This window comes from Streptomyces sp. NBC_00029 (assembly GCF_045160505.1).
Lineage (GTDB): Bacteria > Actinomycetota > Actinomycetes > Streptomycetales > Streptomycetaceae > Streptomyces.
Map to the genome: position 1 here is coordinate 5,404,704 of NZ_CP108292.1, position 112,326 is coordinate 5,517,029.

Annotated in this window: 112 protein-coding genes (2 of these 112 running past the window's edge); 84 read left to right on the forward strand and 28 right to left on the reverse strand. The window is 71.3% G+C overall.

Annotated elements, in window-relative coordinates:
* From rpsS to glmM, 31 genes are all read left to right on the forward strand, one after another.
* On the forward strand, positions 1 to 43 hold the final stretch of the coding sequence (gene rpsS / locus OG753_RS25335; RefSeq protein ID WP_008739713.1) for a 30S ribosomal protein S19. 239 nt of this gene lie to the left of the window's left edge; the window shows 43 of its 282 coding nt (coding positions 240-282); its start codon lies off the left edge, out of view; its stop codon occupies positions 41 to 43.
* Between the two features lie 43 nt (positions 44 to 86).
* Positions 87 to 434: a 50S ribosomal protein L22 gene (gene rplV / locus OG753_RS25340; RefSeq protein ID WP_037792011.1), complete on the forward strand. Its 348-nt coding sequence runs from the start codon at positions 87 to 89 to the stop codon at positions 432 to 434.
* Positions 434 to 1,276, forward strand: coding sequence for a 30S ribosomal protein S3 (gene rpsC / locus OG753_RS25345; RefSeq protein WP_008739710.1), 843 nt, complete (start codon positions 434 to 436; stop codon positions 1,274 to 1,276). Before rplV ends, rpsC begins: the two co-directional genes overlap by 1 nt.
* Positions 1,277 to 1,281: 5 nt before the next feature.
* Positions 1,282 to 1,701 carry a 50S ribosomal protein L16 gene (gene rplP, locus OG753_RS25350; protein ID WP_112447745.1) on the forward strand — a complete coding sequence of 140 codons (420 nt, stop codon included), beginning with the start codon at positions 1,282 to 1,284 and terminating at the stop codon, positions 1,699 to 1,701.
* Positions 1,701 to 1,925, forward strand: a complete 225-nt coding sequence (rpmC, locus tag OG753_RS25355) for a 50S ribosomal protein L29 (RefSeq protein WP_008739703.1) — start codon at positions 1,701 to 1,703, stop codon at positions 1,923 to 1,925. Before rplP ends, rpmC begins: the two co-directional genes overlap by 1 nt.
* On the forward strand, positions 1,925 to 2,206 hold the full coding sequence (rpsQ, locus tag OG753_RS25360; RefSeq protein WP_030008467.1) for a 30S ribosomal protein S17: 282 nt from the start codon (positions 1,925 to 1,927) through the stop codon (positions 2,204 to 2,206). The genes rpmC and rpsQ overlap by 1 nt, the downstream gene beginning before the upstream one ends.
* A 105-nt stretch (positions 2,207 to 2,311) precedes the next feature.
* Complete coding sequence (rplN, locus tag OG753_RS25365) at positions 2,312 to 2,680, forward strand: 50S ribosomal protein L14 (protein ID WP_008739701.1); 369 nt, start codon at positions 2,312 to 2,314, stop codon at positions 2,678 to 2,680.
* Positions 2,681 to 2,682: 2 nt separating this feature from the next.
* Positions 2,683 to 2,994 carry a 50S ribosomal protein L24 gene (gene rplX, locus OG753_RS25370; protein WP_030008468.1) on the forward strand — a complete coding sequence of 104 codons (312 nt, stop codon included), beginning with the start codon at positions 2,683 to 2,685 and terminating at the stop codon, positions 2,992 to 2,994.
* Positions 2,994 to 3,545, forward strand: a complete 552-nt coding sequence (gene rplE, locus OG753_RS25375; protein WP_030388859.1) for a 50S ribosomal protein L5 — start codon at positions 2,994 to 2,996, stop codon at positions 3,543 to 3,545. The genes rplX and rplE overlap by 1 nt, the downstream gene beginning before the upstream one ends.
* 5 nt (positions 3,546 to 3,550) lie before the next feature.
* Positions 3,551 to 3,736, forward strand: coding sequence for a type Z 30S ribosomal protein S14 (locus OG753_RS25380; RefSeq protein ID WP_003956452.1), 186 nt, complete (start codon positions 3,551 to 3,553; stop codon positions 3,734 to 3,736).
* Between the two features lie 223 nt (positions 3,737 to 3,959).
* Positions 3,960 to 4,358: a 30S ribosomal protein S8 gene (rpsH, locus tag OG753_RS25385; protein WP_007265911.1), complete on the forward strand. Its 399-nt coding sequence runs from the start codon at positions 3,960 to 3,962 to the stop codon at positions 4,356 to 4,358.
* Between the two features lie 20 nt (positions 4,359 to 4,378).
* A complete protein-coding gene (rplF, locus tag OG753_RS25390) occupies positions 4,379 to 4,918 on the forward strand; it encodes a 50S ribosomal protein L6 (RefSeq protein ID WP_327263990.1) in 540 nt (179 codons plus the stop codon).
* 2 nt (positions 4,919 to 4,920) lie between these two features.
* Positions 4,921 to 5,304, forward strand: a complete 384-nt coding sequence (gene rplR / locus OG753_RS25395) for a 50S ribosomal protein L18 (protein WP_008739696.1) — start codon at positions 4,921 to 4,923, stop codon at positions 5,302 to 5,304.
* A gap of 45 nt (positions 5,305 to 5,349) precedes the next feature.
* Entirely contained in the window at positions 5,350 to 5,952 is a 603-nt protein-coding gene (gene rpsE, locus OG753_RS25400; RefSeq protein ID WP_030388857.1) for a 30S ribosomal protein S5, read from the forward strand.
* Positions 5,952 to 6,134, forward strand: a complete 183-nt coding sequence (gene rpmD, locus OG753_RS25405; protein WP_053682614.1) for a 50S ribosomal protein L30 — start codon at positions 5,952 to 5,954, stop codon at positions 6,132 to 6,134. Before rpsE ends, rpmD begins: the two co-directional genes overlap by 1 nt.
* Before the next feature lie 2 nt (positions 6,135 to 6,136).
* The gene (gene rplO / locus OG753_RS25410) at positions 6,137 to 6,592 is read left to right on the forward strand and encodes a 50S ribosomal protein L15 (RefSeq protein ID WP_030008473.1); all 456 of its coding nucleotides are present in this window, start codon (positions 6,137 to 6,139) and stop codon (positions 6,590 to 6,592) included.
* Positions 6,593 to 6,779: 187 nt separating this feature from the next.
* Positions 6,780 to 8,093 (forward strand): preprotein translocase subunit SecY, encoded by a 1,314-nt coding sequence (secY, locus tag OG753_RS25415; protein WP_326588506.1) that lies wholly within the window; start codon positions 6,780 to 6,782, stop codon positions 8,091 to 8,093.
* Positions 8,093 to 8,740, forward strand: a complete 648-nt coding sequence (locus tag OG753_RS25420; RefSeq protein ID WP_327263991.1) for an adenylate kinase — start codon at positions 8,093 to 8,095, stop codon at positions 8,738 to 8,740. Before secY ends, OG753_RS25420 begins: the two co-directional genes overlap by 1 nt.
* 103 nt (positions 8,741 to 8,843) lie before the next feature.
* Positions 8,844 to 9,695, forward strand: a complete 852-nt coding sequence (gene map, locus OG753_RS25425) for a type I methionyl aminopeptidase (RefSeq protein WP_327263992.1) — start codon at positions 8,844 to 8,846, stop codon at positions 9,693 to 9,695.
* A 138-nt stretch (positions 9,696 to 9,833) separates the two neighbouring features.
* Positions 9,834 to 10,055 carry a translation initiation factor IF-1 gene (infA, locus tag OG753_RS25430; RefSeq protein ID WP_003956442.1) on the forward strand — a complete coding sequence of 74 codons (222 nt, stop codon included), beginning with the start codon at positions 9,834 to 9,836 and terminating at the stop codon, positions 10,053 to 10,055.
* Between the two features lie 73 nt (positions 10,056 to 10,128).
* A complete protein-coding gene (rpmJ, locus tag OG753_RS25435; protein ID WP_003956441.1) occupies positions 10,129 to 10,242 on the forward strand; it encodes a 50S ribosomal protein L36 in 114 nt (37 codons plus the stop codon).
* A 200-nt stretch (positions 10,243 to 10,442) separates the two neighbouring features.
* A complete protein-coding gene (rpsM, locus tag OG753_RS25440; RefSeq protein WP_069921529.1) occupies positions 10,443 to 10,823 on the forward strand; it encodes a 30S ribosomal protein S13 in 381 nt (126 codons plus the stop codon).
* 54 nt (positions 10,824 to 10,877) lie between these two features.
* On the forward strand, positions 10,878 to 11,282 hold the full coding sequence (gene rpsK / locus OG753_RS25445; protein ID WP_003956432.1) for a 30S ribosomal protein S11: 405 nt from the start codon (positions 10,878 to 10,880) through the stop codon (positions 11,280 to 11,282).
* 151 nt (positions 11,283 to 11,433) lie between these two features.
* Entirely contained in the window at positions 11,434 to 12,456 is a 1,023-nt protein-coding gene (locus OG753_RS25450) for a DNA-directed RNA polymerase subunit alpha (protein WP_008739666.1), read from the forward strand.
* 144 nt (positions 12,457 to 12,600) lie between these two features.
* A complete protein-coding gene (gene rplQ, locus OG753_RS25455; RefSeq protein ID WP_030008477.1) occupies positions 12,601 to 13,062 on the forward strand; it encodes a 50S ribosomal protein L17 in 462 nt (153 codons plus the stop codon).
* 109 nt (positions 13,063 to 13,171) lie between these two features.
* Positions 13,172 to 14,023: a tRNA pseudouridine(38-40) synthase TruA gene (truA, locus tag OG753_RS25460; RefSeq protein WP_327263993.1), complete on the forward strand. Its 852-nt coding sequence runs from the start codon at positions 13,172 to 13,174 to the stop codon at positions 14,021 to 14,023.
* Between the two features lie 33 nt (positions 14,024 to 14,056).
* Entirely contained in the window at positions 14,057 to 15,685 is a 1,629-nt protein-coding gene (locus OG753_RS25465) for an ATP-binding cassette domain-containing protein (protein ID WP_327263994.1), read from the forward strand.
* 69 nt (positions 15,686 to 15,754) lie between these two features.
* A complete protein-coding gene (locus OG753_RS25470) occupies positions 15,755 to 17,050 on the forward strand; it encodes a glycosyltransferase family 87 protein (protein ID WP_327263995.1) in 1,296 nt (431 codons plus the stop codon).
* A 231-nt stretch (positions 17,051 to 17,281) separates the two neighbouring features.
* Positions 17,282 to 17,725 (forward strand): 50S ribosomal protein L13, encoded by a 444-nt coding sequence (gene rplM / locus OG753_RS25475; protein ID WP_073912858.1) that lies wholly within the window; start codon positions 17,282 to 17,284, stop codon positions 17,723 to 17,725.
* Positions 17,726 to 17,767: 42 nt separating this feature from the next.
* Positions 17,768 to 18,289 carry a 30S ribosomal protein S9 gene (rpsI, locus tag OG753_RS25480; RefSeq protein ID WP_327263996.1) on the forward strand — a complete coding sequence of 174 codons (522 nt, stop codon included), beginning with the start codon at positions 17,768 to 17,770 and terminating at the stop codon, positions 18,287 to 18,289.
* 135 nt (positions 18,290 to 18,424) lie between these two features.
* Entirely contained in the window at positions 18,425 to 19,783 is a 1,359-nt protein-coding gene (gene glmM, locus OG753_RS25485; RefSeq protein ID WP_405790250.1) for a phosphoglucosamine mutase, read from the forward strand.
* Between the two features lie 11 nt (positions 19,784 to 19,794).
* On the opposite strand, the gene OG753_RS25490 is transcribed toward glmM, so the two are convergent.
* Together OG753_RS25490 and coaA are read right to left on the reverse strand one after the other, a co-directional pair.
* The gene (locus OG753_RS25490; RefSeq protein ID WP_327263998.1) at positions 19,795 to 20,763 is read right to left on the reverse strand and encodes a DUF389 domain-containing protein; all 969 of its coding nucleotides are present in this window, start codon (positions 20,761 to 20,763) and stop codon (positions 19,795 to 19,797) included.
* 23 nt (positions 20,764 to 20,786) lie between these two features.
* Positions 20,787 to 21,836 (reverse strand): type I pantothenate kinase, encoded by a 1,050-nt coding sequence (gene coaA, locus OG753_RS25495; protein ID WP_327263999.1) that lies wholly within the window; start codon positions 21,834 to 21,836, stop codon positions 20,787 to 20,789.
* A gap of 327 nt (positions 21,837 to 22,163) precedes the next feature.
* On the opposite strand from coaA, the gene OG753_RS25500 reads away from it, so the two are divergent.
* From OG753_RS25500 to OG753_RS25535, 8 genes are all read left to right on the forward strand, one after another.
* On the forward strand, positions 22,164 to 22,934 hold the full coding sequence (locus OG753_RS25500; protein WP_405790252.1) for a hypothetical protein: 771 nt from the start codon (positions 22,164 to 22,166) through the stop codon (positions 22,932 to 22,934).
* Positions 22,935 to 23,045: 111 nt separating this feature from the next.
* Complete coding sequence (glmS, locus tag OG753_RS25505; protein WP_405790254.1) at positions 23,046 to 24,893, forward strand: glutamine--fructose-6-phosphate transaminase (isomerizing); 1,848 nt, start codon at positions 23,046 to 23,048, stop codon at positions 24,891 to 24,893.
* A gap of 24 nt (positions 24,894 to 24,917) precedes the next feature.
* Positions 24,918 to 25,286, forward strand: coding sequence for a holo-ACP synthase (locus OG753_RS25510; RefSeq protein WP_327264002.1), 369 nt, complete (start codon positions 24,918 to 24,920; stop codon positions 25,284 to 25,286).
* Between the two features lie 10 nt (positions 25,287 to 25,296).
* Positions 25,297 to 26,700 (forward strand): NAD(P)H-hydrate epimerase, encoded by a 1,404-nt coding sequence (locus OG753_RS25515; protein ID WP_405790256.1) that lies wholly within the window; start codon positions 25,297 to 25,299, stop codon positions 26,698 to 26,700.
* Positions 26,701 to 26,831: 131 nt separating this feature from the next.
* Complete coding sequence (gene alr, locus OG753_RS25520; protein ID WP_405790258.1) at positions 26,832 to 27,968, forward strand: alanine racemase; 1,137 nt, start codon at positions 26,832 to 26,834, stop codon at positions 27,966 to 27,968.
* A complete protein-coding gene (locus OG753_RS25525) occupies positions 27,913 to 29,172 on the forward strand; it encodes an alpha/beta fold hydrolase (protein ID WP_405790260.1) in 1,260 nt (419 codons plus the stop codon). The genes alr and OG753_RS25525 overlap by 56 nt, the downstream gene beginning before the upstream one ends.
* Positions 29,123 to 29,689 (forward strand): tRNA (adenosine(37)-N6)-threonylcarbamoyltransferase complex ATPase subunit type 1 TsaE, encoded by a 567-nt coding sequence (gene tsaE, locus OG753_RS25530; RefSeq protein WP_405790262.1) that lies wholly within the window; start codon positions 29,123 to 29,125, stop codon positions 29,687 to 29,689. The genes OG753_RS25525 and tsaE overlap by 50 nt, the downstream gene beginning before the upstream one ends.
* 115 nt (positions 29,690 to 29,804) lie before the next feature.
* On the forward strand, positions 29,805 to 29,990 hold the full coding sequence (locus OG753_RS25535; RefSeq protein WP_327264007.1) for a hypothetical protein: 186 nt from the start codon (positions 29,805 to 29,807) through the stop codon (positions 29,988 to 29,990).
* A gap of 65 nt (positions 29,991 to 30,055) precedes the next feature.
* Here the strand turns inward: OG753_RS25535 and OG753_RS25540 are convergent, their stop codons facing one another.
* Positions 30,056 to 30,610 carry a hypothetical protein gene (locus OG753_RS25540; RefSeq protein ID WP_327264008.1) on the reverse strand — a complete coding sequence of 185 codons (555 nt, stop codon included), beginning with the start codon at positions 30,608 to 30,610 and terminating at the stop codon, positions 30,056 to 30,058.
* Positions 30,611 to 30,730: 120 nt separating this feature from the next.
* Between OG753_RS25540 and tsaB the strand changes: the two genes are divergently transcribed.
* Genes tsaB through OG753_RS25560 form a run of 4 tightly spaced genes read left to right on the forward strand, consistent with a single transcriptional unit; the run spans position 30,731 to position 33,297 of the window.
* A complete protein-coding gene (tsaB, locus tag OG753_RS25545; RefSeq protein ID WP_327264009.1) occupies positions 30,731 to 31,393 on the forward strand; it encodes a tRNA (adenosine(37)-N6)-threonylcarbamoyltransferase complex dimerization subunit type 1 TsaB in 663 nt (220 codons plus the stop codon).
* Positions 31,393 to 31,902 carry a ribosomal protein S18-alanine N-acetyltransferase gene (gene rimI / locus OG753_RS25550; protein WP_327264010.1) on the forward strand — a complete coding sequence of 170 codons (510 nt, stop codon included), beginning with the start codon at positions 31,393 to 31,395 and terminating at the stop codon, positions 31,900 to 31,902. Before tsaB ends, rimI begins: the two co-directional genes overlap by 1 nt.
* Positions 31,895 to 33,028 carry a tRNA (adenosine(37)-N6)-threonylcarbamoyltransferase complex transferase subunit TsaD gene (gene tsaD, locus OG753_RS25555; protein WP_405790265.1) on the forward strand — a complete coding sequence of 378 codons (1,134 nt, stop codon included), beginning with the start codon at positions 31,895 to 31,897 and terminating at the stop codon, positions 33,026 to 33,028. Before rimI ends, tsaD begins: the two co-directional genes overlap by 8 nt.
* On the forward strand, positions 33,025 to 33,297 hold the full coding sequence (locus tag OG753_RS25560) for a hypothetical protein (RefSeq protein ID WP_030725866.1): 273 nt from the start codon (positions 33,025 to 33,027) through the stop codon (positions 33,295 to 33,297). The genes tsaD and OG753_RS25560 overlap by 4 nt, the downstream gene beginning before the upstream one ends.
* A 139-nt stretch (positions 33,298 to 33,436) precedes the next feature.
* Here OG753_RS25560 and OG753_RS25565 read toward each other — a convergent pair whose 3' ends face one another.
* Positions 33,437 to 34,645, reverse strand: coding sequence for a THUMP-like domain-containing protein (locus OG753_RS25565; RefSeq protein WP_405790267.1), 1,209 nt, complete (start codon positions 34,643 to 34,645; stop codon positions 33,437 to 33,439).
* A gap of 195 nt (positions 34,646 to 34,840) precedes the next feature.
* On the opposite strand from OG753_RS25565, the gene OG753_RS25570 reads away from it, so the two are divergent.
* Together OG753_RS25570 and OG753_RS25575 are read left to right on the forward strand one after the other, a co-directional pair.
* The gene (locus OG753_RS25570; RefSeq protein ID WP_327264013.1) at positions 34,841 to 35,710 is read left to right on the forward strand and encodes a polysaccharide deacetylase family protein; all 870 of its coding nucleotides are present in this window, start codon (positions 34,841 to 34,843) and stop codon (positions 35,708 to 35,710) included.
* Positions 35,707 to 36,600 (forward strand): polysaccharide deacetylase family protein, encoded by an 894-nt coding sequence (locus OG753_RS25575; protein ID WP_405790268.1) that lies wholly within the window; start codon positions 35,707 to 35,709, stop codon positions 36,598 to 36,600. The genes OG753_RS25570 and OG753_RS25575 overlap by 4 nt, the downstream gene beginning before the upstream one ends.
* 75 nt (positions 36,601 to 36,675) lie before the next feature.
* Here the strand turns inward: OG753_RS25575 and OG753_RS25580 are convergent, their stop codons facing one another.
* Positions 36,676 to 36,960, reverse strand: coding sequence for a hypothetical protein (locus OG753_RS25580; protein WP_327264015.1), 285 nt, complete (start codon positions 36,958 to 36,960; stop codon positions 36,676 to 36,678).
* A gap of 166 nt (positions 36,961 to 37,126) precedes the next feature.
* On the opposite strand from OG753_RS25580, the gene OG753_RS25585 reads away from it, so the two are divergent.
* Positions 37,127 to 38,479, forward strand: a complete 1,353-nt coding sequence (locus OG753_RS25585; RefSeq protein ID WP_405790271.1) for a hypothetical protein — start codon at positions 37,127 to 37,129, stop codon at positions 38,477 to 38,479.
* Positions 38,480 to 38,488: 9 nt separating this feature from the next.
* On the opposite strand, the gene OG753_RS25590 is transcribed toward OG753_RS25585, so the two are convergent.
* The 3 genes from OG753_RS25590 to OG753_RS25600 form a co-directional block, all read right to left on the reverse strand.
* Entirely contained in the window at positions 38,489 to 39,913 is a 1,425-nt protein-coding gene (locus OG753_RS25590; protein WP_405790272.1) for an FtsW/RodA/SpoVE family cell cycle protein, read from the reverse strand.
* Positions 39,901 to 40,434: an LCP family protein gene (locus tag OG753_RS25595; protein ID WP_405790274.1), complete on the reverse strand. Its 534-nt coding sequence runs from the start codon at positions 40,432 to 40,434 to the stop codon at positions 39,901 to 39,903. The genes OG753_RS25590 and OG753_RS25595 overlap by 13 nt, the downstream gene beginning before the upstream one ends.
* Before the next feature lie 843 nt (positions 40,435 to 41,277).
* The gene (locus OG753_RS25600) at positions 41,278 to 41,778 is read right to left on the reverse strand and encodes a hypothetical protein (RefSeq protein ID WP_405790276.1); all 501 of its coding nucleotides are present in this window, start codon (positions 41,776 to 41,778) and stop codon (positions 41,278 to 41,280) included.
* 259 nt (positions 41,779 to 42,037) lie between these two features.
* Between OG753_RS25600 and groES the strand changes: the two genes are divergently transcribed.
* Positions 42,038 to 42,346, forward strand: a complete 309-nt coding sequence (gene groES / locus OG753_RS25605) for a co-chaperone GroES (protein ID WP_030389102.1) — start codon at positions 42,038 to 42,040, stop codon at positions 42,344 to 42,346.
* Positions 42,347 to 42,458: 112 nt separating this feature from the next.
* Positions 42,459 to 44,087 carry a chaperonin GroEL gene (gene groL, locus OG753_RS25610; protein ID WP_327264020.1) on the forward strand — a complete coding sequence of 543 codons (1,629 nt, stop codon included), beginning with the start codon at positions 42,459 to 42,461 and terminating at the stop codon, positions 44,085 to 44,087.
* A 68-nt stretch (positions 44,088 to 44,155) separates the two neighbouring features.
* Here the strand turns inward: groL and OG753_RS25615 are convergent, their stop codons facing one another.
* The 3 genes from OG753_RS25615 to OG753_RS25625 all read right to left on the reverse strand — a co-directional run bounded on the left by OG753_RS25615 (position 44,156) and on the right by OG753_RS25625 (position 46,454).
* Entirely contained in the window at positions 44,156 to 44,851 is a 696-nt protein-coding gene (locus tag OG753_RS25615) for an ester cyclase (protein WP_327264021.1), read from the reverse strand.
* 111 nt (positions 44,852 to 44,962) lie between these two features.
* The gene (locus tag OG753_RS25620; RefSeq protein WP_327264022.1) at positions 44,963 to 45,736 is read right to left on the reverse strand and encodes an SDR family oxidoreductase; all 774 of its coding nucleotides are present in this window, start codon (positions 45,734 to 45,736) and stop codon (positions 44,963 to 44,965) included.
* A gap of 31 nt (positions 45,737 to 45,767) precedes the next feature.
* On the reverse strand, positions 45,768 to 46,454 hold the full coding sequence (locus tag OG753_RS25625; protein WP_405792802.1) for an MOSC domain-containing protein: 687 nt from the start codon (positions 46,452 to 46,454) through the stop codon (positions 45,768 to 45,770).
* Between the two features lie 87 nt (positions 46,455 to 46,541).
* On the opposite strand from OG753_RS25625, the gene OG753_RS25630 reads away from it, so the two are divergent.
* Positions 46,542 to 47,441: a LysR family transcriptional regulator gene (locus tag OG753_RS25630; RefSeq protein WP_405790279.1), complete on the forward strand. Its 900-nt coding sequence runs from the start codon at positions 46,542 to 46,544 to the stop codon at positions 47,439 to 47,441.
* Positions 47,442 to 47,596: 155 nt separating this feature from the next.
* Here OG753_RS25630 and OG753_RS25635 read toward each other — a convergent pair whose 3' ends face one another.
* Positions 47,597 to 47,923 (reverse strand): WhiB family transcriptional regulator, encoded by a 327-nt coding sequence (locus tag OG753_RS25635; RefSeq protein WP_327264024.1) that lies wholly within the window; start codon positions 47,921 to 47,923, stop codon positions 47,597 to 47,599.
* A gap of 380 nt (positions 47,924 to 48,303) precedes the next feature.
* On the opposite strand from OG753_RS25635, the gene OG753_RS25640 reads away from it, so the two are divergent.
* From OG753_RS25640 to OG753_RS25655, 4 genes are all read left to right on the forward strand, one after another.
* A complete protein-coding gene (locus OG753_RS25640) occupies positions 48,304 to 48,915 on the forward strand; it encodes a response regulator transcription factor (RefSeq protein ID WP_003948568.1) in 612 nt (203 codons plus the stop codon).
* 359 nt (positions 48,916 to 49,274) lie between these two features.
* Positions 49,275 to 49,904 (forward strand): sigma-70 family RNA polymerase sigma factor, encoded by a 630-nt coding sequence (locus OG753_RS25645; protein ID WP_327264025.1) that lies wholly within the window; start codon positions 49,275 to 49,277, stop codon positions 49,902 to 49,904.
* Positions 49,905 to 50,097: 193 nt separating this feature from the next.
* Complete coding sequence (guaB, locus tag OG753_RS25650) at positions 50,098 to 51,597, forward strand: IMP dehydrogenase (protein ID WP_327264026.1); 1,500 nt, start codon at positions 50,098 to 50,100, stop codon at positions 51,595 to 51,597.
* A gap of 194 nt (positions 51,598 to 51,791) precedes the next feature.
* The gene (locus OG753_RS25655; protein ID WP_327264027.1) at positions 51,792 to 52,916 is read left to right on the forward strand and encodes a GuaB3 family IMP dehydrogenase-related protein; all 1,125 of its coding nucleotides are present in this window, start codon (positions 51,792 to 51,794) and stop codon (positions 52,914 to 52,916) included.
* Between the two features lie 80 nt (positions 52,917 to 52,996).
* Here the strand turns inward: OG753_RS25655 and OG753_RS25660 are convergent, their stop codons facing one another.
* Positions 52,997 to 53,476 (reverse strand): hypothetical protein, encoded by a 480-nt coding sequence (locus tag OG753_RS25660; RefSeq protein WP_327264028.1) that lies wholly within the window; start codon positions 53,474 to 53,476, stop codon positions 52,997 to 52,999.
* A 118-nt stretch (positions 53,477 to 53,594) separates the two neighbouring features.
* Complete coding sequence (locus OG753_RS25665; protein WP_327264029.1) at positions 53,595 to 54,824, reverse strand: nucleotide sugar dehydrogenase; 1,230 nt, start codon at positions 54,822 to 54,824, stop codon at positions 53,595 to 53,597.
* A 229-nt stretch (positions 54,825 to 55,053) separates the two neighbouring features.
* On the opposite strand from OG753_RS25665, the gene OG753_RS25670 reads away from it, so the two are divergent.
* The 7 genes from OG753_RS25670 (at position 55,054) to OG753_RS25700 (ending at position 69,355) form a co-directional block, all read left to right on the forward strand.
* Positions 55,054 to 56,760, forward strand: a complete 1,707-nt coding sequence (locus OG753_RS25670; protein WP_327264030.1) for a glycerol-3-phosphate dehydrogenase/oxidase — start codon at positions 55,054 to 55,056, stop codon at positions 56,758 to 56,760.
* A 161-nt stretch (positions 56,761 to 56,921) separates the two neighbouring features.
* Entirely contained in the window at positions 56,922 to 59,609 is a 2,688-nt protein-coding gene (locus tag OG753_RS25675; protein ID WP_405790282.1) for a serine/threonine-protein kinase, read from the forward strand.
* 78 nt (positions 59,610 to 59,687) lie between these two features.
* A complete protein-coding gene (locus OG753_RS25680; protein WP_405790284.1) occupies positions 59,688 to 62,195 on the forward strand; it encodes a protein kinase in 2,508 nt (835 codons plus the stop codon).
* Positions 62,196 to 62,320: 125 nt separating this feature from the next.
* The gene (locus tag OG753_RS25685; RefSeq protein ID WP_327264033.1) at positions 62,321 to 63,970 is read left to right on the forward strand and encodes a protein kinase domain-containing protein; all 1,650 of its coding nucleotides are present in this window, start codon (positions 62,321 to 62,323) and stop codon (positions 63,968 to 63,970) included.
* A 93-nt stretch (positions 63,971 to 64,063) separates the two neighbouring features.
* A complete protein-coding gene (locus OG753_RS25690; protein WP_405790287.1) occupies positions 64,064 to 65,695 on the forward strand; it encodes a succinic semialdehyde dehydrogenase in 1,632 nt (543 codons plus the stop codon).
* Positions 65,696 to 65,722: 27 nt separating this feature from the next.
* A complete protein-coding gene (locus OG753_RS25695) occupies positions 65,723 to 67,504 on the forward strand; it encodes a GMC family oxidoreductase (protein WP_327264035.1) in 1,782 nt (593 codons plus the stop codon).
* 189 nt (positions 67,505 to 67,693) lie between these two features.
* Positions 67,694 to 69,355, forward strand: coding sequence for an LPXTG cell wall anchor domain-containing protein (locus OG753_RS25700; protein ID WP_401681865.1), 1,662 nt, complete (start codon positions 67,694 to 67,696; stop codon positions 69,353 to 69,355).
* Positions 69,356 to 69,683: 328 nt separating this feature from the next.
* On the opposite strand, the gene OG753_RS25705 is transcribed toward OG753_RS25700, so the two are convergent.
* On the reverse strand, positions 69,684 to 69,953 hold the full coding sequence (locus OG753_RS25705) for a chorismate mutase (protein WP_327264037.1): 270 nt from the start codon (positions 69,951 to 69,953) through the stop codon (positions 69,684 to 69,686).
* Between the two features lie 304 nt (positions 69,954 to 70,257).
* Between OG753_RS25705 and guaA the strand changes: the two genes are divergently transcribed.
* The 4 genes from guaA (at position 70,258) to OG753_RS25725 (ending at position 74,624) form a co-directional block, all read left to right on the forward strand.
* The gene (gene guaA, locus OG753_RS25710) at positions 70,258 to 71,844 is read left to right on the forward strand and encodes a glutamine-hydrolyzing GMP synthase (RefSeq protein ID WP_327264038.1); all 1,587 of its coding nucleotides are present in this window, start codon (positions 70,258 to 70,260) and stop codon (positions 71,842 to 71,844) included.
* A 125-nt stretch (positions 71,845 to 71,969) separates the two neighbouring features.
* Complete coding sequence (locus OG753_RS25715; protein WP_327264039.1) at positions 71,970 to 72,731, forward strand: class II aldolase/adducin family protein; 762 nt, start codon at positions 71,970 to 71,972, stop codon at positions 72,729 to 72,731.
* Positions 72,732 to 72,833: 102 nt separating this feature from the next.
* Positions 72,834 to 74,090, forward strand: coding sequence for a hypothetical protein (locus OG753_RS25720; RefSeq protein ID WP_327264040.1), 1,257 nt, complete (start codon positions 72,834 to 72,836; stop codon positions 74,088 to 74,090).
* 18 nt (positions 74,091 to 74,108) lie between these two features.
* A complete protein-coding gene (locus OG753_RS25725; protein ID WP_405790288.1) occupies positions 74,109 to 74,624 on the forward strand; it encodes a TQO small subunit DoxD in 516 nt (171 codons plus the stop codon).
* Here OG753_RS25725 and OG753_RS25730 read toward each other — a convergent pair.
* Positions 74,570 to 74,794: a hypothetical protein gene (locus OG753_RS25730; RefSeq protein WP_327264042.1), complete on the reverse strand. Its 225-nt coding sequence runs from the start codon at positions 74,792 to 74,794 to the stop codon at positions 74,570 to 74,572. The genes OG753_RS25725 and OG753_RS25730 overlap by 55 nt on opposite strands.
* Entirely contained in the window at positions 74,781 to 76,103 is a 1,323-nt protein-coding gene (locus OG753_RS25735; protein WP_405790289.1) for a PspC domain-containing protein, read from the reverse strand. Before OG753_RS25735 ends, OG753_RS25730 begins: the two co-directional genes overlap by 14 nt.
* A gap of 131 nt (positions 76,104 to 76,234) precedes the next feature.
* Between OG753_RS25735 and OG753_RS25740 the strand changes: the two genes are divergently transcribed.
* The 3 genes from OG753_RS25740 to OG753_RS25750 all read left to right on the forward strand — a co-directional run bounded on the left by OG753_RS25740 (position 76,235) and on the right by OG753_RS25750 (position 79,421).
* Positions 76,235 to 77,530: a PspC domain-containing protein gene (locus tag OG753_RS25740; RefSeq protein ID WP_327264044.1), complete on the forward strand. Its 1,296-nt coding sequence runs from the start codon at positions 76,235 to 76,237 to the stop codon at positions 77,528 to 77,530.
* Complete coding sequence (locus OG753_RS25745) at positions 77,527 to 78,225, forward strand: response regulator transcription factor (RefSeq protein ID WP_327264045.1); 699 nt, start codon at positions 77,527 to 77,529, stop codon at positions 78,223 to 78,225. Before OG753_RS25740 ends, OG753_RS25745 begins: the two co-directional genes overlap by 4 nt.
* A 92-nt stretch (positions 78,226 to 78,317) precedes the next feature.
* Positions 78,318 to 79,421, forward strand: a complete 1,104-nt coding sequence (locus tag OG753_RS25750; RefSeq protein WP_327264046.1) for an alpha/beta hydrolase-fold protein — start codon at positions 78,318 to 78,320, stop codon at positions 79,419 to 79,421.
* A gap of 36 nt (positions 79,422 to 79,457) precedes the next feature.
* Here the strand turns inward: OG753_RS25750 and OG753_RS25755 are convergent, their stop codons facing one another.
* From OG753_RS25755 to OG753_RS25765, 3 genes are all read right to left on the reverse strand, one after another.
* Positions 79,458 to 80,516 carry an NlpC/P60 family protein gene (locus OG753_RS25755; RefSeq protein WP_405790291.1) on the reverse strand — a complete coding sequence of 353 codons (1,059 nt, stop codon included), beginning with the start codon at positions 80,514 to 80,516 and terminating at the stop codon, positions 79,458 to 79,460.
* A 143-nt stretch (positions 80,517 to 80,659) separates the two neighbouring features.
* Positions 80,660 to 81,013 (reverse strand): hypothetical protein, encoded by a 354-nt coding sequence (locus OG753_RS25760; RefSeq protein WP_405790292.1) that lies wholly within the window; start codon positions 81,011 to 81,013, stop codon positions 80,660 to 80,662.
* A gap of 26 nt (positions 81,014 to 81,039) precedes the next feature.
* Positions 81,040 to 81,960, reverse strand: coding sequence for an alpha/beta fold hydrolase (locus OG753_RS25765; RefSeq protein WP_405790293.1), 921 nt, complete (start codon positions 81,958 to 81,960; stop codon positions 81,040 to 81,042).
* 123 nt (positions 81,961 to 82,083) lie between these two features.
* Between OG753_RS25765 and OG753_RS25770 the strand changes: the two genes are divergently transcribed.
* Complete coding sequence (locus tag OG753_RS25770) at positions 82,084 to 82,434, forward strand: ArsR/SmtB family transcription factor (protein ID WP_405790294.1); 351 nt, start codon at positions 82,084 to 82,086, stop codon at positions 82,432 to 82,434.
* Entirely contained in the window at positions 82,418 to 84,940 is a 2,523-nt protein-coding gene (gene pcrA / locus OG753_RS25775; protein ID WP_327264050.1) for a DNA helicase PcrA, read from the forward strand. Before OG753_RS25770 ends, pcrA begins: the two co-directional genes overlap by 17 nt.
* A 128-nt stretch (positions 84,941 to 85,068) precedes the next feature.
* Here pcrA and OG753_RS25780 read toward each other — a convergent pair whose 3' ends face one another.
* Both OG753_RS25780 and OG753_RS25785 read right to left on the reverse strand, forming a co-directional pair.
* Positions 85,069 to 86,628: a M23 family metallopeptidase gene (locus OG753_RS25780; RefSeq protein ID WP_405790296.1), complete on the reverse strand. Its 1,560-nt coding sequence runs from the start codon at positions 86,626 to 86,628 to the stop codon at positions 85,069 to 85,071.
* Between the two features lie 220 nt (positions 86,629 to 86,848).
* On the reverse strand, positions 86,849 to 87,610 hold the full coding sequence (locus OG753_RS25785) for an alpha/beta fold hydrolase (protein ID WP_327264052.1): 762 nt from the start codon (positions 87,608 to 87,610) through the stop codon (positions 86,849 to 86,851).
* Between the two features lie 192 nt (positions 87,611 to 87,802).
* On the opposite strand from OG753_RS25785, the gene OG753_RS25790 reads away from it, so the two are divergent.
* Entirely contained in the window at positions 87,803 to 88,204 is a 402-nt protein-coding gene (locus OG753_RS25790) for a cobalamin B12-binding domain-containing protein (RefSeq protein ID WP_327264053.1), read from the forward strand.
* A 322-nt stretch (positions 88,205 to 88,526) separates the two neighbouring features.
* Here the strand turns inward: OG753_RS25790 and OG753_RS25795 are convergent, their stop codons facing one another.
* Both OG753_RS25795 and OG753_RS25800 read right to left on the reverse strand, forming a co-directional pair.
* Entirely contained in the window at positions 88,527 to 90,110 is a 1,584-nt protein-coding gene (locus OG753_RS25795) for a DUF5691 domain-containing protein (RefSeq protein WP_405790297.1), read from the reverse strand.
* 265 nt (positions 90,111 to 90,375) lie between these two features.
* On the reverse strand, positions 90,376 to 91,719 hold the full coding sequence (locus OG753_RS25800) for an SWIM zinc finger family protein (RefSeq protein ID WP_405790298.1): 1,344 nt from the start codon (positions 91,717 to 91,719) through the stop codon (positions 90,376 to 90,378).
* 134 nt (positions 91,720 to 91,853) lie between these two features.
* On the opposite strand from OG753_RS25800, the gene OG753_RS25805 reads away from it, so the two are divergent.
* The 5 genes from OG753_RS25805 (at position 91,854) to sucD (ending at position 98,907) form a co-directional block, all read left to right on the forward strand.
* A complete protein-coding gene (locus OG753_RS25805) occupies positions 91,854 to 92,960 on the forward strand; it encodes an AAA family ATPase (protein WP_327264056.1) in 1,107 nt (368 codons plus the stop codon).
* On the forward strand, positions 92,957 to 95,230 hold the full coding sequence (locus tag OG753_RS25810; RefSeq protein ID WP_405790299.1) for a DUF5682 family protein: 2,274 nt from the start codon (positions 92,957 to 92,959) through the stop codon (positions 95,228 to 95,230). The genes OG753_RS25805 and OG753_RS25810 overlap by 4 nt, the downstream gene beginning before the upstream one ends.
* 118 nt (positions 95,231 to 95,348) lie before the next feature.
* The gene (locus tag OG753_RS25815; RefSeq protein ID WP_327264058.1) at positions 95,349 to 96,539 is read left to right on the forward strand and encodes a VWA domain-containing protein; all 1,191 of its coding nucleotides are present in this window, start codon (positions 95,349 to 95,351) and stop codon (positions 96,537 to 96,539) included.
* Between the two features lie 280 nt (positions 96,540 to 96,819).
* Positions 96,820 to 97,998 (forward strand): ADP-forming succinate--CoA ligase subunit beta, encoded by a 1,179-nt coding sequence (gene sucC / locus OG753_RS25820; RefSeq protein ID WP_030389142.1) that lies wholly within the window; start codon positions 96,820 to 96,822, stop codon positions 97,996 to 97,998.
* Between the two features lie 21 nt (positions 97,999 to 98,019).
* Positions 98,020 to 98,907: a succinate--CoA ligase subunit alpha gene (gene sucD / locus OG753_RS25825; protein ID WP_189733229.1), complete on the forward strand. Its 888-nt coding sequence runs from the start codon at positions 98,020 to 98,022 to the stop codon at positions 98,905 to 98,907.
* A gap of 85 nt (positions 98,908 to 98,992) precedes the next feature.
* On the opposite strand, the gene OG753_RS25830 is transcribed toward sucD, so the two are convergent.
* On the reverse strand, positions 98,993 to 100,264 hold the full coding sequence (locus OG753_RS25830) for a helix-turn-helix domain-containing protein (protein ID WP_405790300.1): 1,272 nt from the start codon (positions 100,262 to 100,264) through the stop codon (positions 98,993 to 98,995).
* A 119-nt stretch (positions 100,265 to 100,383) separates the two neighbouring features.
* Between OG753_RS25830 and OG753_RS25835 the strand changes: the two genes are divergently transcribed.
* Positions 100,384 to 102,033 (forward strand): DUF6350 family protein, encoded by a 1,650-nt coding sequence (locus OG753_RS25835; RefSeq protein ID WP_405790301.1) that lies wholly within the window; start codon positions 100,384 to 100,386, stop codon positions 102,031 to 102,033.
* 242 nt (positions 102,034 to 102,275) lie between these two features.
* Positions 102,276 to 103,013, forward strand: coding sequence for a VOC family protein (locus tag OG753_RS25840; protein WP_327264061.1), 738 nt, complete (start codon positions 102,276 to 102,278; stop codon positions 103,011 to 103,013).
* A 137-nt stretch (positions 103,014 to 103,150) separates the two neighbouring features.
* Here OG753_RS25840 and OG753_RS25845 read toward each other — a convergent pair whose 3' ends face one another.
* Positions 103,151 to 103,735: a hypothetical protein gene (locus OG753_RS25845; RefSeq protein WP_405790303.1), complete on the reverse strand. Its 585-nt coding sequence runs from the start codon at positions 103,733 to 103,735 to the stop codon at positions 103,151 to 103,153.
* Between the two features lie 244 nt (positions 103,736 to 103,979).
* On the opposite strand from OG753_RS25845, the gene purN reads away from it, so the two are divergent.
* Both purN and purH read left to right on the forward strand, forming a co-directional pair.
* Positions 103,980 to 104,603 (forward strand): phosphoribosylglycinamide formyltransferase, encoded by a 624-nt coding sequence (gene purN, locus OG753_RS25850; RefSeq protein WP_327264063.1) that lies wholly within the window; start codon positions 103,980 to 103,982, stop codon positions 104,601 to 104,603.
* Positions 104,600 to 106,204: a bifunctional phosphoribosylaminoimidazolecarboxamide formyltransferase/IMP cyclohydrolase gene (gene purH / locus OG753_RS25855; RefSeq protein ID WP_405790305.1), complete on the forward strand. Its 1,605-nt coding sequence runs from the start codon at positions 104,600 to 104,602 to the stop codon at positions 106,202 to 106,204. Before purN ends, purH begins: the two co-directional genes overlap by 4 nt.
* A gap of 82 nt (positions 106,205 to 106,286) precedes the next feature.
* On the opposite strand, the gene OG753_RS25860 is transcribed toward purH, so the two are convergent.
* Positions 106,287 to 106,949: a hypothetical protein gene (locus tag OG753_RS25860; RefSeq protein WP_327264065.1), complete on the reverse strand. Its 663-nt coding sequence runs from the start codon at positions 106,947 to 106,949 to the stop codon at positions 106,287 to 106,289.
* 245 nt (positions 106,950 to 107,194) lie between these two features.
* On the opposite strand from OG753_RS25860, the gene OG753_RS25865 reads away from it, so the two are divergent.
* A complete protein-coding gene (locus tag OG753_RS25865) occupies positions 107,195 to 108,055 on the forward strand; it encodes a bifunctional methylenetetrahydrofolate dehydrogenase/methenyltetrahydrofolate cyclohydrolase (RefSeq protein ID WP_327264066.1) in 861 nt (286 codons plus the stop codon).
* Positions 108,045 to 108,623 carry a DUF3017 domain-containing protein gene (locus tag OG753_RS25870; RefSeq protein ID WP_405790307.1) on the forward strand — a complete coding sequence of 193 codons (579 nt, stop codon included), beginning with the start codon at positions 108,045 to 108,047 and terminating at the stop codon, positions 108,621 to 108,623. Before OG753_RS25865 ends, OG753_RS25870 begins: the two co-directional genes overlap by 11 nt.
* On the opposite strand, the gene OG753_RS25875 is transcribed toward OG753_RS25870, so the two are convergent.
* Entirely contained in the window at positions 108,610 to 109,500 is an 891-nt protein-coding gene (locus OG753_RS25875) for a LysR family transcriptional regulator (protein ID WP_405790308.1), read from the reverse strand. The genes OG753_RS25870 and OG753_RS25875 overlap by 14 nt on opposite strands.
* 71 nt (positions 109,501 to 109,571) lie before the next feature.
* Here OG753_RS25875 and OG753_RS25880 point away from each other — a divergent pair, with 71 nt between their 5' ends.
* The 3 genes from OG753_RS25880 to OG753_RS25890 all read left to right on the forward strand — a co-directional run.
* Positions 109,572 to 110,231 carry a short chain dehydrogenase gene (locus OG753_RS25880; protein ID WP_405790309.1) on the forward strand — a complete coding sequence of 220 codons (660 nt, stop codon included), beginning with the start codon at positions 109,572 to 109,574 and terminating at the stop codon, positions 110,229 to 110,231.
* A 195-nt stretch (positions 110,232 to 110,426) separates the two neighbouring features.
* The gene (locus OG753_RS25885; protein ID WP_327264070.1) at positions 110,427 to 111,416 is read left to right on the forward strand and encodes a malate dehydrogenase; all 990 of its coding nucleotides are present in this window, start codon (positions 110,427 to 110,429) and stop codon (positions 111,414 to 111,416) included.
* Between the two features lie 609 nt (positions 111,417 to 112,025).
* A protein-coding gene (locus tag OG753_RS25890; RefSeq protein WP_405790310.1) for a hypothetical protein crosses the window boundary here: on the forward strand, positions 112,026 to 112,326 show its start. It continues 932 nt past the right edge of the window; the window shows 301 of its 1,233 coding nt (coding positions 1-301); its start codon is at positions 112,026 to 112,028; its stop codon lies off the right edge, out of view.

Below are 112,326 nucleotides of genomic sequence, written 5' to 3' on the forward strand. Positions count from 1 at the left end.
CCGCGGCCACGTCAAGGACGACCGGAAGTCGAAGCGCCGCTAAAGGCGGGGTGGTTACGACTATGACTTACACCGAAGGGACAACCATGGAAGCCAGGGCCCAGGCGCGGTACATCCGCGTCACGCCCATGAAGGCCCGCCGAGTGGTGGACCTTATCCGTGGCATGGATGCCACGGAGGCTCAGGCGGTCCTGCGTTTCGCCCCGCAGGCCGCGAGCGTGCCGGTTGGCAAGGTGCTTGACAGCGCCATTGCCAATGCCGCACACAACTACAACCACCCGGACGCCTCCACGCTGGTCATCAGCGAGGCGTTCGTGGACGAGGGCCCGACCCTGAAGCGGTTCCGTCCGCGTGCGCAGGGCCGTGCCTACCGGATCCGCAAGCGGACCAGCCACATCACCGTGGTCGTCAGCAGCAAGGAAGGTTCCCGGTAATGGGCCAGAAGGTAAACCCGCACGGGTTCCGGCTCGGCATCACCACCGACTTCAAGTCGCGTTGGTACGCCGACAAGCTGTACAAGGACTACGTCAAGGAAGACGTCGCCATCCGTCGGATGATGACGTCCGGCATGGAGCGCGCCGGCATCTCGAAGGTTGAGATCGAGCGCACCCGTGACCGCGTGCGTGTGGACATCCACACCGCTCGTCCGGGCATCGTCATCGGCCGCCGTGGCGCCGAGGCCGACCGCATCCGCGGTGACCTCGAGAAGCTCACGGGCAAGCAGGTCCAGCTGAACATCCTCGAGGTCAAGAACCCCGAGCTCGATGCCCAGCTGGTTGCCCAGGCCGTTGCCGAGCAGCTCTCCTCCCGCGTCTCCTTCCGTCGCGCCATGCGTAAGAGCATGCAGGGCACGATGAAGGCCGGCGCCAAGGGCATCAAGATCCAGTGTGGCGGCCGTCTCGGCGGCGCCGAGATGTCCCGCTCCGAGTTCTACCGCGAAGGCCGTGTGCCGCTGCACACCCTGCGCGCGAACGTGGACTACGGCTTCTTCGAGGCCAAGACCACCTTCGGCCGTATCGGTGTGAAGGTCTGGATCTACAAGGGCGATGTCAAGAACATCGCCGAGGTTCGCGCCGAGAACGCTGCGGCCCGTGCGGGTAACCGCCCGGCCCGTGGCGCGCAGGGCGCTGGCGACCGTCCCGCCGGCCGTGGTGGCCGTGGTGGCGAGCGCGGCGGCCGTGGTGGCCGCAAGCCGCAGCAGGCTGCTGGTGCCGAGGCCCCCAAGGCCGACGCTCCCGCCGCCGCTCCGGCCGAGAGCACCGGAACGGAGGCCTGACCGACATGCTGATCCCTCGTAGGGTCAAGCACCGCAAGCAGCACCACCCGAAGCGCAGCGGTATGGCCAAGGGCGGTACTGAGGTCTCGTTCGGCGAGTACGGCATCCAGGCGCTGACCCCGGCGTACGTGACGAACCGCCAGATCGAGGCGGCTCGTATTGCGATGACCCGCCACATCAAGCGTGGCGGCAAGGTCTGGATCAACATCTACCCGGACCGCCCGCTGACGAAGAAGCCGGCCGAAACCCGCATGGGTTCCGGTAAGGGTTCTCCCGAGTGGTGGATCGCCAACGTGCACCCGGGCCGGGTCATGTTCGAGCTGTCCTACCCGAACGAGAAGATTGCTCGTGAGGCGCTCACCCGCGCTGCTCACAAGCTTCCGATGAAGTGCCGGATTGTTCGGCGCGAGGCAGGTGAGTCGTGATGGCGACGGGAACCAAGGCGTCCGAGCTGCGTGAGCTCGGCAACGAGGAGCTCGTTGGCAAGCTGCGCGAGGCCAAGGAGGAGCTGTTCAAGCTCCGCTTCCAGGCGGCCACGGGTCAGCTGGAGAACAACGGCCGGCTCAAGTCCGTCCGTAAGGACATCGCTCGCATCTACACCCTGATGCACGAGCGTGAGCTCGGTATCGAGACGGTGGAGAGCGCCTGATGAGCGAGAACAACGTGACTGAGAAGACCGAGCGCGGTTTCCGCAAGACCCGTGAGGGTCTGGTCGTCAGCGACAAGATGGACAAGACCGTCGTCGTCGCCGTCGAGGACCGCGTGAAGCACGCCCTGTACGGCAAGGTCATCCGCCGTACGAACAAGCTCAAGGCTCACGACGAGCAGAACGCTGCCGGCGTCGGCGACCGCGTCCTCATCATGGAGACGCGTCCGCTGTCGGCGAGCAAGCGCTGGCGCATCGTCGAGATCCTCGAGAAGGCCAAGTAAGCACCTGAGGGGTTTCCCTTAGGTTCGTTCCGCCAGGCTCGGTGGGGGCGACGCTCTCCGGAGTGAAGCCCCCGCCGGGAACCGGCAGACAAACAGGAGATACACGTGATCCAGCAGGAGTCGCGACTGCGTATCGCCGACAACACTGGTGCCAAGGAAATCCTTTGCATCCGTGTTCTCGGTGGTTCCGGTCGCCGCTACGCGGGCATCGGTGACGTCATCGTCGCCACCGTCAAGGACGCGATCCCCGGTGGCAACGTGAAGAAGGGTGACGTCGTCAAGGCGGTCATCGTTCGCACCGTCAAGGAGCGTCGCCGCCAGGACGGCTCGTACATCCGCTTTGACGAGAACGCCGCCGTCATTCTGAAGAACGACGGCGACCCTCGCGGCACCCGTATCTTCGGCCCGGTGGGCCGTGAGCTGCGCGAGAAGAAGTTCATGAAGATCATCTCGCTCGCGCCGGAGGTGCTGTAAGCATGAAGATCAAGAAGGGCGACCTGGTCCAGGTCATCACCGGTAAGGACAAGGGCAAGCAGGGCAAGGTCATCGTTGCCTTCCCCGCCGACAACCGTGTCCTCGTCGAGGGTGTCAACCGGGTCAAGAAGCACACCAAGGCTGCGCAGAACCAGGCCGGTGGCATTGTGATCACCGAGGCCCCGGTCCACGTCAGCAACGTTCAGCTGGTTGTGGAGAAGGACGGCAAGAAGGTCGTCACCCGCGTCGGCTACCGCTTCGACGACGAGGGCAACAAGATCCGCGTTGCCAAGCGGACGGGTGAGGACATCTGATGGCTACCACTCCGCGTCTCAAGACGAAGTACCGCGAGGACATCGCGGGCAAGCTGCGTGAGGAGTTCTCCTACGAGAACGTCATGCAGATTCCCGGCCTCGTGAAGATCGTGGTCAACATGGGTGTGGGCGACGCCGCCCGCGACTCCAAGCTGATCGACGGCGCCATCAAGGACCTGACGACGATCACCGGTCAGAAGCCGGCCGTCACGAAGGCCCGCAAGTCCATCGCGCAGTTCAAGCTGCGCGAGGGTCAGCCGATCGGCTGCCACGTCACCCTCCGTGGTGACCGCATGTGGGAGTTCCTGGACCGTACGCTGTCGCTCGCGCTTCCGCGTATCCGTGACTTCCGTGGTCTGTCGCCGAAGCAGTTCGACGGCCGTGGCAACTACACCTTCGGTCTCACGGAGCAGGTCATGTTCCACGAGATCGACCAGGACAAGATCGACCGTACCCGGGGTATGGACATCACCGTGGTCACCACGGCGACCAACGACGACGAGGGCCGTGCCCTCCTTCGTCACCTCGGCTTCCCCTTCAAGGAGGCGTAAGCGAGATGGCGAAGAAGGCTCTCATCGCGAAGGCTGCCCGTAAGCCCAAGTTCGGTGTGCGTGCGTACACCCGCTGCCAGCGCTGCGGTCGCCCCCACTCCGTGTACCGCAAGTTCGGCCTGTGCCGCGTGTGCCTTCGTGAGATGGCTCACCGTGGCGAGCTGCCGGGCGTGACCAAGAGCTCCTGGTAAATCACCCTCGTCCGTAAGGACTTGGGGAGTACCAGGCACTCTCGGTAAGCATCTGGACGGTGGGTGCCCGGCCGCGCATGCCTTAGGCTTGTGTGGTTGGGCGTCCGCCGCCCATAACGACTTACTACGCCGTAGGTCCCCGCACCGCACCCGTCCCGCCACTGAGTGGGGAGAGGGATGGCGCATACAGGAAACCCCGGCGAGAGAGGCCGAAGGCCACTTCATGACCATGACTGACCCGATCGCAGACATGCTCACGCGTCTGCGTAACGCTAACTCGGCGTACCACGACACCGTCGTGATGCCGCACAGCAAGATCAAGTCGCACATCGCAGAGATCCTCAAGCAGGAGGGTTTCATCACCGGCTGGAAGGTCGAGGACGCCGAGGTCGGCAAGAACCTCGTCCTCGAGCTGAAGTTCGGGCCGAACCGCGAGCGCTCCATTGCGGGCATCAAGCGGATCTCGAAGCCCGGTCTGCGCGTGTACGCGAAGTCCACCAACCTGCCGAAGGTGCTCGGCGGCCTGGGCGTGGCGATCATCTCCACGTCGCACGGTCTGCTCACCGGCCAGCAGGCAGGCAAGAAGGGCGTAGGTGGGGAAGTCCTCGCCTACGTCTGGTAGTCGGGAACGGAGGAAAAGCAATGTCGCGAATCGGCAAGCTCCCCATCCAGGTTCCCGCCGGTGTGGACGTCACCATCGATGGCAGCACGGTTGCGGTTAAGGGCCCCAAGGGTTCCCTCACCCACACCGTCAAGGCTCCCATCGCCGTCGTGAAGGGCGAGGACGGCGTTCTGAACGTCACCCGTCCGAACGACGAGCGTCAGAACAAGGCCCTGCACGGCCTGTCCCGCACGCTGGTGGCGAACATGATCACCGGTGTGACCACGGGATACGTCAAGGCTCTCGAGATCAGCGGTGTCGGTTACCGTGTCCTGGCGAAGGGCTCCAACCTGGAGTTCCAGCTGGGTTACAGCCACCCGATCCTGGTGGAGGCGCCCGAGGGCATCTCCTTCAAGGTCGAGTCGCCGACCAAGTTCTCGGTCGAGGGCATCGACAAGCAGAAGGTCGGCGAGGTCGCCGCCAACATCCGCAAGCTGCGGAAGCCCGACCCGTACAAGGCCAAGGGTGTCAAGTACGCCGGCGAAGTCATCCGCCGCAAGGTCGGAAAGGCTGGTAAGTAGCCATGGCATACGGTGTGAAGATCGCCAAGGGCGACGCGTACAAGCGCGCTGCCAAGGCTCGCCGCCACATCCGCATTCGCAAGAACGTGTCGGGTACGGCGGAGCGTCCGCGCCTCGTCGTGACGCGTTCGAACCGCAACATCGTTGCTCAGGTCATCGACGACCTCCAGGGTCACACCCTGGCGTCCGCGTCGACCCTGGACACCTCGATCCGCGGTGGCGAAGGCGACAAGAGCGCCCAGGCCCAGGCCGTCGGCGCGCTCGTCGCCGAGCGTGCGAAGGCTGCGGGAGTCGAGACCGTCGTGTTCGACCGCGGTGGCAACCGATACGCCGGGCGCATTGCCGCTCTGGCTGACGCCGCCCGCGAAGCCGGGCTGAAGTTCTAAGCCCCGGTTCCGGGACTCACGGACGTAACAGAGAGAGGTAATCCAATGGCTGGACCCCAGCGCCGCGGAAGCGGTGCCGGTGGCGGCGAGCGGCGGGACCGGAAGGGTCGCGACGGTGGCCCTGCCGCCGAGAAGACCGCTTACGTTGAGCGCGTTGTCGCGATCAACCGCGTCGCCAAGGTTGTCAAGGGTGGTCGCCGCTTCAGCTTCACCGCGCTGGTCGTGGTGGGCGACGGTGACGGCACTGTAGGTGTCGGTTACGGCAAGGCCAAGGAAGTTCCCGCGGCCATCGCCAAGGGTGTCGAGGAAGCGAAGAAGAACTTCTTCAAGGTTCCGCGCATCCAGGGCACCATTCCTCACCCGATCCAGGGCGAGAAGGCTGCGGGCGTCGTCCTGCTGAAGCCTGCTTCCCCCGGTACCGGTGTTATCGCCGGTGGCCCGGTGCGCGCCGTTCTGGAGTGCGCCGGCGTTCACGACATCCTGTCGAAGTCCCTGGGCTCCGACAACGCGATCAACATCGTGCACGCGACCGTGGCGGCCCTCCAGGGCCTGCAGCGTCCCGAGGAGATCGCGGCTCGCCGTGGTCTGCCCCTCGAGGACGTCGCCCCCGCGGCTCTGCTTCGTGCACGTGCTGGGGCGGGTGCGTAATGGCTCGCCTCAAGATCACGCAGACGAAGTCGTACATCGGCAGCAAGCAGAACCACCGCGACACGCTGCGTTCGCTCGGGCTCAAGCGCCTGAACGACGTCGTCGTCAAGGAGGACCGCCCCGAGTTCCGCGGAATGGTGCAGACCGTCCGCCACCTCGTGACGGTTGAGGAGGTTGACTAATCATGGCTGAGAACAGCCCGCTGAAGGCCCACAACCTCCGTCCCGCCCCCGGCGCCAAGACCGCGAAGACCCGTGTCGGTCGTGGTGAGGCGTCGAAGGGTAAGACGGCCGGTCGTGGTACGAAGGGCCAGAAGGCCCGTTACCAGATCCCGCAGCGCTTCGAGGGTGGGCAGATGCCCCTCCACATGCGCCTGCCGAAGCTCAAGGGCTTCAAGAACCCGTTCCGCACCGAGTTCCAGGTTGTCAACCTGGACAAGCTCGGCGCTCTCTACCCCGAGGGTGGAGAAGTCACGGTGGCCGACCTGGTCGCCAAGGGCGCGGTTCGCAAGAACAGCCTCGTCAAGGTCCTGGGCCAGGGCGAGATCTCCGTGGCGCTGCAGGTTTCGGTTGACGCCGTTTCCGCCTCCGCCAAGGAGAAGATTGCCGCTGCCGGCGGCACCGTCACCGAGCTCGTCTAAGACGATTTCAGTGGCTGAATAGCTCGAAACCCGACCGGGGATGCCTCACATATGGGGCATCCCCGGTCGGTCGTTCCACGGAAGGCACACTCGCCGGTAAGGTGGCGTGCACCTTTGCTTTGTCGTATACGTCGATCCCTCAGACCGTCACCTCTGACGCAGTAGCGCGGGGGTCGCAGGAGGCACCGTGCTCACCGCGTTCGCCCGGGCGTTCAAGACGCCCGACCTGCGCAAGAAGCTGCTCTTCACGCTCGGCATCATCGTGCTGTTCCGGCTCGGGTCCCATATCCCGGTACCCGGCGTGAGCTACAAGAACGTTCAGATCTGTGTCGAACAGGCAGGCAGCAGCAATGGGCTGTTCGGTCTGGTCAACATGTTCAGCGGCGGTGCGCTGCTGCAGATCACGATCTTTGCGCTCGGCATCATGCCCTACATCACGGCGAGCATCATTCTGCAGCTGCTGACCGTGGTCATCCCGAAGCTGGAGACCCTCAAAAAAGAGGGACAGTCCGGCACGGCGAAGATCACTCAGTACACGCGCTATCTGACGGTCGCGCTCGCGATCCTGCAGGGCACGGGCCTCGTCGCCACGGCCCGCACCGGTGCCCTGTTCCAGGGCTGCCAGGTCGCCAGCCAGATCGTCCCCGACCGGTCGATCTTCACCACGGTCGTCATGGTGGTCACCATGACCGCCGGTACCTGCGTCGTCATGTGGCTCGGTGAGCTCATCACCGACCGCGGCATCGGCAACGGCATGTCGATCCTCATGTTCATCTCGATCGCCGCCGGCTTCATCGGCGCCCTGTGGGCCATCAAGGAGCAGGGCAAGATCGCCGACGGCTGGGTCGAGTTCGGCGTGGTCATGCTCGTCGGTCTCGCGATGGTCGGCCTCGTCGTCTTCGTCGAGCAGGCGCAGCGCCGGATCCCGGTCCAGTACGCGAAGCGCATGATCGGCCGCCGTGCCTACGGTGGTACCTCGACCTACATCCCGCTCAAGGTGAACCAGGCGGGCATCATCCCCGTTATCTTCGCCTCGTCGCTGCTCTACATCCCGGCACTGGTCGTGCAGTTCAGCGGGTCCACCGCGGGCTGGGCCACCTGGATCCAGAAGCACTTCGTCAAGGGCGACCACCCGTACTACATCGCGGTGTACTTCCTCCTGATCGTTTTCTTCGCGTTCTTCTACGTGGCGATCTCGTTCAACCCCGAGGAAGTTGCAGACAACATGAAGAAGTATGGTGGGTTCATCCCGGGCATCCGCGCCGGTCGGCCCACCGCCGAGTACCTGAGCTACGTACTCAACCGGATCACCTGGCCGGGGTCGCTGTACCTGGGTCTCATCGCTCTTGTGCCGACGATGGCGTTGGCCGGCTTCGGAGCGAACCAGAACTTCCCGTTCGGCGGGACGAGCATCCTCATCATCGTGGGTGTGGGTCTGGAAACCGTGAAGCAGATCGAGAGCCAGCTCCAGCAGCGTAATTACGAAGGGTTCCTCCGCTGATGCGAATCGTCCTCGTTGGACCGCCCGGTGCGGGCAAGGGAACGCAGGCCGCGTTCCTTGCCAAGAACCTGTCGATTCCGCACATCTCCACGGGCGACCTGTTCCGGGCCAACATCAGCCAGGGCACTGAGCTGGGCAAGCAGGCGAAGGCGTACATGGACGCCGGCGACCTGGTCCCCGACGAGGTGACCATCGGCATGGCGAAGGACCGTATGGAGCAGCCGGACGCCGTGAACGGCTTCCTGCTCGACGGATTCCCGCGCAACGTCTCGCAGGCCGAGGCGCTCGACGTGATGCTCCAGGCGGCGGGCATGAAGCTCGACGCCGTCCTCGACCTGGAGGTCGAGGAGGACGAGGTCGTCAAGCGGATCGCCGGCCGGCGCATCTGCCGCAACGACTCCTCGCACGTCTTCCACGTGACGTACGCCCAGCCCAAGGCCGAGGGTGTCTGCGACACCTGCGGCGGCGAGCTGTACCAGCGCGGCGACGACTCCGAGGCGACGGTGCGCAACCGGCTCGAGGTCTACCACACGCAGACCGAGCCGATCATCGACTACTACAAGGCCCAGGGCCTGCTGGTGACCATCCCGGCCCTCGGTGAGGTCGCGGACGTCACGAAGCGCGCGATGGACGCCCTCAAGAAGTAGTAACTCTTTGTGTGCAGGTACGGCCGCGGTGTCCCCAGGACATCGCGGCCGTACTGTTGAGAAGACCTGTACAGCGCAGATCCGAAGGTGGAAGGCATTTCCCATGGTCCAGATCAAGACCCCCGAGCAGATCGCGAAGATGCGCGAGGCAGGGCTGGTCGTCGCCGCGATCCACGCTGCGACCCGTGAGGCGGCCGTGCCGGGCGCCACGACGCGGGATCTGGACATGGTGGCCCGCAAGGTCATCGCGGACGCCGGTGCCAAGTCGAACTTCCTCGGCTACGGCGGCTTCCCCGCGACCATCTGCACCTCGGTGAACGAGGTCGTCGTCCACGGCATCCCGGACGACAAGACCGTCCTCAAGGACGGCGACATCATCTCGATCGACGCCGGCGCGATCGTGGACGGCTGGCACGGCGACGCCGCGTACACCGCCTTCGTGGGCACGGGGCACGCCCCTGAGCTCGTGGAGCTCTCCCGGGTGACCGAGGAGTCCATGTGGGCCGGTATCGCCGCCATGAAGCTGGGCAACCGCCTCGTGGACATCTCGAAGGCGATCGAGACGTACATCAGGCGCCAGCCCCGCCCGTCCACCGGTGACCACAGCCTCGGCAAGTTCGGGATCATCGAGGACTACGGCGGCCACGGCATCGGGTCCGAGATGCACATGGACCCGCACCTGCTGAACTACGTCTCGCGCAAGCGGGGCAAGGGGATCAAGCTCGTCCCGGGCCTGTGCCTTGCGATCGAGCCGATGGTCTCCCTGGGCACCGCCCAGACGGAGGTCCTTTCGGACGACTGGACGGTCATCACGACGGACGGCACCTGGTCCTCGCACTGGGAGCACTCCATCGCGCTGACGGAGGCGGGACCCATCGTCCTGACCAGCCCGGACTGCGGCAAGGCGAAGCTGGCGGAGTACGGAGTCACCACGGCTCCGGACCCCCTCGGTTAATGATCTAGACTCTGGGGCAAACTTTCCGGATTCGTCTTTCTGGGTGCCCTGACGTAGACTGACTCGTCGGCTCTCGTGCACTTCCATGCCTGCATGGCGCACCGAGCCGATCAAGGTAGCCGATTCGAAAGGCGAAGCGTGGCCAAGAAGCAAGGTGCCATCGAAATCGAGGGCACCGTGATCGAGTCCCTCCCGAACGCGATGTTCAAGGTGGAACTCCAGAACGGTCACAAGGTCCTCGCGCACATCAGCGGCAAGATGCGTATGCACTACATCCGCATCCTCCCGGATGACCGGGTCGTTGTGGAGCTCTCTCCGTACGACCTGACGCGTGGCCGGATCGTCTACCGATACAAGTAGATCTTGCTCTCACTCCTGCCTGGGCATCCGTCCCGGTGCGGGTGGTGGCACTGACCCGGAGAACCTCACCAACATGAAGGTCAAGCCGAGCGTCAAGAAGATCTGCGACAAGTGCAAGGTGATCCGCCGTCACGGCCGGGTCATGGTCATCTGCGACAACCTGCGCCACAAGCAGCGCCAGGGCTGACGCACGCCGACCGACCTGCCTTCCGCAGTTCTTCGCGCGACGTAAGAAAACGTAATTACGCAGAACCCGCCCAGCCCTTCACGGGGCCGGCGGTACCTCCGGCGGGGGCCGGGGACCCGGACGTACCATCACCCACTTCAGGGTGGTCGGCGGTCGGGGTCGGTTCTGCTGAAGACCCCCGAACACACAGGAGCCATTGAATGGCACGCGTTTCCGGTGTTGACATCCCGCGCGAAAAGCGCGTGGAGATCGCACTCACCTACGTCTTCGGTGTCGGTCGCACCCGGTCCAAGGAGATCCTTGCGGCCACCGGTGTGAACCCGAACACCCGCGTTCGTGACCTGGCCGAAGAGGACCTGGTCAAGATCCGCGAGTACGTGGACGCCAACCTCCGCACCGAGGGTGACCTCCGCCGCGAGATCCAGGGCGACATCCGCCGCAAGATCGAGATCCAGTGCTACCAGGGCATCCGCCACCGTCGTGGCCTGCCGGTGCACGGTCAGCGCACCAGCACCAACGCGCGTACCCGCAAGGGCCCGCGTCGCGCGATCGCCGGTAAGAAGAAGCCGGGCAAGAAGTAGTCCTGTTCAGCGGTCTTGCGCTGTAGGACCGACCACCTCCCGTAGGAGATTTAGATGCCCCCCAAGGGTCGTCAGGGCGCTGCCAAGAAGGTGCGCCGCAAGGAAAAGAAGAACGTCGCTCACGGGCACGCCCACATCAAGAGCACGTTCAACAACACCATCGTTTCGATCACCGACCCCTCGGGCAACGTGATCTCCTGGGCCTCCGCCGGCCACGTCGGCTTCAAGGGCTCGCGCAAGTCCACCCCCTTCGCCGCGCAGATGGCTGCCGAGTCGGCCGCCCGTCGCGCGCAGGAGCACGGCATGCGCAAGGTTGACGTCTTCGTGAAGGGTCCGGGCTCCGGCCGCGAGACCGCGATCCGCTCCCTCCAGGCCACCGGCCTCGAGGTCGGCTCGATCCAGGACGTCACCCCCACCCCGCACAACGGCTGCCGCCCGCCGAAGCGCCGCCGCGTCTGACGCAGCGGACGCACCCGTGCGTTCTTGAGTGTCCGGGCGGTACGACCCCTTCTGGGGACGTACCGCCCGTACCCTTGCAGTAGCCGTACTTCTGGTACGGCATCCCGTCGGGCGTCAAATAGTGGGCGTCCACGAATGAAGGAACACAGACATGCTTATCGCTCAGCGTCCTTCGCTGACCGAAGAGGTCGTCGACGAGTACCGCTCGCGGTTCGTGATCGAGCCGCTGGAGCCGGGCTTCGGTTACACCCTCGGCAACTCCCTGCGCCGTACCCTCCTGTCCTCCATCCCGGGTGCCGCTGTCACCAGCATCCGCGTGGACGGCGTCCTGCACGAGTTCACCACCGTGCCGGGCGTCAAGGAAGACGTCACCGACATCATCCTCAACATCAAGCAGCTGGTCGTCTCCTCGGAGCACGACGAGCCGGTCGTGATGTACCTGCGCAAGCAGGGTCCCGGCCTGGTCACCGCTGCCGACATCGCGCCCCCGGCCGGTGTCGAGGTGCACAACCCGGACCTCGTCCTCGCCACGCTCAACGGCAAGGGCAAGCTGGAGATGGAGCTGACCGTCGAGCGCGGTCGCGGCTACGTCTCCGCCGTCCAGAACAAGCAGCTGGGCCAGGAGATCGGTCGCATCCCGATCGACTCCATCTACAGCCCGGTCCTCAAGGTCACCTACAAGGTCGAGGCGACCCGAGTCGAGCAGCGCACCGACTTCGACAAGCTGATCGTCGACGTCGAGACCAAGCAGGCCATGCGCCCGCGCGACGCCATGGCGTCCGCCGGTAAGACCCTGGTCGAGCTGTTCGGTCTGGCGCGCGAGCTCAACATCGACGCCGAGGGCATCGACATGGGCCCCTCGCCGACGGACGCGGCCCTGGCCGCCGACCTGGCGCTGCCGATCGAGGAGCTCGAGCTCACGGTCCGCTCGTACAACTGCCTCAAGCGCGAGGGCATCCACTCCGTGGGTGAGCTCGTCGCCCGCTCCGAGGCCGACCTGCTCGACATCCGCAACTTCGGTGCGAAGTCGATCGACGAGGTCAAGGCGAAGCTGGCCGGCATGGGCCTGGCCCTCAAGGACAGCCCGCCCGGATTCGACCCGACCGCCGCCGCCGACGCCTTCGGCGCCGACGACGACGCGGACGCCGGTTTCGTCGAGACCGAGCAGTACTGATCCACCCCGCCGCCGGCGGCCGGGGCCCACGGGCCCGGGCCGCCGGCCGGGTCTGGAACCCAAGAGACTTTCCCGCGGCATCCGCCTCGGGGGAACTGACACCGGTACCTGACACGGCCGGTGCAGATATGAAGGAGTAACACCATGCCGCGTCCCGCAAAGGGTGCCCGTCTGGGCGGCAGCGCCGCGCACGAGAAGCACCTCCTCGCGAACCTCGCGAAGTCGCTCTTCGAGCACGGCCGCATCACCACCACCGAGGCCAAGGCCCGTCGCCTGCGTCCCTACGCCGAGCGTCTGGTCACCAAGGCCAAGAAGGGCGACATCCACAACCGTCGCCTGGTGCTGCAGACGATCACGGACAAGAGCATCGTGCACACGCTCTTCACCGAGATCGCCCCGCGCTACGAGAACCGCCCCGGTGGTTACACGCGCATCACCAAGATCGGCAACCGTCGTGGCGACAACGCCCCGATGGCCGTGATCGAGCTGGTCGAGGCCCTTACGGTCGCCCAGCAGGCCACCGGTGAGGCCGAGGCCGCCACCAAGCGCGCGGTCAAGGAGGCGGAGGCCGTCGAGACCCCCGCCGAGGAGACCAAGGAGGCCTGATCCTCCGGGATCACGCTTGCTTGAACGGCTCTGAACGGGCCCGCCCCCTTCCGGGGCGGGCCCGTTCTGCTGTGCCTGGCGGAATCGGCTTTCTGAGAGGATCGGTCACGTGAGTGACGAGGTGGAGCCCGGGCACGTCCGGGTGCGGCTGGACCTGAGCTACGACGGCAAGGACTTCTCCGGCTGGGCGAAGCAGCGCGTGCTGCGGACCGTCCAGGGCGAGCTGGAGTCGGCCCTGCAGACCGTGATGCGGCTGTCCGGGCCGGTCGAGCTGACGGTGGCCGGACGGACCGACGCGGGGGTGCACGCCCGCGGACAGGTCGCCCAGTTCGACCTCGCCGAGGAGGTGTGGGCCGAGCACCACGACAAGCTGCTGCGCCGCCTCGCGGGCCGGCTGCCGCACGACGTACGGGTGTGGAAGGTCGCCGAGGCCCCGGAGGGCTTCAACGCGCGCTTCTCGGCCATCTGGCGGCGCTACGCGTACCGGGTGGGCGACCACCAGGGCGGCGTCGACCCGCTGCGCCGGGGGCACGTGCTGTGGCACCAGTGGCCGCTCGACGTGGACGCCATGAACGAGGCCGCCGCCGCGCTGCTCGGCGAGCACGACTTCGCCGCGTACTGCAAGAAGCGCGAGGGCGCCACGACCATCCGTACGCTCCAGCAGCTCAGCTGGGAGCGCGCCGAGGACGGGATCGTCACCGCGACCGTCCGCGCCGACGCCTTCTGCCACAACATGGTCCGCTCGCTGGTGGGCGCCATGCTGCACGTCGGGGACGGGCACCGGCCCACCGACTGGCCCGGCAAGGTGCTGGCGGCCGGCGTACGGGACTCCTCGGTGCACGTGGTCAAGCCGCACGGGCTGACCCTGGAGGAGGTCGGCTACCCGGCGGACGAGCTGCTGGCCGCCCGCAGCAAGGAAGCGCGCAACATGCGGACCCTGCCGGGCGCGGGCTGCTGCTAATCCGTTTGGGCGGATCGGCGCCGGACCTGGACAATGCCCGGCATGGGACATCTCGAAGCCAGCCACCTGGAGTACTACCTTCCCGACGGGCGGGTACTGCTCCCTGACGTCTCCTTCCGCGTGGGGGAGGGGTCGGTCGTCGCCCTCGTCGGGGCGAACGGGGCGGGCAAGACCACCCTGCTGAAGATGATCTCCGGCGAGCTCCAGCCGCACGGCGGCGGGATCACCGTCTCCGGCGGCCTCGGCGTGATGTCGCAGTTCGTGGGCTCCGTGCGGGACGAGACGACCGTACGGGACCTGCTGGTCTCGGTGGCCCAGCCGCGCATCCGGGAGGCCGCGAAGGCGGTGGACCGGGCCGAGGAGCTGATCCTCACCGTCGACGACGAGGCCGCGCAGATGGCCTACGCGCAGGCGCTGAGCGACTGGGCGGACGTCCAGGGGTACGAGGCGGAGACCCTCTGGGACGTCTGCACCATGGCCGCGCTGGCCATCCCGTACGACAGCGCGCAGTTCCGCGAGGTGCGCACGCTCTCGGGCGGTGAGCAGAAGCGGCTCGTGCTGGAGGCGCTGCTGCGCGGCCCCGACGAGGTGCTGCTGCTCGACGAGCCGGACAACTACCTCGACGTCCCGGGCAAGCGCTGGCTGGAGGACCAGCTGAAGGCCACCCGCAAGACGGTGCTCTTCGTCTCGCACGACCGGGAGCTCCTGACCCAGGCGGCCGAGAAGATCATCAGCCTGGAGGCGAGCCCGACGGGCTCCGACGTCTGGGTGCACGGCTCGGGCTTCGACACCTACCACGAGGCCCGCAAGGAGCGCTTCGCGCGCTTCGAGGAGCTCAAGCGGCGCTGGGACGAGGAGCACGCACGGCTGAAGGCCCTGGTGCTGCGGCTGCGCAATCAGGCCGCGAGCAGCCCCGACATGGCCTCGCGCTACCGGGCGATGCAGACCCGCTTCCAGAAGTTCGAGGAGGCCGGCCCGCCGCCGGAGCCGCCGCGGGAGCAGGACATCAAGATGCGGCTCAAGGGCGGGCGCACCGGCGTGCGCGCGCTGACCGTGGAGAACCTGGAGCTGACGGGCCTGATGAAGCCCTTCTCCCTGGAGGTCTTCTACGGGGAGCGGGTCGCGGTCCTCGGCTCCAACGGCTCGGGCAAGTCGCACTTCCTGCGGCTGCTGGCCGGCGAGGACGTCAAGCACACCGGCACCTGGAAGCTGGGCGCGAGGGTGGTTCCCGGCCATTTCGCGCAGACCCACGCGCACCCGGAGCTGTTCGGCCGGACCCTCGTCGACATCCTGTGGACCGAGGCGGCCAAGCCCCTGGGCCAGGCGATGGGCGCCCTGCGCCGCTACGAGCTGGAGCGGCAGGGCGACCAGCCCTTCGAGAAGCTCTCCGGCGGTCAGCAGGCACGTTTCCAGATCCTGCTGCTGGAGCTGGCGGGCACCACGGCGCTGCTGCTGGACGAGCCGACGGACAACCTGGACCTGGAGTCCGCGGAGGCCCTCCAGGAGGGTCTGGAGGCGTACGAGGGCACTGTGCTGTGCGTCACGCACGACCGGTGGTTCGCGCGCACATTTGACCGTTACCTGGTCTTCGGTTCGGACGGTGTTGTGCGGGAGACTCAGGAACCCGTCTGGGACGAACGTAGAGTCGAACGCAAGCGCTAGGGGGAGACCATCACCCCCTCGGTGGAGTGAGGGGCAGGCGTCGTGGGGCTGCGGCCTAGCATCTGGCTGATGAAGTGGGAGAACCAGAGCGCCAGGAACCAGGGCGCGGGGGACCGGGGGGCCGGGGACCGGACCCCGGGGAGCCGGCTGGTCGACCGGCTGCTGCAGCCCGCCTCCCGGACCTGGCAGCTGGTCTCCCTCGCCGTGGTCCTCGGCATCGCCGTCTCCACGAGCCTGCGGGCGAACTGGGGCTCCGACAACGCCTTCGTGGTCAAGGCCGCGGAGACGCTGCTGGCGGGCGGGTCCCCGTACGAGGACAAGCGCTTCCTCTACCTTCCCAGTGCCGTGATCATGGCGGTGCCGGAGGCGCTGCTGCCGCGCGAGGTGCTGCGGTGGCTGCTGCCGGTCGGGATGTCCGGGTTGCTGGGCGTGGGCTGGCTGGCCGCGCTGCGGCTGTTCTCGGTGCCGCTGCGCTCGCGCTTCGCGGTCGGCGGGTTCGCGCTGTTCGCCCTCGCCTACAAGCCGTACGCGAACCTCGTGCTCATCGGGAACTGGACCGCCATCTCGGCGGCCGCACTGCCGGTGGCGCTGCTGCTCGCGCACCGGCGCTCGTGGGGTTCGGCGGGGCTGGTGGTGGGGCTCGCGATCGCGTGCAAGCCGATGCTGGTGCCGCTCGGACTGCTGTTCCTGGTGGCCCGGCGGTGGCGGGGGCTGGCCGCGGCGGTGCTGGTGCCGCTGCTGTTCTCGCTGGCCGGTGCGCTGATGATGCCGAGCCCGTCGCTGTTCTTCACCAAGACCCTGCCGTTCCTGCTCAAGGGGCAGGACGCGTACGCGCTGCCCTGGGACGCCTCGCCGATCGCGGTGCTGCCGCGGCTGGGGGTGCCGGAGCCGCTGGCGGTGCTGGTCGCGTTCGCGGGTGCCGGTGCGGCCCTGTGGGCGGCCTGGGTGCGGTGGCGGCGGGACGACGCCGACCGGGGCGAGCTGCGCCTGGCGGAGACGGCCTGCATGGTGATGCTCGCCGCATTCCTGGTGTCGCGGCCGTCCTTCGACCACTACCTGCTGGTGGTCCTGCCGCTGCTGATCGCCTCGGCGGTCCGGCCGGGCTCGGTGGCGCGTTCCCCCTGGTTCTGGGTGGCTCTGGGGCCCCAGGTGGCGGGCATCCCGTGGCCGTCCGAGCTGGAGGCCAAGCGGCGGGCTTTCAAGGACTGCGCCACGCTGTGCGGGCTCACGATCCTGCTGGCGCGTCGTGCGCTGCGCTCCGGGCGGGTTACTCTTGCACCTGTAACAACTGCGGGGTCCCTACCCAGGACCGAACCGGAGTGCGCCGCGACGCCAGCAGAATCGGCATCGCGGACCGCGTTTTGACCCGAATGGGTCCTCTTGGGTACTCTGCTGGTTTGTTATGCGTATTGGCTTTCTCATTCTCACGTGAAAGGGCCTTGCGCCGGTCCACCGGACCGATGACCAGCAGTTCACGCGGGTTGCGTCCCCGTTGTGAACGAGGGCTGTCGTGATCGTCCGTGGTGACCCTGTCAGGACCTTCCCGTGGGGCTTGCGCCCTTGGGATACCACCACTGAAGAAGCGAAGGCATACGCGTGCGTACGTTCAGCCCCAAGCCCGGCGACATCTCGCGCCAGTGGCTCGTCATCGACGCCCAGGACGTTGTCCTCGGCCGTCTGGCGACCCAGGCCGCTGCCCTCCTGCGGGGTAAGCACAAGCCGACCTACGCCCCCCACATGGACATGGGCGACTTCGTCATCATCGTCAACGCCGACAAGGTTCACCTGTCCGGCAACAAGGCGACCCAGAAGATGGCGTACCGCCACTCGGGTTACCCGGGTGGTCTCCGCTCGGTCCGTTACGACGACCTCCTGGCGAACAACCCGGAGAAGGCCGTCGAGAAGGCCATCAAGGGCATGCTCCCCAAGAACACCCTGGGCCGTCAGATGCTCTCGAAGCTGAAGGTCTACTCGGGCGACCAGCACCCCCACGCTGCCCAGCAGCCGGTGCCGTTCGAGATCACCCAGGTCGCGCAGTAGTTCCGGCCACCCCCTAAGACGTAGAAAATTCTGAGGAGCATCGTGGCCGAGACCACCGCCGAGACGACCCCCGTCGACGAGTTCGAGGGCAACGTCGAGGAGTACACCACCGAGACCGCGGACGTCGTCGAGGGCGACTACACGTCCGAGTCCCTTGCCGGTCGCTTCGGCGACCCCCAGCCGGCTGCCGGCCTGGGCCGTCGCAAGAACGCCATTGCCCGCGTTCGGATCGTTCCGGGCACCGGCAAGTGGAAGATCAACGGTCGCACCCTTGAGGACTACTTCCCCAACAAGGTGCACCAGCAGGAAGTCAACGAGCCCTTCAAGCTCCTCGAGCTTGACGGCCGCTACGACGTCATCGCCCGCATCTCGGGTGGCGGCGTCTCCGGTCAGGCCGGCGCCCTGCGCCTCGGCGTGGCCCGTGCGCTGAACGAGGCGGATGTCGACAACAACCGTCCGGCGCTGAAGAAGGCCGGCTTCCTCTCCCGCGACGACCGTGCGGTCGAGCGCAAGAAGGCCGGTCTCAAGAAGGCCCGTAAGGCTCCGCAGTACAGCAAGCGTTAATCTGCGCCTGCTGTTCTGCAACGTAACCGCCCCGGCAGCACTCTCTGTGCTGTCGGGGCGGTTCGTTTACCGCCACAAGCGGCAAATACCTGTCACAAGCGGTCATACGCGAAGCGGAAACTCGGGAGGACAACAGTGGGACGACTCTTCGGGACGGACGGTGTACGCGGCGTTGCCAACGCGGATCTGACGGCGGAGCTCGCGCTCGGCCTCTCCGTGGCGGCTGCCCACGTACTGGCCGAGGCGGGCACCTTCGAAGGCCACCGGGCGACCGCCGTGGTCGGCCGGGATCCCCGCGCCTCCGGCGAATTCCTTGAGGCGGCGGTCGTGGCCGGCCTCGCGAGCGCGGGCGTGGACGTCCTGCGCGTCGGTGTGCTGCCCACCCCGGCGGTGGCGTATCTCACCGGTGCGCTGGGCGCCGACCTCGGCGTGATGCTCTCCGCCAGCCACAACGCCATGCCCGACAACGGCATCAAGTTCTTCGCGCGCGGCGGCCACAAGCTCGCCGACGAGCTGGAGGACCGCATCGAGTCGACCTACGAGCAGCACCGCACCGGCGCGCCCTGGGACCGGCCCACCGGCTCCGGCGTCGGCCGCGTCTCGGACTACAGCGAGGGCTTCGACAAGTACGTCGCCCACCTCATCGGGGTCCTCCCGAACCGCCTCGAAGGCCTGAAGGTCGTCCTGGACGAAGCGCACGGCGCGGCCGCGTACGTCTCGCCCGAGGCCTTCGCGCGGGCCGGCGCGGAGATCATCACGATCGGTGCCGAGCCCAACGGCCTCAACATCAACGAGGGCTGCGGCTCCACCCACCTCGGCCTGCTCAAGGCTGCCGTGGTCGAGCACGGCGCCGACTTCGGCATCGCGCACGACGGCGACGCGGACCGCTGCCTGGCCGTGGACGGCTCCGGCGCGGAGGTCGACGGGGACCAGATCCTCGCGGTGCTGGCGCTGGCCATGCGCGAGGCCGGCCAGCTGCGCGAGAACACCGTGGTCGGCACCGTCATGTCCAACCTGGGCTTCAAGCTGGCCATGGAGGGCGAGGGCATCCAGGTCGTGCAGACCGGTGTCGGCGACCGGTACGTGCTGGAGTCGATGAAGGAGCACGGCTACGCGCTCGGCGGCGAGCAGTCCGGCCACGTGATCATCCTCGACCACGCGACCACCGGGGACGGCACGCTGACCGGCCTGCTGCTGGCGGCGCGCGTCGCGGCCACCGGCAAGTCCCTCGCCGAGCTGGCGGGCGTCATGCAGCGGCTGCCGCAGGTGCTGATCAACGTTCCCGACGTGGACAAGTCCCGCGTCACCACCTCCGCCGAGCTGGCCGCGGCCGTCGGCGATGCCGAGCGCGAGCTGGGCACCACCGGGCGGGTGCTGCTGCGTCCGTCCGGCACGGAGCCGCTCGTACGGGTGATGGTCGAGGCCGCCGACATCGAGCAGGCCCGCTCGGTCGCCGGCCGGCTCGCGGACGTCGTGAAGTCCGCGCTCGGCTAGAACGCCCTCGTTCAGACGCTGCCCGGCCCGTGTGGCGCACCCGGTTTCCGGATCATCCGGCCCTCCTGGGTGCGCCACAGCAGTTTCCAGCAGATCAGCGTGAGCGTCCCGGCCAGGATGATGCCGCCGAGGTTCAGCGCCAGCTGCACGGCCGAGCCCCACATCTGGGAGAAGTCGCCGTAGCTGAGGGCCACCGCGGCGTTCGCGCCCGCCGGCACGGTGGTGACGGAGATCGCCACGCCCACCAGCGCACCGGCCTTCGCCGAGGTCAGCGACAGCATGCCGGCCACACCGGCGAGCAGCGCGACGACGAAGGAGAACGGGTCCGGCTGCCAGATGAAGCTGGTGTTCGGCCGGGGGTTCTCCAGCATCCCCTCGTGGAACAGCCCGAGCGCGTTCATCCCCAGACTGAAGACCGTCGTCGCCACGATCGCCGCGGTGAAGCCGACGAACAGAGCGAAGAGCGAGCGGCCGGCCAGCTTGTGACGGCGCTGCACCAGGCCGGTGCAGATACCGGCGAGCGGGCCGAATTCCGGGCCGACCGCCATGGCGCCCACGATCAGGATCGCGTTGTCCAGGACCACGCCGCAGGCCGCGATCATCGTCGCCACGATCATGAAGGCGGCGTAGGTGATCGTGAGGGTGGACTCCTCGTGCGTCGACTCGGCGAGCTGCTCCCAGACCACCGCGTCGGCGGCCTCGCCCGGCGCTTCCTCCTCGGCGTCGTCGGCGCGCCTGGAGATCGACAGGTCGATGTTCTCCACGGCGATCGAACCGGTCTCGTCGATGCCGAGGTGGCGCATCGCCTGCAGGAGCTCGTCCGCCGCCTCGCGGGCGACGTCGCACAGCACGAGATCGCCCTCGGGGTCGCGGGCGGCGCCGGTCAGGACGACCAGGTGCGTGGTTCCGACCGTCCGGTCGATCAGCGCCACGACCTGCTCGGTGAGGTGGTGCGGGGTGATCATCCGCAGATGCAGCATTTCCGCACCCTAGCGACTGAGGGCTAGAGCTTGCGGAGGCTCAGCTTCTGGACCTTGTGGTCGGGTCCCTTGCGGACGACGAGGGTGGCCCGGCCGCGGGTGGGCGCCACGTTCTCCAGCAGGTTGGGCCGGTTGATGGTCCGCCACATCGTCTGCGCGTACTCCATGGCCTCCTCCTCGGAGACCTGGGTGTACTTGCGGAAGTACGAGAAGGGGTTCTGGAAGGCGGTCGCCCGCAGCTTCCGGAAGCGGCCCAGGTACCAGCGCTCGATGTCCTCGGGGCGCGCGTCCACGTACACGCTGAAGTCGAAGTAGTCGGCGAGGGCCACGCGGGTGCGGCCGTCCGTGCCGGGAAGGGCCGGCTGGAGCACGTTGAGGCCCTCGACGATGAGGATGTCCGGGCGGCGGACGACGAGCTCCTCGCCGGGCACGATGTCGTAGATCAGGTGCGAGTAGACCGGGGCCCGCACCTCGTCCTTGCCTGCCTTGATGTCGGCGACGAAACGGGTGAGCGCGCGGCGGTCGTAGGACTCCGGGAAACCCTTGCGCGAGGTGAGGCCGCGCCGCTGGAGCTCCTTCATCGGGTACAGGAACCCGTCGGTGGTGACCAGCTCCACGCGCGGGTGCTCGGGCCAGCGGGCGAGCAGGGCCTGGAGCAGGCGGGCCACGGTGGACTTGCCGACGGCGACCGAACCGGCGACCCCTATGACGAAGGGGGTGCCCTGCTGGGCGCCGTGCCCGTTGCCCGCGTCACCGAGGAAGGTGTTGAGGGTGCCGCGGAGGTTGCTGGTGGCGCCCACGTAGAGGTTGAGGAGCCGGGAGAGCGGCAGGTAGACGTCGCGGACCTCGTCGAGGTCGATGACGTCACCGAGGCCGCGCAGCCGCTCCACCTCGTCGGCGGTCAGCGGCAGCGGGGTCCGCTCGCGCAGGGCGCTCCACTCGGCGCGCGTGAGGTCGAGGTACGGCGAGGCCTCGGGGCCCCGGCGGTGCGCGGGGCGCGTCGGGTGCCCGTCGCGGCCGGTGCGCGCCGTTGCGTCGTCCGGCGTGTTGCTTCGTGGCGGCGAAGTGATCACACCGCCATTGTCGGGGCTCCGGGGCCGTTGTGGGTGGTGTGGTCGGTCACGTGTGCAACGGGGGTGCGGGGGCGGGTACCGGAGCCCGGTGAGGGCGAGTACCGGACAGGGCGGGCCGGATGGGGCGTGGTTGTACGCCGGGTGGTTTCGGTTGGAAATGCTTGGGGTCTCGTCCGGGTCACGATTGTCCGCGATCGTCGCCCCGGGGCACGGGGTGATCGACGGCCCCGTACATTGTTGATCACCGCAGTCATGCCCACGCCCCGCTTCGGGGGCGTCGTTTCGGGCTGCCCTGTCGCTGTCGTAACTCCATGGGGGAGATCTTTCGTGCGTAACGCTCTTGTCCGTCGTACCGTCGTTGCCGCTTCCGCGGTGTCCCTGGCCCTGCTGGCCACCGCCTGCGGCGGCGAGAAGGCCGACACCAAGGCCGACTCCAAGCCGTCCGGGGCGGCGGCGACGTCGGCCGCCCCGGCCGCCAAGGCGAAGACGACCGCCGAGCTGACCGCTGCGCTCGTGGTCCAGGCCGACCTGCCGAACCACGTGGTCAAGCCGGCCACCCCGGCCGAGATCGCCGCCGCGGGCGCTGCCAAGAGCGACAAGGCGGAGTGCCAGCCGCTGGTCTCCGCGCAGTCGATGAACGCGGTCGGCACCGCCGCGGGCACGGCCGGCACCAAGGCCGTCGCCAAGGGCAAGGAGCCCGCCGCCGACGCCAGCCCGGAGGAGAAGCTCAAGGCCGGTCTGGACGCCCTGAGCGGCACCGCCACCTCTGTCTCCCTCCACTCGTACGAGGGCAAGGGCGCCGCGGAGGCCTTCGCCTCCCTCAAGACGGCGGGCACGGCCTGCGCCGGCGGCTACACGGGTACCCAGGCGGGCGACTCGCTCAAGATCACGAAGGTGGCCCCGGGTGCCGCCGTGACCGCGGGCGACGAGGCCCTCGCCTACACCGTGACGGGTGACGCCGACGGCTCGCCGGTGAGCATGGAGCTCGTGGTCGTGCGCAAGGGCAGCACCCTGGCGACCTTCTCGGCCCTGAGCCTGGCCGGCGTCGCCGAGCAGCCGAAGGACGTCGTCGACGCCCAGGTCAAGAAGCTCGGCTGACCCCTTCCCCACCACTGAGCGTCAACCCCGTTCCGGCACGTTCGCCGGAGCGGGGTTTTCGTCTTGTTCGGCTACGGGGCAGCGGGCCAACTACGGCGTACGCTGCGGCCTATGTGCGGAATTGTGGGTTACGTGGGAGCGCAGTCGGCGCTCGATGTGGTCATCGCCGGACTCAAGCGGCTGGAGTACCGCGGCTACGACTCGGCCGGGGTTGCCGTGCTCGCGGACGGCAGCCTGGCGGCCGTCAAGAAGGCGGGCAAACTCGTCAATCTGGAGAAGGAGCTGGTCGGGCACCCGCTGCCGTCCGGCTCCACGGGGCTCGGGCACACCCGGTGGGCGACCCACGGCGGGCCCACCGACGCCAACGCCCACCCGCACCTCGACAATTCGGGGCGCGTGGCCGTCGTGCACAACGGCATCATCGAGAACTTCGCCGCGCTGCGGGCCGAGCTGGCCGAGCGCGGACACCGGCTGGAGTCCGAGACCGACACCGAGGTCGTCGCGCACCTGCTGGCGGAGCAGTTCTCGGCCACCGGCGATCTCGCGGAGGCGATGCGGCAGGTGTGCCGGCGGCTGGAGGGCGCGTTCACCCTGGTCGCCGTGCACGCGGACGAGCCCGACGTGGTGGTCGGCGCGCGCCGGAACTCCCCCCTGGTGGTGGGCGTTGGAGAGGGTGAGAACTTCCTCGCCTCGGACGTGGCCGCGTTCATCGCCCACACGCGGTCCGCGATCGAGCTGGGGCAGGACCAGGTCGTCGAGCTCCGCCGCGAGGGCGTCTCGGTGACCGACTTCGACGGCTCGCCGGCGACCGTGCGGGCCTACCACGTGGACTGGGACGCCTCGGCGGCCGAGAAGGGGGGTTATGACTACTTCATGCTCAAGGAGATCGCCGAGCAGCCGAAGGCCGTCGCCGACACCCTCCTGGGCAGGATCGACGCGAGCGGCTCGCTGACCCTGGACGAGGTGCGCATCCCCGTCTCGGTGCTCAGGGAGGTCGACAAGGTCGTGATCGTGGCGTGCGGTACGGCGTACCACGCGGGCATGATCGCGAAGCTGGCCATCGAGCACTGGACCCGCATCCCGTGCGAGACGGAGCTGGCGAGCGAGTTCCGCTACCGCGACCCGATCCTGGACCAGCGCACGCTCGTGGTCGCGATCTCGCAGTCCGGCGAGACCATGGACACCCTGATGGCGCTGCGCCACGCGCGCGAGCAGGGCGCCAAGGTGCTGGCCATCTGCAACACGAACGGGTCGACGATCCCGCGCGAATCGGATGCGGTGCTCTACACGCACGCGGGTCCCGAGGTGGCCGTCGCCTCGACCAAGGCCTTCCTGACGCAGCTGGTCGCCTGCTACCTCGTCGCGCTGTACCTCGGGCAGGTCCGGGGCACGAAGTGGGGCGACGAGATCGAGGCCGTCGTCCGGGAGCTGTCGGACATCGCCGCGGCGGTGGACACCGTACTGGAGACCATGGAGCCGGTACGGGAGCTCGCGCGCTCCCTCGCCGACAAGAACACCGTGCTGTTCCTCGGGCGGCACGTCGGCTACCCGGTGGCCCTGGAGGGCGCGCTCAAGCTCAAGGAGCTGGCCTACATGCACGCCGAGGGATTCGCGGCGGGCGAGCTCAAACACGGGCCGATCGCCCTGATCGAGAAGGACCTGCCGGTGGTGGTGGTCGTCCCGTCGCCGCGCGGCCGGTCGGTGCTCCACGACAAGATCGTGTCGAACATCCAGGAGATCCGGGCACGCGGGGCGCGGACCATCGTGATCGCCGAGGAGGGCGACGAGGCGGTCGTCCCGTACGCCGACCACCTGATCCGGATCCCGGCGACGCCGACCCTGCTCCAGCCGCTGGTGGCGACGGTGCCGCTGCAGGTCTTCGCGTGCGAGCTGGCCACAGCGCGCGGCAACGAGGTGGACCAGCCGCGTAATCTCGCCAAGTCGGTGACCGTGGAGTAGTAGTCGGCCAGTGGAGTTGTCGTTGTGATTATCGGCGTCGGGATCGACGTAGCGGAGATCGAGCGGTTCGGAGCGGCGCTGGAGCGCACCCCGAACCTGGCCGGGCGGCTCTTCGTCGACGCCGAGTTGACGCTGCCGAGCGGCGAGCGGCGCGGGACCGCCTCGCTCGCCGCACGGTTCGCCGCCAAGGAGGCCCTGGCCAAGGCGCTGGGCGCGCCCGGCGGCCTGCTGTGGACCGACGCCGAGGTGTACGTCGAGGACAGCGGGCAGCCACGGCTGCGCGTGTCCGGGACGGTCGAGGCGCGGGCCTTGGCCATGGGTGTGAAGTCCTGGCACATCTCGCTCAGCCACGACGCGGGAGTCGCCTCCGCCGTGGTGATCGCAGAGGGTTAGGGGGCAGTCCGTGCGAACTGCTTACAGCGTGGAGACCGTACGGGCCGCCGAGCGGGAACTGATGGCCCGGCTGCCCGAGGGCGCCCTGATGCAGCGGGCCGCGGCGGGCCTCGCCGCCGCGTGCGCGGGGCTGCTGCGCAGCGGCCGCGGCGGGGTGTACGGGGCCCGGGTCGTGCTGCTCGTCGGCCCGGGGGACAACGGTGGCGACGCGCTGTACGCGGGCGCCCGGCTGGCGCGGCGCGGGGCCGGGGTGACGGCGGTGCCGATGGACCCCGAGCGGCTGCACGCCGGCGGGCTGGCCGCGCTGCGGGCCGCCGGGGGGCACCTCGCGCGATCCGTCCCGCAGCGGGCGGACCTCGTACTGGACGGACTGCTCGGGATCGGCGGGCGCGGCGGGCTGCGCCCGGCGGCCGCGGCGCTGGTGGAGCGGATCCCGCCGGGGGTCCCCGTGGTCGCGGTGGACCTGCCCAGCGGGGTGGACGCGGACACCGGGGAGGTGGCGGGTCCGGCCGTCACGGCCGATGTGACGGTGGCCTTCGGGGCGTACAAGCCCGGCCTGCTGATCGACCCCGGGGCCTCGCGGGCGGGCGCGGTGCACCTGGTGGACATCGGGCTGGAGCTGCCCGCCCCGGAGGTGGAGGCGCTGCAGCACGCGGACGTGGCGGGGCTGCTGCCGGAGCCGACGGCGTCGAGCGACAAGTACCGGCGGGGCGTGGTCGGGATCGCCGCCGGGTCCGCGCAGTACCCGGGCGCGGCGGTGCTGGCCGTGGCGGGCGCGCTTCGGGGCGGTGCGGGGGCGGTGCGGTACGTCGGCCCGGCGGCGGAGGCGGTGCTCGCCCGCTACCCGGAGACGCTGATCGGGCCCGGCCGGGTCCAGGCGTGGGTGGTCGGCCCCGGGATCGGGGAGGGCCGCGCCGGGGAGGTCGCGGAGCTGCTCGCGGGCGACACGGCGGTACTGGTCGATGCGGACGGGCTGCGCGGCCTGGACGCGGGGGCGCTGCGGGCCCGGACGGCCCCGACCCTGCTGACCCCGCACGCGGGGGAGGCGGCGGCGCTGCTGGGGGTGTCGCGGGAGTCGGTCGAGGCGGGACGGCTGGACGCGGTACGGACGCTGGCGCAGCGGTACGGGGCGGCGGTGCTGCTCAAGGGCTCGACGACGCTCGTCGCCTCCGGCGGGGACGCCGTCGTCCGGGTGAACCCGACGGGAACCCCGTGGCTGGCCACCGCCGGCAGCGGGGACGTGCTGTCCGGGCTGGCCGGGTCCCTGCTGGCGGGCGGGCTGTCCGGGGCGGACGCGGGCGCGGTGGGCGCGTACCTCCACGGCCTGGCGGCCCGGCGCGCCGGCGGGCCGCTGCTGGCCCACCAGGTGGCCGAGGCCCTCCCGGGAGCCTGGCGCGACGCCCGCCACCCCTGACCGTGCCGCCGCCCGTCCGGGGCTCCGCCCCCGGGCCCCTGCGGCGCGCGCGGCCGCTCGTAGCGGAAGCTCGGTGGCCAGTTGGGCCAGCCCCCGCAGGGACCGGCGGGGGTTCTGAGAGACTGTGGGCGATGAACGAGACAGCGACGCGCGTGTACGCCGAGATCGATCTTGACGCTGTACGGGAGAACGTGCGCGCCCTGCGCGAGCGGGCGCCCCGGGCCGAGCTGATGGCCGTCGTCAAGGCGAATGCCTACGGGCACGGGGCCCTGGAGTGCGCCAAGGCAGCCCAGGAGGCCGGTGCCACCTGGCTCGGGACGGCCACCCCCGACGAGGCCCTCGCCCTGCGCGCCGCCGGGATCCAGGGACGCCTGATGTGCTGGCTCTGGACCCCGGGCGGGCCCTGGCGGGAGGCCGTCGAGGCCGATGTCGACGTCGCCGTCAGCGGAATGTGGGCCCTCGACGAGGTGCGGGAGGCCGCCCGCGCGGCCGGCCGCACCGCGCGCATCCAGCTCAAGGCCGACACCGGCCTCGGCCGCAACGGCTGCCAGCCCGCCGACTGGGAGGCGCTGGTCGGGGCGGCCGTCGCCGCCCAGGCCGAGGGGACCGTCCAGGTCACCGGTGTCTGGTCGCACTTCGCCTGCGCCGACGAGCCCGGGCACCCCTCGATCCAGCTCCAGCTGGCCGCCTTCCGCGAGATGCTCGCGTACGCCGAGAAGGAGGGCGTCGAGCCCGAGGTCCGGCACATCGCGAACTCGCCGGCCACCCTCACCCTGCCCGAGTCCCACTTCGACCTGGTGCGCTGCGGGCTGGCCGTCTACGGGGTCTCGCCCGCGCCCGAGCTCGGCACCCCGGCCCAGCTGGGCCTGCGGCCCGCGATGACCCTCAAGGCCTCCCTCGCCCTGGTCAAGACCGTCCCCGCCGGCCACGGCGTGAGCTACGGCCACCACTACGTCACCGACACCGAGACCAACCTCGCGCTGGTCCCGGCGGGCTACGCCGACGGCATTCCGCGGCAGGCCTCCGGCCTCGGCCCGGTGCTCGTCGGCGGCAGGATCCGCCAGGTCGCCGGGCGCATCGCGATGGACCAGTTCGTGGTCGACTTGGACGGAGACCACGCCCGCGCCGGTGACGAGGCCGTCATCTTCGGGGACGCGGAGCGCGGTGAACCCACCGCCGAGGACTGGGCCCGGGCGGCGGGCACGATCGGGTATGAGATCGTCACCCGTATCGGTGGACGTGTGCCCCGGGTGTACCTGGGCGGCTGAGCGGAGTGAGGACGGCGGCGTGAGCGAGAACTGGCGCAAGGCCGGCTGGGCCGGCGCCGCCATCGGCGTGATAGCCGCGGGCGCGGCGGCCGGTGTCGCGGTCGAACGGATCACCGTCGGGCGCGGCATGCGGATGAAGGCACGCCTCGCACTCGACGCGGCCGGGGACTACGGGTCCCTGCGCGGTGCCGAGGGGATCTGCCGGGCCGAGGACGCCACCGAGCTGTACTACGAGGTCGACGAGCTCCCCGAGGACGGCAAGCGGCGCCGGCTGCGCCGCAAGCCCGACCCCCGGGCCACCGTCGTCTTCTGCCACGGCTACTGCCTCGGCCAGGACTCCTGGCACTTCCAGCGCGCCGCCCTGCGCGGTGTCGTCCGCGCGGTCTACTGGGACCAGCGCAGCCACGGCCGCAGCGCCCGCGGCCTCGCCCAGGCGGACGGCGAACCGCTGAGCATGGATCAGCTCGGCCGGGACCTCAAGGCCGTCATCGACGCCGCCGCCCCCGAGGGGCCGCTGATCCTCGTGGGTCACTCGATGGGCGGAATGACCATCATGGGATTCGCCGAGCAGTACCCCGAGATCGTGCGCGAGCGCGTCGTCGGCGTGGCCCTGGTCGGAACCTCCAGCGGCCGCCTCGGCGAGGTGACGTACGGGCTCCCCGCCGCCGGTATGGGCGCCGTCCGCCGGCTGCTGCCCGGCGTGCTCAAGGCGCTCGGCTCGCAGGTGGAGCTGGTGGAGAAGGGCCGCCGGGCCACCGCGGACCTGTTCGCCGGCATGATCAAGATGTACTCGTTCGGCTCCCGGGACGTGGATCCGGGCGTCGCGCGGTTCGCGGAGCGGCTGATCGAGGCCACGCCCATCGACGTGGTCGCCGAGTTCTACCCGGCCTTCCAGACCCACGACAAGACCGCCGCGCTCCAGCTGTTCGCGGACCTGCCGGTCACCGTCATCGCCGGGGACAAGGACATGATCACCCCGGCTGCGCACAGCGTCGCCATCAAGGAGGCGCTGCCCGGCGCGGACCTCGTGGTCCTGGAGTCCACCGGGCACCTGATGATGCTGGAACGCCCGGAAACCGTGACGCGTCTGCTCACCGAGCTGCTGGCGCGCACCGGGGCGGCCGTGGTCCCCGCAGCGACTAACGTTGGCGGGCATGGAAGAAGTACCGCTGGAAGCACAGCGCAGCCAGGTGCCGGCAGCTGAGGCCGGGGCCGGCTCCGAGACCCGGATCACCATCGATTCCCCGGACGCGATGCAGGAATTGGGCCGCAGGATCGCCGCCCTGCTGCGCCCCGGCGACCTCGTCCTGCTGACCGGCGAGCTGGGGGCGGGCAAGACCACGCTCACCCGCGGCCTCGGCGAGGGCCTGGGCGTGCGCGGGGCCGTGACCTCACCGACCTTCGTGATCGCCCGCGTGCACCCCTCGCTGACCGGTGGGCCGGCGCTGGTGCACGTGGACGCGTACCGGCTGGGCGGCGGGCTGGACGAGATGGAGGACCTGGACCTCGACGTCTCGCTGCCCGAGTCCGTGGTCGTCGTGGAGTGGGGCGACGGCAAGGTGGAGGAGCTCTCCGACGACCGGCTGCACGTGGTGATCGCACGCGCGGTCGGCCACGAGGAGGTCCTGGACGACGTACGGGAGGTCGCGGTGCGCGGGGTCGGGGCGCGCTGGGGCGCCGGTGCCGGGCTGGGTGCCCTGGCGGGCGCTCTCTCGGAGTAAACGTACCGACAACTCGTCGGCAAGATATTGCGCTGTCGGCAGCGCTCGTGGTGACATGGTACCGAGAGTTTCTTAGGTATGCCTAAGTACGGTGTCCCGGGTCCAGGAGGCAGCCATGTCGGCACCAGCAGGAGCACATCGCGAACCCCGCCCGTCCGCCGTCTCCATGTGGACGCTCCTCGCCGCCGGCGCGGCCGCCAGCGCCGTCTCCACGCCACCCGCACGGGAGTACGCCACGGGCACGGGCGGGCCGGTGGACCCCGCACACGAAGAGGCCGCTCCGGAATCCGAAGCGGCCTGAGGGGTGTCTTGCGCTCACCCGGTCGGGTGAAGAGCGGGGGATCCGTCAGGGAGGGCGGGGGCCCGTCAGGGAACGACGACGACCTTCGAGGCGATCGTCGCGAAGGCCCACATCGCGTCGCCGTCGGCGCGGCTCATACGGATGCCGCCGGTCTTCTTGTTCGGGTCGGGCTCCGGCAGCGCGCCGTCCGTGCGGGCGCTGAAACCGACCGCCACGCCCTCCGCGGTGGCGAACCGGACGACGTGCTCGATCGGCACCCCGTCCGAGCCGGTGACCGCACCGGAGCGCGAACCGACCGTGTAGGTGCCCGACTTCGGATGCACCGTGCTCGGCACCACCGTGAACGACTTCGGCGGCTGCGCGGGGTCGCCCACCAGCCACACCCGCTTCTGGCCCACCGAATACACGACGCGCACCCCCGTGCCGGAACCCTCGGGCACGGCAACCGGCTTCGACGGGTCCTGCTTGGCGGCCTGGCTCGCGGCGGGGGCCGGTTCCTGCACGGCCGCCTTCGGGGGCTGCGCGGGCGCCGTGGCGGAGGCCTGGTAGCCGAGGAAGCCGACGACGGCCACTGCCGCGGCCGTGAGCCCGGCCACGATTCCCGAGCTGCTGCGTGCCACCTTGCTCCACCTCTCCGCGCCGACTGGTACCACGTCCGGTACCCCGGTCGAAAGGTAGCAGCCACCCTGCTCCGAGACCGGCCGCAAGGGGTGCGGCCGCCGGAGTCGTAGGCTGTTCGCGTGCTCTTGCTCGCCGTAGATACCGCCACGCCCGCCGTCACCGTCGCCCTGCACGACGGTGAGTCCGTCGTCGCCGAGTCGAACCAGGTCGACGCCCGCCGCCACGGGGAGCTGCTGCTGCCCTCCGTGGACAAGGTCCTCGCCGAGGCCGGGGTCACGCTCGAAGCCGTCACCGGCGTCGTCGTCGGCGTCGGCCCCGGCCCCTACACCGGGCTGCGCGTCGGCCTCGTCACCGCCTCCACCTTCGCCGCGGTGCTGGGCGTGCCCGTGCACGGCCTGTGCACGCTCGACGGCCTCGCCTACGCCGCGGGCGCCGCCGGGATCGAGGGCCCCTTCACCGTCGCCACCGACGCACGGCGCAAGGAGGTCTACTGGGCCCGGTACGAGGACCCGCGCACCCGCGTCGGCGAGCCCGCCGTGGACCGCCCGGCCGACATCGCCGAACAGGTCGCCGGCCTGCCCGCCGTGGGCCAGGGCGCGCACCTCTACCCCGAGGTGTTCCCCGACGCGCGGGCCCCCGAGCACCAGTCGGCCGCCGCGCTGGCCTCCCTGGCCGCGGAACGGCTCGCGGCGGGCCTGGAGTTCCTGCCCCCGACCCCGCTCTACCTGCGCCGGCCCGACGCGCAGGTACCCAAGAACTACAAGGTGGTCACCCCGCAGTGATGCCGGCGACCCCCCACACCGTGCGCGAGATGCGCTGGTGGGACATCGGGCCCGTGCTGGAACTGGAGCACGAGCTGTTCCCCGAGGACGCCTGGTCCGCCGGGATGTTCTGGTCCGAACTCGCCCACGCCCGCGGCCCGCAGGCCACGCGCCGCTACGTCGTCGCCGAGGACGCGGCGGGCCGCCTGGTGGGCTACGCCGGACTGGCCGCCGCCGGCGACCTGGCCGACGTACAGACCATCGCGGCCGCCCGCGACCAGTGGGGGACCGGGCTCGGCGCCCGGCTCCTGACCGACCTGCTGCGCGCCGCCACCGCGTTCGAGTGCGCCGAGGTGCTGCTGGAGGTACGGGTCGACAACACCCGCGCCCAGAAGCTCTACGAGCGCTTCGGCTTCGAGCCCATCGGCTTCCGGCGCGGCTACTACCAGCCCGGCAACGTCGACGCGCTCGTCATGCGACTGACCGACCCCGCACAAGCACGAACTGAGAGCAGTGAGAGCAATGGCTGACGAACCGCTCGTCCTCGGCATCGAGACCTCCTGCGACGAGACCGGCGTCGGCGTCGTCCGCGGCACCACCCTGCTCGCGGACGCGATCGCGTCGAGCGTCGACGAGCACGCCCGATTCGGCGGCGTCGTGCCCGAGGTGGCCTCGCGGGCCCACCTGGAGGCGATGGTCCCCACCATCGAACGCGCCCTGAAGGAGGCCGGGGTCAGCGCCCGCGACCTCGACGGCATCGCGGTCACCGCGGGTCCCGGGCTCGCGGGCGCACTGCTCGTGGGCGTCTCGGCGGCCAAGGCCTACGCGTACGCGCTCGGCAAGCCGCTGTACGGCGTGAACCACCTGGCCTCCCACATCTGCGTGGACCAGCTGGAGCACGGTCCGCTGCCGGAGCCGACGATGGCCCTGCTGGTCTCCGGCGGGCACTCCTCGCTGCTGCTGGCCCCGGACATCACCTCCGACGTACGGCCGCTCGGCGCGACCATCGACGACGCGGCGGGCGAGGCCTTCGACAAGATCGCGCGCGTGCTCCAGCTGGGCTTCCCCGGCGGTCCGGTCATCGACCGGCTCGCGCGCGAGGGCGACCCGAAGGCGATCAACTTCCCGCGCGGGCTCACCGGCCCGCGCGACGCCGCGTACGACTTCTCCTTCTCCGGGCTGAAGACGGCCGTCGCCCGCTGGATCGAGGCGAAGCGGAAGGCGGGCGAGGAGGTGCCGGTGCGCGATGTGGCGGCGTCCTTCCAGGAGGCCGTGGTGGACGTGCTGACGCGCAAGGCGATCCGCGCCTGCAAGGACGAGGGCGTCGACCATCTGATGATCGGCGGCGGCGTCGCGGCCAACTCCCGGCTGCGCTCGCTGGCGCAGGAGCGGTGCGACGATGCGGGGATCATCCTGCGGGTGCCGCGGCCGAAGCTGTGCACGGACAACGGCGCGATGGTGGCGGCCCTGGGCGCGGAGATGGTCAAGCGGAACCGGCCGGCCTCGGACTGGGACCTGTCGGCGGACTCCTCGCTGCCGGTGACGGACCCGCACGTGCCGGGGACCGCGCACGAGCACGGGAGCGGGAGCGGGCACAGCCACGGCCACGATCACGACCACGTGCACGAGCTGAGCAAGGACAACCTGTACTCGTGAGCACCGTCGCGCTGATGTGGGAGGCCCGGGCCGCCGACGGCCGGGGCAACGAGCTGCTGGAGTGGGCCCGCGCCCAGGTCCTCGCCCGGGAGCCGGTGCGCCGCGAGGTGTTCCGGGCACCGCAGGACCGGGTACTCGTGATCACCTGGTGGGAGGCCGCCGAGGGAGTGGCGGCCGACCTCCCCGAACTGCCCGAGCCCGCGGCCGACCTGATCACGCGGGCGGTGCACCGCTGGCGGTTCGAGTCGGTGGAGGTCGACGGGGGCTGACCGACCCCTCCGGTGGCCGCGCGCCGCCGCACGGCGAGCCCCCGGCCCGGGCGCGGCTCGGGCCGACGGCCCGCACGGGCCGGCCCGTAGTGTCCGGCCCGGCCGGGGTGCTGCCCGCCCCCGGCCGCCGTCCGGCAGGTCAGCGGCCGGGCGACGCCGCAGGCGGCACGGCAGGCGGTACGGCCGGGGAGCCGATCAGCATCGACGGTGCCCCCGCCACCCGGGTCAGGAAGACGGTCGCGGAGTTCGGCCCCTGCGGTTTGACCTTCCTGCGCAGCTCCTCGGGCTCGATCGCCGAGCCGCGCTTCTTCACCGTCAGGATCCCGACCCCGCGCTCGCGCAGCAGCGCCTTGAGCTTCTTCAGGCCGAAGGGCAGCACGTCGGTGATCTCGTACGCCGTCGCGTACGGCGTCGCGCGCAGCTCGTCGGCGGTGATGTAGGCGATGGTCGGGTCGATCAGCCGGCCGTCCAGCTGCCCGGCGACCTCGGCGACCAGATGGGCCCGGATGACCGCGCCGTCGGGCTCGTAGAGCCAGCGGCCGACCGGCCCGGCCTCCGGATCCGGCAGCGGATCGGCGGTGTGCAGCCCGCGCGGCCCGGGGAGCAGGGTCGCGCGCACCGTCCCGGGCGCGGTGCCGAACCAGAGCACGGCCTCCTTGACGTCCCCCTGGTCGGAGATCCACTCGGCCTCGGCCTCCGCGGGCACGGCCTCGTGCGGGATCCCGGGGGCGATCTTGATGGCGGCGCACTTCGCCGCACGGGCCGTCTCCACCGCCCACGACAGCGGCGGCGAGTACGACTCCGGGTCGAAGATCCGGCCGCGCCCCCCGCGCCGCGCCGGGTCGATGAAGACGGCGTCGTAGCCGGAGGTGTCCACCTCCGTCACATCCGCCTCCCGGACCTCGATCAGGTCCGCCAGGCCCAGCGCCTCGGCGTTGGCCCGCGCGACGGCGACCGTCAGCGGGTCGTGGTCCACCGCGAGCACCCGGATGCCGAGCCGCGCCAGTGCGAGCGCGTCCCCGCCGATGCCGCAGCACAGGTCAGCGACGCTCCGTACGCCGAGGGCCGCGAGCCGCTCGGCCCGGTACGAGGCCACGGACGTGCGGGTGGCCATCTCGCCGCCGCCGGGCGTGAAGTACATCCGGAAGGCGTCCTCGGCCCTGAACTTCGCCACCGCGCGCTGCCGCAGCCGGGCCTGCCCGAGTGCGGCGGAGACCAGGGCGGCGGGGTGCTCGCGGCGCAGCCGGGTGGCGACGGCCAGCTCCTGGGCGGGGTCGTAGTCGCGGAGCGAGTCGAGGAGGGCGCGGCCCTCGGGGGCGAGGAGCGCGGCGAAGTCTTCGGGGGTCACGGATCCATTGTCGGCGACGGTCCGGACCCGGACGGTGTGGGCCAGTCGAAGGAAGGTGGGACCGCGTTCGCGGTGTCTTCCGGGCGGCCCGTGTGTCGGGTGCCAGGATGCGCAGCTATGCAGCTAGTAAGACAAAAGGGAAATAAGTCGCAACAGGGTCACCGGTACGCGGCGGGTCCGCGCGGCCGGTTCGGGGTGGCCGTGGCAGCCCTGCTCGTCGCCGCCCTCGGGACGGCGTGCGGCTCCGGGGACCCGGGGCCCTCCAAGGCCGAGAAGGAAAAGGCCGCCAAGGCCGCGGAGGCGGGCGCGGCGGGCGCGCTGAGCGCCGCCGAGAAGGCCAAGGCGGCCCAGCAGGCGCGCATCGCCGCGGCGAAGAAGTGGGGCCTGCGCAAGACCCCGCTCGCCGCCCCGCCGGCGCCGAAGGAGAAGCCCGAGATCACCACGCGCGACGGCTTCGAGGTGGAGGACCAGGAGGAGTACCCCAACGTCTTCACCACCGTCCCCACCGAGGACAAGGTCGTCTTCCTGACGATCGACGACGGGTCGGAGAAGGACCCCGAGTTCCTGAAGATGATGCAGGAGCTGAAGATCCCGTACACGGCCTTCCTCAGCGACTACGTCGTGCGGGACAACTACCCGTACTTCAAGCAGATGCAGGCCGCGGGCGTCACGCTGAACAACCACACGCTCAACCACCGCTACATGCCGGGCCTGTCGTACGAGCAGCAGCGCGAGGAGATCTGCGGCCAGCAGGACACGATCCAGAAGCAGTTCGGCAAGCGGCCGACCCTCTTCCGGCCGCCGTACGGCAACTACAACCAGGACACGCTGCGCGCGGCCAAGTCCTGCGGCATCAAGGCGGTCCCGCTGTGGAACGCGGAGGCGTTCACCAACCGCATGGATTACCGTGAATGGGACCGCGATCTGCATCCCGGTGACATCATCCTCACGCACTTCCGGGGCAAGGAAGACTGGAAGGGCACGATGCCTGACATGATCCGTCATGTCATGAAGACCGTCACGGACAAGGGGTACGCCGTGGCTCGCCTGGAGGACTATCTGTGAAGTTCGCGCGCCGGTTGGTAGCCGGGACGCTGGTCGCCGGCGCGCTCGCGCTGTCCCTGACGGGGTGCGGGGGCAGCGTGGACCCCAGCGAACGACTGGCGCGCAGGACGGCGGAGGCCACACCGGACGCCGGCGGCGCCACGCCGTCGGCGGCCCCGTCCGGGCCCGCGCCGACACCGGCGCCCGGCGGTGCCTCCGACGAGGCGTACAAGAAGTGGGGCCTGACGGCCCCCCTCCAGTACGCGCCCAAGCCGGACCGGAAACCGCAGATCCCGAAGCCGGGCCCGGGCAAGGTCCCGGTGATAGACCGAATACCCGTCCCGGCGGACGACAAGGTCGTCTTCCTGACCTTCGACGACGGCGCGGAGAAGGACCCCGAGTTCCTGAAGATGGCGGCCGACCTCAAGCTGCCGATCAGCATGTTCCTCACGGACAGCGTGGCCTCGTCCGACTACGGGTACTTCGAGAAGCTCCGCGACAACGGCTCGGCGAGCACGATAAACAACCACACGCTGACCCACCCGAATCTGCGGACCCTGTCCTTCGAAGCGCAGAAGAAGGAGATATGCGGCCAGCAGGACCGGCTGGAGAAGCGCTTCGGCCAGCGCCCGCCGTTCTTCCGCCCGCCCTTCGGCAACTACAACGACGACACCCTCCGGGCGGCCTCGGAGTGCGGAGTCTCGTCCCTGCTGCTGTGGCGGGCCTCGATGCAGATCAACAACTTCCAGTACGCCGAGGGCTCCGCCCTCAAACCGGGCGACATCATCCTGGCCCACTTCCGCGGCCCCGGTGAGCTCAAGGGCACGACGGAAACCCAGATGACGACGCGCATGCTCCAGCGGATCCAGGAACAGGGTTACCGGATCGGGCGGCTGGAGGACTACCTGTAGGCGGGGGCTTCGGGGGAGGGCGAGGAGCGCGTAGCTCCTCGCCCCTCGGCGTCTGCGGCCCGTCCTGGGCGGGTGCTAGGCGGAGGCGACGACCTCGCCGGCTGTGACCTGGGGCGGGTTGGGCAGGAGGCGGGCCAGGTTGTCGCGCACGAAGAGCTTCGCCCGCTCGATCGAGGCGTCCGCGCCCGCACGGTCGCGGAAGACGCTGGTGGACACCATCACCCCGCCTCCGGCATCCACCCAGAAGTACGCCACGAACCCGGGGACCTGGCGCATGATCGGCACGAACCCCTCGTCGACGATGCGCCCGGCCTCGGCCGGGTCGGTCACACCTTCATACCGCCGGACTGCTGCGTACATGGCTGATCCCCTCAAGGGTGCTCGGTGTCGTCGTTGCGAAGAGGGCGTACCCGGACCGGCACGTACGTGGCTCACGCGGCGCCCAGCAATCACCGGAAGGGACCTCGCCCGCTCGCGCGAACGGGCGCCCCTGCGGACGGAAGAAACGATCACCTAGGGTGCGGCCATGGACGCCGCCGTACTGCACCGCAGGACCAACATGCACCACGAGTGCGTGCCACCCGACCTCGTCGACCGCCTCCTCGCCCTCGGGCACACCGAAGTGGTGCGCGGGCTGGCCGCGGCGGAGGACGGGGACTGGTTCTGCGCGCGGGCCTGGGCGCGTCTGCTGGCCGGCCGGGGCGAGCTGGACGAGGCTCTCCAGATACTGGCCCCCTACGTCGGCACAGGCTGGTGGACGGCGGCCGCTGAGGTGGCGCGACTGCTGGACGCCGGGGGCCGGGGCGACGAGGCCATCGCCCTCGTCCGCCCCTTCGCACCGGACGGGGACGGGCTCGCCCTGCGGGACCTGGCCCTGCTGCTGGCCCGGCACGGACACGGCGAGGAGGCGTACGAGCTGCTCCTGCCACACGTCACCGACCGGATCACCGCCGAGGCACTGGTCGAAGTGGGCGTAGGGCTGGGCCGCGGCGACGAGGTCGCGGAGCTGCTGGAGGCCCGCCTGGCCCCGGGGAACCCGTGCACGCGGTGCGGAAGCCCGGAGTGCGGCAGTCCGTCCACGGTGCCGTTCAACGCGGTGAACCTCCTGGCGTCCGTGCGAGAGAAGCAGGGCCGTACGGACGAGGCGATCGCGGTGCTGCACGCGCACGACCCCGTCGTCGTCGGCAACCGTGACCCGCTCGCCGAATTGCTGGTCCGGCACGACCGGATCGACGAGCTGCGCGCGTACGCGGCCGGCTCGGGTCCGTGGGAAGCCGCCCGGCGGCTGGCGGAGCTGCTGGAGGGGCGCGGCGACGTGGCGGGTGCGGTCGACGCGTACCGCAACCACGCGGGCGAGGGCCTCTGGCACCGGTCGATCCTGCTCGCGGAGCTGCTGGCCCGGCACGGGCGGGGTGCCGAGGCCGTCGAGGTCCTGTGCGCGCTGAACAGCGCCGAGGACTGGATCCTCGACCCGCTGTGCGAGCTGTTCGCCGCCGAGGGCCGTGCCGAGGAGGGCCTCGCCCACCTCGACGCGCTCAAGGCCCGGCGGGGCAGGGAGGAGTGGGAACTCTTCCGGCTGCGGGGGCCGCTCCTGGCCGCCTGCGGCCGGCTCGACGAGGCGGTCGCGGAAGCCGGGGCCCACCCCGAGGGCGGACGCCCGTACGCGCGGGAGAGCCTGGCCCTCCTGCTGGCCGACGAGGGACGCCCGGAAGAGGCCGTCGCCCTCCTGGAGGCGGACCGCCTGGAGCAGCAGTGGGCCCTCGGCCCGCTCCTGGTGGAGCTGGGCCGGGTGGAGGAGGCGGTGACGCTCCTGCGGACGCCCCGCCCCCGGGTCCAGCCGCCGCAGCCGACGGGCTACAGCGACCGTCCCCCCTTCTAGGTCCTGTCGTCAAAGTCCCGCCCGGCCCGCGGCGCCCGTCACCGCTCCCACCGCCGGGGTGATCGTCGTTTCCGGTGGGCCGAGGGTGTCCGCCTCGCGCTGGCGTTCCGCGCTGTCGCTGATGCGCAGGAGCAGCGCGATCATGATCCAGTTGGCCAGGAGGGAGGAGCCGCCCTTCGCCAGGAAGGGCAGGGCCTTGCCCGTCAGGGGGATCAGGCCCGTCACGCCGCCCGCGACCACGAAGACCTGAAGGGCCAGCGCCGCCGCCAGCCCCACCGCGAGCAGCTTGCCGAACGGGTCGCGGGCGCCGAGCGCCATCCGCAGCCCCCGCTGCACGAGGAGCGCGTAGAGGATCAGTACGGCCATCACCCCGGCCAGGCCCAGTTCCTCGCCCACCGTGGTCAGGATGAAGTCGCTGCGCCCGGCGAACGCGATCAGCTCGGGATGTCCCATGCCGAGGCCGGTGCCGGAGATGCCGCCCGTGCCGAAGCTGAAGAGCGCCTGCGCCGACTGGTCCGAAGTGACTCCCGGCGGCCGGGTCTCCCAGTAGTACGACAGCGGGTTGAGCCACGCGGCCACGCGCGCCTTGACGTGCGGCTCCGTCGAGCCGACCACGAAGGCACCCGCCGAGGCCATGATCAGACCGCAGACGATCCAGCCGGTGCGTTCGGTCGCGACGTACAGCATCACCACGAACACGCCGAAGAAGATCAGTGAGGTGCCCAGGTCGCGCTCGAAGACCAGGACCAGCATCGAGACGATCCACACCGTGACGATCGGGCCGAGCTGGCGCATCGGGGGCAGCCGTACGCCCAGGAACCGGCGGCCCGTCAGGGCCAGCGAGTCCCGGTGGATGACCAGGTAACCGGCGAAGAAGATCGCGATCATGATCTTCACGAACTCGCCGGGCTGTAGTGAGAAGCCGAAGAGTTTGATCCAGCGCTTCGCGCCGTAGGTGTCCGCGCCGAAGAAGGCGGGCGCGATCAGCAGCACCAGCGCGACGGCCATCGTGATGTAGATGAAGCGCTGCAGCAGCCGGTGGTCGCGCAACAGCGCCAGCACCAGCAGGCACGCGGCGACGCCGACCACCGTCCACATCAGCTGGCCGGGGGCGTTCGCGTCCGAGTTGTAGCGCTCGATGTAGCCCTGGTCGAGGCGGTGCAGCAGCACCAGTCCGAGCCCGGTCAGCAGCATGGCGAGCGGGAGGATCAGCGGGTCCGCGTACGCGGCGAAGCGGCGCACGCCCAGGTGTCCCACCAGGGACAGCAGGGTCATGCTGACGGTGAATCCGGCGAGGTTGGGCGGCAGCTCGTCGTTCATGGCGAGGCCCGCGGCGGCGTGGCCGAAGACGGCGATGGCGATGACGAAGACCAGGAGCAGAGCCTCGGTGCGGCGGCGGGCGACCGCCGAGGTCAGGGGCTTCAGTCCACGCACGGGATGCCGCCGCCGTCCTTGGAGGGGGACGGGGAGGGCGGCGAGGACGGCGGGGGTGCCGCTTCCGGTGAGGACGGGGGTGAGGACGGGGCGCCGGGGCCGGCGGAGGGCTTGGGTCCGATCTGCTCGGCAATGAGGCGCTTTATCTTCATATCATCTACGACGTTGATGTCCTCCCCATGGTTCCTTCCGAAGCCTTCGACGGGAAGGGTCGTGAAGTGGACCCTGCCGCCCGACAGGTTCTTCGCCTGTTTCAGGAACGCCAACAGATCCCAGCCCTCGTCCGTCACCACGTCCCGTTTCGCGGCGTCGATCAGCTTGATCAGCTTCGCCGGGTCGATGAAGGTCCCGGCCGAGTTCAGCTTCTTCGTCGCACCCGCGAGGAAGGCCTGCTGCCGCTTCGTCCGGTCCAGGTCACCCATGTCCAGGCCGTGCCGCTGCCGCACGAACGCGAGCGACTGCCGGCCGTCGAGCGTCTGGGGGCCCGCCGGGAAGTCGGCGCCCGAGTACCGGTCCTTCACCCCCGCCGCAGGGATGCGGCGAGGCCCTCTTCGTCTTCGACCACGAGGATGCGCACGGACCAAGCGTCACATATCGCACTGCCCGGCGGCGCCCGTCCCGAGTGCGGCCCGGCCGTATCGCACCTCTGCCCTGCGGGCTGCTCGGCCGGGTTGTGCCTCGGGCTGCGCCTCAATCGTCGGCGGGGCTGGGGTGTGCGGGTTTGTCGGCTGGGTCGGTTCGTGGTGCCGTGCCGGGGTATCTCCTCGGCTCGCGCCTGCGGCGGGGGTCCAGCTGTATGGCCTGGGTTGCGCGCTCGTCCTGCGGGGACACCCCGCCACGTCCCCCCTGCCCTCCGCCGGAGAGGGCCACGGGGGAACGGCTGGCACTGCCGAAGCTCTGCCGTGGGGTGGGGACACGCAGGAGGGTCCCCGGAGGACGAGCGCGCGACCGCGGCCGCCTGTCCGTGACGGGCCCGCGTGCGCCGAGCCGAGGAGACTCTCGTGCGGGGCACCGCCCCACACCACCAGCCTCGCCGGCGTTTGAGGCGCGGCCCGAGGCAGCACGCGGCCGCGCCGCACACTGCCGAGCCCGCCCGCAGGGCACCGGCCGAGGAGGCTCTCGTGCGGGGCACCGCCCCACACCACCGAGCCCCGCCGGCGTTTGAGGCGCGGCCCGAGGCAGAACGCGGCCGCACCGCAGACCGCCGAGCCCGCCCGCAGGGCACCAGCCCCGCCGGCGTTTGAGGCGCGGCCCGAGGCAGAACGCGGCCGCGCCGCACGCCGCCGAGCCCGCCCGCAGGGCAGAGGCGCCCCCCGGGCCGGGACAGGCCCGCGCAGACGGGCACCGCCGAGCCGCCCGCAGGGTCAAGGGGTGGGGAGGGGGCCCCATGAGTGGGGGTCGGCTTCGGGGGCCGGCGGGCCGGACCGGCGGCGCCGGCGGTCGGCGGCGTCGCGGGCGGCCGCGGTCAGCGCCCAGGCGGGGAACGCGAAGGCCGTCAGCCCCAGGCCGATGGGCGCGAGCGACGAGGCGAGATCCATCTGCACGGCATGGCCGGCCGACGGCCCGCCGACGCGCGCAGCGACCGGCCCACGCGGCCGGTCGTCGAACACTCCGTCGATCCTGATCCCGGGAAGGGTGAACGATCCGTCGGCGGCGGCGAAGTTCCCCGCGCACGTCATCGTCCGGTCTCCGCGAGAGTCGAACTCCCCCCACGTGCAGCGCTCCGCGCGGAACGTGCCGTCCACCCCCGTCAGTTGGGTGATGAGCCGCGGTACGGCCACGTGACACATGAAGATCCCGACGGCGATGCCGACGGCGATCGGGACGACGTGGAGCCATCGCACGCCGGAGTTCGTCCTGGTCATACCGGGGACAGTAGTGATGCCGAACGGGCGTTCGCGCGGTTTTTCCGTGGCCGGTACCCGCCCTCGCGCAACGCCCGACCGGCCGGGAATTGGCACTCCGCTTGACCGAGTGCTAATCGCCGGAATAGTCTCGCACCTGGCACTCACCCCTGGTGAGTGCCAACACAGCGACAGGCAGATCCGGCACCCGCGACGACGGATCGACCTGGTCGCCACCTCAGACAGTTAACCCCGGATCTCCGAAGGGGGAGGTCGGATCGTGACGACCACCAGCTCCAAGGTTGCCATCAAGCCGCTTGAGGACCGCATTGTGGTCCAGCCGCTGGACGCCGAGCAGACCACGGCCTCCGGCCTGGTCATCCCGGACACCGCGAAGGAGAAGCCCCAGGAGGGCGTCGTCCTCGCGGTGGGCCCGGGCCGCTTCGAGGACGGCCAGCGTCTCCCGCTGGACGTCACCGTCGGCGACATCGTGCTCTACAGCAAGTACGGCGGCACCGAAGTGAAGTACAGCGGCGAGGAGTACCTCGTCCTCTCGGCTCGCGACGTGCTCGCGATCGTCGAGAAGTAATTCTCTTCATCAGTACTGCTTTGAGCTGCGCCCCTGGTCACCCCGCTGATTGCCGGGCGGCGAGGGGCGCAGCTCGTTAAACCCGAGTTTTCGAGAGGGCTGAACCGCTCCCATGGCGAAGATCCTGAAGTTCGACGAGGACGCCCGTCGCGCCCTCGAGCGCGGCGTCAACAAGCTTGCCGACACGGTCAAGGTGACGATCGGCCCCAAGGGCCGCAACGTCGTCATCGACAAGAAGTTCGGCGCCCCCACCATCACCAACGACGGTGTCACCATCGCTCGCGAGGTCGAGCTGGACGACCCGTACGAGAACCTGGGCGCGCAGCTCGTGAAGGAGGTGGCGACCAAGACCAACGACATCGCGGGTGACGGCACCACCACCGCCACCGTGCTGGCCCAGGCGCTGGTCCGCGAGGGTCTGCGCAACGTCGCCGCGGGTGCTTCCCCGGCCGCCCTGAAGAAGGGCATCGACGCCGCGGTCAAGGCCGTGTCCGAGGAGCTCCTCGCGACCGCCCGCCCGATCGAGGACAAGTCCGACATCGCCGCCGTGGCCGCGCTCTCCGCGCAGGACCAGCAGGTCGGCGAGCTCATCGCCGAGGCGATGGACAAGGTCGGCAAGGACGGTGTCATCACCGTCGAGGAGTCCAACACCTTCGGCCTGGAGCTGGAGTTCACCGAGGGCATGGCCTTCGACAAGGGCTACCTCTCGCCGTACATGGTCTCCGACCAGGAGCGTATGGAGGCCGTCCTCGACGACCCGTACATCCTGATCAACCAGGGCAAGATCTCCTCGATCCAGGACCTCCTGCCGCTGCTCGAGAAGGTCATCCAGGCCGGCGCCTCGAAGCCGCTGCTGATCATCGCCGAGGACGTCGAGGGCGAGGCGCTCTCCACCCTCGTCGTCAACAAGATCCGTGGCACCTTCAACGCGGTGGCCGTCAAGGCCCCCGGCTTCGGTGACCGTCGCAAGGCGATGCTCCAGGACATGGCCACCCTCACCGGTGCCACCGTCATCGCCGAGGAGGTCGGCCTCAAGCTCGACCAGGCCGGTCTGGACGTACTGGGCTCCGCCCGCCGCGTGACCATCTCCAAGGACGACACCACCATCGTCGATGGTGGCGGCAGCCACGAAGAGGTCCTCGGCCGCGTCAACCAGATCAAGGCCGAGATCGAGTCCACCGACTCGGACTGGGACCGCGAGAAGCTGCAGGAGCGCCTGGCGAAGCTCGCCGGCGGCGTCTGCGTCATCAAGGTCGGCGCCGCCACCGAGGTGGAGCTCAAGGAGAAGAAGCACCGTCTCGAGGACGCCATCTCGGCGACCCGCGCCGCGGTCGAGGAGGGCATCGTCTCCGGCGGTGGCTCCGCGCTCGTCCACGCCGTCAAGGTCCTCGAGGGCAACCTCGGCCTGTCGGGCGACGAGGCCACCGGTGTCGCGGTCGTGCGCCGCGCCGCCGTCGAGCCGCTGCGCTGGATCGCCGAGAACGCCGGCCTCGAGGGTTACGTCATCACCTCGAAGGTCGCCGAGCTCGACAAGGGCCAGGGCTTCAACGCCGCCACCGGCGAGTACGGCGACCTGGTCAAGGCCGGCGTCATCGACCCGGTGAAGGTCACCCGTTCCGCGCTGGAGAACGCCGCCTCCATCGCCTCCCTGCTGCTCACGACCGAGACCCTGGTCGTCGAGAAGCCGGCGGACGACGAGGGCGACGCCGGTCACGGCCACGGCCACGGTCACAGCCACTGATCGCACGCACCACGCCGAGAAGGCCCCGTTCCGCAGTCGCGGGACGGGGCCTTCCCCGTGGTGGGGCCTCAGGTTCCGTACGGAGAACCGGATGCGCCCATCTGCATCTGCAGGGCTGCGGTGTTGTAGTGCCACCAGCCCTCGATGATCTCTCCGTCCAGGCACCTGAAGGTGGTGCTCCCGGACATCTCGTACGTCTTCCCGGTCGGTGCGACTCCCATGAACGTGCCCTTGTGGGTGCCGCGCCAGTTCCACACCGTCGTGACCATGTCGCCCTCGGCCAGCTGGGCCTGCGGCTCGAAGGTCATGTCGAAGGCGGCGCGCCACGTCTCCATGTCCGACCTCATGGAGTCGCGCCCGATGACGGTGGACTCCGCCTTGCCGGTGTCGTGGTCGATGTAGTTCGTCGCGAAGCACTCGTCGATGACGCTCATGTTCCCGGCCATGGCCGCTTCCGTGAACACCCGGTCGGCGAGCTGCTTGTTGAGGTGTTCGTCGCGGACCACGTCCAGGTTCATGAACTTCGGCATGCCTTCGCAGAGCGCCACCATTTCCTGGAACATCCGGTCCGTCTCGGGGAGCCGGGAGTTCTTCATGGCCTCCTCGTACGAGGCGAACTCCACCATGTCCACGTAGTGGTTCCGGGCCTCGCGGTCCTGGCCGATCATCGTGTGCGTGGCCGTGCGCCTGCCGCTGCTCTGCTCCGCCCAGCGGTCGATGAGGGCGTTCATCTCGTCGAACCGCGTAGTCTCGTAATCGATCACTTGTACGAATGTCATCGCGTCGCCTCCCGCGCTGGATGGGACAGGTCCAGTTTAGGGAGATTTCAGCCGGTTGGCCGCTTGTGCAGGGTTCCTTCGGGGTACCCTCCGGGGCTACTGGGGGCCGTACTTGCGGCCCGTACGCGAGGACACCCCGCCCAGCAGCCCGCGCGGCGCCAGCTTCACCACGCTCATCAGCGCCTTGTACCGCGGGTCCGGGATCGACACCGTCTTCCCCCGCGCCAGGTCGTCCAGGGCCGTGGCCACCAGCTTGTCGGCGTCCAGCCACATCCAGCCGGGGATGTTGTCCGTGCCCATCCCCGCCCGCTGGTGGAACTCCGTACGCACGAAGCCGGGGCACAGGGCCATCAGCCGCACCCCGGACCCCGCCAGGTCGCGCGCCGCGCCCTGGGTGAACTGCACGACCCAGGCCTTGCTCGCCCCGTAGGTGCCGCGCGGCACGAAGGCCGCCACCGAGGCCACGTTGATCACGCCGCCGCGGCCGCGCGAGCGCATCGACGCGGTGGCCGCCGAGGTCAGCCGCAGCACCGCCTCGATGTGCACCTTCAGCATGGTCAGCTCGTCGGCCATGGAGACCTCGAGGTAGCGGCCCTTGTTGCCGAAGCCGGCGTTGTTGACCAGCAGGTCCACCGGGTGCGTGCGGTCGTCGAGTCGCTGCTCGACCGCCGTGATGCCCTCCTCGGTGGAGAGGTCGGCGACCAGTACCTCGGCCTCGATGCCGTGCCGGTCGTGCAGCTCGGTCGCCTGCTCGCCGAGCCGCTTGGTGTCGCGTGCCACCAGTACCAGGTTGTGCCCCTGGGCGGCCAGCCGCCGGGCGAAGGCGGCGCCGATGCCCGCCGTGGATCCCGTAATCAACGCAGTCGTCATAGGCGCAACCTAGCTTCCCCGGCTGACGGTGCTACCCCTCCCCGGTCTCCGCCCCGTACTTCTCCACGTACAGGCGCACCCGCTCGTGGGCCTTCGGCTCCATCGCCGTGCCCGCCGCCAGGGTGAGCGGCAGCAGCGCCCGCTCGGTGGTGAAGGCGCGGAACCAGAGCTGCACCGTCACGTCGTGGTCGGGCCGGTGGATGACCTCGATCGGGTCGCCGGGCGAGACCGACCCCGCCTCGATCACCCGCAGGTACGCGCCCGGCCGGGCCGCCTGTGTGAACCGCTTGACCCAGCCGGCCTCGCCCAGGGCCCCCTGGAAGGTCCGGCACGGGATGCGGGCCGAGGCCACCTCGAGGACGAGGTCCGCGCCGACCCGCCAGCGGTCGCCGAGCCGCGCGGTGTTCAGGTCGATGCCGGAGGTGGTGAAGTTCTCGCCGAAGAGCCCGCCGGGCAGCTCGCGGCCGAGCTCGCGCTCCCACAGGTCCAGGTCCTCGCGGGCGTACGCGTAGACGGCCTGGTGGTCGCCGCCGTGGTGGCGCCGGTCGCAGACGGCGTCGCCGTCCAGGCCGCTGCCGAGGCCGTCGGCCTTCGGGCCCGGGGCGACGACGCGGACGGGTCCGGGCACGGGGCGCTTGCCGATGCCCGTTCGCCCGCCCTCCGCGTCGGAGTAATCGACGGCCGTGGCGCGGCCGAGGTTCACGGAGATGAGATGCATGGAGGCCATGGGACCACGCTAACCGACCGCCCCAAAGCGTCGCCGGGATATTGGCGCTGCGATCAAAGCAGGCCTTATGCTCGAAAGGTGATCGAGGCACGTCATCTCCGGGTTCTGCGCGCTGTCGCCGGGACCGGGTCCTTCTCCGCAGCCGCCCGCGAGCTCGGCTGCACCCAGCCGGCCGTCTCCCAGCAGATGAAGGCGCTGGAGCAGTCGGCCGGCACTCCGCTGCTCATCCGCACCGGACGCGAAATGCGGCTGACCCAGGCGGGTGAGGCCCTGGTGCGCCATGCCGCGGGGATCCTGGCCGGGCTGACGGCCGCCGAGGAGGAGGTCGCGGCCATCGCCGGGCTGCGCGCGGGCCGGGTCCGGCTCGTGTCCTTCCCCAGCGGCAGCTCCACGCTGGTGCCGACCGCGCTCGCGGCGATGCGTTCCGAGCACCCGGGGACCCGCATCTCGCTGGTCGAGGCCGAACCGCCGCGCTCGGTGGAGATGCTGCGCGAGGGCGACTGCGACCTGGCGCTGGCCTTCCGTTACGGCGGGGCCGCCCATTCCGCCTCGGAGTGGGACGACCTCGTGGTGCGGCCGCTGCTGACCGACCGGCTCGTCGGGCTGGTCCCGGAGGGGCACCGGCTGGCCGGTGCGGAGCGCGTGGGCATGGCGGAGCTGGCCGACGAACCGTGGATCGCGGGCTGTCCGCGCTGTCGCCGCCACCTCGTGGAGGTGTGCGAGGGCGCGGGCTTCACCCCGCGCATCGACTTCGCCACCGACGACTACCCGGCGGTGGTCGGCCTGGTCGGCGCGGGGCTGGGCGTCGCGGTGCTGCCGGAGCTCGCGGTGGAGTCCGTACGGGCCAAGGGCGTGAGCACGGTGGCCGTGGAGCCGGCGGTGGAGCGGGAGGTCGTCGCGCTGACCCTGCCCGACCTGGCCCGGGTGCCTGCCGTGGCCGCGACCCTGGCGCAGCTGGAGCGGGCGGCCGCGCGCTGACCCGCGCCCCCGCCCGCCCCCGGCGGCGGCCGGGGGCGGACACATCGGACGGCCCGGTACGGCCGAACGTGTGAAACGCGGGCCGGGCGGCGACACGCCCGGGTGTGCCGGTGATTCGAGGAAACGTTCCTTCGGACGCTTCGTCGGGTGGGCTCTCAGCTCGGCGCGATCGGTCCGATCGCACTCGACGCGGGGATCAGGCGATGCCGGGCGCGGCCCATCAGCTCCTCGCGCTCGTCTTCGGTCAGGCCGCCCCACACCCCGTAGGGCTCTCGGACGGCGAGTGCGTGCGCGGCGCATTCCGAACGAACCGGGCATCGCATGCAGACCTCTTTAGCCGAGGCCTCGCGCGCGCTCCTGGCCGCGCCCCGCTCGCCTTCCGGATGGAAGAAGAGGGAGCTGTCGACCCCGCGGCAGGCGGCTAGCAGCTGCCAGTCCCAGAGGTCGGCGTTCGGTCCGGGGAGGCGGGAGAAATCTGCCATTGGTAGTCCCTCTTGGTGCCGGTACTGAGGCGGATACGGTCCATGTCTCCACACCTACTGTCGGAGTAGATGTAAATATGACTCATTGGGAATCTAGCCTCAGACACGTGCCAAACGGAAGGAAAGCCGCCAAATAGGGCATAGCTCCAGATGGAGGACAAGCAGCTCGTGGCTCCTACGCCGTGATCGCTTCCTCACGTAGAGTGCTGAAGGTGTCCGTCCGACCCGTAACTCTTTCGAGTGACCATCGTTGAGAGTGCGAAGGCGGTTGAACCAACAAGTTCTCGGACAGGTGTCCGGGAGCATCGACCGCACAGGTGACGATACGTACCAGCCTGGAGGCTCAAGGTGACGCGCATCAGCAGCTGCGGAGGGCGGTCATGACATCCGTCCTCGTCTGCGACGACTCCCCGCTTGCCCGAGAGGCGCTCCGCCGCGCGGTTGCCACCGTGCCCGGCGTCGAGCGTGTGACGACGGCTGCCAACGGCGAGGAAGTCCTCCGCCGCTGGGGCGCCGACCGCTCCGACCTGATTCTGATGGATGTACGGATGCCCGGGCTGGGCGGTGTGGAGACGGTCCGCCGACTGCTCTCGGCCGACCCCGGCGCCCGCATCATCATGCTGACGGTCGCCGAGGACCTGGACGGCGTGGCCCTCGCGGTCGCCGCCGGCGCCCGTGGCTACCTGCACAAGGACGCCTCGCGCGCCGAACTGCGGGCCACGGTCACCCAGGCACTCGCCGACCCGACCTGGCGACTGGCCCCGCGCCGGCTCCGCTCGGCCGAGATGGGCGCCGCGCCCACGCTCACCGCGCGCGAGATCCAGGTCCTGGAGGGCATGAGTCACGGCCGGTCCAATGCGGAGATCGGGCGCGAGCTCTTCCTCTCCGAGGACACGGTCAAGACGCACGCCCGTCGGCTGTTCAAGAAGCTCGGTGCCTCGGACCGGGCGCACGCTGTGGCCCTCGGCTTCCGCTGGGGTCTGGTCCGCTGACCTCCCGGTCGTGGCCGGGCCCCGCCCGGTCCGCCGCAGGCCGCGGATCTTCGAGAGCGGTCCCGTCCGCACCCGCGGACGGGGCGGCGCGCCGCCCTCGCCGTCTCTCGAATTCGGGGTAGCCCCGTCCCCCGCCGTACCCGGTGCGCACCCGGGGATTGGCGGGGCACAATCCGGGGGACGTCTCGCTTCGTGCGCGATGCCGCATCCTTGAGGGTGTGGAGTCTCTCGGGGACTATTCGGCCGAGCGGGAGGGGAGGGCGCAGATGATGGGTTCCGGCGCACCTGCTCATAACGCTTCGATGCACAACAAGGGCCACGGCGACGCGGATGCTCCGGCGCCAAGGCACCATGGATTGATGCGCGACGACGAGGCCTTGGGGTCACCCGCGGCCACAGGCCCGACCGGCGCCGCCAGAGGCGGCAGTGCCGGGGGTGTCAGCGCGCTCGTACGCCGGGCGGTGGAGGGCGACGAGCAGGCCACGCACGACCTGCTCGCCTTCGTGCACCCCCTTGCGATCCGCTATTGCCGCACCCGGCTCTCGCGATTGCCGGGTGACGCTCGTCACTTCGTGGAGGACCTGGCGCAGGAGGTCTGCGTCGCCGTCCTGATGGCGCTGCCGCGCTACCGGGACACCGGGCGGCCCTTCGAGGCCTTCGTCTTCGCGATCGCCGCGCACAAGGTCGCCGACCTGCAGCGGGCCGCCATGCGGCACCCGGGCAGCACGGCCGTGCCCTCCGACGAGATGCCGGAACGGCCCGACGACTCGCTGGGCCCCGAGGAGCGCGCGCTGCTCAGCAGCGACGCCGCCTGGGCCAAGAAGCTGCTGGCGAACCTTCCGGAGAACCAGCGAGAGCTCCTCGTGCTGAGGGTGGCCGTCGGGCTGACCGCGGAGGAGACCGGGCAGATGCTCGGAATGTCCCCCGGGGCCGTGCGCGTCGCCCAGCACCGGGCACTCAGCAGGCTGCGGGCGCTCGCCGAGCAGTAGGCGGCCGCGCGCCCGTGCCCTCGTACGGTCCGTGCCGACTCCCTCGGTGCGGACCCCGGACCGGGGCTTCCGTCACGCGCCGCAATCGTAGGAAACGACGAAACTTCTGCTTGACCTTGGTCGTGGAATGAGACGCGTCGGGATCCCGTTAGCATGGACATCCGCGCTGAGCAAGACCATTTGGGAAGGTGTCATGACCGCCGACGGAGTGCCCGACAAATTCGCCACGCTCGGACTGACCTACGACGACGTGCTGCTGCTGCCGGGCGCGTCGGACATGTCGCCTGATGCGATCGACACCTCTTCCCTCATCTCGCGCAACGTGCGCGTGAACGTCCCGCTGCTGTCCGCCGCCATGGACAAGGTCACCGAGGCCCGCATGGCCATCGCCATGGCCCGTCAGGGCGGCGTCGGCGTGCTGCACCGCAACCTCTCCATCGCGGACCAGGCCAACCAGGTCGACCTGGTCAAGCGCTCCGAGTCCGGCATGGTCACCGACCCGATCACGGTGCACCCGGACGCGACGCTGCGCGAGGCCGACGAGCTCTGCGCGAAGTTCCGCATCTCCGGCGTCCCGGTCACCGACCCCGCCGGCAAGCTCCTCGGCATCGTCACCAACCGCGACATGGCCTTCGAGTCGGACCGCAGCCGCCAGGTGCGCGAGGTCATGACCCCGATGCCGCTGGTCACGGGCAAGGTCGGCATCTCGGGCGTGGACGCCATGGAGCTGCTGCGCCGCCACAAGATCGAGAAGCTTCCGCTGGTCGACGACGCGGGCATCCTCAAGGGCCTCATCACGGTCAAGGACTTCGTCAAGGCCGAGAAGTACCCGAACGCCGCCAAGGACAAGGGCGGCCGGCTGCTCGTCGGTGCGGCCGTCGGTGTCGCCGGCGACGCGTACGAGCGCGCCCAGGCCCTGATCGAGGCGGGCGCCGACTTCATCGTCGTCGACACCGCCCACGGTCACTCCCGCCTGGTCGGCGACATGGTCGCCAAGATCAAGTCGAATTCCGGCGTCGACGTCATCGGCGGCAACGTCGCCACGCGTGACGGCGCGCAGGCGCTGATCGACGCCGGCTGCGACGGCATCAAGGTCGGCGTCGGCCCCGGCTCCATCTGCACCACCCGCGTCGTCGCCGGCATCGGCGTCCCGCAGGTCACCGCGATCTACGAGGCCTCGCTCGCCGCCAAGGCGGCCGGTGTCCCGGTCATTGGCGACGGCGGCCTGCAGTACTCCGGCGACATCGCCAAGGCCCTGGTCGCGGGGGCCGACACGGTGATGCTCGGCTCGCTGCTGGCGGGCTGCGAGGAGTCCCCGGGCGAGCTGCTCTTCATCAACGGCAAGCAGTTCAAGTCGTACCGCGGCATGGGTTCGCTCGGCGCGATGCAGTCCCGCGGCGACCAGCGCTCCTTCTCCAAGGACCGCTACTTCCAGGAGGGCGTGGGCGGCGACGACAAGCTCATCCCCGAGGGCATCGAGGGCCAGGTCCCCTACCGCGGCCCGCTCTCCGCGGTCGTGCACCAGCTCGTCGGCGGCCTGCGCCAGTCGATGTTCTACGTCGGCGGCCGCACGGTCCCCGAGCTGCAGGACCGCGGCCGGTTCGTCCGGATCACCTCGGCGGGCCTCAAGGAGAGCCACCCGCACGACATCCAGATGACGGTCGAGGCGCCGAACTACTCCCGCAAGGGGTAACGGCCGCAGTCAGAGCCAGCGCGAGGAGCGGGTCCGGGGCAACCGGGCCCGCTCCTCGCCGTTGCGGGGGCCCGGCCCGGGGCCGCGCCGCCCGCCGGCGGGCCGCAATGGTGTCCGTACGGCGGTCACCGGAACGCATGCCCCCGGCGTTCGGGGATACTGGACGGGCAGACCCAGAGGAAAGGCCACCACACGTGACTGAGATCGAGATCGGGCGCGGCAAGCGCGGCCGCAGGGCGTACGCGTTCGACGACATCGCCATCGTCCCGAGCCGGCGTACCCGGGACCCGAAGGAGGTCTCGATCGCCTGGCAGATCGACGCGTACCGCTTCGAGCTCCCCTTCCTGGCCGCCCCCATGGACTCGGTCGTCTCCCCGCAGACCGCGATCCGCATCGGCGAGCTCGGCGGCCTCGGCGTGCTGAACCTCGAAGGCCTGTGGACCCGCTACGAGGACCCGCAGCCGCTGCTCGACGAGATCACGGAGCTGGACGAGGAGTCCGCGACCCGTCGTCTCCAGGAGATCTACTCGGCGCCGATCCAGGCGGACCTGATCCGTCAGCGCATCAAGGAGGTGCGCGACTCGGGCGTCGTCACCGCCGCCGCGCTCTCCCCGCAGCGCACGGCCGAGTTCTCCAAGGCCGTCGTCGACGCCGGCGTGGACATCTTCGTGATCCGCGGCACCACGGTGTCGGCCGAGCACGTGTCGGGCGCCGCCGAGCCGCTGAACCTCAAGCAGTTCATCTACGAGCTCGACGTCCCGGTCATCGTCGGCGGCTGCGCCACCTACACGGCGGCCCTGCACCTGATGCGCACCGGCGCGGCCGGTGTCCTCGTCGGCTTCGGCGGCGGCGCCGCGCACACCACGCGCAACGTGCTCGGCATCCAGGTCCCGATGGCCACCGCCGTCGCGGACGTGGCCGCGGCCCGCCGCGACTACATGGACGAGTCCGGCGGCCGCTACGTGCACGTCATCGCCGACGGCGGCGTGGGCTGGTCCGGCGACATCCCGAAGGCCGTCGCCTGCGGCGCGGACGCCGTGATGATGGGCTCCCCGCTGGCCCGTGCCACCGACGCGCCCGGCAAGGGCAACCACTGGGGCATGGAGGCCGTCCACGAGGACGTGCCGCGCGGCAAGAAGGTCGACCTCGGCACCGTGGGCACCACCGAGGAGATCCTCACCGGTCCCTCGCACACCCCGGACGGCTCGATGAACATCTTCGGCGCCCTGCGCCGCTCGATGGCCACCACCGGCTACAGCGAGCTCAAGGAGTTCCAGCGGGTCGAGGTCACCATCGCGGACTCGCAGCACAGCCGCTGACGGTCTCCCGTACGCACGCCGGAGGGCCGGCACCCCACCTGGGGTGCCGGCCCTCCGGCATGTGTGAACGGCGGCCGGTGTCAGTCGCCGAGCTTCTTGGCCGCGCTGAAGGCGGCGAAGCCACCGATGGCGAGGAAGACGTAGGACATGAAGTCCACGCCCTCCTTCCAGATGTCGGTCAGGCCGCCGATGCCGACCTCGCTGAGCACGTCGCCCACGCCGACCTTGCCGTAGTCCGCCAGTGCCAGCGCGATGAAGACGAGCTGGCCGAGGTAGACGGCGCCGAGCGAGAGCACGGCGGCGACCGCGGGCAGGACGGGGCTGCGGCCGCCGACCTTGCCGGCGGCGAGGCCGACGAGGAGGCCGACGCCGATCGCGGCGTAGCCGACCTCGCGGTCGATGGCGTTCATGATCCCGCCGTACGCGCCCGCCGCGACCAGGGCCGCGACGACGGCGGCGACGATGCCGAGGCCGATGTTGCCGGTGCGGGCCGGGGCCGGTGCGGGGGCCGCGGTGAAGGAGTCGGGCGCGGGCGGCTGCGGCTGGATGTTCTGGCTCATGCGGGCGGATCCCCCCAGGGATGCACAGGCACACGTGTCCAGGGGGACGTATGTGCGAGATAAGTGACGCCGCAGGCTAGCAGCAGCCCCGGACATCCGTGGGGGGATTTCCCGGCATTCAGAGCCGGTGGGCCGCGCCCACCGGGCTGGCGCCGCGGGTGTCGAGGAGCAACTGGGCCTTCACCGCAAGTCCTTGCAGGTCATAGGTGCGGTGGTGCTGCAGCAGGATGGTCAGGTCCGCGTTCGCGGCGGCCTCGTACAACGATTCGGCACGGGGGACCGGCTGGTCCCTGACCCGCCAGCCCGTGATGTACGGGTCGTGGTAGCTGATCAGCGCGCCCAGGTCGATGAGGCGGCTGGCGATCTCGCGGGCCGGGGAACCCTCCTGGTCGGCCAGGTCGGGCTTGTAGGTGACGCCGAGGAGCAGGACGCGGGCCCCGCGGGCGGACTTGCCGTGCTCGTTCAGCAGGGTGGCGGAGCGCTGGATGACGTACTGCGGCATCCGGTTGTTGATCTCCTGCGCCAGTCCGACCATGCGCAGGGGGTGGCCCGGGGTGCGCGTGGTGTGGGGGAGGTAGTTCGGGTCGAGGGGGACGCCGTGGCCGCCGACCCCGGGGCCGGGGCGGAAGGCCTGGAATCCGTACGGCTTGGTCTCCGCGCAGCGGATGACGTCCCACAGGTCCACGCCGAGGTCGTGGCAGAGGACCGCCATCTCGTTCATGAGGGCGATGTTGACGTGGCGGTAGTTCGTCTCGAGGAGCTGTACGGTCTCGGCCTCGCGCAGGCCGCGGGCGCGGACCACCTTCTCGGTGAGGCGGGCGTAGAAGGCGTGCGCGGACTCCGTGCAGGCGGGCGTGAGGCCGCCGATCACCTTGGGGGTGTTGGAGATGCCGTGCGTGCGGTTGCCCGGGTCGTGGCGGCTGGGGGAGTAGGCCAGGTGGAAGTCCCGGCCTGCCCGCAGCCCGGAGCCCGCTTCGAGGATCGGGCGGAGGTACTCCTCGGTGACGCCCGGGTGGACGGCCGATTCGAGGATCACGGTGGTGTGGGCGCGCAACCGGGCGGCGAGCGCGTGGCCGGCCTCCCCGACGGCGGAGAGGTCCAGTGCGCGATCGGCGCCGAGCTGGGTGGGGGCGCAGATGACGGCCGTGCGGACCCGGCCGAGCTCGGCCGGGTTGGTGGTGATCCGGAAGCCGGCCGCCGACATGCGGCGGATCTCGGCGGCGGTGAGGGTGGAGTCCGTGACCGGACCGCTGTCGTAGCCGACCGTCTCGATTCCGGCGGCGACGGCCGCCTGGGCGAGCGGGAGGCCGAGATGGCCGAGTCCGATGACGGCGAGATCTGCGGGCATGGGGGTGCCGTCCCTTCCCTGAAATGAGGGGGCTGCCGCGCAAGTTCTCCGGGGGGCAGGGGAGCTGGCGCAATGTCAGACTAGGCGTATATATGACAGATATGTCGCATTCTGGAGTGAACGCCACCGTTGTGTTGTCCACAGGCGGTGGCTGATGTGGGTGCGGGCGGTCAGAATCGTGGAACGGGGCATGTGAGCGGGATCTCATCCGCACCAACGGGAGGCAGCCGTGAGGACAGCGACACTGGGGCCGGCACAGCGGGCCGAAGCCCTCAGCCGGATGGCCGAGCGGGAACTGGACGTGCTGGTGGTGGGCGCGGGCGTGGTGGGCGCCGGCACCGCCCTCGACGCCGTGACGCGCGGCCTGTCGACCGGCCTGGTGGAGGCGCGGGACTGGGCCTCGGGCACCTCCAGCCGCTCCAGCAAGCTGATCCACGGCGGCCTGAGGTATCTGGAGATGCTCGACTTCGCCCTCGTGCGGGAGGCGCTGAAGGAGCGCGGCCTGCTGCTGGAGCGCCTCGCCCCGCACCTGGTGAAGCCGGTGCCGTTCCTGTACCCGCTGCAGCACAAGGGCTGGGAGCGGCTGTACGCCGGATCGGGCGTCGCGCTGTACGACGCGATGTCGGTCTCCAGCGGCCACGGGCGCGGCCTGCCCGTGCACCGGCACCTGTCGCGCAGGCGCGCGCTGCGGGTGGCGCCGGCGCTGCGCAAGGACGCGCTGGTCGGCGCCCTGCAGTACTACGACGCCCAGATGGACGATGCGCGCTACGTCACCACGCTCGTGCGTACGGCGGCGGCGTACGGGGCGCACTGCGCCAATCGGGCGAGGGTCATCGGTTTTCTGCGTGAGGGCGAGCGGGTGGTCGGCGCGCGGGTGCGCGACGTGGAGGGCGGGGGCGAGTACGAGATCCGCGCGAAGCAGGTCGTGAACGCGACCGGGGTGTGGACGGACGACACCCAGGCGCTGATCGGGGAGCGCGGCCAGTTCCACGTGCGGGCGTCGAAGGGCATCCATCTGGTCGTACCGAAGGACCGGATCCATTCGAGCACCGGACTGATCCTGCGGACCGAGAAGTCGGTGCTGTTCGTCATCCCGTGGGGCCGGCACTGGATCGTGGGGACCACGGACACCGACTGGGACCTGGACAAGGCGCACCCGGCGGCTTCGAGCGCGGACATCGACTACCTGCTGGAGCACGTGAACTCGGTGCTGGCGGTGCCGCTCACGCGCGACGACGTCCAGGGCGTGTACGCGGGCCTGCGGCCGCTGCTGGCCGGGGAGTCGGACGCGACGAGCAAGCTGTCGCGCGAGCACACGGTGGCGCACCCGGTGCCGGGGCTGGTGGTGGTCGCCGGGGGCAAGTACACGACGTACCGGGTCATGGCGAAGGACGCCGTGGACGAGGCCGTGCACGGGCTGGACCAGCGGGTGGCCGATTGCGTGACGGAGGACGTGCCGCTGGTGGGGGCGGAGGGATACCGGGCGCTGTGGAACGGTCGGGCGAGGATCGCGGCCCGGACGGGGCTTCACGTGGTGCGGGTGGAGCACCTGTTGAACCGCTTCGGGTCGCTGACGGAGGAGCTGCTGGACCTGATGGCCGCCGACCCGGGGCTGCGGGAGCCGGTGTCCGGGGCGGACGACTACCTGCGGGCCGAGATCGTGTACGCGGCCTCGCACGAGGGGGCCCGGCACCTGGACGACGTACTGACGCGGCGGACCCGGATCTCGATCGAGACCTTCGACCGGGGGACGCGCTCGGCCCGGGAATGCGCGGAGTTGATGGCTCCGGTGCTGGGGTGGGACAAGCAGCAGATCGAGAAGGAAGTGGAGCACTACGAGAAGCGGGTCCAGGCGGAGCGGGAATCGCAGCGTCAGCCGGACGACCAGACGGCGGACGCGGCGCGGCTGGGGGCGCCCGACATCGTTCCGTTGTAACTCCGGGATGCGGAGGGGGGAACCGCAGACCCGGGGCGTCCGTCCGTTGCGGAGTGAGGAACAATGAGGGTTCTGCCGGGGCGGGTTATCACGAGCCCCGGCCGCCGGGTCGCTCAGCCGCCGGGGCAGGCGGAGCAGCGGCAGGATCGCAGAGGGGACGCATGTCGAAGCCGGAGCACACCGAGTCACCTGCGGGGTCGCCTGCGGCGAAGCCTGACAGTGCGAAGTCTTCGGCTGGCCGCGCGCCTTCCGGAACCCGTACGGCATCGCCTGCGGGGTCGCCTGCGGCGAAGCCTGACGGTGCGAAGCCTGTGGCCGACGCCGTGGTCGCGGCTGCGCCTGCGCCTGCGGCGGAGCCCGCGGACGCGAAGCCGGGGACCGGCCCTGCGGGGTCGCCTGCCGCGAAGCCCGACGCTGAGAAGCCGGGCGGGTCGCCTGCGGCGAAGCCCGGGCGGGAGAAGACTTCGGCCGAGCCCGAGGGGGCTGGGGCGCCTGAGGCGAAGCCTGACGATGCGAAGCCTGCGGCCGAGAAGCCCGGGTTGAGCAAGGCCGAGCCTGCGCCCGCGGCGAAGGCAGGGGCCGGGGACGCGAAGCCGGAGCTGGGCAAGGGTGCTCCTGCGCCCGCGGCCAAGGCCGGGCCCGAGGACGCGAAGCCCGGGCTGGGCAAGGGTGCGTCCGAGGGTGAGGGCGCGAAGCCTGTGGTGGAGCCTGACGATGCGAAGCCTGCGGCCGTGAAGCCCGGGTTGAGCAAGGCCGAGCCTGCGCCCGCGGCGAAGGCAGGGGCCGGGGACGCGAAGCCGGAGCTGGGCAAGGGTGCTCCTGCGCCCGCGGCCAAGGCTGAGGGTTCGGTGGTGAGGACGGGGGTCAATCCCGTCGTCGAGAAGGCCGATGCCATGGCCGCCGCCGTCAAGGCCGCCGCCGCGAAGGCCGCCGAGGGCGGACAGGACGAGGGGCGGTTGCTGGCCGGGCGGTACCGGCTGAGTGCCGTGCTCGGCAAGGGCGGGATGGGTACCGTCTGGCGCGCCCAGGACGAGACCCTGGGCCGGACCGTCGCCGTCAAGGAGCTCCGCTTCAGCACCGGGGTCGACGAGGACGAGAAGCGACGCCTCATCACCCGTACCCTCCGCGAGGCCAAGGCCATTGCCCGGATCCGCAGCGGTGGCGCCGTCACCGTCTACGACGTCGTCGACGAGGACGGCCGCCCGTGGATCGTCATGGAGCTCATCGAGGGCCCCTCGCTCGCCGAGTTCATACGGGAGAACGGCCCCCTGACCCCGCACCGCGCCGCCGAGGTCGGCCTCGCGGTGCTCGACGTACTGCGCGCCGCGCACGGCCAGGGCATCCTGCACCGCGACGTGAAGCCGTCCAATGTGCTGATCGCCGGCAACGGCCGTGTGGTCCTCACCGACTTCGGCATCGCGCAGGTCGAGGGCGACCCCTCCGTCACCTCCACCGGCATGCTCGTCGGCGCCCCCTCCTACATTTCCCCCGAGCGCGCCCGCGGCCAGAAGCCCGGCCCGCCCGCCGACATGTGGTCGCTCGGCGGCCTGCTGTACGCCTCCGTCGAGGGGGTGCCCCCGTACGACAAGGGGTCCGCGCTCGCGACCCTCACCGCGGTGATGACCGAGCCCGTGGACCCGCCGAAGAACGCCGGTCCGCTGACCGACGTCATCTACGGCCTGCTCGCCAAGGACCCGGCCCACCGTCTCGACGACGGCCGTGCCCGGGCGATGCTGAATGCCGTACTGGCGGCGCCCGAGCCCCGGCCGGCCCCCGTGGTGGCTCCGGCGGCCGAGGAGACCCGGCAGATCTCCCTGGCGGACGCCCAGGATGCCGCGGAGAAGGCCACCGCGGAGAAGGCGGCCGAGAAGGCGGCGAAGAAGGAACGCGAACGGCGCGAGCGCGAGCAGCGCGAACGGGCCCGCGCCGCGCTGAAGGCCGCCCGCAAGGCGGCGACCGCCGCGGCCGCCACCACGGCCGTCTCCGCCGCCGAGTCCCCGAAGTCCAAGCCGTCCCCCGTTCCGGCTCCGCTCACGGACGTCATGCAGCGCCGCACGATCGTGCTGGCGATAGCGGCCGTGGTCGTGGTGCTGGCGGTGGTCGGTTCGCTCATCGCCTACTCCCTGGGCGACGACAAGGACGCCAAGAAGGAGGGCAAGGGCGGCAAGCAGCCCACCCCGGCGGCCTCGGCACCGAAGGACCCGGGCAGTGGCGGGACCGGGGGGACGGCCCCGAAGCCCTCGGGGAACACCGGTGAATCGGCCGGCACCGGCACCGGCACCGGAAGCGGCACCGCAGGCACCGGCACCGGTGACCAGGCGGGCCAGGGCCAGCAGACCCCGGCCGCGAACCAGGGTCAGGGCGCCACGTCCGGCGGCGCCGGCGGTGCGGTCCCCGCGGGCTTCTTCCTGGAGCGGAACTTCGGGTTCCACTTCACGATGGCCATGCCCGAGGGCTTCAAGCAGACGGCCACGGCGGGTGAGAACTCCGGCGCCATATACAGCCGTGACGGCGGATTCCCGCGGATCCAGGTCGACTACACCGACAAGCCGGGCGAGGACGCGCGCCTGGCCTGGGCCAAGGCGGCCCCCGCGGTGGCGCGCGACAGCAACGGCTACCGGCAGATCCGCATCGACACGGTGGACTACCGGGGCTACCCGACCGTCGCGGACTGGGAGTTCGAGCGGGAGCAGAAGGGGATCAAGGTCCGGGTGCTCAACCGCGGCTTCAAGCTCGACGCGACGCACGGCTACGCGATCATGATCAGCTGCGCCGCCGACCAGTGGGACGCCCCCGAGTGCACCCAGTTGCGCAACGTCGCCTTCGAGACCTTCCAGCCGCTCGGCTGACCTCGGGACGCGGGCGGCCCCGGCGACGTATCGTGTCGGAGGGGCCATGGGGAGCCCGCCGCACTCGGGGGAGGCGATGTGGAGGAGTACGCGGGCCGGATCCTGGCCGGCCGCTACCGCCTGCCCCTGCCGCCGTCCGACGCGTACGAACTGATAGAGACCCGCGCCTTTGACACGCGCAGCGGGCAGGAAGTCCTGGTCCGTCAGGTGCCGTTACCGGAGGTCGTGGACGCGGAGCTGCTCGACGGGCCGCGGGCCGTCCCGGCCGCGGCGCGCCGCTCGCCCGGCGATCTGCCGGCCGTGCGCCGGGCCATCGAGGCGGCGCAGGCGGCGGCTTCGATCCCGGACCATCCCCGGCTGGACCAGGTCTTCGACGTGTTCGCCGAGGGCGAGTCGCTGTGGATAGTGAGCGAACTGGTCCCGGCCCGGCCGCTGGCCGCGCTGATAGCCGATGAACCGCTGAGCCCCTACCGGGCGGCCGAGGTGGCCTCCGACGTGCTGACCGCGCTGCGGGTGCTGCACGCGCACGGCTGGACGCACCGGAACATCACCGTCCGGACCGTCCTGGTGTGTGAGGACGGGCGGGTCGTGCTGACCGGCCTGGCGGCCGGCGCGGCGGAGGAGGCCCTGTGCGGGTACGACCCCGTCCCCAGCGCCGAGGACACCGGCGGTGGAACGGGGTGGGGCGCCGGCCCCTCTCCGGCGGCGGTCACCGTCCCGGTCCCGGCTCCGGCCCCGCAGCCCGTTCCCGGCCCGGTTCCCGGCCCGGGTCCGGCCCCGGACTCGATGCCGGGGGCGACGCACGCCGCCGGTCCGGTGGAACTCCGTACGGAGCCTGCCCCCGCCTACGCACCGCTCGTGGCCCCCGGCTACGACACGGGGCCGCGGTACACCGACCACATCACCCCCGGACGTCCGCAGGACGGCCCGGACCTCCAGGCCGCCGCACGGGCCGGGGCCATCGCCGCCTACCGGGCCGGGGCGCGGGCGGCCGCCGCCCGGGTCGTCGAGGAGCGCAGGGCCGGGGCCGGCGCCGAGCCGGAGGCCGGTCCGATGCCGGAGCGGCGGCCCGAGGGGTCGACCCTCCCGCAGGGGTACTCGTACCCGTACGGCGGCCCGGAGACCGGCGACGCCGCGCCCTGGCACGGCGCGACGCCCCGCCGGGCGGAACTCCCGGCAGCCGCCCCGGAGCCGCAGCCGCTTCCGGAGCCGCAGTGGGAGCAGCGGCCGACGCCGGACACCGAACCGCAGCCGGAACCCTCGCCCCAGCCCGGGCAGCGCCCCGCCCTGCCCGCCCAACTCGCCCTGCCCCAGGGCTACCGGCAGGCCGACACCTCGTCCCCGTCCCCGGCCGTCCCCGATCGGCCGCAGCCCGTCGGCGGCGACGGCCGGTCCGGGCCGCGGACCGGCCTGGACGCCGAGCGCGCACGGCAGACCCGCATGGCCGTGGTCGGGGCCGTCACCGAGCGGTGGGCCCCCGAGCAGGCGGGCCCCGTGCACGGGCACTGGCAGCTCGCGGCCCCCGTCGGCCCCGCCACCGACCTCTGGGCGCTCGGCGCGCTGCTCTACCGCGCGGTGCAGGGGCACGCCCCCTATCCGGAGGACAGCGTCGCCGAGCTGGTCGAGATGGTCTGCGCGGAGCCGCCCGCCTTCGCGGAGGAGTGCGGGGCGCTGCGCCCGGTCGTGGAGTCGCTGCTGCGCCAGGACCCCACCGAGCGGCCCGACTTTGAGGAGCTGCGCGGCTGGCTGCGTTCGCTCGTACGGTCCGCGCCCGAGCCGGACGCCGGCTTCGGGATGCTCCCGATGCCGGAGCCGGATCCGGCGCGGCTGCCCGTCGTACGCCGGCGCGGCGAGGTCCACGGCCGGCACCGCAATCCCGCGGCCCCCCGCAAGCCGCGCGCCCTCGGCCGGATGCTGCTCGTCGGGATCCTGGTCCTCCTCGCCGGCGGGGTGGCGTACGCGATGCTGTTCATGCCCCGGGCCGGGGATCCGGAGGCGACGGGCGGATCCAGCGGCGGCGCCACGCAGGCTCCGGCGAAGCCGAGCCCCTCCCAGGTCCCGTCGGGCACGCCCGAGTCCAAGCCCGCTCCGCAGACGACCGCGCCCGCCGAGTCGCAGGCGGCCCCCGCCCCGGCCCCGGCCGGTTACACCACCCAGCAGGACCCGGAGCACTTCGAGATCGCCGTGCCCAACGGCTGGGAGCGCCGCGGAATCAATGAGTCCGGTCAGGTCCGGTACACCGACGGGCAGTTCGTGCTGACCGTCGTCCCGGGCCGCGACAAGGTCCAGGGCAATCCCGATCCCGCGGCCTACCAGAAGGACAAGGAGCCGGAGCTGACCCCGTACCGGACGTCCACCTGGTCGACCGTCGGCGACGTGAAGACCACCAAGGTGGGCCAGCAACTGCGTGCTACCGGTCGGTACACGTGGATCGACGGGACCGGCCGCAACGTCTACGCCCGCAATTACGTCGTCGCTCTGGGCGGCAGCTACCACGTCGTCCTGGTGACCGGTCCGGAGGACGAACAGTCCAAGGTGACCGAAGTCTTCGAAAAGGCCACGGCGAGTTACAAGGCGGGCGGTTGAGCGGATACTGACGACTGATCAGTACGGCGATTGCGTCACAGTGCCGTCTTTCGGCGCCCGGGCGGTTCCGGCAGCCCCTCCGGGATCCGTAATCTGGCCTGAAGTGCAGAGAGCGGCGGGATTTCGTGGAACAGCAGACAGGTGGGGGCGCCGTGTTGGCGGGCCGGTACCGGCTCGTCGAGCCGATCGGCCGGGGCGGCATGGGCAAGGTGTGGCGCGCTCATGACGAGTTGCTCCACAGGACCGTTGCCGTCAAGGAACTGACGGCGGGTCTGTATGTCGCCCAGGCCGACCGGGACGTCATGCACGCCCGGACGCAGAAGGAGGCCCGCGCCGCGGCCCGGATCCAGCATCCGGCGGTCGTCACCGTCCACGACGTGCTGGAGCACGACGACCGGCCCTGGATCGTCATGGAGTACATCGACGGGCCCTCCCTCGCGGAGGCGGCCAAGGCTGCCGGGCGGATCGAGCCCCGCGAGGCGGCCCGGATCGGGCTGCACGTGCTGGGGGCGCTGCGCGCCGCGCACGCGGTCGGCGTACTGCACCGGGACGTGAAGCCGGGGAACGTGCTGCTCGCCAAGGACGGCCGGGTGCTGCTCACGGACTTCGGGATCGCCGCGATCGAGGGCGACTCGTCCATCACGCGCACCGGCGAGATTGTCGGTTCCATCGACTACCTGGCCCCGGAGCGGGTCACGGGCGGGTCCCCGGACCCGTCCTCGGACCTGTGGTCGCTGGGCGCCACCCTCTACACGGCGGTGGAGGCCCGCTCGCCGTTCCGCCGTACGTCGCCCATCTCCAGCCTGCAGGCCGTGGTCAACGACGAACCGCCGGCCCTGAAGCAGGCCGGAGCGCTCGGGCCGGTCATCACCGCGCTGCTGCGCAAGAACCCGGCGGAGCGGCCCTCGGCCGCGGAGGCCGAGCGGATGCTGCTGGAGGCGATGGAGGGCCGGGAGCCGAAGTCGGCGCAGGCGTACGTGCCCACGCGCGCGGTGACCCCGGAGGAACTGGCCCCGGCGCAGGGACCGGCCGAGGCGTCGGCGCCGCCGGCGGACGTCGCGGCGACGGCCACGCTGCCGGAGCCGCCCGCACCCGGGGCGACCGGGGCCACCGCGGTCACCGTGGCCGACCCGGCCCGGGGCTGGGGCGGACGGGCCGTGGTCGTGGCCCTGGTGGCGGCGCTGCTCGGTGGCGGCGGTGTCTTCGGGGTCCTGAAGTACACCACGGACTCGGACCCGGACGGCGGTACGGACAAGGTCGTCACCTCGACGGGCGGACAGTCCGGGGACGACGGGAAACCGCAGGAGGCGGCCCCTCCGGCCGGCTACAACAGGGTCACCGACCCCCTCGCCGGCTTCACCCTGTTCGTCCCGGAGGGCTGGACGCGCAAGGCGAACGGGGACCAGATCGACTACACCCCGGACGACGGCAAGCACTTCATCCGGATCGCCGCCGATTCCACCCCGGACTACCAGGACCCGTACGCGCACCTGCTCGACCTGGAGAAGCAGGTGGCGAAGCGGACCGACTACAAGAAGGTGCGGCTGAACCAGAACACCTTCCGGGACAGCACCCGGTCCGCGCTCTGGGACTTCACCTGGACGGAGAAGCAGAACCACCCCGGTCCGCGCAGGGCCAAGGAACAGATGTACGTGGCGCCGGACGGCACGGAGTACGCCATCTACATGTCGAGCCCGATCTCGAGCTGGGCCACGACAGAGCAGCAGTTCGACATCGTCCTCAGCGGCTGGGAGCCCCCTGCCAAGAAGGGCTGATTCCGGCATCCTGCCAGCGATCACTGGCGGACTTGGCAAAATCCGGTTACCGGCGGGTACCCAAAGACTGTCCGGCGCAATACGCTCACCGGCATGACGGACTCGCAGGCCCCCGACGCCCCCCTCCGCACCGCACCGCAGCCCACCAACCCGGTCGCCCCGGCCCCGGCCGGTGCCCGCACCGCGGCCGATGTGGTGACCCCCGACCTGGTCGCCAGGCTGACCCGCGGAGTGATCGGATCCGGTCGCACCGCCAACCACACCCCCTTCACCGGGGACCGGCTGGCCGAGCTTCCCGAGGCCACCCCCGAGGACGTGGCCGAGGCCTTCGACCGGGCCCGCGCCGCCCAGCCCGCCTGGGCGGCGGTGCCCGTACGCCAACGGGCCGCGGTCCTGCTGCGCTTCCACGACCTGGTCCTCGCCCGGCAGGCCGAGGTCCTCGACCTGATCCAGCTGGAGACCGGCAAGGCCCGTCTGCACGCCCACGAGGAGGTCCAGGCGGTCGCCGTCTCGGCCCGCCACTACGGCCGCAGGGCCCCCGCGTACCTGCGCCCCAAGGGCCACGCGGGCGCCATGCCCACCCTCACCAAGGTCACCGAGCTGCGCCAGCCGCGCGGGGTCGTCGGCCAGATCGCCCCCTGGAACTACCCCCTCGAACTGTCGGTCGGGGACGCCCTGCCCGCCTTCGTCTCCGGCAACGCGCTCGTCATGAAGCCCGACACCGAGACGGCGCTCACCGCCCTGTGGGCCCGTGACCTGCTGATCGAGGCCGGACTGCCCGCCGAGGTCTTCCAGATAGTGCTCGGCGAGGGCCCCGTCGTAGGCCCCGAGGTGGTCCGGCACGCGGACTACGTCTCCTTCACCGGCTCCACCCGGACCGGCCGCGAGGTCGCCCGCGGCGCCGCCGACCGCCTCGTCGGGGTCTCCCTCGAACTCGGCGGCAAGAACGCCATGCTCGTGCTGCACGACGCCGACATCGAGAGGGCCGCCGCCGGCGCCGTCCGGGCCTGCTTCTCCTCCGCCGGCCAGCTCTGCATCTCGATCGAGCGGCTCTACGTCCACGCCTCGATCGCCGACGCGTTCGTCGAGCGGTTCGCCGCCCGTACGAAGGCCATGCGGCTCGGCGCCTCCCTCGCGTACGGCGCGGACATGGGCTCCCTGGTCGGCGAGCGGCAGCTGGAGACCGTACAGCGGCACGTGGACGAAGCCGTGGCCAAGGGCGCCACCCTCGTCGCCGGCGGCACCGCCCGCCCCGACATCGGCCCGCTCTTCTACGAGCCCACCATCCTCGACGGCGTCGAGGCGCCCATGGCGGTGTGCGGTGAGGAGACCTTCGGCCCGGTCGTCTCGATCTACCGCTTCACCGACGAGGACGCCGCGATCGCCGAGGCCAACGCCACCGCCTACGGCCTGAACTCCAGCGTCTGGACCAAGGACTCCCGCCGCGGCCACGCCGTCGCCGCCCGCCTGCGCACCGGCACCGTCAACATCAACGAGGGCTACGCCCCCGCCTACGGCAGTGCCCAGGCGCCCATGGGCGGCATGAAGGACTCCGGCCTCGGCCGGCGCCACGGCTCCGAGGGCATCCTCAAGTACACCGAGGCGCAGACCGTCGCCCACCAGCGGCTGCTCCCGATGGCGCCCTCGCTGGGCATGGACGACGAGAAGTACGCGGCGTTCATGAGCCGCAGCCTCAAGGTCATGAAGGTCCTCCGCTTCCGTTGATCTCCGACTCCGTTAAGGGGCAGCACCGTGTCTGAGTCTGAGTCGTACGACTACGACGTCATCGTCATCGGATCGGGCTTCGGCGGATCGGTCTCGGCGCTGCGGCTGACCGAGAAGGGCTACCGGGTCGGCGTCCTGGAGGCAGGGCGCCGGTTCACCCGCGAGGGCCTGCCGAAGAACAGCTGGGACCTGCGCAACTACCTGTGGGCCCCGGCCCTCGGGCTGTACGGCATCCAGCGGATCCACCTGCTCGGCAACGTGATGGTGCTCGCGGGCGCCGGCGTGGGCGGCGGCTCGCTCAACTACGCCAACACCCTGTACGTGCCGCCCACCGCCTTCTTCGAGGACCGGCAGTGGGCCTCCATCACCGACTGGCGCGAGGAGCTGGCCCCCTACTACGAGCAGGCCAAGCGGATGCTCGGGGTGCGTCTCAACCCGACCATGACCCCGTCCGACATCCACCTCAAGGCGGCCGCCGAGAAGATGGGCGTCGGCGACTCCTTCCACATGGCCCCGGTCGGCGTCTTCTTCGGCGACGGCGACGACGCCGGGGGCGCCCGCAGGGTCCGCCCCGGCGAGGAGGTCCCCGACCCGTACTTCGGCGGCGCCGGCCCCGCCCGCAAGGCCTGCACCGAATGCGGCGAGTGCATGACCGGCTGCCGGCACGGTGCGAAGAACACCCTGAACGAGAACTACCTGTACCTCGCCGAGCGCGCGGGCGCCGTCATCCACCCGATGACCACCGTCACCGCACTGTCCGACCATCCCGAGGGCGGCTACCGCATCCGCACCGTGCCCACCGACGGCCGCCGCCGGGGCAGGGCGAAGGTGCTGCGCGCCCGCCACGTCGTCGTCGCGGCGGGCACCTACGGCACGCAGACGCTGCTGCACACGATGAAGGACCGCGGCGAGCTCCCGCGCCTCTCGCAGCGGCTCGGTGAGCTGACGCGGACCAACTCCGAGGGCCTGGTCGGCGCGCAGACCGACGACCGCCGCTACCGCAAGCGGCACGGCGACGAGCGCCGGGCCGACTTCACCCGGGGCGTGGCGATCACCTCCTCGGTGCACCCCAACGCCGACACGCACATCGAGCCCGTCCGCTACGGCAAGGGCTCCAACGCCATGGGGTTCATGACGGTCCTCCAGGTCCCCCACAGCAGGCACCGGGTGCGGGCCTGGCTGGCCCGCAGTGCGAAGCACCCCCTGCAGTTCGCCCGCTCCCTGTCCAACCGGCGCTGGTCGGAGCGGACCATCATCGGCCTGGTCATGCAGTCGCTGGACAACTCCCTGACCACCTACCGCAAGCCCGGCGGGATCGGGAAGGGCCTGCTCACCGCCCGCCAGGGACACGGCGCCCCGAACCCGGTCCAGATCGGGGAGGCCACGCAGGCGGCGACCCTGCTGGCCGAGGAGATCAACGGTTTCCCCGGCAGCAACATCGGCGAGCTGATGGGGACCCCGCTGACGGCGCACTTCCTGGGCGGCTGCCCGATCGGCGCCTCGCCCGAGGAGGGCGTGGTGGACCCGTACCACCGGCTCTACGGGCACCCGGGCATCTCGGTGGTGGACGGTGCGGCCGTCTCCGCGAACCTCGGGGTGAACCCGTCGCTGACGATCACCGCGCAGGCGGAACGGGCGATGTCGTACTGGCCGAACAAGGGGGAGCGGGACCCGCGGCCCGACCAGGGGGCGGACTACGTCCGCCTGGACGCGGTGGAACCGGTCCGTCCGGCCGTCCCGAAGGAGGCTTTCGGCGCGCTGCGGCTGCCGTTCCTCGGGATTCCTGAGATTCCGCCGCGTCAGTCGTGAGCGATCCGGAACCGGCGATCTGACAGCGGTGGGTACCGCGCTCCCCCTCCGAGCGCGGTACCCACCGCGGTACATACGTGACAGATGTTCAGCCTCGAAGGTTGTACCGGAATCCCGCGAGCCGGCCTGTGGTGTCGATCACACAGCGAAGTGTGCAACTGCGACTGACGTTCGACAGTCAACGGCTGCATGAGAAAGCGCATCTCTTTGCTGGCTGCCGGCGGCCTCGTGGCCCTGGGCCTGGCCACCACTCCCGCACACGCCGCGGACCCCGTCTTCACCCTGGCCGGACCGGCCGAGGTGGGCCTGCGCCCGCACCCCGGGCAGAACGGCCAGCCGCAGAAGACCTCGGTCGAGTTCCGGGTCGTCAACGACTCCACGAAGACGTTCGCCCACCAGAGCACCTTCACGATCGACCTGGGCGCGCTCAAGGGCATCGCCGACGTCAAGCTCGCCGAGCAGCAGGGCGCGAACTGCACGCTCACGGCCACGGCCGTGACCTGCAAGCGCTGGGCGCTGTGGACAGGCGACACCACCGTCGTGGACCTGGACCTCACCGCGGCCAAGGACAGCAAGGTCGGCGCGACCGCGGCCCTGACCGTGACCGGTCAGGCGGAGGGCGCCACCTTCAAGCCCGCCACCACCAAGGTGCGCGTCGGCGGCCCCGACCTGGTGCTGGAGAAGGCCAAGCTCAAGGCGGAGCAGAAGCCGGGCGACAAGCAGAACCTGTCGGTCGTCTTCGCCAACGAGGGCACGGACCCCGTCAACGGGGTGGTGCTCGAGGTGCGCACCACGCACGGCATCGGTCTGGTCGAGCAGTACGACAACTGCTCCTACTCCGAGGACAGCAGCGCGGACCAGCCCTGGAACACGGGCTGGAGCACGGTGCAGTGCCTGCTGGAGGGCGAGTACGAGCCGGGCGCCGTCTACGGCCTCGACGGATCGCTGACCCTCAAGGCGGCCCCACACGCCTTCATCGACGGGCTGACCTACGCGGTGTACGCGGCCGGCGACCAGCCGAAGACCGCGAAGCAGCGCACGCCCGCCGGCGGCAAGAAGCTGTCCCCGGCGAAGCGGGCCGGCAAGGCCTCGGCCCAGGCCGCCCCGCGCACGGGTGACCTCGACCCCTGGGACAACATCCAGGAGTTCGACTTCGCGACGAGGAACACCGCCGACCTGGTCGGCACGGGCGTGTCCCTCAAGGGCAAGGCCGGCGAGACGGTGAAGGCCGACTTCGGCTTCCGCAACAACGGCCCCGCGTGGGTCGCGTACCTGCGCTCCGGTGAGGACGTCGCCCGGACGGACATCGTGATCCCGGCGGGCGCGCGGGTCACGAAGGTCCCGGCCGGCTGCACGGGCGTCAATGCGGACGGCTCGCAGCGCGAGCAGGCCCTGGGGGCGCCGCGCTACTTCTGCTCCACCGGCCACGTGGTCGGGGAGGCGGAGAAGTTCGCCTACCCGTTCGAGCTGAAGATCGAGAAGGTCGTGGCGGACGCCAAGGGCTCCGTCACGGTCGGCCAGTGGACGCCGGAGGGCACCACGGGCCACCGCTGGGACCCGGACCACGCCAACAACAAGGCGGCCTTCGTGATCAACGCGAAGGACGGCGGCCCGGCCCCGACCCCGACCACCTCGGTCACGCCGACCCCGACCGGCTCCGCGACGCCCACCGCGACCGCGACGGCGACCGCGTCCGCCACGGCGACCTCGGGCACCGGCACCACGGCGAACGGCGGTCTCGCCTCCACCGGTAGCTCCGCCCAGATGATCGCGCTCGGCGGGGCGGTGCTCCTGGCCGTCGGCGGCGGGCTGTTCGTGGCCTTCCGCCGCAAGGCCGGCGGGCACGCGTAACGACGTCACCGCGCAGGCGCGTCCGCGCCACCGCATGACAGCACCACAGCGCCACCGCTTGCCCCGCGTGCGCGGGGCAACGCAGAACGGCCGGCCCGGGGCGTCCCCCGGGCCGGCCGTTCTTTACGGGGTGACCGGGCTGCTGTCCCCTGCCGTCCGGTCACGCGAAGGAGCGAGGTCCCACGACGCACGCTCCACGGGGCGTGCGTCTCATCGCTCCAGCGGAGCCACGCGTGGTGTTGCGGTCCCGCGGCTGGCTGACGCGGACATCCTCACCAACGAAGGAGCCCGGGGCCGGTCACGGCGCCGGACGAGTGACGAACAACCGTCACACGCGGCCCCGGCACAGCTCCAGCACCGTCATGGCGAGGGCGGTACCGGGCTTGCCGAGGGCGTCGCTCCAGTGGGAGAGCACCTCCATCTCGCGCGACAGGTGCACCCGGCGCCCGCCGGAGGAGATCCGGGCGTCCTGGATGACGGTCGAGACGGCCATCCGTTCCTGGATCAGGCCGATGATCCGGTCGTCGAGGGCGTCGATGCGCATGCGGCAGTCGGCGATCAGCTGCTCGGGGGTCGTGGCGGTGGTGGTGACGCTCATGGGGTTCTCTCCTGTGGTTCGTGTGGTTCGTGCCGACAGGAGCGGAAACGCGAAAGCGCCCCGGTCCTGTCGGACCGGGGCGCTTCGGGAAGTCAGTGGCTCAAGCGAGCATCACGAGGACCCATGGCGACCGGACCGACCGGTGCCATAGGTAAAGAGGAAGCTCAGCTGCTTGCGCATGGAACGGATTATTACCTTCCATCGCCCTCAGGGCCAAGCCGATTCGGATGGTGAGACGAAGAGGCCCCCCGGGCCCCCGTTAGAATCGACAAAACAGCCACCTCTTCCGCCGGAAGGCCGCCCCGTGCCAGAAGCACCCTCCGCCGCCCACGACAGCGCCCCGGACACGGTTCTCGTCGTCGACTTCGGCGCCCAGTACGCCCAGCTCATCGCCCGCCGCGTCCGCGAAGCACGGGTCTACAGCGAGATCGTGCCGAGCTCGATGCCCGTCGACGAGATGCTGGCCAAGAACCCCAAGGCGATCATCCTCTCCGGCGGTCCGTCCTCCGTGTACGAAGAGGGTGCCCCCCAGCTCGACCGCGCGATCTTCGAGGCCGGCGTCCCCGTCTTCGGCATGTGCTACGGCTTCCAGCTGATGGCGGTCACCCTCGGTGGCCGGGTCGACAACACCGGCGCCCGCGAGTACGGCCGCACCCCGCTGGCCGTCTCCAAGGCCGGCTCCACCCTCTTCGAGGGCACCCCCGACAACCAGTCGGTGTGGATGTCCCACGGCGACGCCTGCTCCGCCGCCCCCGAGGGCTTCACCGTCACCGCGTCGACGAACGTCGTACCCGTGGCGGCCTTCGAGAACGACGAGAAGAAGCTGTACGGCGTGCAGTACCACCCCGAGGTGATGCACTCCACGCACGGCCAGCAGATCCTGGAGCACTTCCTCTACCGCGGCGCGGGCCTCGCCCCCACCTGGACCACCGGCAACATCGTCGAGGAGCAGATCGCGGCCATCCGCGAGCAGGTCGGCGACAAGCGCGCCATCTGCGGCCTCTCCGGCGGCGTGGACTCCGCGGTCGCCGCGGCCCTCGTCCAGAAGGCCATCGGCTCGCAGCTCACCTGCGTCTACGTCGACCACGGTCTGATGCGCAAGGGCGAGACCGAGCAGGTCGAGAAGGACTTCGTCGCCGCGACCGGCGTGCAGCTGAAGGTCGTCGACGCGCAGGAGCGCTTCCTGACCGCGCTGGCGGGCGTCTCCGACCCGGAGACCAAGCGCAAGATCATCGGCCGTGAGTTCATCCGCGTCTTCGAGCAGGCCCAGCTGGAGATCCTCCAGGAGGACGGCCCCGCGGTCGCCTTCCTCGTGCAGGGCACCCTGTACCCGGACGTCGTCGAGTCCGGCGGCGGCACCGGTACCGCCAACATCAAGTCCCACCACAACGTGGGCGGGCTCCCCGACGACATCGAGTTCGAGCTCGTCGAGCCGCTGCGCCAGCTGTTCAAGGACGAGGTCCGGATGGTCGGCCAGGAGCTCGGCCTGCCCGACGAGATCGTCCAGCGCCAGCCCTTCCCGGGCCCCGGCCTCGGCATCCGCATCGTCGGCGAGGTCACCAAGGAGCGCCTGGACCTGCTCCGCGAGGCCGACGCCATCGCCCGCCACGAGCTCACCGCAGCCGGTCTGGACCGCGAGATCTGGCAGTGCCCGGTCGTCCTGCTCGCGGATGTCCGCAGCGTCGGCGTCCAGGGCGACGGCCGCACCTACGGTCACCCGATCGTGCTGCGCCCCGTCTCCTCGGAAGACGCGATGACCGCCGACTGGACGCGCATGCCGTACGAGGTGCTCGCCCGCATCTCGACCCGCATCACCAACGAGGTGCCGGAGGTGAACCGGGTGGTCCTCGACTGCACGAGCAAGCCCCCGGGCACCATCGAGTGGGAGTAGTCCCACCCGGACCGACACGAAGCCGCCGTCCCGTACCTGCGGGCGGCGGCTTCGCCGTTGCTCTGGCCACTTGGCAGGGGCCCGGGTACCTTGCGCGGCGAGCCGAGCCGTTCGAGGGAGCGCCCATGCCGGACCAGCCCGTACCCGTGCCCGTGGAGCGCCTCGGCTTCGAGATGCCGCCCGTGCACGACACCCCCGACGCGGCGCGCGCCCACCGCAAGGAACGGCTCGCCGAAGCGCTGCGGCTGCTGGCCCGGCTCGGGTACGAGGACGGGGTGGCGGGGCAGATCACCGTGCGGGACCCGGAGTTCGAGGACTGCTACTGGGTGAACCCCTTCGGCCGGGCCTTCGCCGCTCTCACCGCCGACGACCTGCTGCTGGTCGACGGGGACGGGCGGGTGGTCCGGGGCGGGCGCCGGGTCAACCAGCTGGCATTCGCCGTGCACGCGGCGGTCCACCGGCGGCGCCCCGGGGTGGTCGCCGTCGTCCGCGCGCGGGCCCCGTACGGCAGGGCGCTCGCGGCGCTCGGCGAGCTGCTGGCCCCGATCACCGAGGAGGCCTGCGCCTTCTACGAGGACCACGCGCTGCTCGACGAGTACACCGGCGCCGACGAGCCGGACCGCACCGCGCTCGCGCTGGGCCCGTACAAGGCGCTGGTGCTGCGCAACCGCGGGCTGCTGACGGTGGGGGACTCGGTGGACGCCGCCGTCTGGTGGTTCATCGAGGCGGAGCGGGCCGCGCAGGTGCAGCTGATCGCCCGGGCCGCCGGGAAACCGGTGCCCGTCGACCACCGCGCGGCGGCCCTGACCAGGGAGCGGTTCGGGTCCGATCTGGCCGCCTGGGTGAGCTACCAGCCCCTCAGGGAACTGGTGGCGTCAACATCATGAACCGTTAATCACCTGCTCTGACATCGTGCGCAATCCGGAGCACTGCCGCAGTGGTGCACAATTCGCTGGCATTGCACCGTAGTTCAGAGAGGCGGCACGTACGTGGCTGTCCAAGAGATGTCCCGAGGTACCCATACCACCGCCTGCGCCTGCGACGAGTGCGCTCGCGCGGGCCACCGTCGCGCGGTCGCGGCCTTCCTGGAGAAGCGCGACGAGTTCGCCTCCGGGCAGGGCGTGCCGGCCGCCGTGGCCCACTCGCTCGGCGCCTCCCGCCAGTGGGTCTCCGACGAGCTGACCCTGTCGGCCCGCACCGTCGCCGACCGGGGCCGGGAGGCCGGGAACTCCTGGCTCTACCTGTTCTCGCGGCGGGCCGTCCTCGCCGTCTGGATCGCCGCCGGGGTCCTGCTGCTGGTCCAGGTCGCCGCCGCGCTCGGCACCGGCTGGTCCACGGCGCGCACCGCCGGGCTGCTGGCCGCCCTGGTGCTGGCCGGGCTGCTCACGGTCGCCGCCCGCGCCCAGTCGGTGCGCGGCGGGCTGCTGGCCCCGCTGGTCGGCGAGGACAACCGGCTCTCCACGTCGAAGGCGGTGCCCAGCGCCTGGGTGGTGCTGACGGCCTTCGCCACGCTGCTGCTCGCGCTGCGGCTGGCCACCTCGGCGCCCGGGCCCGACCGGCAGGCCCTGTACGCGGGCCTCGCGCTGGACCGGGCGCTGCCGCTGCTGGCGGTGGTCTCGCTGACCTCGGCCGTCGCGGTCCTGGTGCGCCGGGTGGTCTCCGTACGGATCATGGGCCAGCGGTTGCAGAAGCTGCCGGCCGACCGGCCGCGCGGCGTGGACCTGCTGACGGACGACGCGGGCCGCGGGAGCTTCCCCGACGCGCAGTACGTGCTCGTCTCGACGGTGGTGCTCTCCTACGCGGCCGCCTCGCTGGCGCGCTTCCCGGACCGGCTGCCCCAGCTGCCCTGGGCGATGGCCCTGCTGGTGGCCCTGTCGGCCGCGGTCTACCTGGCGGCCAAGTACGCGGAGGGCAGCCGTCCGCTGGTGCTGTCGGTGGTCCGCAGACGGGAGCCCGGGGATCTGGACGCGGCCGTCCGCCCCGGGGACGACATCGAGATCCGGGGCGTGGGCTTCGTGCCGCCCGGGGCGCAGACGCCGGAGATGCTGGCCCGTCTGGTGGTACGGGTCGGATCGGTGCACGTGCACGTGCCGCTGGTCCCGGTGGCGGGCGGATTCACCAATCCCTCCGACGCCGTGCTGACCGTGCCGGTACCGGCGGAAGTGGAACCGGGGCGCGTCGAGGTCCAGGTGGTCACGGCCGCAGGAGTGGAATCCAACCGCTGCACCATCGATGTTGCCGAGTGATCGGGGTACACATGTCGCGTGAACCGAACCGATGTTCTTGAAGCCGATGCCCCTCGCGACGTGGCGGGGCTCCGTGAGCTCGCCTCCCGGCACGCACTGCTGCCCCTGCGCATCTTCCTCGGTGTGACCTTCGTGTACGCGGGGCTGGACAAACTGACCGACCCGGCGTTCCTCTCCGCCTCCGGCGACGGCTCCATCGGCGACCTGATGCGCGGGGTGCGCGACACCTCCGCGAGCTCGGCCCTGGTGGACCTGGCGCTGAACTCGCCCGTCGGCTTCGCCGTCGCCCTGGCCATCGGGGAGATCCTCGTCGGCCTGGGGACCCTGGCCGGCCTGCTGACCCGCATCGCGGCCTTCGGCGGAGCGCTCATCGCGCTCAGCCTGTGGCTCACGGTGTCGTGGGCGGTGACCCCGTACTACTACGGCAACGACCTGATCTACATGATGGCGTGGACCCCGCTGATCCTGGTCGGGGCGCCCTACCTGTCGCTGGACTCGGTGATCCGGTCGCGCCGGTCCCGGCGTACGGCGTAGGTCACCAGCCCCACCAGCGCGGCGAGCGAGAGCCCGCCCAGGGTGATGGGGATGATCGCGAACCAGGGCAGGTCGGCCTCTCCGGTGTTGTCGAGCAGGTAGAGCACGCCCGCCACCACCAGGACCAGCCCCGCGATCAGCCGTCCCGGCTGGAACTCATGACGCCGCACGGGCCACCTCCACCTGTCCGATACCCGCAGTGAGGTCCAGCTCGATCGTCCCGCCGGCCTCGGTGCCGGCCGCCGGCACGAGGGTCTCCGTACGGTTCTGCTCCCCGATCCGCTCGATCCGGTCAGCGCGGTCCCCGGGCATCTGCACGTCGCCCACGCGCCGGATGGTGACATCGGCCTGCGCGGTGACCTCCCGCGGCAGGACCACCTTGAGCCGGCCCGCCTCGATGGAGGCCTCCACCGCCACGGTGGTGCCCTTCGGCACGTCCAGACGGCTCAGGTCCAGGGTGGCGAACCCGGTGCCCGCCTCGTACACGGGCTTCACATCGGCGACCGCGGCCGGACGCCACTCCACCCGCTGCCAGTCCGTGCCGATCTCCCGCGGCAGCACGGCCGCGCCCGCGAGCAGGCCCGAGGTGAACACGGCCAGCACGATCGTGCCGAATCCGGTGCGGCCCAGCAGGGAGCTGACCGCGAGGCCCAGACCGAAGACGATCAGGGCGGCGGCGAGCCCCGTCTGCAGGGCCTCGCCCAGCGGGCTGTCGTCCCATCCGGCTGCGGTCCCCACGAACCCGGCCAGCAGCGCCAGTACGAAGACCCGGCCGCCGATGCCGCCGCGCGGGCGGGCCGGGGCGGCGGGCGGCTTCACGGACGACGCCCGGGTGCGGTCGGGCGCCACCGCGTCGACGGTGTCGTCGGGCCCCCACAGGTACCCCGTCCCGCCGACCGGGCCGGTCGTACCGTCTTTGACCAGAGGATCCCGCCACCAGGACGGGCCGCCCGGGGCGGGCGGAGCCTGCGTCTCCGGCGGGGCGGGCGAGTGCGCGGTGCGGTTCGCACCGCCGGCCGGGTCGGCCTCCTGCGCCTCGGGCTGGTGGGTGTGCCGCTGCCGCTGCGACCAGTACGAGGCCCCGCCCAGCGCCAGGACGACCAGCACCGAGAAAGCCGCCAGCCCGCCGTTGTCCAGCATCGACAGGAACAGTGCGCAGCCCACCAGCGCCGCGAACACCGCCGCCAGCGTGGCGCCCTCGACCCGGCCGGTCAGCAGCTTCTTCGCCTCGCTGTCCTCCTCCCCCTCCTGGGGGAGCAGCAGCCACGCGAAGCCGTAGAAGATCAGACCCACACCGCCGGTCACCGCGAGGACGCCGAGGACGATGCGGAAGACCACCGGGTCCAGGTCGAAGTACCGGCCGAGGCCGCCGCACACGCCCGCGAGGACCTTGTCGCGTCTGCTGCGGCGCAGCGGCGGCCTGGACTGCGCCCGGGGGGCCCCGGGCCCGGCCGGCGGGGCGTCGTGTACTTCGGTCATGGGTCCATGGTGACGGCCCGCGGAAGCCGTGGGCATCCGGCCCTACCCTGGTGCAACCCTGATATCCCCCCGGCAGAAGTGGGGGGATGCCCTGATGACCGGCCGCGGCCCGGCGTGTGACCCTTGGTGACATGCCCGTAGCCGCCGCTCCCCGCACCCCGAACGCACCGGACGACGACGAGGTCCCGCAGCGCAAGCTCTACCGCAGCGCCGACGGCCGGATGCTCGGCGGTGTCGCGCGCGGTCTCGCCGGGCACCTGGGGCTGCCGGTGGGCTGGGTCCGGCTCGCGTTCCTGCTGCTGTTCATGTGGGGCGACGGCCTGGGCGTGCTGCTGTACGCCGCGTTCTGGGTCTTCGTACCGCTCGGCATCGGCGGCCGGACCGGGCACCGCTCCTTCTTCGAGACCCTCCCCGACGGCACCCGCCGGCTGCGCAAACCCGACCGCGGGCAGATCACCGCGCTGATCGCCCTGTTCATCGGCGTGGGCATCTTCATCTCCAAGGTCCAGCTCGGCGGCGCGTCCGGCCGGTACGTGTGGCCGACGCTGCTGGTCGGGGCCGGGGTGGTGCTCGTATGGCGGCAGGCGGACAACGCCCGCCGCGCGCACTGGTCCTCGGCCGTCGGCCGGCACGGGCGCCTCCTCCAGGTCGCGCGGGCACTCGCCGGAGTCGCCCTGGTCGGTGTGGGCCTGACCGTCTTCATCGTCGTACGGGGCTCCGCCGCACAGCTCGGCAACGTCCTCACCGCCACCCTCGCCGTCCTCGTCGGCGTGGCCCTGCTCGCCGGTCCCTGGCTGATCCGGCTGACGCAGGACCTCTCCGAGGAGCGCCTGATGCGCATCCGGGCCCAGGAGCGCGCCGAGGTCGCCGCCCACGTGCACGACTCGGTGCTGCACACCCTCACCCTGATCCAGCGCAACGCGGAGGACGCCTCCGAGGTGCGCCGCCTCGCACGGGCGCAGGAACGCGAACTGCGGAACTGGCTCTACAGGCCCGAGGGCACCGGCAAGGACGAGGACGAGGAGCCGGCCACCCTCGCGGAGGCCGTGAAGAAGACCGCCGCCGAGGTGGAGGACCACCACGGCGTCCCGATCGAGGTCGTGGTCGTCGGCGACTGCCCGCTCGACGAACGGCTGGCGGCACAGATCCAGGCAGCGCGCGAGGCGATGGTCAACGCCGCCAAGTACGGTGGCGAGGGCGGGCCGGTACAGGTGTACGCGGAGGTGGAGGGGCAGACGGTGTTCGTGTCCGTACGGGACCGGGGACCCGGTTTCGACATCGACGCGGTACCGGGCGACCGCATGGGCGTACGAGAATCGATCATCGGCCGGATGCAGCGCAACGGCGGGACCGCACGGCTGCGGTCCGCACCCGACGGCGGCACGGAAGTCGAGCTGGAGATGGAGAGGGCGGCGAACGCAGCATGACCGAGGCCGGAGAGAACGCAGGCGCGGGGGAGACCAGGCGTGTCCGGGTGGTGCTCGTCGACGACCACCGGATGTTCCGTACGGGAGTGCAGGCCGAGATCGGCGAGACCGAACGCACGGGCGTCGAGGTCGTCGGGGAGGCGGCCGACGTCGACCAGGCCGTCACCGTCATCACCGCGACCCGGCCCGAGGTGGTCCTGCTCGACGTGCACCTGCCCGGCGGCGGCGGCGTCGAGGTGCTGCGGCGCTGCGCCCCGCTGATGGCGGCGGCCGAGAACCCGGTCCGCTTCCTGGCGCTGTCGGTGTCGGACGCGGCCGAGGACGTCATCGGGGTCATCCGGGGCGGTGCGCGCGGGTACGTCACCAAGACCATCACCGGCACCGACCTGGTGGACTCGGTCTTCCGCGTGCAGGACGGGGACGCGGTGTTCTCGCCGCGGCTGGCGGGCTTCGTGCTCGACGCCTTCGCCTCGACGGACGCGCCGCCGGTGGACGAGGACCTGGACCGGCTCACGCAGCGCGAGCGCGAGGTGCTGCGGCTGATCGCGCGCGGGTACGCGTACAAGGAGATCGCCAAGCAGCTGTTCATCTCGGTGAAGACGGTGGAGTCCCACGTCTCGGCCGTCCTGCGCAAGCTCCAGCTCTCCAACCGGCACGAACTGACCCGCTGGGCGACGGCCCGCCGCCTGGTCTGAGTCCGGCGTCAGAGGCCTGACCTGCGGTGTGACCGACGCCGCAGGTCGACCTCGCAACCGGGAGCGCGCGCACCGCCCTCTAGGCTGGCGTGATGAGCTTGACCGGTACACCCTTCTTCGTGACGGTGATCGCCCTGACCGCGATCGCCGTCATCCTTCCGCTCGCCGTCTGGAGCAAGGTGCGCGGCCCTGCCGTCGTACGCACCGCCGTGCGTGCCCTGATGGTGGTGTTCGCCCAGGTCACAGCCATCGCCGTGGTGTTCACCGCGGTCAACCGCGCCGAGCACTTCTATGCCTCGTGGGGCGACCTGCTCGGCACCGGCAAGTACGTCACGGCCGCCCCCGACCTCGGCCCCGACGGGCTCGGCGGCAAGAAGGCGGACGAGGCGCCGAAGGTGCGCCAGCAGTTCCAGCCGGTGGAGGGCCTCGGCGGGCGGGTGCAGAAGACCGATCTCGACGGCAAGGTCTCCGGGGTCAGGGGCGACGTCCTGGTGTGGCTGCCGCCGCAGTACGACGACCCGGCCTACAAGGACAAGAAGTTCCCGGTGGTGGAGCTGATCCCTGGCATACCGGGGACGGGGAAGTCCTGGTTCCAGGGGCTCAAGGTGCACGAGGTGCTGGAGCCGCTGATGAAGAGCGGCAAGGTGCAGCCGTTCATCCTGGTCTCGCCGCGCGCCATGCTGGTCGGCAACGGCGACACCGGCTGCGCCAACCTTCCCGGCAAGGTCAACGCGGACAGCTGGTTCAGCGTCGACGTCCGCAAGATGGTCGTCGACAACTTCCGTGCCTCGGGCGAGGCGCGCACCTGGGGCGTCGCCGGGTACTCGGCCGGCGCCTACTGCGCGGCCAAGCTGGCCATCGCCCACCCCGACCGCTACAGCGCGGCCGTCTCCCTGTCCGGCTACAACGACCCCGGCCAGGAGCCCTCCTCGCTGGTCGCGCAGGACCCGGAACTGCGGCGCACGCACAACCTGAAGCACGTCCTGCAGTCCGCGCCCACCCCGCCGCCGGTGGCGCTGTGGCTGTCGGGGGCCGAGCACGACGGGTACCTGTCCGGCGTGGACCTCAAGTCGATCGCGAAGAGCCCGACCGTGGTGCACGCGGAGAAGGTCGTCGGCGGGCACAACCTCGAAGCGTGGTCCAAGCAGCTGCCGCAGACCTTCGGCTGGCTGAGCGGCCTGGTCAAGGCTCCGTAGGCGGTCCGGGGCGGTCCGGGGCGGTCCGTCCGCGGCCTACGCGGGGCGCGAGGCGCCGGCCCAGGGCATCGAGTCGATAGGCGCCGACCGGACCGTCGATCCGGGGCGCGGCGCGTGGATCATCTGGCCGTTGCCGATGTAGAGGCCGACGTGGGTGACCCCGGAGTAGAAGAACACCAGGTCGCCGGGGGCCAGCTGGTCGCGGGACACGCGCCGGCCGGCGTTGATCTGGGTGTAGGTGGTGCGGGGCAGGGAGACCCCGGCCGAGCGCCAGGCCGCCTGGGTCAGTCCGGAGCAGTCGAAGGACCCCGGGCCGGTCGCGCCCCAGATGTACGGCTTTCCGATCGCGCTGTGCGCGAAGGCCACGGCGCGGGCCGCGCGCGATCCGTCGGACGGAGGCGGGGGAGTGCTGCCCGTGGGTCCGGGTGCGGCGGGTGCGGCCCCCGCTCCGCCGGGTGCCTGGGCCTCGTAGGCGGCCCGCTCCTCGGCGGTGAGCCGGGCCAGCAGGTTCTTCGCGGCGGTGAGCTTCTCCTCGATCACGGTCTTGTGCCCGGCGAGTTCGTCCTGCCGGGACCGGAGGTCGGCGAGCCGTCCCGCGGCCTGCTCCCGCAGCTTCCCGACCTCGTCGAGCCGGCGGCGCACGGTGGTGATCCCGGCGGCGTTGCGGTCCCCGGCGCGGGCGATGAAGGAGGCCTGGGAGAGGTACTGCTGCGGGTCGGACGCCAGCGCGAGCTGTACGGCGGTGCCCAGGGAGCCGCTGCGGTACTGGGAGGCGGCGAGCGTTCCGAGGGCGCTGCGGGCGGTGTTGAGCTGGTCGGTCTTGCGGGCGGTCTCCTCGCGCAGTCCGGTCAGCGCGCGTTCGGCCTCGTCCGCCTGTTCCTTCGCCCCGTTGTACCGCTCGGTCGCCGCCTCGGCCTCCTCGTAGAGCCGGTCCACCTCCGACTTGACCTGGGCGGGGGTGGGCCGGGGGGCGGCCTGGGAGACGCCTTCGAAGGCGGTGGCGGTGGCAGCGCCCGCGAGGGCGAGGGTGGCGGCCGTGGCCCGTGCCGGGCCGCCGGCGAGCGGGCGCTGCCTGGGCTTTCGATGACTGGCCACGAGGGCCTCACGTCCTTCCTCCGTCGGTGCTTGGAGGAGGACGCTAGACCCGAAGGTAACGGGCGAATGACGGGATGATCGTAAGTGGTCCGATACGACCGGAGCTGGCCGCCCGGGACCGGAACGGATCGCTCCGGTGTGGATCAGTGCCAGAGAACGGCGATGAAGATGTTGATCACGGTCAGCCCGCCGACCGCGCCGAACAGCGCCTTGTCCACCTGTTCCTCGTCGCGCATGACGTAGACGAGGCAGAGGATCACGAAGAGGATCGCGAGCTTCACGCCCACCTTGACGTTGTTGACGGGGGTCCCGTCCATCTGGTTGAAGCCGACGAGCAGTACGCCGGTGACGAGCATGGTGAGCGAGCCGTGCAGCATGGCGGGCGTGAAGCGGGCGGTGCCCGCGCTCATCGCCTTCATCTGGGTCAGGAACCCACCGAGGAGCGAGGCGATCCCGATGATGTGCAGGCCGACGAAGACATTGATGAGTACGTCCATGGCGTCGAGCGTACGAGGCGCCCCGGTCAGCCGAGGAAGCGGGTCAGCTCGGCCGTGACGACCTCCGGCCGCTCCTCCGGGAGGTAGTGGCCACTGCCGTCCACGCGGACCACCCGGGTGTCGGTACCGAGCGGCGGGACGGCCTCCCGCAGCTGCTCGTAATTGCTGTACTCGCCGCCCAGGGCGAGGAGGGGGACGGTGACCGGGGCGTAGCCGGCGAGGTCGGCGATGTCCTGTGCGAAGGACCGGTACCAGGCGTTGCCGGCCCGGATCGCGTCCGGGGAGTCGTACGCACGGGCGTACACGGCGCGGGAGCGGGCGTCGATGGACGCGGGGTCGGCGGACGCGGCACCGAACAGCCAGTCCAGCAGGAAGTGGTAGCGCCCGGCGAGGAGCTGCTCGGGCAGGCCCTGCACCTGGTTGAAGGCGAACCACCACAGGTGGGGGAGCCCGGGGCGGGGCAGCAGGGGCATCTGCGCCCAGGCCCCGTCGGGGTGCGAGACGTCGAGGAGGGCGATGCGGTCGGTGGCCTCGGGGTGGTTGGCGGCGAAGGCGTAGGCGATCATCGCGCCGATGTCGTGGCCGACGACGTGCGCCCGTTCCAGGCCGAGATGGACGAGGAGGGCGTGGACGTCGGCGGCCATCGTCTTCTTGTCGTAGCCGGTGTCGGGCTTGGCGGAGCCGCCCATGCCGCGCAGGTCGACGGCGATCACCCGGTACCGGCGGGCCAGGGCGGGCAGCATCTTGTTCCATTGCCACCAGGTCTGGGGCCAGCCGCCGAGGAGGACGAGCGGTGCGCCGGAGCCGCCCTCGACGTAGTGCAGCCGGGTGCCGTTGACCTCGGCGTGGTGGCTGGTGAAGCCGCCGTCGAGGGAGGCCGCGAGGGCGGCGTCGGAGAGGGAGGCGTCGTCGAGGTCGGCGTCGTCGAGCGGGGCGGTGGCGGGCATGGGGGTCCTCACTGGGGACGGGTGCGGAGCAGATGACCGTTCGAGAATCTCGAACGGTTTGAACCGTACGAGATCTTCGAATGGTTTGGCAATGTCTGTACGAGAACTGCGTACAGTGGGGTCATGCCTGCTTCCGCCGCCGAGCCGACCCACCCCGCCGCCGACCGCATCGAGCTGGTCGAGGTCCTGGCGGCGCTCGGACACCCCGTCCGGCTGGAGATCGTCCGCAAGCTGGCCTCCGGCGAAGAGGCGTTCTGCGGCGAGGTCGTCCCCGACCTGCCCCGCTCCAGCGTCACGCACCACCTCAAGACGCTGCGCGAGAGCGGGCTCATCTGCCAGCGCCCCCAGGGCCGCAAGCTCTTCCTCGCGCTGCGCCGCGAGGACCTGGAGCTCCGTTTTCCCGGTCTGCTCGAACTCGTGCTGGCCTGTCGGTCCCGCCCCCTAGACTCGGAATGCGATGAGCAGCCTCTTTGACGACAGTTTCCTGGCGGACCTCACCCCCTCCGACGAGGTCCCGCCGCCGCCCGAGGACCACGCCGCCCCGGAAGCGGGCGCGGACGACCTCTTCGGCGGGCACTTCGACGTACCCATGACCGGGGACGCGTACTACCGGGACGGCGCCCCCAAGCCCGTCATCGACCCGGCGACGCTCCTGGACGGGCTCAACGAGCAGCAGCGCGCGGCCGTCGTGCACGCGGGCTCCCCGCTGCTCATCGTGGCCGGCGCCGGCTCCGGCAAGACCCGGGTGCTGACCCACCGCATCGGACACCTGCTGTCCGCGCGGAACGTCCACCCGGGCCAGATCCTGGCGATCACCTTCACCAACAAGGCCGCCGGCGAGATGAAGGAGCGCGTCGAGAGCCTGGTCGGCCCGCGCGCGAACGCCATGTGGGTCTCCACCTTCCACAGCGCGTGCGTGCGCATCCTGCGCCGCGAGTCCAAGCGGCTCGGCTTCACGTCCTCGTTCTCGATCTACGACGCGGCCGACTCGAAGCGCCTGATGGCGCTCGTCTGCCGCGACCTGGACCTGGACCCGAAGAAGTTCCCGCCGAAGGCCTTCAACGCCAAGATCTCGAACCTGAAGAACGAGCTGATAGACGAGGACGCCTTCGCCGGCCAGGCCGCCGACGGTTTCGAGAAGACGCTCGCCCAGGCGTACGCGATGTACCAGGGGCGGCTGCGCGAGGCCAACGCCCTCGACTTCGACGACATCATCATGACCACGGTCCACCTGCTCCAGGCGTTCCCGGACGTCGCCGAGCACTACCGGCGCCGCTTCCGGCACGTCCTGGTCGACGAGTACCAGGACACCAACCACGCGCAGTACACGCTGGTGCGCGAGCTGGTGGGCACCGGCTACCCGGACCTGCCGCCGGCCGAGCTGTGCGTGGTGGGTGACGCCGACCAGTCGATCTACGCCTTCCGCGGCGCGACCATCCGCAACATCCTCCAGTTCGAGGAGGACTACAAGGACGCGACGACGATCCTGCTGGAGCAGAACTACCGCTCCACCCAGACGATCCTCTCCGCGGCCAATGCGGTCATCGAGCGCAACGAGAACCGCCGCGCCAAGAACCTGTGGACCCAGGCCGGCACCGGCGCCGTCATCACCGGCTACGTCGCGGACACCGAGCACGACGAGGCGCAGTTCGTCGCCGACGAGATCGACCGGCTCACCGACGCGGGCGACGCCAAGGCGGGCGACGTCGCGATCTTCTACCGGACCAACGCGCAGTCGCGCGTCTTCGAGGAGATCTTCATCAGGGTCGGACTGCCCTACAAGGTCGTCGGCGGGGTCCGGTTCTACGAGCGCAAGGAGGTCCGCGACGTCCTCGCGTACCTGCGCGTGCTGGCGAACCCCGAGGACAACGTCCCGCTGCGGCGCATCCTGAACGTGCCCAAGCGCGGTATCGGTGAGCGCGCCGAGGCGATGATCGACGCCCTCGCGATGCGCGAGAAGATCACCTTCCCGCAGGCGCTGCGGCGCGTGGACGAGGCCTTCGGCATGGCCGCGCGCTCCACCAACGCGGTGAAGCGGTTCAACGTGCTGATGGAGGAACTGCGCACCATCGTCGACTCGGGCGCCGGCCCGGCGGTGGTGCTGGAGGCGGTCCTGGAGCGTACGGGCTACCTCGCCGAGCTCCAGGCGTCGACCGACCCGCAGGACGAGACCCGCATCGAGAACCTGCAGGAGCTCGCGGCGGTGGCGCTGGAGTTCGAGCAGGCGCGCGAGGCCGCGGCGGCCGAGGCCGCCGAGACCGGGGCCCCGGCCCCCGGGTCCGGCACCCTGGCCGAGTTCCTGGAACAGGTCGCGCTCGTCGCCGACTCCGACCAGATCCCGGACGAGGACACCGAGGGCACGGGCGTCATCACGCTGATGACCCTGCACACCGCCAAGGGCCTGGAATTCCCGGTGGTCTTCCTGACCGGCATGGAGGACGGGGTCTTCCCGCACATGCGGGCGCTGGGCCAGACCAAGGAGCTGGAGGAGGAGCGCCGCCTCGCGTACGTCGGCATCACACGGGCGCGCGAGCGGCTCTACCTGACGCGCTCCAGCATGCGCAGCGCGTGGGGTACGCCCTCGTACAACCCGCCCTCGCGCTTCCTGGAGGAGATCCCGGCCGAGTACCTCCAGTGGAAGCGGACGGGCGCCACGCAGAAGCCGGCGGGGCCGATGCGGAGCTCGGGGTACGGATCGTCCTCGTCCGGTTCGGGGAGGGCGACGTTCGGCACCTCGCCGGAGGCGTTCCTGTCCTCGTCGCGTACGAAGTCGGGCCCGTCGGGATTCGCGACGCGGCGGGCCGCCGACAAGCCGGTCATCGCGCTGGTGGTCGGGGACCGGGTCACGCACGACCAGTTCGGGCTCGGCACCGTCATGGAGGTCAAGGGAGCGGGCGCGGACGCGCAGGCCACCATCGACTTCGGGGACGACAAGCCCAAGCGGCTGCTGCTGCGTTACGCGCCGGTGCAGAAGCTCTGAGCCGGGGCCCATGCGGAAGGCCGCGTGGCCCTCGGGCCACGCGGCCCTCGGCGTGAGCGGTTCGCGGTGAGCGGCCGGTGGTTCGTGGCCGGTGGTTCGTGGCTCCGGTCCTCCGGGTCGCGCGAAGGTCAGCGCGGGTCGAGGCCGTGGCTGCGGAGCCACGCAAGGGGGTCGATCGCAGACCCGCCGCCGGGCCGGACCTCGAAGTGCAGGTGCGGGCCGGTGGAGTTGCCGGAGTTGCCGGAGTAGGCGATGACATCGCCCGCCTTGACCTTGCCGCCGCGGATCTTGGTGGAGCTGAGGTGGCAGTACCAGGTCTCGGTGCCGTCGGGCGCGGTCACTATGGCCATGTTCCCGTAGGCGCTGTTGTACTGGGTGCGCACGGTGCCGTCGGTGGCCGCCATGACCGGGGTTCCGTAGGAGACCGGGAAGTCGATGCCGGTGTGCACCGACATCCACATGCCGCCGGACTGGCCGAAGTTGGCGCTGAGGCCCTGCTGCGAGACGGGGACGGCGAACTTGGGGCGGGCGGCCTCCTTGGCCGCGGCCTCCTCCGCCTTCTTCTTCTTTTCCTCTTCCTGGCGCTCGCGCAGGTCAATGCGCTCCTGCGTGCGGCTCGCGCGGTCCGCGAAGTCGCCCGCGTCGGCGCTGAGCGCGACCAGTTGGGTGTCGAGCTTGGTGTTCGCGGCGACCGGCTTCACCGAGGCCGGGTCGGGCGCGGCCATCGTGGTGGTGTCCTCGGCGGGCCGGTCGGTGCCGGTCAGGCCGCCGACGGAGGCGGCCGCGACGCCCGCGACTCCCATCACGCAGGCGGAGGGCACGGCCACGGTCAGCATGGCGGAACGCTTCGCCGGGTTGCGGCGACGGCTGTTGCCGCCCGCCCTGGCGCCGGCGCCGGCCTTGCCGTTCGCCTTGGTGGCGGTCCGGCGCGCGGTGCGCGGAGCGGCCGCGGTCACCGGCATGGCCTGGGTGGGGAGGTCGTGGACCTCCTGAAGTGCGTGGACCTCGGGCAGCTCGTGCGCCTCGTGCAGGTCGTTGGCCTCAGCCGGGTCGTGGGCCTCGTGCAGCCCGTGGCCTTCGTGCAGTTCTTGGGCCCGGGGCGTCTCGTCGGAGAGCACCTCGAAGACGGCCGTCTCGCTGTAGGTGCCGACCGGGGCCGCCTCGTAGGCGTAGCCGACGGAGGTCGCTTCGTACGTGTACTCCTGCTGCGCGGGCGCGGCGGGCTGGTACTCGTACCCGTAGGCGGGCTCGGGCTGGGCCGGGGCCTCGGCGACGGTGTTCCAGGCGGTGGCGTCGTAGGCGCCGGTCTCGGTGCCGGTGGTGCCGTAGCCGGGCATCGCCCAGTGCCCGGTCTGCTCGCCGGAGGTGTCGTAGCCGAAGGAGGGCTGCTGCTGGTACCCGGCGTAACCGGAGTAGTCCGTGCCCGGCGTGTTCCAGGCGCTCGCGTCCCAGGTCCCGGTGGTGTCCTCGGGGGCGGCCTGGGCCGGGATCGTGGACAGATAAGGGTCCTGCGAGGTCCATGCCGTGGTGTCGTACGCGCCGGTTTCGTAAGAACCGTAGGCGGCGTAATTGACCCCCTGGCCCTGCGTTTCATAGGAAACGTAGGTCGAGTCACCAGCGAAAGCGGTGGTGGAAAGGCCGTCATACCCGGGATCCGGGTACTGGCCCGACGAGGGGCGGTCGTTCACCAACTTCTCTTTCGCCTCGGCAGTGGGGCCTGGGTGGCCGGGAACTCAAGGTTCACCGGAGGAGAGCAGTGGCGTGACTGTACCCGGCGGTTACTCGCAACGACAATCTTCGCCGGGGCTCCAGATCTCCGGAACCGGGCATTCGACCGTCTTTCGGTCGCCTAAAGACGCACCCTTGGCCTTGAGTTCGAAATTAGTTCGACTACTCGTCGCTCGACGGCTAGGCGACGGAAGCGGCGTCCGCCCCTGTGACGGCGGCCAAACCGGGTCCTTCCAGGGCGCGCCGGACTGCCGCGATGACGGCGGGGTGGGTGGGCAGGGCGAGATGTCCGATGCCGGTGACCTGCACATTTTCCACACACAGGTCCGGATGTTCGATCCGTGCGGACCCGACCGGGGTCATCAGCGCGTCGAACTCGCTCCAGAACGCCACGCACCGGGTGGCGCAGCCGGGCGCGGGCTCGGCCAGCTCGGCCAGCACCTCGGAGTCCGGTCGCATCTGCCGCACCAGCGGGTGCGCGTCCATGAAGGGGGCGACCCGCGTGCCGGAGTGTGGGGTGCCGAGGGTGACGAGGGTGCGGACGCGGGCGTCGCCGCCGAGGCGCTGCACGAAGTACCGGCCGACCAGCCCGCCCAGGCTGTGCCCGACCAGATCCACCCGCTCCTGTCCGGTGCGCTCGCACAGCTCCTCGACACGCCGGGCGAGATGGCGGGCCGTGACGCGCAGGTCGAGGGTGAAGGGCGAGTAGTTGTACGCCTCCACGTGCCGGCCCCCCGCCCCGAGGGTGCGGCGGAGCAGGACGAAGACGGACCGGTTGTCGGTGAAACCGTGAAGGAGGAGCACGGGCGGCCGTGTCGCGGGCGGGCGGGCGGCGACCTTCTCCTGGCACACTCCGGTGGGGTACAGCAGAAGGTGCCCGCCGAGCACCATCACCTCGAGCGCGCCGGCCCGCAGCGCGGCGCCGGACAAGGGTATGGACATGGGTATGGACAGCCCCATCGACGGCCTCCCCTGAGCCTTGGGGGGACTCCGGCCGTCGCGCCACCGTGCCGTGCGGCTGTCGGCACGGTGGCGCAATGCCGTCCCACGTGTGATTTCCCCCTCGTGATTGACCGCGAAACGGCGGCGTGCGCGATGCTGTACTTAACGTTCGTTCACTCGGGAGGCAGTGCGATGGGTGTGACCGGTCCGATCCGTGTGGTGGTGGCCAAGCCGGGTCTCGACGGCCACGACCGCGGGGCCAAGGTGATCGCGCGGGCGCTGCGGGACGCGGGTATGGAGGTCATCTACACCGGCCTCCACCAGACCCCCGAGCAGATCGTGGACACCGCCATTCAGGAGGACGCCGACGCGATCGGCCTCTCGATCCTCTCCGGCGCCCACAACACGCTCTTCGCGCGCGTGCTGGAACTCCTCAAGGAGCGCGACGCGGAGGACATCAAGGTCTTCGGCGGCGGCATCATTCCGGAGGACGACATCGCGCCCCTGAAGGAGAAGGGCGTGGCCGAGATCTTCACCCCCGGTGCGACGACGACCGCCATCGTGGAGTGGGTACGCGGCAACGTCCGGCAGTAGCCGCCCCGGCCCGCGGGGTCGGGGCACCGTGCACCGCGGGCCGATCCGGCCCCGCCGGCGATCGGCGGGCGCGGTTCGCGGGGCAGCCCCGGCTCCGGGCTCCCGGCTCCGGGCTCCTGCGGCGCAGGCACTGCCCTGCACCTGCCCTGCCCCAGGACCTAGGTCGTCTCTTTCGGATCTTGCCGGGCCCGCGTCGCCCGGCACCGCACCTCGCCGCGTTGTCGGAGCACCGCAGTACGTCCAGTACAACGGCGCTCCTCCGCCTTGCGATGCACGGCACCGGACGACGCGGGCCCGACCGACAAGATCCAAAAGAGACGACCTAGGCCGGGGTCAGCTCCGCGAGCATCGCCGCGCGGAGCCGGAGGGTGGCCACCAGTCGCTGGAAGGCCTCCGCCCAGTACGCGGCCGCGCCGGGAACCGCGTCCGGCAGGTCCTCCGCGGCCGTGGTCAGGGCCTCCAGCCGGCCCGCTTCCGCGGGGTCGAGGCAGCGCTCCGCCAGACCCATCACCCCGCTGAAGCTCCACGGGTAGCTGCCCGCGTCCCGGGCGGTGTCCAGCGCGTCCACGACCGCCCGGCCCAGTGCGCCCGCCCACGGCACCACGCACACCCCGAGCAGCTGGAACGCCTCCGACAGCCCGTGGGCCGCTATGAACTCCGCGACCCATTGCGCCCGTTCCGCGTCCGGCAGGGTCTCCAGCAGTTTGGCCCGCTCCGCGAGCGAGGCCGTGCCGGGACCCGCCGCGGGCGGTGCGGACGCCGGGCCGAGCAGGGCCCGCGACCACGGAGCGTCGCGCTGGCGCACCGCGGCCCGGCACCATGCCGCGTGCAGCTCCTCCGTCCAGCCGTCGCCCGCGGCCACGGGCAGCGCCACTATCTCCGCCGGGCCGAGCCCCCCGAACCGCTCCCGCCAGCACGACAGCGGGGCCGCCTCCACCAACTGGCCGAGCCACCAGGCCCGTTCCCCGCGTCCGGCCGGCGGCCGCTTGACCACCCCGTCGCGGAGCATCCCTCCGTCGCACTCGGCCGGCGGGGTCACCCCCTCCGGTCCTACGCAGGCCAGCGCACGCTCCGCCATCCTCCCCGCCAGCGCCGAGCTCGGCAGTGCCGACAGCAGCTCGGCGGCCGTGGCGCGGACATTGCGGCTGCGGTCGCCCAGCGCCGCCTCCAGGAAGGGCTCGTCCCCGTCCGACAGGCCGGCCCTCAGCGAATCGAGGAACATCAGCCGGTCCTCGGCCCGTTCGGTGGCCCAGGTCGTCATCAGCAGTCGCGGCGCGGCCGCCGCCTCGTGCGCCCGTACGGCCCCGAGCAGGGCGACCCGCTCCGCGAACAGCCCCTCCTGCCACAGTCGTTCCACCCCCGCCCGGTCCGTCACGTCCGGCAGCTCCCCGGCGCCGCCCGCCCCGCCGCGCAGGGCGAACCGCCAGTCGGGATTCATCCGCGCCAGCCACAGCCCCCGCGTCCCGGCCAGGGCCAGTGCCTGCGGCCGCAGGTCCGTACGGGCCCGGGCAGCGTCCAGCAGTGCCGGTACGAGCGCGCTCGGCGAGCGGTAGCCGTACCGCGCGGCCGCGGCCAGCCACTGCGGCAGCAGCTCCGTCAGATCCGGGGCGGTTCCGCGCCGGCCGCCGCCGTTGACCGCGCCGCTGCGGCCGGCCAGCAACTGCGCGAGCCGGTGGCCCGCGGCCTTCGGCGGCGCCGGCCGCGGATCCCGAGGTGCGGGCTCCGGGCGCGTGCCCGCCCCGGCCGGCCGCAGCCCTGCCCGGCGTCGTACGGCGTGCACGGCCGCCGCGTCCAGGAGCGCCTCCGCGGAGCCCGCCGGGCCCCCGCCCCGGCGCCGGTCGGTGCCCAGCAGCGCGGCGGCGACCAGCTCCTCCCACTCCCCGTACCCCTCGTCGGCCTTGTTCATCGGGCCCCTCCCTCGTCGCTCGCCGGTCGTCTTCGTCGCGTCCTGTGCTCCGGTCCCGTCCCCTCCACGGGACCGGAGCCTGCGGTCTTCTCGTCCGCCTGATTCAGCTGGCGTGGTTGTCGTTCATGGCAAGCCCCCCGGCTTCTCGTCGTTGCGTGTACGGCGCCCCCCGGCGCCGCACGTCTCCTCGCCGCCCCGGCGGGACGGCACAGGACCCCCCAGGCCCCCTGCGATGTTGTTCTTCAGGCTTCGCTTCCGCGCCCGCTCAGCCCAGGGCGACCGGCTCGGCCGAGTCCGGATGCCAGGCCGTCAGCGGGGTGAAGCCGCGGTGGCCGCACTCGCCGAACACCGTCACCGGAGCCCCGCCCGACAACGCGGCCAGCTGCCACAGCCCCCCGCGGGAGCGGCTGCCGCCCCCGGTGAGGGGCACCGGCAGGGCGGAGTCGCCCTCCGCGTCCGCCAGTTGCCAGCCGAGCTCTCCCGGTATCGGCACCACCGGCCCGAGCACCACAGGCCAGGACTCCAGCCACGGGTCCTCCCGCAGTGCCGTCCCGTACGCCTCGAGCGCCGCCTCTGTGCTCACCCCGGCCGGCACCTCCGCGCACGGCACGGCCGCCGCGAACCTCTCACCGAGGTCCGCCCGCAGCCCCGCCGACCCGGGCCGGAAGCGCATCTCCGCCTCCAGCGCCAGCCCCACCGGCATGGCCAGCCCCGGCGGCCGCCCCGGCGGACCGAAGTCCAGGACCAGCGCGGGCCGCCCGCCCGCCAGCCCGCGCAGCCATATCCGGCGGGTGGTGAGCCGGCCGTCCGGCGACACCGTGTCGTACTGGGCGAGCACCAGCCAGCGGTCCCGTACGGCCTCCCCCTCCCCGGAGGCCGGCAGTCCCACGCGGCTGCGCACCGTCGCCGCCAGCTCTTCCGGCAGCCCGGCCACCCCCAGCCACCCCCGGTCGAGCAGGTGCAGCAGCGCCGCCTCCTCCAGCATCCGGGCGGGCCAGCCGGGGCCGCAACTGGGTATCGTCCCCAACTCCCTTACCCGGGCGGCCAGTCCGGGCGCCTGCGCATCGACCATGCGGGCCGCCGTCTCCTCCCATCCCGCGTATCCCGCCTGCTCCTGGCCCGCGAGGCCGCCGCGGAGCAGATCGGCCAGCCGCTGTTCCAGTTCGGTGACGCCCGCGCCGATCCGCGCCGCCCGCCGCTCGGCACGCTTGCGGGCCGCCTCCTCGTCGACCGGTGCGCCCCTCCCGGCGGCGGGCCGCGCTGCCTTGGCCGCCCGGTCCGCCAGCCATTGCGCGGCCCACTCCGGCGCCTCTCCCGGCTCGCCGACCCCCTCCGCCGACCAGAGCAGCAACAGCCCCAGCGCGTGCTTGCAGGGGAACTTCCGGCTCGGACAGGAGCACTTGTAGGCCGGGCCTGTCAGGTCCACGACCGTGCGGTACGGATTGCTCCCGCTGCCCTTGCACAACCCCCATACCGAACCGGAAGCGGAACCTCCGATCTGCAACCACGGCCCTGCCCCGCCGAGTCTGCCCCCGGCCTTGCGCGAGGCATCGTCAGGAGCCAGATCCAGTACCTGTTCCGCTGTCCAGCGGTCCCCCTGATCAGTCATGTGAACCACCGTAGAGACCGCCACTGACAATCGCTCTGACCTGCAACAACGCTATGAGCAGGGTCCGTTGTCAGTGGCGTGGTGCACCTTGGATACAGCAGTCGGAAGCGGCTGCCGAGCTTTGGAGGGGGACCATGACCATGCACGGGAACGAACAGCCGGCAGAGGCACTGCGACCGCACGCCGAGGACGCCTTCGCGGACGAACTGAAAGCCCTGGCGGCCGCCGACGACCGGCCCCGCCCGACCCGCTGGAAGCTCTCGCCCTGGGCCGTCGCCACGTACCTGCTCGGCGGCACGCTCGACGACGGCACGGTGATCACACCCAAGTACGTCGGGCCGCGCCGCATCGTCGAGGTCGCCGTCACCACCCTGGCGACCGACCGCGCCCTGCTCCTGCTCGGTGTCCCCGGCACCGCCAAGACCTGGGTGTCCGAACACCTCGCCGCCGCCGTCAGCGGAGACTCCACCCTCCTCGTCCAGGGCACCGCGGGCACCCCCGAGGAAGCCATCCGGTACGGCTGGAACTACGCCCGGCTGCTCGCCCACGGCCCCAGCCGCGAGGCGCTCGTCCCCAGCCCCGTCATGCGCGCCATGGCCGACGGCATGACCGCCCGCGTCGAGGAGCTCACCCGCATCCCCGCCGACGTCCAGGACACCCTCATCACCGTCCTGTCCGAGAAGACCCTCCCGATACCGGAGCTCGGTGAAGAGGTGCAGGCCGTGCGCGGCTTCAACCTCATCGCCACCGCCAACGACCGCGACCGCGGGGTCAACGAGCTCTCCAGCGCGCTGCGCCGCCGCTTCAACACCGTGGTGCTGCCACTGCCCGCCACCGCCGACGCCGAGGTCGACATCGTCGCCCGCCGCGTCGACCAGATGGGCCGCGCCCTCGACCTGCCGGCCGCGCCCGAAGGCCTGGAGGAGATCCGCCGGGTCGTCACCGTCTTCCGCGAGCTGCGCGACGGCGTCACCGGCGACGGCCGTACGAAGGTGAAGTCCCCCAGCGGCACGCTCTCCACCGCCGAGGCCATCTCCGTCGTCACCGGCGGCCTGGCCCTGGCCGCCCACTTCGGGGACGGCGTGCTGCGCTCCTCCGACGTGGCCGCCGGGATCCTCGGCGCCGTGGTCCGCGACCCGGCCGCCGACAAGGTGGTCTGGCAGGAGTACCTGGAGACCGTCGTCCGCGAGCGCGACGGCTGGAAGGACTTCTACCGGGCCTGCCGGGAGGTGACCGTATGAGCCCGGCCGCCGCACGCGCCCGGGGACCGCTGCTCCTGGGCGTACGGCACCACGGGCCAGGCTCGGCCCGTGCCGTCCGGGCGGCCCTGGAGGAGGCCCGGCCCGAGGCGGTGCTGATCGAGGGCCCGCCCGAGGGGGACGCACTGCTTCCGCTCGCCGCGGACCGGGGGATGCGGCCGCCCGTCGCGCTCCTCGCGCACGCGGCGGACGACCCCGGGCGGGCCGCCTTCTGGCCGCTGGCCGGGTTCTCGCCCGAGTGGGCGGCCATCCGCTGGGCCCAGGAGCACGACGTCCCGGTCCGGTTCATTGACCTCCCGGCGGCGCACTCGCTCGCCGACGGAGCGGACCGGCCGGAGGGCGAGGAGCCGGACGCCGTCCGCCTGGACCCCCTGGCCGTGCTGGCCGAGACCGCCGGGTACGACGATCCCGAGCGCTGGTGGGAGGACGTGGTCGAGCACCGCGGCACCGGGGGCGGAGGGGAGGACGTGCTCGGCGCCTTCGAGGCGCTCGGGGAGGCCATGGGAGCCCTGCGCGAGGCGTACGGCGACGGCGGCCACCACCGCGACCTGGTCCGCGAGGCATACATGCGGCAGCGGATGCGGGCCGCCCGCCGGGAGTTCGGCGAGGCCTACGCCGTGGTCTGCGGGGCCTGGCACGTCCCGGCGCTGCGCGCCAGGACCACCGTGGCCGCCGACAAGGCGCTGCTGACCGGCCTGCCCAAGGTCAAGGTGGAGACCACCTGGGTGCCCTGGACGCACCGCAGGCTCGCCCGGGCCGGCGGGTACGGCGCGGGCATCACCTCGCCCGGCTGGTACGCCCACCTCTTCACTGCGCCGGACCGGCCCGTGGAGCGGTGGCTGACCAAGGTCGCCGGACTGCTGCGCGAGGAGGACCGGCAGGTCTCCTCGGCGCACGTCATCGAGGCGGTCCGGCTGGCCGAGACCCTGGCCGCGATGCGCGGCAGGCCGCTGCCCGGCCTGACGGAGACCCTGGAAGCGGTCCGGGCGGTGATGTGCGACGGCTCCGACATACCGCTCGCACTGATCGAGGACCGGCTCGTCGTCGGCGACGTGCTCGGCGAGGTCCCGGACGGGGCCCCCGTCGTACCCCTGCAGCGGGACCTGACCCGGCAGCAGCGCACGCTGCGGCTCAAGGCCGAGGCGCAGGACCGCGAGCTGGAACTCGACCTGCGCAAGGACACCGACACGGCGAAGTCCCTGCTGCTGCACCGGCTCCGCCTCCTCGGCATCGGCTGGGGCACCCCGGTGGCCTCCCGGGCCGGCACCGGAACCTTCCGGGAGACCTGGCGGCTGCGGTGGGAACCGGAGCTGTCGGTGCGGATCGCCGAGGCCGGGATATGGGGAACGACCGTACTGGCGGCGGCCACCGCCAAGGCCGAGGCCGACGCCGCCGGGGCCGGTGAGCTCGGCGAGGTGACGGCCCTGGCCGAACAGTGCCTGCTGGCCGGGCTCACGCAGGCACTGCCCGCCGTACTGCGGGCCCTCGCGGACCGGGCCGCGCTCGACACCGACGTGGCGCGGCTTGCCAAGGCCCTGCCGGCGCTCGCCCGCTCCCTGCGGTACGGGGACGTGCGCGGCACCGACGCGACGGCCCTCGCGGTCGTGGCGGCCGGGCTCGCCGAGCGGATATGCGTGGCCCTGCCCTCGGCCTGCACGGCCGGACTGGACGCCGACGCGGCCGCGGAGATGCGCGGTCATGTGGACGGGGTGCACGGGGCGGTCGGCCTGCTCGCGGATGCCGACGAAGGGCTGCGGGAGCGCTGGTCCGCGGTGCTCGCAACGCTGGCCGGCCGGGACACCGTGCCGGGCCTGATCCGCGGCCGGGCGGCCCGGCTGCTCCTCGACGACGGGCGGCTGCCGCCCGAGGAGACGGCCCGGCTGATGGGGCTCGCCCTGTCCCCGGCGGCCTCCCCGGCGGACGCGGCCGGCTGGATCGAGGGCTTCGCGGGCGGGAGTTCGGGCGGGGGGACGCTGCTGGTCCACGACGACCGGCTGCTGGGGCTCATCGACACCTGGCTGGTGGGGGTGCCGGAGCGGGCGTTCACCGACGTACTCCCGCTGCTGCGGAGGACGTTCGGGGCGTACGAGCCGGGCGTGAAGCGGACCCTGGGAGAGCTGGTGCGACGTGGCCCGGGCGGCTTCGCTGCCGCGACCCCGGGGGCCGCGGCACCCGAGGGCTTCGCTCCGGAGCTGGACCCGGTCCGGGCGGACGCGGTGGTGGGGCTGGTGCGGATGCTGCTCGCCGGGTGAGGTGCGGAGCCGTTGCGGGGGCGCTGCCCCCGGACCCCCGCGCCTCACACGTCGGCGGGGCTGATTTCGGCCGTGCGGATGGATGTGTCGACACGACAAAGTGCAGGGGGACAGGAACATGAACGGTACGGACGTGAGTTCGGGGGAGCGGTACACCGCCGATCCCGCCGGAGGCGAGCGGTTGCGGCGGTGGCGGATGGTGCTCGGCGGGGGAGAGGCCGACGGGACCGGCTGCGCGCTGACCGGGCGGGACGCGGCGATGGACGCCGCGCTCGGCGCGCTGTACGGCGGGGGCGGTGAGGCGGGCTCGCGCCGGACCTCGGGGGCGCGGTCGGCCGGGCTCGGCGGCTCCGCGCCGAATGTGGCCCGCTGGCTCGGGGACATCCGTACGTACTTCCCGAGCTCCGTGGTCCAGGTCATGCAGCGCGACGCCATCGAGCGGCTCGGCCTGTCCACCCTGTTGCTGGAGCCGGAGATGCTGGAGGCCGTCGAGCCCGACGTGCACCTGGTCGGCACCCTGCTCTCCCTGAACAAGGCGATGCCCGAGACGACGAGGGAGACGGCGCGGGCCGTGGTCCGCAAGGTGGTCGAACAGCTGGAGAAGCGGCTGGCGACCCGTACCCGGGCCACCCTCACCGGCGCCCTCGACCGCTCCGCGCGGATCAGTCGTCCCCGTCACCACGACATCGACTGGAACCGCACCATCCGGGCCAACCTCAAGAACTACCTGCCCGAGTACCGCACCGTCGTACCCGAGCGGCTGATCGGTTACGGCCGGGCGGCGCAATCCGTGAAGAAGGAGGTGATCCTCTGCATCGACCAGTCGGGCTCGATGGCGGCCTCCGTCGTCTACGCCTCCGTATTCGGCGCGGTCCTCGCCTCCATGCGCTCGATCGCCACCCGTCTGGTCGTCTTCGACACGGCGGTCGTCGACCTGACCGACCAGCTCGACGACCCGGTCGACGTCCTCTTCGGCACCCAATTGGGCGGTGGCACCGACATCAACCGCGCCCTCGCCTACTGCCAGTCGAAGATCACCCGGCCCGCGGACACCGTCGTCGTCCTGATCAGCGACCTCTACGAGGGCGGCATACGCAACGAGATGCTGAAGAGGGTCGCCGCGATGAAGGGGGCGGGCGTCGAGTTCGTGACCCTGCTGGCGCTGTCCGACGAGGGCGCCCCGGCCTACGACCGCGAGCACGCCGCAGCCCTTGCGGCGCTCGGGGCTCCGGCCTTCGCCTGTACTCCCGACCTCTTCCCGGAGGTGATGGCCGCGGCCCTGGAGAAGCGCCCTCTGCCGACCCCTTGACGGCCCCGTCCCGTCCCGGCCCGTGAATGGGTGAATCACACGAACTTCCAGTTCAACCGTGAGGCGATCTGTGACAGGTATCACCGCTCAGGTGTGATCTGCGATTTAGGGACCAACGGCCCTCGGGGATAACCTGCGGGACGGACATGCCGCGTCCACGGTCACCGTGTGCGCCTTCCTTGTGACAGCGCCGTCACGTTGCCCTCCGCGGCACGCCCACGCAGATAGCAGACAACCGCGAATCACTGCGAATCTTTAAAAAGACAAGGGACGGACGCGCGTGGACCTGTTCGAGTACCAGGCGAGGGACCTCTTCGCCAAGCACGGTGTACCGGTGCTGGCCGGTGAAGTCATCGACACGCCTGAGGCGGCTCGCGAGGCCACCGAGCGGCTGGGCGGCAAGTCGGTCGTCAAGGCGCAGGTGAAGGTCGGCGGCCGCGGCAAGGCCGGCGGCGTGAAGCTGGCCGCCACCCCGGACGAGGCCGTCGCCCGGGCGACGGACATCCTCGGCATGGACATCAAGGGCCACACGGTCCACAAGGTGATGATCGCCGAGACGGCCCCCGAGATCCTCGAGGAGTACTACGTCTCGTACCTCCTCGACCGGACCAACCGCACCTTCCTCGCCATGGCGTCCGTCGCGGGCGGCATGGACATCGAGCAGGTCGCCGAGGAGACCCCGGAGAAGCTCGCGAAGGTCCCGGTGAACGCCAACGAGGGCGTGACCATCGAGAAGGCCCGCGAGATCGTCGCCCTGGCGCAGTTCCCGGCCGAGGTCGCCGAGAAGGTCGCCGAGGTCCTCGTCACCCTGTGGGCGACCTTCATCGCCGAGGACGCGCTCCTCGTCGAGGTCAACCCGCTCGCGAAGGTCGCCAACGGCGACGTCATCGCGCTCGACGGCAAGGTCTCGCTCGACGAGAACGCCGAGTTCCGCCAGCCGGGTCACGAGGAGTTCGTGGACCACGCGGCCGCGAACCCGCTCGAGGCCGCCGCCAAGGCGAAGAACCTCAACTACGTCAAGCTCGACGGTGAGGTCGGCATCATCGGCAACGGCGCGGGTCTCGTCATGAGCACCCTCGACGTCGTCGCCTACGCCGGCGAGAACCACGGTGGCGTCAAGCCCGCCAACTTCCTGGACATCGGCGGTGGCGCCTCCGCCGCCGTCATGGCCAACGGTCTCGAGATCATCCTCGGCGACCCGGACGTCAAGTCCGTCTTCGTCAACGTCTTCGGCGGCATCACCGCGTGCGACGAGGTCGCCAACGGCATCGTCCAGGCGCTGCAGCTGCTCGCGGACAAGGGCGAGGCGGTCACCAAGCCGCTGGTCGTCCGTCTCGACGGCAACAACGCCGAGCTGGGTCGCAAGATCCTCTCGGACGCCAACCACCCGCTGGTCCAGCGCGTGGACACCATGGACGGCGCGGCCGACAAGGCCGCCGAGCTCGCGGCTGCGAAGTAAGGGCAGAGGTCAAAGACTCACATGGCTATCTTCCTCAACAAGGACAGCAAGGTCATCGTCCAGGGCATGACCGGTGCCACGGGCATGAAGCACACCAAGCTGATGCTGGCTGACGGCACCAACATCGTCGGCGGCGTGAACCCGCGCAAGGCCGGCACGACCGTCGACTTCGACGGCACCGAGGTCCCGGTCTTCGGCTCCGTCGCCGAGGCGATGGAGAAGACGGGCGCCAACGTCTCCGTCCTCTTCGTCCCGCCGGCCTTCGCCAAGGCCGCCGTGGTCGAGGCGATCGACGCCGAGATCCCGCTCGCCGTCGTCATCACCGAGGGCATCGCGGTGCACGACTCCGCCGCCTTCTGGGCGTACGCGACCGCCAAGGGCAACAAGACCCGGATCATCGGCCCGAACTGCCCGGGTCTGATCACCCCCGGCCAGTCCAACGCCGGCATCATCCCGGGCGACATCACCAAGCCCGGCAAGATCGGTCTCGTGTCCAAGTCGGGCACGCTGACCTACCAGATGATGTACGAGCTCCGTGACATCGGCTTCACCTCCGCCGTCGGCATCGGTGGCGACCCGGTCATCGGCACCACGCACATCGACGCCCTGGAGGCCTTCGAGGCCGACCCGGACACCGAGCTGATCGTCATGATCGGTGAGATCGGCGGCGACGCCGAGGAGCGTGCGGCGGACTTCATCGCGAAGAACGTCACCAAGCCGGTCGTCGGCTACGTCGCGGGCTTCACCGCCCCCGAGGGCAAGACCATGGGCCACGCCGGCGCCATCGTCTCCGGCTCCTCCGGCACCGCGCAGGCCAAGAAGGAGGCCCTCGAGGCCGCCGGTGTGAAGGTCGGCAAGACGCCGACCGAGACCGCCAAGCTGGCGCGCGAGATCCTCGCCGCCAAGTAAGCGGTCGCCGTACGGATCCACGTACGGACGCACATGTGCACGGGCGTGGCCCGCACCCCTCGGGGGTGCGGGCCACGCCCGTTTCTCATTCGATCCGCGGGGCGATCCGCGCCGGTCCGGCCTCCGGGTCGGCGAGCAGCTTGTCGCGGAGCTGTCTGCTCCGCTCGGTGGGCTGCTGGGGGCCGCTGAGCGGGGGCACGCCGGAGACGCTCTCACCGGGTGCCAGTGGGGGCTCGTACTGGGTGGGCGCGGTCATGAGCGTGTAGGTGGTCGAGACGGCGATCATCGCCGTGAGGCTGAGGGTGGCCCGGGTCCACATCCGGGTGCGCCGCTCGCCGCCGCCGCGGACGGCCGCCGCCGGGCGCGGGTCGAGCTCGACCGCCGGTTGCAGGGCGGTGAGCAGGTCGCGCAGCAGCGCGGACTGCTTCTCCGGCGGTACGTCGGCCAGTTCGGGGATCCGGTCGGCGAGGTCGGCGTGCGCGCGCACGAGCCGGTTGCCGGCGGTGGGGGTGGTGGCCTCGGTCTCGGCGGCGGTGTCGGGGAGGTCGAGGCCGACGCCGTCGTAGAGCAGGACGGTACGGCGGTGCACGGCGGGCAGCGAGAGCAGGGCGTCGAGCAGGATCCGGTCGGCGGGCTCGGCGGGGGGCTGGTCGGGGTGGCGGTGGGCGCGCCGGAACCGGTGCCAGGGGGAGAGTGCGTACTCGTACACGATCGTGCGCACCCAGCCGACCGGATCCGGGTCGGCGGTGACCTCGGGCCAGCGTCCCCAGGCCTGGGTGAAGGCCTTCTCGACGACCTCCAGGGCGAGCGCCCGGCGGCCGGTGAGCAGGTAGGCCTGCCGGGCGAGGTCGCGGGCGGCGTGGGCGTAGAGGGCGTCGAAGGCGTCGGCCGGTCCCTCGACGGCGTCGGCGACGGCGAGCGCGACCGGTACGGGTGCGGGTACGGGCACGGGTGCGGGGTGCTCGGCGGTTCCGGGAGGTCCGGGGGGCTCCGCCGGCGGGTCCGCGGGCGGGTCCGCGGGTGGGTCCGCCGGGGGTGCCTTCGCCGCGCCCACCCTCGCTTCCGCCCCCGCGCCCGCGCCCGCCCCCGCTTCCGCCTCGCCGGGCCCGCTGGACTCGGCGGGCTCCGGCCGGGCCGCGAGGTCGGCCAGGAAGCGCGTGTACGTCTCGCGCTTGCGCCCGCGGGGGGCCGTACGGCCCGATTCCCAGGAGCGGATCGTCGCCGCGGTGACGCCCACGGCCGCGGCGACCTCGTCGTGAGTCAGTTCCGCCGCCTCGCGCAGTCTGCGGCGCTCCTTCGGCGCGGGCAGGCTCAGCTCCGAGTCCTCTGAGGAGGTCGTCTCGACGCTTCGTGTCATGCCACACTCCCCGCGAACCGATAGCCCTGGGCGAAAAAGTACATAAACGTATATTGGGCGACACCACGGGCATTCGCCTGTTACCCGCCCATAGCGCGTGTCGTTGGCACCATGGCGGGGTGACCCAAGTGACCGAACGCGGGACCCCGTTGTCAGCGGCCCCGCGAGCCGGCGTGCGGCGCCGTTCGCCGGCCGCCGCCGCATGCGTCGTGGGCGGCGCCGTGGCGGCCGGACTCGGGCTCGGCTTCCTCGCCGTGCTCGTCATCGTGCTGTGGATCAGCTCCCCCTACCCCGACAGCGGCCCCGGCGGGGCCCTGCACCTGGCCGCCGGGCTGTGGCTGCTCGCCCACGGGACCGAGCTGGTCCGGTACGACACCCTGTCCGGCGTGCCCGCGCCCGTCGGGGTGACGCCCCTGCTCCTCGTCGCCCTGCCCGTACTGCTCATCCGTCGGGCCGCCCGGCTCGGGAGCGCCGCCGAGGAGGAGGACGAGGAGGTGCTGCCCGCCGGAGCGGTGTTCTCGGCCGTTCTCTGCGGATACCTCGCCGTCGGCGCCCTCGCCACGGCGTACGCCGCGGGCGGCCCCATGTCGGCCGACCCCATCAGCGCGGCCTGGCACGTCCCGCTGGTCGCCGTACTCGCGGCCGCCGGCGGGGTGTGGGCGGCCCGGGGGCGTCCGCTCGGTCCGCTGCCGTCCTGGGTGCCAGGGGGCGTACGGAGGGCCATTGTGCGCCCCCGCTACGCGCTGGCGCTCCGGGCGGGCGCGGGCGGGGCCCTGGTGCTCCTGGGCGGTGGTGCGCTGGTCGTGGGCGCCTCGCTCGCGTGGCACGGCGCCGAGGTCCAGGCCTCGTTCCTGTCGTTGACCGGCGTGTGGTCAGGCCGCTTCGCCGTCCTGCTGCTCGCCCTCACGCTGATCCCGAACGCCATGATCTGGGGCGCGGCCTATGCGCTCGGGCCCGGCTTCGCCCTCGGCTCCGACACGACGGCCACCCCGCTCGGCTTCCCTGGCGCGCCCGGGCTGCCCCGTTTCCCGTTGCTGGCCGCGCTCCCGTCCGAGGGGCCCGGGACTCCGCTGACCTGGGCGGTCGCCGTGGTGCCGGTGGTCGCGGGGCTCGCCGTGGGCTGGTTCGCGGTACGCCGGGCACGCGAGGTCTCGTACGGGGAGACCGCACTCACCGCGGCCCTGGGCGCGGTCGTGTGCGGGCTGGTGACGGCCGGACTCGCCGCGGCCGCGGCGGGGCCGATGGGATCGGGGCGGCTGGCCGCGTTCGGGCCGGTGTGGTGGGCCACCGGCGCGGCGGCCTTCGTCTGGACGGGGGCGCTGGCCGTGCCGGTTGCGGTGGCGGTGCACGCGTGGCGGACCCGCCCGGCGATGGGGCCGGCGGCCCCGGACGGCGAGGATCCGGTGGACGACGGCTGGCACGACAGCGGGGTGCGGGAGGTCCGGTGGGCGGCGATGCGGAAGGCGGCGGGGACGCTGATCCCGGACATCGCGGTGGCGCCTGCCGTTGCGTCTGCCGTTGCGCCTGCCGTCGCGCCTGCGGCGGAGCCCGCGGTGGTGCCGGTGGCGGTGCCTGTGAATGTGCCTGCGCCTGCGCCTGCGCCTGCGCCGGTGGCGGGGCGGGTGCGGCGGGCGGTGACCGTGGTGTCGGGGCTGGATCTGGATCCCGGCCTGCTCCCCGCGAAGCCGGCCGGGCCGGTGTCAGCGCCGTTGGCTCCGCCTGTGGTGGGGGCGCGGGTGCTGGCCCGGCGGAAACCGCCACCGGAGTAGGCCGTCCGAGTGAGGCGCGGCGGCGTTCCCGGGGCTCCGCCCCGGACCCCGCGCCTCAAACGCCGGCGGGGCTGGAAATGCGGGGCCGGGAGCGCGGGGCGCCTCAAACGCTGGCGGGGCTGGAAATGCGGGGCCGGGAGCGCGGGGCCGAAGTTTCGGCAAGGGCGACCGAAGTCAGTACCTGGTCGAGCGCATGTCCGATCGCGGTGGCCCGGGACGGCGGAGATCTTAGGATCGGCGGCATGGCAACGCGACTTGTGCAGATCAATATGAAGGCTCAGGACGACTCGGCACTCGGCCGGTTCTGGGCGGAGGCACTCGGCTGGGGAGTCGACAGCGAGGGTCCCGGCGTGACCAACCTCGAACCCGCGGGCTTTGCCTACCCCGACCCCGTGGCCGTTTGCATCGACATCATCGCCCGCCCGGAGATCAAAACGGTCAAAAACCGTGTGCACCTCGATCTGGCCACCACCTCGACCGCCCATCAGGCGGAGTTGGTCGCGCGCTTGACGGATCTCGGCGCGACGCTCGCCGACGTGGGGCAGGGCGACGTCCCCTGGACGGTCATGGCCGACCCGGAAGGCAACGAGTTCTGCGTCCTGGAGCCCCGGCCGGTCTACCGGGACACCGGGCCGATCGCCGCGGTGGTGGTCGACTGCGCCGACCCGCGGGGGATGGCCCGGTTCTGGGGCCAGGCGATGGACTGGACGCTGCACGAGGTCGCCGACGACCACGCGACCATGCGCTCCGCCAAGGGTGTCGGCCCCTACCTGGAGTTCCTCCGCACTCCCGACATCAAGAGCGGGTGGAACCGCGTCCACCTCGACGTCCGCCCCTACGCCGGTGACGATCCGGCCGCAGAGGCGGCCCGGCTGCGCGCCTTGGGCGCCACCGACCCCGACTTCGATCGGTCCGCCATCTCCTGGACGATTCTGGCGGATCCGGAAGGCAACGAGTTCTGCCTCCTGGCGCCTCGCTGAATCCTGAGCAACCCCTGGCCGGCCCCTCTTGGGGCCGGCCGACATCCGGGGCCCGCGTTCGGTGGCGCGGGTGCGAACAGGCTTCGCCGATGCAACGGCACGGGCCTCAGGAGCCTCAAGGGCCCCCGGGCTTCGGTCTACTGGCGGACCTTCAGGACGTTGCCCACCAGGTTGTCCGGGAGGAGGGTGTTGCACTGCAGCTGCGCCGTCTGGGTGAGGGCGTCGTCGCGGCAGACGTAGAAGTCCTTGTAGGCGATCTGCACGGCGTACGAGCTCATCGCCAGCAGGATCGCCAGTGAGGCCATGACCAGGCCGATCACCGCCGCCGTGCGCTGGGGGCGGGCGGCGGCGCCCATGGCGTCCAGGCCGCCCGTTGCGGCGGGGGCACCGGTGGCGGTCGCCGGGGCGGGCTTGCCGCGCAGTGCGGTGATCCCCCAGTAGAGGGCGAGCGCCCCGAGCAGCAGCCCGACCGACGGGATCTCGAAGATCCCGAAGAAGAAGCCCCACATGCCGGCCAGCAGCGCGTAACGGGCGCGGCGCTGGATCGGGTCCGTCGGGTCCCAGCGCGCCGGGCCGCGCTGCCCGTCCGAGTCCTTCGGGCCGTCGCCGTTCCCGCCGTCTCCACCGCTGCGCGGCTGCCACGGCTGGTCGGGCCGGCCTTCCGGCGGAGCCGCGAAGGGGTTGTCGTCGGTGGGGGAGTCGGGCTGACGGCGGTCCGGCATCGGGTGTGTTTCTTCCCCTGTGTCATGGGCATCGCGAGGACGCCGTGGCGAGGTGAGGCCTGTTCGCGGCCTGTACGCCTGACGCTACCGCCCGGTCGTCCCCCCGTCCCTCGGGGGCTGTCCGGTGTACCGGTATCGTTGCAGGCGGTCGGTGGCTTCGTACGGTTCCCCATATATCGGTACCCCGAAGTTTCGTATGACCATACAAAGACGAACGCCGCAATTCCGCGAGAAAGGGCCTCCCATGGCCGCCTCCCGCCTGGTCGTGCTGGTCTCCGGTTCCGGCACCAACCTCCAGGCCCTGCTCGATGCCATCGACGCCCACCCCGGCGGATCCGAGGGCTTCGGTGCCGAAGTCGTCGCCGTGGGGGCCGACCGCGAGAACATCGCAGGCCTGGAGCGGGCGCAGAAGGCCGGGATTCCGACCTTCGTCCGCCCGGTCAAGGACTACGGGACCCGTGCGGAGTGGGACGTCGCCCTCACCGAGGCGACCGACGCGTTCGCGCCGGACCTGGTGGTGTCCGCCGGGTTCATGAAGATCGTGGGCAAGGTGTTCATCGACCGCTTCGGCGGCCGGTTCATCAACACCCACCCCGCCCTCCTCCCCGCCTTCCCGGGCGCGCACGGCGTCAGGGACGCCCTCGCGTACGGCGCGAAGGTCACCGGCTGCACGGTCCACTTCGTGGACAGTGGCGTGGACACCGGTCCGATCATCGCCCAGGGTGTGGTCGAGGTCCGGGACGAGGACGACGAAGCCGCTCTCCATGAGCGCATCAAGGAAGTCGAGCGCCAGTTGCTCGTCGATGTCGTGGGGCGCCTGGCCCGGCACGGCTACCGCATTGAGGGACGAAAGGTAACAATCCAGTGACCGCCGCAGACACCGCAGCGAGCAACGACCCGACCACGAACCAGCGGCCGATCCGGCGTGCGCTCATCAGCGTCTACGACAAGACGGGACTGGAAGAGCTGGCCCGCGGGCTGCACGAGGCGGGCGTCGCGCTCGTCTCCACCGGTTCCACCGCGTCGAGGATCGCCGCCACCGGGGTGCCCGTCACCAAGGTGGAGGAGCTGACCGGCTTCCCCGAGTGCCTGGACGGCCGGGTCAAGACCCTGCACCCGCGCGTGCACGCCGGCATCCTCGCCGACCTGCGCCTGGAGGACCACCGCAACCAGCTCGCCGAGCTGGGCGTCGAGCCCTTCGACCTGGTGATCGTCAACCTCTACCCCTTCCTGGCGACCGTCCAGTCGGGTGCCACCCCGGACGAGTGTGTGGAGCAGATCGACATCGGCGGCCCGTCGATGGTCCGCGCCGCCGCCAAGAACCACCCCTCCGTCGCGGTCGTCACCAGCCCGGCCCGCTACGCCGACGTCATCGCGGCGGCCCAGGGCGGCGGCTTCGACCTCACCGCCCGCAAGCGGCTCGCGGCCGAGGCCTTCCAGCACACCGCCGCCTACGACGTGGCCGTGGCCTCCTGGTTCACGAACGCGTACGCCCCGGAAGCCGCCGAGGACGACGCCGCGGCGCTGCCCGAGTTCCTGGCCGGCGCCTGGGAGCGCAAGTCGACCCTGCGCTACGGCGAGAACCCGCACCAGGCCGCCGCCCTCTACACGGACGGGCAGCCGGGCGGGCTCGCGAACGCGGAGCAGCTGCACGGCAAGGAGATGTCCTTCAACAACTACGTGGACACCGAGGCCGCGCGCCGCGCCGCCTACGACCACGAAGAGCCCTGCGTCGCGATCATCAAGCACGCCAACCCGTGCGGCATCGCGGTCGGCGCGGACGTCGCCGCCGCCCACCGCAAGGCGCACGCCTGCGACCCGCTGTCGGCCTTCGGCGGCGTCATCGCCGTCAACCGCCCGGTGACCGTCGAGCTCGCCGAGCAGGTCGCGGAGATCTTCACCGAGGTCATCGCCGCCCCCGCCTACGAGGACGGCGCGGTCGAGGTCCTGGCGAAGAAGAAGAACATCCGCGTGCTGAAGGTGGACGGCACCCCGCACCAGCCGGGCGACCTCAAGCCCGTTTCGGGCGGCGTCCTGCTCCAGCAGAGCGACGTCTTCCAGGCCGAGGGCGACGACCCGAAGAACTGGACGCTCGCCACCGGCGACGCCCTGTCCCCGGCGGAGCTCGCCGAGCTGGCGTTCGCGTGGAAGGCCTGCCGGGCCGTCAAGTCCAACGCGATCCTGCTCGCCAAGGACGGCGCCTCGGTCGGCGTCGGCATGGGCCAGGTCAACCGCGTGGACTCGGCGAAGCTCGCGGTCGAGCGGGCGGGCGCCGAGCGCGCGCAGGGCTCGTACGCCGCTTCCGACGCCTTCTTCCCGTTCCCGGACGGGCTGGAGATCCTGACGGCCGCGGGCATCAAGGCCGTGGTCCAGCCGGGTGGTTCGGTCCGTGACGAGCTGGTCGTCGAGGCCGCGAAGAAGGCCGGTGTGACCATGTACTTCACCGGAACCCGGCACTTCTTCCACTGAGCCGCGGCTCCCCGACACGGCGAAGGCCGCGATCCGCACCAGCGGGTCGCGGCCTTCGCCGTGTGCTGCGGACGGCGGCGGGTCAGTACTGGGGGCGCTTGAAGTAGTCCCCAGCCTTCGCGAGGCCGATGAGGATCGTGAGGCCGAGGGCGAGGGAGATCACGGACGGCAGCAGGACGATGGCGGTGGGTCCGCCCGAGGACTGCTCGCTCGCGCCGAGGGCCGCCACGTTGACGAGCAGGCCGAGGCCGGCGAAGAGGGTCTGCAGCGAGCCGTAGACGATGCCGGACACGCGCACGCCGTTGCGGCCCTTGCCCATCTTGACCGCCGTCAGGAACGGCCACAGGGCCAGTCCGATCACGAAGAGGCCGCCGATGACGAAGCCGATGCTGGCGGCCGCTCCCACCTCCTGCGCCGAGGAGCTGGAGGACTCGGAGAAGATGGCGCCGAAGAAGGCGCCGATGACGATGATGACCAGACCCGCCAGACCCTGCAGGCCGCCCAGGATGAAGAGGATGACCCTGGCCGCCTTCGCGCCGCCGGGCATCTCCATGTGGGGGCCGGGGTATCCGCCGGGACCGCCCGGGTAGCCGGCGGGTGCGCCGGGGTAGGCCTGCGGTGCCTGCTGCGGGTACGCGTACCCGCCCTGCGGCGGGACGCCCTGCGGGGCCTGCTGGGGGTAGCCGTAGCCGGGCTGGCCCTGCGGCTGCTGTCCGTACGGATTGTGCGGGTCGCCGAAACTCATCTGGGGTGTTCCTCCGTGGAAATGCGGGGACGCACGGCAATGAGCGCGGAGGTATCCTGCACGGTGCGGTCCGCCCCCCGGCACTGCCCGCGGTACATCAGTCGTTTCATCGTCGTCCGACCGATGATGCCTTGTCCAGCCGGTTGACATATGACCGGTCACTTGTTGTGCAAGTGCAATGAACCCTGTGGTCCTGCGAGCACCTTGACTGGAACCAGGGCCACCTCATCCGGGAGGATGGGGTCATGACTGCCCAGATTCTCGATGGCAAGGCCACCGCCGCCGCGATCAAGTCCGAACTGACCGCCCGTGTGGCGGCCCTGAAGGCCCGGGGCATCACCCCCGGCCTCGGCACCCTGCTGGTCGGTGACGATCCGGGCAGCCGCTGGTACGTCAACGGCAAGCACAAGGACTGCGCCGAGGTCGGCATCGCCTCCATCCAGCGCGAACTGCCCGGTACGGCCTCCCAGGAGGACATCGAGGCGGTCGTGCGGGAGCTCAACGCCGACCCGCACTGCACCGGCTACATCGTCCAACTCCCGCTCCCCAAGGGCATCGACACCAACCGGGTCCTGGAGCTGATGGATCCGCTGAAGGACGCCGACGGCCTGCACCCCATGTCGCTGGGCCGGCTGGTCCTGAACGAGCCGGGCCCGCTGCCCTGCACCCCGTACGGGATCGTCGAACTGCTGCGCCACCACGACGTCGCCATCAACGGCGCGCACGTCGTGGTCCTCGGACGCGGGATCACCGTCGGGCGCTCCATCGGCCTGCTGCTGACCCGCAAGTCCGAGAACGCCACCGTGACGCTCTGCCACACCGGTACGCGCGACCTCTCCGGGCTGCTGCGCCAGGCGGACATCATCGTCGCGGCGGCCGGTGTCCCGCACCTGGTCAAGCCGGAGGACGTGAAGCCGGGCGCGGCCGTGCTCGACGTGGGCGTCAGCCGCGACGGGGACGGGAAGATCGTCGGTGACGTGCACCCCGGCGTGGCCGAGGTGGCCGCGTGGATCTCGCCGAACCCGGGCGGGGTCGGCCCGATGACCCGGGCCCAGCTGCTCGTCAATGTCGTCGAGGCGGCGGAACGGACGACCAGTGCAGGCTGAACCGGACGCGGAGAACGCCGCGGGCGGCGGCGCGCCCCGGACGAACGGCACCCCCGTCGTTCCGGTCGCACCCGTCACGCCCGTGGTACCCGCCACGCCCGTCGTGCCCCCCGCGCAGGCCGGTCCCGATGCGCAGGCCGGTCCCGACGCCGCCGGTCCTGCCGGTCTCGGGGCGGAGGCGGCCAGGTCCCGGCGCTTCCCGTCGGTCACCCGGGACACCGCCCGGCCCGAGGGCAGCGGCCGTGCCGTCCCCGGCGCCGTGTCCACGCCGGCCCGTCAGTGGCCGATGCTCAGCGTGCTCGCCGCGACCGCGGTCGGGCTGCTGATCACGGCGTTCGGGCAGCCGCGGGTCGGCTGCCTGTTCATCGGCGTGGCCCTGATCGCGGCTTCGGTGATGCGGCGCGTGCTGCCCTCGGTGGGGATGCTCGCTGTCCGCTCCCGCTTCACGGACATGATCACGTACGGGCTGCTGGGCGTGGCGATCACCCTGCTCGCGCTGGTGATGGAGCCCTATCCGTGGCTGGAGATCCCGTTCCTGGAGAGCGCGGTCCGCTTCACCGTGAGGTGACGGCGGTGAGCGCGGCCAGCGTGGCCGCGACGGCCGGCCGGGTCTCCGTGCCCGCCCGCACCAGTGCGTCCAGCGTCCGCCCCGGGCCCGGCAGCTCCCGTACGGCGACGCCGGGCGGCGGGGCGTCGCACAGCAGTCTCGGCAGGATCGACACGGCATACCCGGTGGACACGAGCCACAGCCCGGACCGCAGGTCCGCGCACTCGTGCGCGATGTGCGGGGTGAACCCGGCGTTCCGGCAGGCGTGCAGCAGCATCTCGCGGCAGCTGCCCGGAGCCGGGGCCGAGACCCAGGCGCTGTCCCTCAGCGCGGCGAGTCCGTCGCGCTCGTAGGCCGGCAGCAGTGCCTCGGGCAGTGCCAGACACAGCGGGTCCGCGAAGAGCGGCACCGCGGTGGTCCCGGCCGCGGGCGGGGCGCCGAGCAGCGGGTAGGCGTAGGTCACGGCCAGGTCCAGGCGGCGCCGGCGCAGCTGCGGCAGGGCCTCCTCCGGGTCGGCCTGCACGATGCGCGGGCGCAGCCGGGGGTGGCGCAGGGCCAGCTCGGAGAGGAGCGGGGCGGCCACCGTGGCCACTGCGCTCGGGGCGCAGCCGATGGCCAGCTCCCCGCTCAGCTCGGTGTCGAGGGCGCGCACCGCGCCCTCGGCCCGCTCCAGGGCGGCGAGCACCGGTTCGCACGCGGCGGCCAGTGCCGCGCCGGCGGGGGTGAGCCGCAGTCCGCGCCCGTCCCGCTCGACGAGGGCGGCGCCCGCCTCGGCCTCCAGGGCGCGCAGTTGCTGGGAGACGGCGGAGGGGGTCACCCCGTGCAGGTCGGCGACGGCGGTCACCCGGGCGTGCTCCGCCAGGTCCCGCAGGATGACCATGCGCTTCACATCAAGCATGAGTTCATCTTAATGATTGCTGTAGGAGAGGTAGCTGGACTTCACGATGGCGGGAGGGCGATGCTCGTGCCATGAACGCGAACGTGAACGTGAACGCGCAGCCGACGACGAAGGCGAAAAGGGTCGTACTGATCGGCGCGCACGGAACCCTGGGCCGGGCGGTCCGCACGGCCCTGTCCGAGCGCGGACACCAGGTCGTCACCGCCTCCCGCACGGGCGCCGACGTCCACGTCGACATCACCGACCCGGAGTCCATCCGCGCCATGTACGAGCAAGTGGCGCAGCAGGTGGGTGAGATCGACGCGGTGGCGAGCGCGGCCGGCAGCGTGCCGTGGCGCCCGCTCGGCGAACTGACCACGGACGACATCCGCGACGGCCTCGAAGGCAAGGCCGTCAGCCAGATCGAGCTGGTCCGCCAGGGCATCGCGCACCTGCCCCCGCACGCCTCGTACACGCTGGTCACGGGCATCCTGGCGCGCGAGCCGCTGCTCACCGGTGCGGTGGCCGCCCTCGTCAACGGCGCGGTCGAGGCCTTCGTGCGCGCCGCCGCGATCGAACTGCCCGGCCGCCAGCGCATCAACGCCGTCAGTCCCACCGTCTTCGAGGAGTCCCTCGATGCGTACGGGGACACGTTCGCGGGATTCGACGCCGTGCCGGTCGCCCGCGCCGCGAACGCCTACGTCAAGTCGATCGAGGGGCACCGGACGGGCCAGATCTTCCTGGTCGAATAGCGGTCCGGGGGCCGTTCGCACCTTCGAACCGCGTGCTCCGTGTGCCATGCACCACAGGGACCCGGGGATTAGCCCGGTCCCGGGTCGGATAGCCTGACCGCGGATGTCTCTTCACGTCAAGATTTACTGGGGAGCGGCGTCCTCCAGCACATGGGGCAGGGACGCCCCACCGCCAGCTGTCTAACGGAGAAGGCCATGACCCGCACTCCCGTGAATGTCACCGTCACCGGCGCCGCCGGCCAGATCGGCTACGCGCTGCTCTTCCGCATCGCATCCGGTCACCTGCTCGGCGCGGACGTGCCGGTCAAGCTCCGACTTCTGGAGATCCCCCAGGGCATGAAGGCCGCTGAGGGCACCGCCATGGAGCTCGACGACTGCGCCTTCCCGCTGCTCGCCGGCATCGACATCTTCGACGACCCGAACCAGGGCTTCGACGGTGCGAACGTCGCGCTGCTCGTGGGCGCCCGCCCGCGCACCAAGGGCATGGAGCGCGGCGACCTGCTCGCCGCCAACGGCGGCATCTTCAAGCCGCAGGGCCAGGCCATCAACGCGCACGCCGCGGACGACATCAAGGTCCTCGTCGTCGGCAACCCGGCCAACACCAACGCGCTCATCGCGCAGGCCGCGGCCCCGGACGTACCGGCCGAGCGCTTCACCGCGATGACCCGCCTCGACCACAACCGCGCGATCTCGCAGCTGGCCGCCAAGACCGGCAGCGCCGTCTCCGACATCAAGCGCCTGACCATCTGGGGCAACCACTCGGCGACCCAGTACCCGGACATCTTCCACGCGGAGATCGCCGGCAAGAACGCCGCCGAGGTTGTCAACGACGAGCTGTGGCTGGCCGACACCTTCATCCCGACCGTCGCCAAGCGCGGCGCCGCGATCATCGAGGCCCGTGGCGCGTCCTCGGCCGCCTCGGCCGCCAACGCCGCCATCGACCACGTCCACACGTGGGTCAACGGCACCGCCGAGGGCGACTGGACCTCGATGGGCATCCCGTCGGACGGCTCCTACGGCGTCCCGGCCGGTCTGATCTCCTCCTTCCCCGTCACCTGCAAGGACGGCAAGTACGAGATCGTCCAGGGCCTGGACATCAACGAGTTCTCCCGCACCCGCATCGACGCCTCCGTGCAGGAGCTGTCGGAGGAGCGCGACGCGGTCCGTGAGCTCGGCCTGATCTGATCCGGTCGCCCGACCCGATCCGTTCTTCCTCAAGGCCCCGGCGCATTGCGCCGGGGCTTTTTGGCGCGAACGAGCCTGTCATGTGCCTGATCACCGTCTTATGGTTTCCCTCCGCACACCGAAAGGGGGATTCGGTGACAGGCACTGCGGACGACAGAACTCCTGTGCACCCTTCGCTCAGCGAAGCCGGGCGGCTGCTGTGCGCCGGGACCTATCTCGACGCCGCGTACCGCGACCGGGTGGTCCAGGAGCTCCATGTCCACGAGGAGCGCTTCGTCGCGCCCTCCTACGGCTTCGACGCCGCCCGCGTCCTCGCACACGCCCTCCAGGCCCGCCGCGCCGAAGTCGCCTGGGCCTCGGGCGTCCTGGCGGTCTGGGGCCTCGGATTCCTGCTGGCCCAGCCGCTGCTGCTCTTCCTGCTCCTCCCGACCGCCTTCCTGAGCGGGGCCGGGAGGATCGCGCGACGCCGCGCCGCGACGGCGCGCGGCAGCCGCTTCCTCGAACTGCTCCTGCGCGGCTGCGGCTACGTGCTGCTCATCGGCGTCGGACTGGGCGTGCTGCAGGGCGCACTCCAGGGCCGGACGCGTCGGAGACTCCGACGACTCGCTCGTGGTCTACGAGTACACGCTGCGCGGGATCGAGCGGGAGCCGTTCAGCGTGATCACCATGCTGCCCGAACTCGGCTACGAAATCGCAGCCCAGTACGCCTGGACCGCCCTGATCGTCTTCGCCCTGCTGACCCTGGTCGTCGGCCTCCAGCGGGGCCACTTCGCCCGCGTCATCAGCACGTCGCTCAGCCGGGCCCGGTACGCCGACCCGAACGCCGACCCCGCCTCCGGCAGGCGGTTCGCCAAGGCCCGGGACCGGATCCTGCGGACCCAGCACAGCAGGCTGGTCATCTACAACGTCG

Bases quoted from the DNA above. Each gene is read 5' to 3' on its own strand.
- rplV (WP_037792011.1), top strand. From the start codon at position 87: ATGGAAGCCAGGGCCCAGGCGCGGTACATCCGCGTCACGCCCATGAAG.
- rpsC (WP_008739710.1), top strand. From the start codon at position 434: ATGGGCCAGAAGGTAAACCCGCACGGGTTCCGGCTCGGCATCACCACC.
- rplP (WP_112447745.1), top strand. From the start codon at position 1,282: ATGCTGATCCCTCGTAGGGTCAAGCACCGCAAGCAGCACCACCCGAAG.
- rpmC (WP_008739703.1), top strand. From the start codon at position 1,701: ATGGCGACGGGAACCAAGGCGTCCGAGCTGCGTGAGCTCGGCAACGAG.
- rpsQ (WP_030008467.1), top strand. From the start codon at position 1,925: ATGAGCGAGAACAACGTGACTGAGAAGACCGAGCGCGGTTTCCGCAAG.
- rplX (WP_030008468.1), top strand. From the start codon at position 2,683: ATGAAGATCAAGAAGGGCGACCTGGTCCAGGTCATCACCGGTAAGGAC.
- rplE (WP_030388859.1), top strand. From the start codon at position 2,994: ATGGCTACCACTCCGCGTCTCAAGACGAAGTACCGCGAGGACATCGCG.
- OG753_RS25380 (WP_003956452.1), top strand. From the start codon at position 3,551: ATGGCGAAGAAGGCTCTCATCGCGAAGGCTGCCCGTAAGCCCAAGTTC.
- rpsH (WP_007265911.1), top strand. From the start codon at position 3,960: ATGACCATGACTGACCCGATCGCAGACATGCTCACGCGTCTGCGTAAC.
- rplF (WP_327263990.1), top strand. From the start codon at position 4,379: ATGTCGCGAATCGGCAAGCTCCCCATCCAGGTTCCCGCCGGTGTGGAC.
- rplR (WP_008739696.1), top strand. From the start codon at position 4,921: ATGGCATACGGTGTGAAGATCGCCAAGGGCGACGCGTACAAGCGCGCT.
- rpsE (WP_030388857.1), top strand. From the start codon at position 5,350: ATGGCTGGACCCCAGCGCCGCGGAAGCGGTGCCGGTGGCGGCGAGCGG.
- rpmD (WP_053682614.1), top strand. From the start codon at position 5,952: ATGGCTCGCCTCAAGATCACGCAGACGAAGTCGTACATCGGCAGCAAG.
- rplO (WP_030008473.1), top strand. From the start codon at position 6,137: ATGGCTGAGAACAGCCCGCTGAAGGCCCACAACCTCCGTCCCGCCCCC.
- OG753_RS25420 (WP_327263991.1), top strand. From the start codon at position 8,093: ATGCGAATCGTCCTCGTTGGACCGCCCGGTGCGGGCAAGGGAACGCAG.
- map (WP_327263992.1), top strand. From the start codon at position 8,844: ATGGTCCAGATCAAGACCCCCGAGCAGATCGCGAAGATGCGCGAGGCA.
- rpmJ (WP_003956441.1), top strand. From the start codon at position 10,129: ATGAAGGTCAAGCCGAGCGTCAAGAAGATCTGCGACAAGTGCAAGGTG.
- rpsM (WP_069921529.1), top strand. From the start codon at position 10,443: ATGGCACGCGTTTCCGGTGTTGACATCCCGCGCGAAAAGCGCGTGGAG.
- rpsK (WP_003956432.1), top strand. From the start codon at position 10,878: ATGCCCCCCAAGGGTCGTCAGGGCGCTGCCAAGAAGGTGCGCCGCAAG.
- OG753_RS25450 (WP_008739666.1), top strand. From the start codon at position 11,434: ATGCTTATCGCTCAGCGTCCTTCGCTGACCGAAGAGGTCGTCGACGAG.
- rplQ (WP_030008477.1), top strand. From the start codon at position 12,601: ATGCCGCGTCCCGCAAAGGGTGCCCGTCTGGGCGGCAGCGCCGCGCAC.
- OG753_RS25465 (WP_327263994.1), top strand. From the start codon at position 14,057: ATGCCCGGCATGGGACATCTCGAAGCCAGCCACCTGGAGTACTACCTT.
- OG753_RS25470 (WP_327263995.1), top strand. From the start codon at position 15,755: ATGAAGTGGGAGAACCAGAGCGCCAGGAACCAGGGCGCGGGGGACCGG.
- OG753_RS25490 (WP_327263998.1), bottom strand. From the start codon at position 20,763: ATGCTGCATCTGCGGATGATCACCCCGCACCACCTCACCGAGCAGGTC.
- glmS (WP_405790254.1), top strand. From the start codon at position 23,046: ATGTGCGGAATTGTGGGTTACGTGGGAGCGCAGTCGGCGCTCGATGTG.
- alr (WP_405790258.1), top strand. From the start codon at position 26,832: ATGAACGAGACAGCGACGCGCGTGTACGCCGAGATCGATCTTGACGCT.
- OG753_RS25525 (WP_405790260.1), top strand. From the start codon at position 27,913: ATGAGATCGTCACCCGTATCGGTGGACGTGTGCCCCGGGTGTACCTGG.
- tsaE (WP_405790262.1), top strand. From the start codon at position 29,123: ATGGAAGAAGTACCGCTGGAAGCACAGCGCAGCCAGGTGCCGGCAGCT.
- OG753_RS25535 (WP_327264007.1), top strand. From the start codon at position 29,805: ATGTCGGCACCAGCAGGAGCACATCGCGAACCCCGCCCGTCCGCCGTC.
- rimI (WP_327264010.1), top strand. From the start codon at position 31,393: ATGCCGGCGACCCCCCACACCGTGCGCGAGATGCGCTGGTGGGACATC.
- tsaD (WP_405790265.1), top strand. From the start codon at position 31,895: ATGGCTGACGAACCGCTCGTCCTCGGCATCGAGACCTCCTGCGACGAG.
- OG753_RS25580 (WP_327264015.1), bottom strand. From the start codon at position 36,960: ATGTACGCAGCAGTCCGGCGGTATGAAGGTGTGACCGACCCGGCCGAG.
- OG753_RS25585 (WP_405790271.1), top strand. From the start codon at position 37,127: ATGGACGCCGCCGTACTGCACCGCAGGACCAACATGCACCACGAGTGC.
- OG753_RS25600 (WP_405790276.1), bottom strand. From the start codon at position 41,778: ATGACCAGGACGAACTCCGGCGTGCGATGGCTCCACGTCGTCCCGATC.
- groL (WP_327264020.1), top strand. From the start codon at position 42,459: ATGGCGAAGATCCTGAAGTTCGACGAGGACGCCCGTCGCGCCCTCGAG.
- OG753_RS25620 (WP_327264022.1), bottom strand. From the start codon at position 45,736: ATGACGACTGCGTTGATTACGGGATCCACGGCGGGCATCGGCGCCGCC.
- OG753_RS25625 (WP_405792802.1), bottom strand. From the start codon at position 46,454: ATGCATCTCATCTCCGTGAACCTCGGCCGCGCCACGGCCGTCGATTAC.
- OG753_RS25635 (WP_327264024.1), bottom strand. From the start codon at position 47,923: ATGGCAGATTTCTCCCGCCTCCCCGGACCGAACGCCGACCTCTGGGAC.
- OG753_RS25640 (WP_003948568.1), top strand. From the start codon at position 48,304: ATGACATCCGTCCTCGTCTGCGACGACTCCCCGCTTGCCCGAGAGGCG.
- OG753_RS25645 (WP_327264025.1), top strand. From the start codon at position 49,275: ATGCGCGACGACGAGGCCTTGGGGTCACCCGCGGCCACAGGCCCGACC.
- guaB (WP_327264026.1), top strand. From the start codon at position 50,098: ATGACCGCCGACGGAGTGCCCGACAAATTCGCCACGCTCGGACTGACC.
- OG753_RS25660 (WP_327264028.1), bottom strand. From the start codon at position 53,476: ATGAGCCAGAACATCCAGCCGCAGCCGCCCGCGCCCGACTCCTTCACC.
- OG753_RS25665 (WP_327264029.1), bottom strand. From the start codon at position 54,824: ATGCCCGCAGATCTCGCCGTCATCGGACTCGGCCATCTCGGCCTCCCG.
- OG753_RS25675 (WP_405790282.1), top strand. From the start codon at position 56,922: ATGTCGAAGCCGGAGCACACCGAGTCACCTGCGGGGTCGCCTGCGGCG.
- OG753_RS25690 (WP_405790287.1), top strand. From the start codon at position 64,064: ATGACGGACTCGCAGGCCCCCGACGCCCCCCTCCGCACCGCACCGCAG.
- OG753_RS25700 (WP_401681865.1), top strand. From the start codon at position 67,694: ATGAGAAAGCGCATCTCTTTGCTGGCTGCCGGCGGCCTCGTGGCCCTG.
- OG753_RS25705 (WP_327264037.1), bottom strand. From the start codon at position 69,953: ATGAGCGTCACCACCACCGCCACGACCCCCGAGCAGCTGATCGCCGAC.
- OG753_RS25715 (WP_327264039.1), top strand. From the start codon at position 71,970: ATGCCGGACCAGCCCGTACCCGTGCCCGTGGAGCGCCTCGGCTTCGAG.
- OG753_RS25735 (WP_405790289.1), bottom strand. From the start codon at position 76,103: ATGACCGAAGTACACGACGCCCCGCCGGCCGGGCCCGGGGCCCCCCGG.
- OG753_RS25740 (WP_327264044.1), top strand. From the start codon at position 76,235: ATGCCCGTAGCCGCCGCTCCCCGCACCCCGAACGCACCGGACGACGAC.
- OG753_RS25745 (WP_327264045.1), top strand. From the start codon at position 77,527: ATGACCGAGGCCGGAGAGAACGCAGGCGCGGGGGAGACCAGGCGTGTC.
- OG753_RS25750 (WP_327264046.1), top strand. From the start codon at position 78,318: ATGAGCTTGACCGGTACACCCTTCTTCGTGACGGTGATCGCCCTGACC.
- OG753_RS25760 (WP_405790292.1), bottom strand. From the start codon at position 81,013: ATGGACGTACTCATCAATGTCTTCGTCGGCCTGCACATCATCGGGATC.
- OG753_RS25765 (WP_405790293.1), bottom strand. From the start codon at position 81,960: ATGCCCGCCACCGCCCCGCTCGACGACGCCGACCTCGACGACGCCTCC.
- OG753_RS25770 (WP_405790294.1), top strand. From the start codon at position 82,084: ATGCCTGCTTCCGCCGCCGAGCCGACCCACCCCGCCGCCGACCGCATC.
- pcrA (WP_327264050.1), top strand. From the start codon at position 82,418: ATGAGCAGCCTCTTTGACGACAGTTTCCTGGCGGACCTCACCCCCTCC.
- OG753_RS25785 (WP_327264052.1), bottom strand. From the start codon at position 87,610: ATGTCCATACCCTTGTCCGGCGCCGCGCTGCGGGCCGGCGCGCTCGAG.
- OG753_RS25790 (WP_327264053.1), top strand. From the start codon at position 87,803: ATGGGTGTGACCGGTCCGATCCGTGTGGTGGTGGCCAAGCCGGGTCTC.
- OG753_RS25795 (WP_405790297.1), bottom strand. From the start codon at position 90,110: ATGAACAAGGCCGACGAGGGGTACGGGGAGTGGGAGGAGCTGGTCGCC.
- OG753_RS25800 (WP_405790298.1), bottom strand. From the start codon at position 91,719: ATGACTGATCAGGGGGACCGCTGGACAGCGGAACAGGTACTGGATCTG.
- OG753_RS25805 (WP_327264056.1), top strand. From the start codon at position 91,854: ATGACCATGCACGGGAACGAACAGCCGGCAGAGGCACTGCGACCGCAC.
- OG753_RS25810 (WP_405790299.1), top strand. From the start codon at position 92,957: ATGAGCCCGGCCGCCGCACGCGCCCGGGGACCGCTGCTCCTGGGCGTA.
- OG753_RS25815 (WP_327264058.1), top strand. From the start codon at position 95,349: ATGAACGGTACGGACGTGAGTTCGGGGGAGCGGTACACCGCCGATCCC.
- sucD (WP_189733229.1), top strand. From the start codon at position 98,020: ATGGCTATCTTCCTCAACAAGGACAGCAAGGTCATCGTCCAGGGCATG.
- OG753_RS25830 (WP_405790300.1), bottom strand. From the start codon at position 100,264: ATGACACGAAGCGTCGAGACGACCTCCTCAGAGGACTCGGAGCTGAGC.
- OG753_RS25840 (WP_327264061.1), top strand. From the start codon at position 102,276: ATGGCAACGCGACTTGTGCAGATCAATATGAAGGCTCAGGACGACTCG.
- OG753_RS25845 (WP_405790303.1), bottom strand. From the start codon at position 103,735: ATGCCGGACCGCCGTCAGCCCGACTCCCCCACCGACGACAACCCCTTC.
- purN (WP_327264063.1), top strand. From the start codon at position 103,980: ATGGCCGCCTCCCGCCTGGTCGTGCTGGTCTCCGGTTCCGGCACCAAC.
- OG753_RS25860 (WP_327264065.1), bottom strand. From the start codon at position 106,949: ATGAGTTTCGGCGACCCGCACAATCCGTACGGACAGCAGCCGCAGGGC.
- OG753_RS25865 (WP_327264066.1), top strand. From the start codon at position 107,195: ATGACTGCCCAGATTCTCGATGGCAAGGCCACCGCCGCCGCGATCAAG.
- OG753_RS25875 (WP_405790308.1), bottom strand. From the start codon at position 109,500: ATGCTTGATGTGAAGCGCATGGTCATCCTGCGGGACCTGGCGGAGCAC.
- OG753_RS25880 (WP_405790309.1), top strand. From the start codon at position 109,572: ATGAACGCGAACGTGAACGTGAACGCGCAGCCGACGACGAAGGCGAAA.
- OG753_RS25885 (WP_327264070.1), top strand. From the start codon at position 110,427: ATGACCCGCACTCCCGTGAATGTCACCGTCACCGGCGCCGCCGGCCAG.